Genomic DNA, 113,311 nt, shown 5'->3' on the forward strand with positions numbered 1-113,311 from the left:
GCACCTGAGCGGGCCAGACCCTCCGTTTCGTGCGCCTCCATTTGGGTGCAATGAATGAAAGTGAAGCGCTTACCCAGAGTCAGGTTGTCGAGAACCCATTCGACCGGACGTTGTCCCACGAAGGCACGAACCTCATCCACTTCGGCGATCTGCTCGGCAAGGTGCATGTGAACAGGGCCAGCTGGATGCAGTTCGACAAGATCCACCAAAGTCATAGGATTGACGGCGCGCAGGCTGTGCGGGGCAATGCCCACCACACTGTCTGATGGCAAAGCCCTCAAAGCCGTTGCTGACTGTTCATGTAACTTTGCGAACCGGTTGATGTCGTTTCCGAAGCGCACTTGCCCAGGATCGAGAGCGCGTCGATCGCAGCCGCCAAACTGATAGAGGACCGGCAAAAGTGTAAGGCCAATGCCTGTGCGTGAGGCAGCCGCTGCGATGCGCTCAACCATCTCGGCAAGGTTGGTGTAAGGATGCCCTCCCGGCCCGTGGTGCAGATAGTGGAACTCAACGTTGGTTGCGTAGCCTGCTTCCAGCATTTCCATCTGCACGAATGCCGCGATGGCCTCCACATGATCAGGTGTTAGGCGGTCGAGAAACCTGAACATAAGCTCCCGCCAGGTCCAAAACGTGTCGCGTGCATTGGGGCCTCGCCGTTCGGTAAGTCCGGCCATTGCGCGCTGAAAGGCATGGCTATGCGCGTTTGCCGGCGCGGGAAGCAGAACATCGCTGATTGTGTCGGCAGTCATCGGTGCTCCGGCCGTCACAGATGTGATCTGCCCAGACGCATCCACAACAACACGCACATCCTTTGCCCACCCAGAATCCGTTAGCGCCTGTGCGGCCCAAAGCGTCGCCATGAAAATCCTCGCTTGACTTGTCAATATGTATAGACATAATAGCTAAAAACGCACTTTAAAAGAAAATTATGCTCCTGAAAAATACGACCCTTGCCTGCACCGATCTGGATCAGCCCTGTGGTCTGATCAGGGGTGGCGCGCTGGTTGTCGAGGGCACGCACATTGTCTGGGTGGGTTCAGAACAAAGCTTGCCGGAGACGTTTAGGAGCCATGAGGCGCTTGACCTTGAAGGCCGTCTTGTTACGCCCGGCCTGATCGATTGTCATACGCATATCGTCCATGGCGGAAACAGGGCGCGCGAATTCGAGATGCGCCTTGAAGGAGCATCTTACGAAGAGATCGCTCGCGTGGGTGGCGGTATTCTCTCAACCGTGAAAGCAACACGAGCCGCTGGCGAAGAGGAGCTCCTGGAGCAGGCGCTGGTGCGTGTCGATGCTCTTCTTACGCAGGGGGTCACGACCCTTGAAATCAAGTCCGGCTATGGCCTGGACATAGAGACCGAGCTTGTGATGCTCCGCGTGGCGCGCCGGATCCAGGAGCAGCGTCCGGTTCAGGTGCGCACGAGTTTTCTAGGTGCCCATGCCGTGCCACCGGAGTTCGAGCACCGCGCCGATGCCTATATCGAGACGGTTTGTTTGCCTGCGCTGGCTGCAGCCCACGCTGAAGGTCTTGTCGATGCCGTCGATGGGTTTTGTGAGGGCATTGCGTTCACGCCGATGCAAATCGCTGAGGTTTTCGACGGCGCTCAATCACTTGGTCTTCCCGTTAAGCTTCACGCCGAGCAATTGTCCAATCTTGGCGGAGCGCAACTGGCGGCCAGATACAAGGCCCTTTCGGCCGACCACCTTGAGCATGCCAGCGATGCTGATGCAGCAGCGATGGCGCGCGCGGGCACGGTGGCGGTGATCTTGCCGGGTGCTTTCTACACATTGCGCGAGACCAAGCATCCAGCGATCGATTCTTTCCGGGCACATGGTGTCGCGATGGCTGTTGCCACGGACTGCAACCCAGGCTCATCCCCCCTGACATCGATCCTGTTGGCGATGAATATGGCGGCCACGCTGTTTCGTATGACTCCGGAGGAATGCCTCGCTGGTGTCACACGCCATGCAGGCAAGGCTCTTGGTCTCGATGATGTTGGCGTTTTGCGCACGGGCGCGCGTGCGGACCTTGCCATTTGGGATGTCGAAAGTCCTGCTGAGCTGTCCTACCGGATTGGATTCAATCCGCTGTGGAAGCGTATGTTTGGGGGGCGCTTTTGATGATTGTCCTGGAGCCGGAAGCGACGACACTCAAAACGCTGGAAAGTTTCTGGCGCGACGGTGCCGAGGTCGCGCTTGACTCCAACGCTCGTCCCCGCATCGATGCGGCGGCTGACATGGTTGCGCGCGCCGCGTCGGGTAGTGAGGCCATCTATGGTGTCAATACCGGCTTCGGCAAGCTTGCTTCGGTGCGTGTCGAACCAGAGGATACCGCACAACTTCAGCGCAATTTGGTGCTTTCGCATTGCTGCGGCGTGGGCGAACCGCTCGATGATGCCACGACACAGCTCATGATGGCATTGAAGCTCTTGTCGTTGGGCCGTGGCGCATCGGGCATTCGCTGGGAAACGGCAAAGCTCATCGAAGACTGTCTGGCGAAAGGTGTTGTTCCACTTGTGCCTTCTCAGGGGTCGGTCGGTGCCTCAGGGGATCTTGCGCCACTTGCGCATATGGCAGCTACGCTGATCGGCGAAGGCGAAGCCTCTTATGGCGGTGAACGGCTTGCCAGCCGAGATGCACTTGCGCGTGCAGGATTGGCACCGGTCACCCTTGGGCCGAAAGAGGGACTCGGCCTGATTAACGGCACCCAGTTTTCGACCGCCTGTGCGCTTGCCGGGTACTTCGATGCCATGCGCAACATCGAAGCTGCCATCGCAATATCGTGCCTGTCGACCGATGCGATCATGGGTTCCACCGCGCCGCTTGAACCTGCGCTTCACGCTTTGCGCGGCCACCCAGGTCAAATCGACGTTGCTCGCGTTATGCGCGCCATCATGAAGGGGTCGCAGATTCGTGAAAGTCACCGCGACGGCGACAGCCGCGTTCAAGACCCGTACTGCATTCGCTGCCAGCCCCAGGTGACGGGGACGGCGCTGGATATTCTTCGTTTTGCCGGTCGTACGCTTGAGATCGAAGCCAATGCTGCTTCAGACAACCCCTTGGTGCTGGTCGAGGATGGCAAAATCGTTTCAGGCGGCAATTTCCATGCCGAGCCTGTGGGTTTTGCCGCCGATCAGATTGCTCTTGCCATTGCCGAAATCGGTGCTATCGCGCAGCGTCGTGTGGCGATGATGGTTGATCCAACCCTCAGTTTCGACCTCCCCCCCTTTCTCACGCCAAGTCCCGGCCTCAACTCAGGCCTGATGATCGCCGAGGTCACCACGGCCGCTCTGATGAGCGAGAACAAGCATCTTGCCACGCCGTGTTCGACCGACTCTACGCCTACGTCGGCCAACCAGGAAGATCATGTTTCCATGGCCGCCCACGGCGCACGTCGTCTTGCTCGTATGAACGCCAATCTGAGCATGATCCTGGGTGTGGAGTTGCTTTGTGCTGCACAAGGCGTGGAATTTCGAGCGCCGCTGAAAACCGGCCCCAGACTTCAGAAGCTGCTTGCAGCGCTTCGATCGTCTGTGCCTGCGCTCGATGATGACCGCTATATGGCTGATGATTTGGCACGGGCGGCCGACCTTGTTCGCAGCGGACTGGTAGCTGAGGCATGTGCGGTGGGCGATCTGGTAAGCGGGGGCGCATCATGACACCCGTGGAGATTGTTCAAGGAGAAGGTCCAATCATTCTGGGCATGCCGCATACCGGCACCTGGATACCCGATGCGATCGTCGACAAGCTTACGCCGCAAGGCCAGCTTCTGGCGGACGCCGATTGGCACATAGATCGGCTCTATGACGGCTTGCTCAATGGTGCCACCACCGTCAGGGCTACCTACCACCGCTATGTGATCGACCCCAACCGTCCCCCCACCGACGAGAGTCTGTATCCAGGGCAAAACACAACAGGGCTGATCCCGCTGACAGACTTTGACGGTCAACCGCTTTGGCTGGAGCCGCCCAGCGTGGGTGAGATTGAGGCGCGCAAAGTCGATTATCATCGACCCTATCATGCGGCTCTTGCTGCACAGCTTGATCGCGTTAAGGCGCTTCATGGCTTTGCGATCCTTTATGATTGCCATTCGATCCGTCCGCATATCCCTTTCCTGTTCGAGGGCCAGCTTCCCGATTTCAACATCGGTACCGCCAGCGGACAAAGCTGCGCAGCGGAAATGGAAGAAGCCGTGACAGGAATTTGCCAGCGCGCGACAGGCTATTCCACGGTTCTCAACGGTCGGTTCAAAGGTGGTTGGACAACTCGCCATTATGGACGCCCAGCCGACCGTATCCATGCAATTCAGATGGAGCTTTCGCAAAGCACCTATCTTAAATCCGCGACTCCCCCCTCCTTCGCCTATGACACGCAAAAAGCCGAACAGCTGCGTACGCATCTGCACACCATTCTCGACACGCTTCAGTCTGTTGCGTTGAAGCTCCAAGGATGACCATGACCAATTCCCGCCATAACCTTCGAGATATCTATCCGCCAACTGGAGCCGATATCACCGCTAAGAGCTGGTTGACCGAAGCGCCCATGCGGATGTTGATGAACAATCTGCATCCCGATGTGGCTGAAAACCCGCACGAACTGGTCGTGTATGGCGGGATCGGTCGCGCCGCACGCACTTGGGATGATTTTAACCGCATCGTTGCAACGCTTCGTGACCTTGAAGTCGATGAGACGTTGGTTGTGCAGTCTGGCAAGCCGATAGCGGTGATCAAGACGCACACCGATGCACCGCGCGTTCTGATCGCCAACTCGAACATCGTTCCCCATTGGGCCAACTGGGAACACTTCAACGCCTTGGATCGCAAAGGCTTGATGATGTACGGCCAGATGACGGCGGGGTCTTGGATTTATATCGGGACGCAGGGTATCGTCCAAGGCACGTACGAGACGTTCGCAGAAGCTGGCCGTCAACACTATGGTGGCGACCTAAAGGGCCGGTGGATCCTGACCGGCGGTCTAGGTGGCATGGGCGGCGCGCAACCGCTTGCGGCGGTTTTTGCCGGTGCGTGTTGCCTAGCGGTCGAATGCGATGAGACCCGGATCGATTTTCGACTCCGCACCCAGTATTTGGACGAGAAAGCCCACTCGCTGGATGATGCGCTGGACCTTATTGAACGCTGGACCAAAGCCGGTGAAGCGAAGTCCGTTGGTCTGGTTGGCAATGCTGCGGAGGTTTTCCCCGAGCTGGTCAGGCGCATGCGTGCTGGAGGTCCGCATCCCGACATTGTCACCGATCAGACCTCTGCACATGATCCGTTGCACGGTTATTTGCCGCTTGGCTGGTCGATCGCTGACTGGCGCGCCGCTCAGGAAACCGATCCTGGATCGGTCGAGTCGGCAGCACGCGCGTCCATGAAAATCCATGTCGAGGCAATGGTGGATTTTTGGAATGCCGGCGTTCCGACCCTGGACTATGGCAACAACATTCGTCAGGTGGCGCAAGATGAGGGTCTGGAAAACGCCTTCGCGTTTCCTGGTTTCGTGCCCGCTTACATCCGACCGCTATTTTGCAAGGGTGTTGGCCCTTTCCGCTGGTGTGCGCTCTCCGGTGACCCTGAGGATATCTACAAGACCGATGCGGCTATGAAACGGCTGTTTCCGGACAATGAACATCTCCATCGCTGGCTCGATATGGCGCGTGAGCGGATTGCCTTTCAAGGCTTGCCGGCGCGCATTTGCTGGATTGGTCTAGGTGACCGCCATCGCGCCGGCATGATGTTCAATGAGATGGTGGCAAGCGGAGACCTGAAAGCACCCATCGCTATTGGACGTGATCATCTCGACAGTGGATCGGTCGCCAGTCCAAATCGTGAAACTGAAGCCATGAAAGACGGATCGGATGCGGTCTCAGACTGGCCGCTGCTGAACGCTTTGGTCAACACCGCGAGCGGCGCCACTTGGGTTTCGCTGCACCATGGCGGTGGCGTGGGAATGGGATTCAGTCAGCATGCAGGTGTGGTGATTGTCGCCGATGGGACGCCGGAAGCATCCAAGCGGCTGGAGCGGGTTCTTTGGAATGATCCTGCGTCGGGCGTGTGGCGTCATGCCGATGCCGGCTACGAGGACGCCCTTGCATGCGCGCGCGAACACCAACTACGCCTACCGGGCATATTGAACAACTAACGAAGGGTGAAACCAACCATACAACAACCGAGAGCTTTAGCTGAATCGGCCGGGAATTCGGCTCTTCAGGGAGGATGTCGGCATAAAGTCTATACAATTATTCAAATGCCGATAAGCTGCTATCGTCACAACACGGAGTTGCACCATGTCACATATTAATCGGCGTCAGATTCTGGCGTCATCCGTTGCTTTGTCTGTCTTTGCTGCCTTGCCGCGTGTTGCGCTGGCCGGTGGGCATAGCGACACGTTGCGTGTCGCAATCGCTGGTGAGACAGGGGATCTTGACCTCTTACAGAACGTCTCAACCCTGTCATCTTACACCGTCGTTTTTGATGGTTTGATCCATTACGGTCCGGGTGGTTCTCTTGAACCCGGCTTGGCAACCGCATGGCGTGTTGCCGATGATGGACTTTCCATCACTTTTGACCTGCGTGAAGGGGTGATGTTCTCTGACGGCGAGCCGTTCAATGCTGAGGCTGCCAAATGGAACCTTGAACGTTGGATGGGCGCGGAGGATTTCTCTTGGATTGGGATTTCCGACGCCTATGACAGCATCGTCATCAACAGCGCAACTCAGATCACTGTGAATCTGTCTCGGCCGGTTCCCGCCGCTCTTCTTGAGCTTACGATCGTTCGTCCGGTGCGGTTCCTGTCGCCAAAGGCAGTGAGCGCTGACGGGGCGCAAGTCGCGCCAATTGGGACTGGTCCTTGGGTTGTCGAAAGCCACTCTTCGAGCGAAACGAACTTGGTGCGCAACGATGACTATTGGGGCGACAAGCCTTCCTTCTCGCGCATTGAACTCAAAGTGGTGCCCGACGAGCTGGCGCGGGCCAATGCTTTGCGGGCCGGAGAGCTTGATGTGATCGGCGGGGACTGGATCGCACCGCTTTCACCGCGTCGCGCCAAAGCTCTTGAGCGCGAGGGCATGACCATCGTGGCTGAGCCTGGAACGGCGACCACCATCCTCGGCTTCTCTCCTCAATCTGCAATCATGCAGGATAAGGGTGTCCGTGAGGCTATTTTCCTGGGTATCGACCGCGCTGCTGTCTCAACGGTGCTTTTTGAGGGCTATGCCGACCCGACCGTTGATATCTTCCCGATGACCGTCCCGACAGCTGGTGTGCGTCGCGATGTTCCCGTACGCGACATCGCTGCCGCTCAGGGCGCGCTTGAAGCTGCTGGATGGACGAACAGCGGATCGGGCTGGACGAAAGATGGCGCAGCACTGGAGATTGATTTCCTTGTCTCTGAGGAAACATTCCCTGGTTCTCGCCGTATTGCCGAGATGATCCAAGCCATGCTGACGGAGGTCGGTTTTGAGGTGAAGATTTCATCGGTTGACAATGCGACGATGCATGATCGCCGTCCGGCCTTTGACTACGATCTGACGTTCTTTGGCACATATGGTGCGCCATATGATCCACATGGCTCGCTGAGCAACTCGTTCTCCTCGGTCATCGATACCGGACCGGATGGAAAGATTTACGTGTCTGATGAGTTGGACGAGGTCGTTCTTGGCGCTCTGGAGGCTTCCGGCGAAGCTCAGGAAACCGCCATGCAAGGGGTCTACGACTGGGTTTATGACAATGTGGCGGCTTGCCCACTCGTGGTCAATCAGCGGCTCTGGGCCGTGCATCCGAGGGTGCAGGGCTTCAGTCTTCCGGCAACTGACTACGACATTCCCTACAAGGGCTTGTCGCTGACCTAAGAGTGAAAGGGCAAGGACCGATGCTACGCATGTTCCTGCGACGGGCGAGCCTTGCCCTCCTTCTTATGGCGGCTGCCACCGCGCTAACCTTTGCGCTTGTGACAGCCGCTCCTGGCAATGTTGCGGCCTTGATTGCTGAAAGAGCCGCTGGCGCTGGTGCGGATGCACAAATGATCGAGCGCATTGCCGACGAGCTTGGTTTGAACGATCCGCTCTACATCCGCTATGCTCGGTGGCTGGGTGGTGCCTTGAACGGCGATTTCGGCACATCGCTGCGCACCGGTAACTCGATTGCTGAGGAGTTCCGGGAGCGCATTCCGGTCACGGCATTGCTTCTGGCTGGCGGCGGTGTTCTGGCGCTGATTTATTCTGTGTCCCTGGGTCTTTGGGGTGCTTCATCCAACGGGGGTATCGCTGACCGTGTGCTGCATGGCGTTGCGCTTGTAGGTGCCTCAACGCCCAACTTCTTTGTTGCGGCGCTTCTGGTGATCGTTTTTGCGGTTGGCCTCGGTTGGGTTCCCAGCTTCGGGGTCTACGGTTGGACATCCTGGATACTGCCCTGCGTTACCATCGCTTTGTTTCCCGGCTCCGTTCTGGCGCGCGTGGTGCGGGTCAATCTTCAAGAGACCATGGCACGTCCCTTCGCTACCACAGGGTTCGCCAAGGGCATGAACCGGGGTGAAGTGTTGGTTCGCGAAGCGTTGCCCAATATCGCCATTCCCTATGTGACGACGCTGGGTGCGCAGTTCACATTGATGATTATTGGCGCGATTGTGGTCGAGCGGGTCTTTGGCCTGAGCGGTATCGGGTCCTTCTTTATCGAGGCCATTCGTTTTCGCGACTTTATTGGCATGCAGGCTGTGCTGGCTCTCTTCGTGGTCTTTTTTGTCAGCGTCAATCTGTTCGTGGACCTCATTGTTATGCTGATCGATCCGCGTCTGCGTCGCGCGAGGAGGGCTTGATATGCAGCTCCCAAAGCTTCCTTGGCTGGTTCTCACGCCTGCGCTTGTGTTTGTCCTTGTGGGTATCTTTGCCCCGCTTTTGATGACACATGACCCTGCAGGTCAGGACTATACGGCAATCCTGCAAGGCCCTTCCTTCGCCCATTGGCTTGGTACCGACTATCTTGGTCGCGATTTGTGGACGCGCATGATCGGCGGCGCGCGAACCTCGCTCGTGGCCATGGCGTTTGTTCTTGTCGCCGCACTGAGCATAGGCGTGGTGATTGGTTCCCTGGCCGGATATGTCGGTGGTCTTGCAGAGACGGTGTTGATCTCGCTGATCGACATCGCGCTTGCCTTGCCGTCGCTGGTCATAGCGCTGGCGCTGATGGGCGTGTTTTCCGGCGAAAACTTCGACTGGCTCAGTGACTATTGGAAAATGATCCTGGCCCTAACGCTGGCGTGGTGGGCCAACTATGCGAGGATGAGTCGCGCGGTTGTGGTCGCCGAGTTGCAGCAGCCTTACATCGAAGCAGCCCGCGTCATGGGTGCCTCGCACCTGTGGATTTTCATCCGCCATATCTTACCCAATGTCCTGGGTCTGGTGGTGGTTTACGCCTCTGCCGATGCCGGAGCATTGGTCCTTGCCATTGCCACACTGTCTTTCCTCGGCTTGGGCGTGGCACCGCCGATCCCGGAGTGGGGGCAGATGCTGGTCGACGGAATGGGCTACATTGAGGATCATCCAAGCCTCGTTATCATTCCTGGCCTTGCGCTCACGGCGGTTGTGGTCAGCTTCAACCTGCTGGGCGAAGCCTTCGCGCTGCAAAAGGTGCCACGCACCCTGAAGGGGTATGCTTTGAGCCGCAAGCGTAGGGCGCGCAAAAGTGAGGAACTTGCACGCCTGGCCGAGGAGAGCAGATCATGAGTGAGCCAAAGACAGTCTACGCGGTCGAAGACCTTGTTATCGACCTATATACGCCCTCGGCCTCAGTACGTGCCGTCGATGGAGTCAGCATAGCTGTCCATGCCGGCGAAACACTTGCCATTGTCGGCGAAAGCGGTTCGGGTAAGACGGTTATGACCCTGGCCCCGCTTGGTCTGATGCCTGAAGGTGTGACAATTGATATTGCGGGGTCGGCGCGTGCGGCAGACCGTGATCTGGTGACTCTGTCGCCCAAAGAGCTGTCGAGACTGCGAGGCGGTCAGTTTGGTGTGATCTTCCAGGACCCGATGAGTGCGCTCAATCCAACCCTGAAGATAGGTCCGCAATTGGCCGAGCAAGCGCGGCGTTTTGCCGGGCTCTCACCGCAGGCATCTCGCCAGGAAGCGATCTCGCTTTTGGCGCGAACGGGTATCCCCGACCCTGAAGACCGCTATGATCGTTATCCCCATGAGCTTTCCGGCGGAATGTTGCAGAGGGCCATGATCGCGTTAGCGCTGGCGGCCAAACCTCGTGTTTTGATCGCCGATGAACCCACAACGGCGCTGGATGCTACTGTTCAGGCGCAAATCCTCGCTCTTCTGCGGCAGATTCAGGAAGAGGATGGCATCTCCGTTGTTCTCATTACACATGACATCGGGGCTGTCTCCGTGCTCGCTGACCGTGTGGTTGTCTTATACGCTGGTCGTGTTGCTGAGGAAGGTAGCGCCATCGATGTGCTGACCTCACCCGTGCACCCTTACACAAAAGGTCTGCTTGCCTCGGTCCCCGATTTTCGATCCGAGACAGCAACCGGAACGCGGGAAATTCCAGGGCTTCCGCCCGATCAGACTCGTCTTGAACCTGGATGTCGTTTTGCAGATCGCTGCAATTTGGTTGAACCGTCGTGCCGCGCGAAGCGTCCGGAATTGACACATGTTGGCGGAGCACACGTGCCCCATCGGGCCGCTTGCCCAGTTGTGATAGGGGCCGAGGGAGTTCGCACACATGCTTGATGCATCCAACACGCAACCAACCGGTGGGGCTGAGAGCGCGCAGCTTGGCCACGCTATTGAGGTGGAAGACCTTAAGGTTCACTTCAAAACGTCGACGGGCTTGGTGCGCGCTGTAGACGGTGTCGATCTATCGATCGAACGTGGGGCGTTTCACGGCATTGTTGGCGAGTCCGGTTGCGGAAAGACAACGCTGGCACGAGCGATCACCGGTCTTCAGTCTGCGACCTCAGGTAATGTGCGAATACTGGGGCGAGATCGGGCTGAGTGGCAATCTCAAGATCGAAAGGGATTTGCCCGTACCGTCCAGTTTGTTTTCCAAGATCCGCTTGGCTCGATGAGCCGTCGGCAGTCCGTTCTTCAGACGCTGGAAGAACCGCTGCTCATACACGGCGTTGGCCCGGCTTCGGAGAGGCGGCGCAGAATTGATGAGCTTTTGGATCTGGTTGCATTGCCTACATCCGTTCTTGACCGTCTGCCGCGTTCTCTTTCGGGTGGTCAGCGTCAGCGCATCTCGGTTGCGCGAGCCCTGGCCCTGGACCCCAAGCTCCTGATTTGCGACGAGCCGCTATCGGCACTGGATGTGTCGGTTCGGGCGCAGATTGTGAATCTGTTCGCCCGCCTTCAAGAGCAGCTTGGCCTGACCATCGTCATTGTCGCCCACGACCTTGCCATCGTACGTGAGGTCTGCTCGGCCGTCACCGTCATGTATCTCGGTCAGGTTGCCGAAGAGGGTGCAGCACGGCCTCTGTTTGCTGATCCGGCACACCCATATTCTCAAGCGTTGCTGTCGGCCGTGCCATCGCCTGACCCCCGGATCGAAGCGGAACGCGCCCGCGTTCTTTTGGAAGGAGATCCGCCTTCTCCGCTTAACCCGCCCCCGGGCTGCCGGTTTGCAAGCCGTTGTCCGGTGGCCGTGGCTGACTGTGGACAAAGCGTTCCACATCTTCGAGCAGTACGCCACGCAGGCCGTGCAGCCTGTCATTTGGCCGATATGTCTGGGCATCCAATCCTCTGATGGGCGGCGAGCATCCAGTGGGTAAGTCGCTCAGCCTACATGCTCGTATCCGTGCCGATATTGAAGCTCGGATTCTATCGGGAGAGTGGCCTCCAGGCCATCGTGTTCCCCCGGAAATCGAGTTGATGGAGCGCTGGAATTGTTCGCGCATGACCGTCAATAAGGCGATGGTGGCGTTGGCCGCCCAAGGGCTCGTTCGGCGAAACCGCCGTGCGGGAACCATTGTTGCGCACCCCAGGATACAGGCAGCTGTTCTGTCGATTCCTGACGTTCGTGCCGAAGCTGAAGCGAATGCACGATCGTATGCGTTTGGTATTCTGTGTGACGAACTTCGCGCACCGTGTTGTGTCCATCTGGGCGCTGAGGGCCACCATATGGGCAGAAGCCGGTTTGTTCGATCACTCCACAGCGTTGACGAACGACCTGTCATGCTGGAGGAGCGTCATATCTTCCTGGACACCGTTCCTATGGCCGAAGCGGCTGATTTTTCTTCTGACTCGCCCAGCAGTTGGCTGATTGCGCATGTTCCTTGGACGGAAGCCGAGCACCGGATAAGCGCGTGTGATGCTGATGCCGAGACAGCGGCCTGGCTGGAGGCTCCAACTGGAGCAGCGTGCCTGGTCCTTGAGCGGCGTACGCGTCGAGGGCAAGAAACGGTGACCATTGTACGGCAGGTCTTCAGGAGTGATGCCGTCGACCTCACCGCACGGTTTCAACCCAGTGGGCATGATACGCTGCCGCATCAGACCTGAATTCCGCCGATCTGCTCCATCGGGAGGTTGGGGTTGTCAAATGGGTCGTGCCGCTACCCTTCATCCGGCCATACAGTCTGATTGTCACGATTTGTTCGGCCGGTATCGCGTCATGATTTCGAAGAAACCTGTACATGTTGGCTGCGAGGCAGTGTTGCAGTTGCGCGCAGCCCGCCTTTGGTTAGGTTCGACAGGCACACACCACCGCGATGAGCACGGAAGATGGCGCGCGTGATCGGCAGGCCCAGCCCAACCCCTCCAGTGTCGCGCGACCGCGCGGTTTCCAATCGCGTGAACGGATCGAAGACGTCGGCGCCGATTTCGAGTCCAACGATGCGGTCGGTGTCCTCGCCCAGGGCGCTGAGCATCAGGATGGGCGGTCCGTCGGAAGCTGCCAGCCGCCGTGCCGCCGCCAGCCCGTCCTCGCCCGGCATCATCACGTCGAGCACCACCAGATCGAAGTGGCCAGTCTTCAGATGGACGTCCATCTCGACGGCATCTTTGGCGGCGTGCGCCCGCAAGCCGTTTTTTTAGGTAGCGTGTCACGGCATCGCGGATCTCGCGATGGTCGTCGACGACGAGGATATGCGGCGTGCCGGTTTGACCTGCCATGTCCGCCTGATAGCGCACCGGGCGCGTCCGCGCGCAGCTTTTTTGTTTCGCCGTGTGTCGCAAGACGGCCGTTTGCGACAGAGCGATACACTTTGCAGGTTTCGAAAGCAGTCTTCTGCGACAGAAGACCGCCATCTTCGTTCCATCGTAACGTCAAACGATGAGGTAACGAAATGAAACGCAAGACAATCCTGACCCTGAGCGCCCTGGTCGTCGCCGGTGTTGTTGGTGCTGCTACCCTGCCTGCCATTGCCGGCGGCTGGGGCCCTCGGGATGGCTGGGGTCCTTGGCAGATGATGCAGCAAATGCGCGGGCCACAGGCGTGTTTCGCGCAGGACCATCGTCGCGGTCCTCTTGGCCACGGCGCGGCGACCCTCGGGGCTGGGAACGACAATCCGCTCTACCGCTCCTTCGATACGGACGAGAACGGCACGGTGAGCGCCGCCGAACTCGAAGCAGGAATCGCCGAACTTCATATCAAACATGACGCAAACGGCGACGGCACGCTGTCCCGTGACGAGTTCGTAACCCTCTACGCCGAGGCCACGCGTAGTTTCGCCGAGTGTCCCTTCGCTATGCTGGACGCCAACGATGACGGCCAACTCAGCGTTGAGGAAATGGCGTTTCCCGCGCAGATGATGGCGCGCATGCAGAGATGGCACGCGGTCGCCGACGCCGAGCGGCATTGAGACGGGGTTGGGTTGGTGCCTCAGGGGTGCCGGCCCGCCGATCGGGACAGGAAGCTGATCCATGACCACCTGGAAAATCACTCCTCAAGGATACTCCGCCACCCAGATCACATTGCACTAGAGCGTTTCACGTTTTGACGGAAGCATATCCAGCGTTTTGGAAGTAGTTGGCGCATTCCTGTGCCTGGATGGTTGCGAGGAGCTGGCCGAGGTGGCGCCAGGTGTCATCGGTGCTTCGGCGTTGGGCAAGGCGCATCCAGTGTTTGATTTTGGCGAAGGCCTGCTCGATGGGGTTGAGGTCGGGCGAGTAGGGTGGCAGGAACCAGAGCCGTGCGCCGGCGGCCTTTATGGCGGCTCGGACGGCCTTGGATTTGTGGCTGCCGAGGTTGTCCATCACGACGATGTCGCCGGGCCTCAAGGTGGGCAGGAGTAGCTGGTCGACGTAGGCGCGAAATGCCTGGCCGTTGATCGGGCCGTCGAAGACGCAAGGAGCGGTCAGGCCATCGCACCTGAGGGCCGCCAGGAAGGTCATGGTGCGCCAACGGCCTTGCGGGGCAAAGCCGCGCAGGCGCTTGCCCTTTGGTCCCCAACCGCGCAGCGGCGCCATATTGGTCTTGATCCAGGTCTCATCGATGAAGACGAGGCGCTGGGGATCGAGCCGGCTCTGCCAGGACTTCCAGCGCCATCGCCGCCGGGCGATGTCGACGCGCGTCTGCTCAAGAGCGAACAGCGTTTTTTTTGAAGCGCAGTCCCTCGCGGCGCAGGAACAGCCAGACCGCATTGTGGGAGACCTTGACCCCGCGCGCGGCCAACTCGTCCTTCAAGCCGTGCAGGGTCAGGTGCGGGGTCTGCTCGATCCGTTCCACGATGAACGCCCGATGCGGCTCCAGAAGCCGACGACGGTGACCGCCAACCTTGCCTGGCGCAACGCTACCCGTCGCCCGATAGCGCTGATGCCACTTCACCACCGAATACACTGCCACACCGAACCTCTTGGCAACCACACGACAGCTCTCGCCTGCTTGCAGGGCCGCTATCGCGCGCTCACGAAGGTCATTCGAATAGGGTCGCGTCATGCATGCTGGCCTCCTACTCCAGTAGAAAGCTTGAATCACAAATCCGCGCCCCTGGGAACCCACATTCCGATTCAATCAATGCGTGAAACGCTCTAGGGTCGAGACTCAATTGAGCCACCAAGTGATAGATGCGGCCAGACAGATGGCGGCGAGGAAGATATCGGCGCGCTTGTCGTAGCGGGTTGCTATCCTTCTGAAATCCTTGAGCCGACAGAACATCCGCTCCACGCGGTTGCGGTCTCGGTAGGCGACTTTGTCGTACGATTGAGGATGCTTGCGGGTTGGGTTTGGAGGGATGACCGGCTGGCAGCCTCGTTCGATCAACCAGTCCCGCAGCTTTGCGGCGTCATAGGCGCGATCGGCCAGGAGCCGTTTAGGGGTTGGTATGCGCTCGAGAAGCATGGCCGCGCCGACCAGATCATGGGTCTGTCCGGGCGTGATCGAGAGGGCAATAGGGCGCCCCAGTGCATCGGTTATGGCATGAATTTTAGTCGTCCGTCCGCCGCGCGATCGACCGATTGCGTGCTCGAAGTCCCCCCTTTTGCCCCCGCCGCCGAGCGGTGCGCCTTGATGTGGGTGGAATCGACCGCTGTGGTCGATACGACAACACTTTTACCCGTCAGGGCGTAGAAAATATCCTCCCAAACCCCTTGCTTGCTCCAGCGATTGAAGCGGTTGTAGATCGTCGTGTAGGGGCCGTATTCCGACGGACAGTCGCGCCAGCGCGCTCCGACCTTGAGCATATGGACGATACCGGAAATCACCCGACGGTCATCCACCCGATGAGCCCCGCGCCGACCGCGCGGCAGATAAGGCTCGATCCGAGCCCATTCCTCGTCCGAAAGCCAGTAAAGCCGTGCCATCCAATCCTCCCTGCCTTGGGAAACCTGGATCAAAGAATCACAACTGCAGACGTAGGGGAATCCCTAATTGAGTACCGACCCTAGTGCGCCTCGACGGTCTCGCCGTGGCGCTGGCAGTCGGGGCTGGCAAGCTCGACGAAAAGGTCGCCGAGGACCTCCGGCGGGCGCAGGCTGTTCGGATCTTCGCCGGGAAAGGCGATGGCGCGCATGGCCGTGCGGATGGGTCCGGGCGAAAGCAGGTTGGCTTTGATGTTGGTCTTGGTGATCTCCGCCGCATAGCTGCGCACCAGGGCCTCCAGCGCCGCCTTGGTGACGGCATAGGGGCCCCAGTAGGCCGTCTTGCCGCTGGCTGCGCCCGAGGTGACGAAGATGGCGCGGCCCGCGTCGGAGAGCCGCAGCAACGGATCGAGGCTGCGGATCAGGCGATAGTTGGCGGTCACATTCACGTCCATGACTTCCTGCCAGCTGTCCGGCGGGATATGGCCGACCGGGGTCAGCGGACCCAGGATACCGGCGTTGCCGACCAGAATGTCCAGCTTGCCGTAACGCTCATTAAGGGAAGCGCCGAGGCGGTCGAGGCCGTCGAAATCGCGCAGATCGTGTGGCACCAGAACCGGCTGCAAACCGCCCGCCGCGCGGATCTCGTCGTCCAGTTCCTCCAGACCGCCGACGGTGCGGGCGATGAGGATCAGTTGGGCGCCTTCGGCGGCGAAGCGTTTGGCGACGGCCGCGCCGATACCCCGCGAGGCCCCGGTAACAACGGCGATGCGGCCCGCCAGACGGCCGGACTGTTCTGACATCAGGCTTCCACTTTCCGATTTCTGCGGCGCCGGAGAACCCGGCGCGATCCACTGCACAAAAGCAGCCCGGCAACTGCGCCGACAGCGCCGTAGACCAAGCCTTCCGAGGTCAGGGGCACGGCGGGGGCGAAGTCGCCCAGCGTCGCGCCGACGAGACCGCTGTCGAAGTGTTCCACGAAGGCGAGGGGGCGCTGCAGCGTGCCCGCGGTGCTGAGAGCCTGGTAGGCGGCTTCCATATCCGCGAGCCGGAAGTAACTCTCCTGCATACGGCTGCCTTCCAGACTGTGCGCGTTGCTGGCGATAAAACTCTCTATGTAGTCGGGCACGGTCATACCTTTTTCCGCCGCATCCTGTTCGATCTCTTCGACTCGAACTTTGGCCTGATCGATGCGCCCGCCGAGGCGTTGCAGATAGTGGGCGAGGTATTCCGGGAACTGTGAAAAGCCAGCCCCGCCGGCGGCGGCGAAAAGGCTGTAGAAAAGGCGGGCGAACATAACCGGAGGGGCGCTGAGGAATGGGCGTCAGGCGCGCTCGGCAAGCAGGGAAAGCTGAGCCGGCTGGCCGCTCTGTTCAAAGTCGGTCAGGCGAATCGGATAGTCGCCGGTGAAGCAGGCGTCGCAATACTTCGGCGCCGCGGTATCCCGACCGCTCTCTCCCATGGCGCGGTAGAGCCCGTCGAGAGAGATAAAGGCGAGGCTGTCGACACCGATGTGCTTCGCCATGCCTGAGACATCCAGCGAGGAGGCCAGAAGCTCTTCGCGCTGCGGTGTGTCGATGCCGTAGAAACAGGAGTGGGTGGTCGGCGGCGCCGCGATGCGCATGTGGATTTCGGCAGCCCCGGCGGCTCTGACCATCTCGACGATCTTCACCGAGGTCGTGCCGCGGACAATGGAGTCGTCCACGAGGATGACCCGCTTGCCTTCGATCGAGTTGCGGTTGGCGTTGTGTTTCAGCCGCACACCGAGGTTGCGGATCTGCTGGGCCGGTTCGATGAAGGTGCGCCCGACGTAATGATTGCGGATGATCCCAAGCTCAAAGGGAAGACCCGAACGCTCGGAGTAGCCGATGGCGGCCGGGACGCCCGAATCCGGCACCGGGATCACCACGTCGGCGGGGACGGCACTCTCGTCGGAAAGCTCCATGCCGATGCGCTTGCGCGCCTGGTAAATGCTGGTGCCTTCCATCAGGGAATCGGGCCGGGCGAAATAGATGTACTCGAAGATACAGGGGCGTCGCGGAGCGGGCGGGAAGGGGCGCAGGGAATGCACGCCCGACTCGTCGAGAACCAGCATCTCGCCGGCTTCGACGTCGCGAACGAACTCCGCGCCGATGATGTCCAGCGCACAGGTCTCCGAGGCGACGACATTGGTGTCACCCAGACGCCCCAGGACCAGCGGGCGCACCCCCATGGGGTCGCGCACGGCGATCAGGCAGCTGTCGGTCATGGCGACCAGCGAATAGGCCCCCTCGATCTGCCGCAGGGCCGCGGTCATCCGGTCGATCAGGCTGCTCGCCTCGGAGGTGGCGATCAGGTGGATGATGACTTCGGTGTCGGTCGTCGACTGGAAAATCGCGCCCTTCTGCACCAAGCCGTGGCGCAGATCGCGGGCGTTGGTGAGGTTGCCGTTGTGGGCCAGGGTAAAGCCGCCGTTGGAGAGGTCGGCGAAAAGCGGCTGCACATTGCGCAGGGCCGTCTCGCCGGTCGTTGCATAGCGGTTGTGCCCGATGGCGGCATGGCCGGGAAGCTTGGCGATGACCTCGCTGGAGGAGAAGATATCGCCGACCTGGCCGAGGTCGCGGTGGGCGTTGAAGTGTTTGCCGTCGAAGGCGACGATACCGGCCGCTTCCTGGCCGCGGTGCTGCAGGGCATGCAGTCCGAGGGCGGTATGGGCTGCGGCGTCCGGGTGGCCGTAGATGCCGAAGACGCCGCATTCTTCGTGGAACTTATCGTCATCCAAGGTCCCGTCGGGGCCCTCGGCAGGAACCAGAGGATTGGTGGTAATCACTGCTTGTTCCCTCCTGAAGCGGGCTCTTCGCCAATCAGGCCTTCGATGGCCTTTTCGATCTCGCCGCGCATGTCCTCGTTATACTCCGGCTGGGTCTCCGGCGCATCGGCTTTTCGAAGCGGAGAGACCAGTTGCTGGTAGGTCTGTTCCTGGCGGCGCAGTTCCTCGGCGCGGCGCCTGGCGTCTTCCGCCGCCTCGCCGCCGCGCTCCAGCATGTTCTCCGGCACCAGGGTCAGCAGCAGCTCGGCGCCGCGCTCCACCAAGGGGCGGCTGCGGGCTTCCTGCACCCAGTCGAACATGTCTTCTTCCGGCATCAGGAAGTTGAGGCTGAGCCACGCCAGAACCACGATCACCGCACCGCGTACGAAGCCGTAGAGCAGGCCGAGAGAGCGGTCGAGCGGCCCCAGGCTGCTTTGCTGCACCCGGTTCGAAAGCAGACGCGTGGCCATGGAAAACGCGATCAGCGACACCAGGAAAATCACAACGCCGGTCACCAGACTGGCGAAGAACTCGGTCGGGATGTACTGCTCCACCAGCGGCTGCGCGTGGGGGAAGGCATAAAGGGTGACGAAGGTCGCGGCGATCCAGGAGCCGATGGCGAAGACCTCGTGCACGAATCCGCGGACAAAGGCGAAGATGCCCGAGACGATGAGGACGATGATCACGATCAGGTCCGCCAGATTGATCGGCAAGCTATCCATTGCGCTCTTGTGTGTCCCTGCGCTGTGCGTCTAGTGGGCCGAGGGCTGGGCTCTCAGAGAGGGTGACTGCGGCTTGGCGAGGCGTCCGACAAGATCCTGCAGATGCGAAATCTCCTCGACCGCCAGACCGTTGCCCTCCAGCTGTGCCTTTCCGGCGCCCTTTTTGGCCCTCGGGGCAACCCAGGCCCTGGAGAACCCAAGCTTTTCCGCCTCTTTCAGCCGCAATTCCACCTGGCTGACCGGGCGAATCTCGCCCGAGAGGCCGATTTCTCCGAAAATCACCGTTTCTTCCGGCACTTCCTGTCCCGTTGCCGCCGATACCAGGGCCGCCGCGACGGCCAGATCCGCTGCCGGTTCGCCTATCCTGAGGCCGCCAGCTACGTTCAAATATACCTCTTGCCCGGCTAAAGCCAGCCCGCATCGCGCCTCCAGCACCGCCAGGACCATGGCCAGGCGGCCGGAATCCCAGCCAACCACGGCGCGGCGCGGAGTCGCCTGGGGGGAGGCGGAAACCAGGGCCTGAATTTCAACCAGCAGCGGCCGGGTCCCCTCCAGCCCGGCGAAGACCGCCGCCCCGGCCACATTGCCGCGGCGCTCGGCGAGGAACAGGGCGGAGGGATTGGCCACTTCCTCCAGACCGCGGTCGGTCATCTCGAAGACGCCGATCTCGTCGGTCGGCCCGAAGCGGTTCTTCGAGGCCCGCAGAATGCGGAAGTGATGGCCCCGGTCGCCCTCGAAGGTCAGCACCGTATCGACCATATGTTCCAAGACCTTGGGCCCGGCGATCTGTCCCTCCTTGGTGACGTGGCCGACTAGGATCAGGCTGAAGCCGCGCTTTTTGGCGAGGCGGATCAGTTCCTGCGCCGCGGCGCGCACCTGGGAGACGGTGCCCGGCGCCGACTCCAGGCTGTCGATGTAAAGCGTCTGCACCGAATCGACGATCACTACCGAGGGCCCCTGGGGCTGATCCAGGCTGGCGACCATGTCGCGGACCGAGGTCGCCGTGGCGAGCTGCACCGGGGCTTGGGCGAGACCCATCCGCCGGGCGCGCAGGCGGACCTGGTCTATCGATTCCTCGCCGGAAATGTATGCGCAGGCGGCTGAGGTCTGGCTGCTGCCGCCGGCCAGGCGTGCGGCGACCTGGAGCAGCAGGGTCGATTTGCCGATGCCGGGATCGCCGGCCACCAGTACGGCGGAACCGGGCACCAGCCCGCCGCCGGTGACCCGATCGAACTCGGCCAGCCCGCAGACCATACGGGACTGGGGTTCGCTCTGGCTGTGAAGGTCGACGAAGGTGAGCTTCTGCGAGCCCTTGCCGCGGGCCGAAAGACCGCCGGGCGTCTTTTCCAGAACTTCCTCGGTCATCGAATTCCAGGCGCCGCAGCTCTCGCAGCGGCCCGACCACTTGGCAGCGACGGCGCCGCAGCCCTGGCAGACATAGCGGGACTGAACCTTCGCCATGACTAACGCCCTTCTTGTGACGCGCGCCGCTTCCGCCGGCCGGAGTCTGGATGCCGGGCGGCTATAGTGCGCGTACTTGCATTTCAATGGGCCCTTCTGCACGCCCATTGATGAACTGGTCGACGTAGGGGTTTCCGGACTCGTCGATCGTCGCCGTCGACCCGACCCAGATGATCTGCCCGTGATACAGCATTGCGGTGCGGTCGGAGATGCGCCGGGCCGAGGCCATGTCATGGGTGATCGAAAGAGCCGTGGCGCCCAACTGCTTCACGCATTTCACGATCAGACGGTCGATCACGTCGCCCATGATGGGGTCCAGGCCGGTGGTCGGCTCGTCGAAGAAAATGATCTCCGGCTCGGTGGCGATGGCGCGGGCGAGGCCGACGCGCTTGCGCATGCCGCCCGACAGCTCAGCCGGCATCAGATTGCCGACATCTTCGCCCAGGCCCACGGCGGCAAGCTTCTCCAGCGCGATCGCATGGGCCTCGTCGCGCGGTTTACGCTGCCCCTGGATCAGGCCGAAGGCGACGTTTTCCCAAACCGGCAGTGAGTCGAAGAGGGCGGCGTTCTGGAACAGCATGCCGAACTTGCGCCGTACCCGGTCCAGATCCTCACCCATCAGGCCGACAACTTCCTCGCCGTCGACTTCGATGGAGCCCGCGTCGGGATGCAGCAGGCCGAGGATGCACTTCAAGAGTACCGATTTGCCGCTGCCGGAGCCGCCGATCACCAGGACCGACTCGCCGGGAAAGATGTCCAGATCGACGCCGTCGAGCACGACCTTGTTGCCGAAGGCCTTGCTGAGGCCGCGGATCTTGATTTTCGGCATCCGGTTGTTGTCGCTCGCCTGGCCTTGTTCCGGTGTCTGGCTGTTGGTCGTCTGGTTCATCGGGCGAAGAACAGTTCGGTGATGAAGTAGTTGAAGCAGAGGATCAGGATCGAGGCCGAGACCACCGCATTGGTGGTGGCTGCCCCCACGCCCTGCGCGCCACCGCGCGAATTATAGCCGTGATAGCACCCCATCAGTGTCACCAGAAAGCCGAAGACCGCAGCCTTCACAAGGCCCGAGACGACGTCCTGAACCTCCATGAAGTCCAGGGTGTTGGTCAGGTACGTCGTGGGGTTGAAGCCGAGTTTCTGGGTGGCGACCACATAGCCGCCGAAGACGCCGATGATGTCGGCAATCAGGACCAGGATCGGCAGCATGGTCAGCCCGGCAATCAAACGCGGGGCGATCAGATACTTGAAGGGATTGGTGGCCAGGGTATCCAGGGCGTCGATCTGTTCGGTGACGCGCATGGTGCCGATTTCAGCCGCCATTGAGGCGCCGACGCGCCCGGCCACCATCAGCCCGGCGAGGACCGGGCCCAGCTCGCGGGTGATGGAGACCACCACCACGTTCGGTATCGCGCTTTCGGCTGAAAAGCGCTCAAACCCGGTGTAGCTCTGCAGCGCCAGCACCATGCCGGTAAAGATGGCGGTCAGTCCGACCACCGGCAGCGAATAGTAGCCGATCTCGATCATCTGCCGCAGGATCAGGCGCGGATAGAAGGGCGGCCGCAGGCAGTGCGACAGGGAGAGCAGGGTGAAAAGAGACAGTCGGCCGGTCGCTTCCAGAAAAAACAGAAAGGTCCGGCCGATCGGCTGAAGAATCGGCATCAATGACTAGCCCAAATAGGTCCGGTGATAGCGTCTTCCCAGGGCGGTGAGGATTTCGTAGCCGATGGTGCCCGCTTCCTGCGCCAACTGATCGACGCCGTGTTGTGGTCCGAGCAGGTCGACCATGCAGCCGGGGGCGGCTGCCTCCGGCGCGATTTTGGTGACATCCAGCGCTAGCAAGTCCATGGAGATCCGCCCCACCACAGGAATTTCATGACCGTCAACCCAGGCGCGCCCGCGACCGGAGATCGAACGCAGGTACCCATCGGCATAGCCCGCTGCGACTGTCGCAATCCGGGCCGGCCCGGTGGCGCGGTGGGTCGCACCATAGCCAACGCTCTGGGGGGCGTCAATCGCACGAACCTGCAGGATGCGGGCCTGGAGGCGGACCACCGGGAGCACCGGGCTGGGCGCCGCCGGGGTCGGGTTTACGCCATAAACCGCCGCCCCCGGCCGCCCCAGATCGAAGTGGTAGTCGCGCCCGAGAAAAATGCCTGAGGAGTTGCAGAGAGAGGCCGGCGCCTTGGGCAGGCTCTCCCGGGCGACACGGAAGGCGGCAAGCTGTTCGGCGTTCTGGGGGTGCGCCGGCTCGTCGGCGCAGGCCAGGTGGCTCATCACGCAGGTCGGCACGATACCCTGCAGGCGTTCCGGCGCCTCCTTCAGCACCGCCACCTCTTCGGCGGGAAGGCCGAGGCGGTTCATCCCGCTGTCGACCTGGATGGCGGCGGGCAGGGCTCTGCCGTGCCGGCTTGCCGCCGCGCGCCAGGCATCGATCTCGCCGAGGGAGTTCAGGACCGGCAACACATTGTGGGCGACAAGCTCGTCTTCGGTACCCGGCATCAGCCCGTTCAGAACGTAAAGGGAAATGGCCGGATGGCAGCGGTCGAGCAGCGGGCGCAGGGCGATGGCCTCGTCCGGCTGCGCGACGAAGACGCTGCGCGCGCCCTCCTTCACCAGGACCGGCGCGACCTGCTCAACGCCAAGGCCATAGGCGTCGGCCTTGACCACCGCGGCCAGCGGCTTTTCCAGAAAGGCCGCGCGCAGGCGCCGATAATTCTCGGCGATCGCCCCGAGGTCGATGGTCAGAGCGCCGGCCGCCCCGGCCGGCACTGCGGGCGTTGGGACTGTGGCGTCTTCAGTAATGGTCGGGGAGGTGGTCATCGGCGACCAAGTCGCTGAAGCGTGTGGTGTCTCCGTCGAAGGAGAACTCGCGGGAGCCGATCGGGCCGTGGCGCTGCTTGGCGATGATGATCTCGGCCTTGCCATAGGCCCGCTCGCAGCGTGCCTTCCAGCTTTCCAGGCGCTCGTGGAACTTGTTGTCGTCCTCGCCGTCGCGCTGGGTCGGTTCGGCCCGCTCCACATAGTATTGCTCGCGGTAGATGAACATCACCACGTCGGCGTCCTGTTCGATTGACCCCGATTCGCGCAGGTCGGCGAGCTGCGGGTGCTTGTCTTCACGTTGTTCGACGGCACGGGAAAGCTGTGACAGGGCGATCACCGGAACGTCGAGATCCTTGGCCAGTGCCTTCAGCCCCCGGGTGATTTCAGAGACTTCCTGCACTCTGTTATCGGAGCGTTTATTGCCCGGCGGCTGCATGAGCTGCAGATAGTCGATGACGATCAAAGACAGTCCATGCTGGCGTTTCAGGCGGCGTGCCCGGGTGCGCACCTGACTGACGGAAAGTGCCGGGGTGTCGTCGACGAAGAGGGGCAGTTCATAAAGCTCCCGGCTGGCCTCGAAAACCGAGTCGAAGTCTTCATCGCGAATGTCGCCGCGGCGCATGGCGTCGGAGCGCACGCCCGTTCGCTCCGAGAGAATACGGGTGGCCAACTGCTCGGCCGACATTTCCAGCGAGAAGAAGGCGACAGGCTGGCGCTGTTCGATCGGGTTGCCCTCGGCATCCTTTTCGATGCGCGGAGCCGCCGCGACGTTGTAGGCGATGTTGGTGGCCAGCGAGGTCTTACCCATGGAGGGCCTGGCCGCCAGGATCACCAGGTCCGAAGGATGAAACCCGCCGAGTAGAGCGTCGAGGTCCAAAAGGCCCGATGAAACCCCGGAGAGACCGTCGCGCTTCATCGCCGCTTCGGTCATGTGCAGCGATTCAAGGACGGCGGATTTGAAGCCGATCAGCCCGCCTTCGGTCTGGCCGATTTCGGCCAGCTTGTAGAGACGGTCTTCCGCGCCCTCGATCTGGTCGCTGGCCTCGGTGTCCAGATCGTGCTCGAAGGCGTCGTTCACCAGGTCTTCGCCCAGGTTGATGAGTTCCCGGCGCAGATAAAGGTCGTGGATCGTCTTGCCGTAGTCGGCGGCGTTGATAATGGTGACGTAGCTCGACTGCAGTTGCGCGAGATACTGTGCGCCGCCGACCTCGGCCAGGGCGCTTTCCTGTTCGAAGAGATTCTTCAACTGGATCGCGTTGGCGACCTGGCCGCGTTCGATCAGTTTGCCGCAGGCCTCGAAAATGCGCGCATGGACACCGTCCGCGAAGTGCTCGGCGCGCAGGAAGTCGGAGACCTTCTCGTAAGCCGCGTTGTTGGCGAGAATAGCTCCCAAAAGCGCCTGTTCCGCTTCGTCGTTGGACGGCGGCAGACGCTGAAGATCGCCGTTTGCGGGCAGATCGTGGAGCGGTGTCAGTTGGGGTCGGGTCGATTCCATAGACGGCTACAATAGCAAACGCGCGCCGCAGTCCAACCCGCCACCGCCAACTAGCCCTCCGGGATTGGGAGGAATGCGGGGATAAAGGCCCAAAGAATCCTGGAGTGGGTGCGACAAACCGCTTGACGACTCCGGCCATGCGGAAATCGGCCATAAGGGAACCGGTGAAAACAAAAGCGGCGGCCCGAAGGGATCGGACCGCCGCTTTTCTGCATTGCGGGGAAAAGAACTCCGGCGCGCTTACGCCTCCTTCGTTTCCTCGCTGTCTGAATCAGCAGCCGAGTCGGCCTCGCTGCTTTCCGCAGCCGCTTCTTCCTGCTCGACGGCCTCGACGACCGCTTCGACTTCGGCCTCCGCTGCCTCTTCGGCCTGACGCATATCTTCGGCGGTCACCACCCGGCCGCTCTCGAGCTGGGCTTGCGCCTCTTCCTCGGAACGGGCGACGTTGGCGGTGATTTCCTCGGATACTTCCGGGTGCAACTGAATGCGCACCGGATGCAGACCCAGGGTCTTGATCACAGCGGTAAGGGCAACCTGCTTGCGGTCTATGGTGATGCCGGCGGCGGTCACCGCCTCGGCGATGTCGCGGCTGTTCACCGAACCGTAGAGCTGGCCGCTTTCACCGGCCTGGCGGACCAAGGTAACGGTGATGCCTTTCAGGTTCTCGACGACCTTCAGAGCCTCTTCACGGCGCTTCAGGTTTTCCGCTTCCAGCTGCACACGCTGCTGTTCGAACTGGGCCTTGTTGGCCTCGGTCGCCCGCAGCGCTTTTTTCTGCGGCAGCAGGTAGTTGCGCGCGAACCCCGGCTTGACCGACACGATGTCGCCCATCTGGCCGAGCTTCTCAATGCGCTCCATCAGGATTACGTTCATTTCACTGACTCCCGGCTGGCCGCTACTTCAGGACGTAGGGAAGAAGCGCGAGATAGCGTGCGCGTTTGATCGCACGCGCCAGTTCGCGCTGCTTCTTGGTCGAGACAGCCGTGATGCGGCTGGGCACGATCTTGCCGCGCTCCGAGACGAAGCGCTGAAGCAGACGGGTATCTTTGTAGTCGATCTTCTGCGCCTTTGCGCCCGAGAAGGGGCAGCTTTTGCGGCGGCGGAAAAACGGACGGCGCGAGCCGCCGCTGCCACTGACGATACGGACGGTCATTCTGCAGCTCCTTCGCTAGCGCTGGCGGTTGCGGCTTCCTTGCCGCCGGCATCGTTACCTGCTTCGCCGCGCGGGCGGTCGGACCCGTAACGGCCACCGCCGCCCCGGCGGTCACCCCGGTCGCCGCGGCCGCCGCGATCGTCGCGGCTGTGGCGCTGCTGCATGACGATGGAGGGGCCCTCGACGAGCTCGTCCACCTTCACCGTCAGATAACGGATGATGTCGTCGCTGAGGCGCATGTTCCGCTCGAACTCGTGCAGCGCCGGTGCCGGCGCTTCGACGTTGAGCAGGACATAGTGGCCCTTGCGGTTTTTCTTGATCTTGTAGGCGAGCGTGCGGAGGCCCCAGTACTCGGACCCGGCAACGCGGCCGCCATTGTCTTCAAGGATCTTGGTGTAGTCCGCCACCAGGCTTTCGACCTGGGTAGACGAGACGTCCTGGCGCGCAATCAGCACGCACTCATAGAAAGCCATAATGTAACTCCCTTTGGCTCTTTAACGGACCGGCGCTGGTCTGACCCAGCCGCCCGGTCCTAGCCGACCCCTCCAATAGGTGCCGGCAAGGAGTGCTCCACAGCCGAAAACGGCGCAGAGCGGCGGGACTATACACTTTCCCGGGAGCGGTGCAAGCGGGAAGCCGGGGCATTTCAGGCCCGGATCTCCCGGCCCCTACGGCAAAGGCAGAGGCGGGCCCCGGCCCGAGGATCACCCCGGCGGCAAAACCCGCACATAACCCACACATTCTGGCCCAATCCGGCTTGACACGCGGCTTGGCGACGCTATGTCTGGGCGGCATTTCTTTCGATTCACCTTAATTTATCTGCGGAGTTCGCCCCATGAGCCTGGCATTCGTCTTTCCCGGGCAAGGGTCGCAGGCGGTTGGCATGGGCCAGGCGCTGGCCGAGGCCTTCCCGATCGCGCGCCACACCCTGCAGGAAGTGGACGACGCCCTGGATCAGCACCTCAGCCGCCTGATGTTCGAAGGCCCGGATGAGGACCTGCGCCTGACCGCGAATGCCCAGCCGGCCCTGATGGCGGTCAGTCTGGCAGCCTTGCGGGTGCTGGAGCAGGAGGGCGGCAAGCCGCTCGCCGAGCGGGCCGCCTTTGTCGCCGGGCACTCTTTAGGAGAATACTCCGCTCTGGCGGCGGCCGGCGCGCTGGAACTGGCCGATACGGCCGTCCTGCTGCGCCGCCGCGGCGAAGCGATGCAGGAGGCGGTTCCCGTCGGTCAGGGCGCCATGGCGGCGCTCCTGGGGCTCGACCTAGACGCGGCGGAGGAACTGGCCGCCGCTGCCGCGGAAGGCCAGATCTGCGCTGCGGCGAATGACAACGCGCCGGGTCAGGTGGTGCTCAGCGGCCACAGCGAGGCGATCGAACGTGCCATCGCCCTGGCGCCGGAACGGAGCGCCAAGCGGGCGATCCCCCTGCCGGTCAGCGCCCCCTTTCATTGCTCTCTGATGGCCCCGGCGGCGGATGTGATGGCCGACGCCCTGGCGGCGGTGACCATCAAGATGCCGTCAGTGCCGTTGGTAGCCAACGTGACAGCGGGGCGTCTCAGCGATCCGGACGATATTCGCCTCAAGCTTGTGGAACAGGTCACCGGCATGGTCCGTTGGCGCGAGTCCGTCGCCTTTATGGCCGCTGAAGGTGTGGACACCACCGTCGAGCTGGGTGCCGGGAAGGTTCTCGCCGGTCTCAGCAAACGGATCGATCGCAGCCTGAGTGCCCATTCTGCCGGCGCGCCCGAGGATATCGAGAAGCTGTTGCAGCAACTGTAGTCAGAGTGTTGGGCCCATTGGCGGGTGCGCTGGCTTGCGTCAGAGGATCCGTTGCAACCCGGGTCCGTAGTGTTTGAAGTTCAATGGCCGCGGAGAAGCCGAAATGTTTGATCTAACGGGAAAAACCGCCTTGGTGACTGGTGCGTCGGGCGGTATAGGCGGCGCCATCGCGCGGCGTCTGCACGGTCAGGGTGCAACGGTGGCGCTGAGCGGGACCCGCACCGAAGCCCTGGAGGCGCTGGCCGGCGAACTGGGCGAGCGCACACATGTTATGACCTGCAATCTCTCGGCAGAGGGAGAGGCCAGCGCCCTTGTAGGCCGGGTCGAAGACGAACTGGGCAGCCTCGACATCCTCGTGAACAATGCCGGTCTGACCCGGGACGGGCTTGCGATGCGCATGAAGGACGAGGACTGGCAGCAGGTTATCGAAGTGAACCTGACCGCCGCCTTTCGCCTGTCCAAGGCCAGCCTGAAGGGCATGATGAAGCGGCGTTGGGGCCGCATCATCGGCATCAGTTCCATCGTCGGCGTGACCGGGAATCCGGGTCAGGCGAACTACGTTGCTTCCAAGGCGGGATTGATCGGTATGTCCAAGGCTTTGGCGCAGGAGGTTGCAACTCGCGGCATCACTGTGAACTGCGTGGCGCCAGGGATGATCGAAACCCCGATGACCGATGTGCTGAATGAGCAGCAGCGCTCACGCATGCTCGCGGCGATCCCCATGCAACGCCTTGGAACACCTGACGAAATCTCCTCGGCAGTGGTTTTTCTGGCAAGCGATGAAGCCGCTTATGTGACGGGCCAGACCTTGCATGTAAACGGTGGAATGGCCATGATATGAAGACGCCCGGGGGGCACACCTAAAACAGGCATCTGTAGGGCGTTGGCAAATCTTTGAGAACTGTGATAAGAGGCGGCGCCTTGCGCGATAGCGAGGGTGCAAACCACCGTGACGGACCCGCTTCCCGACAGGAAGCGTCAAAAAAAGAACCTAAGGACTAAGTCAAATGAGCAACGACATCGCCGATCGCGTGAAGAAGATCGTCGTCGAGCATCTGGGCGTCGACGATGCAAAGGTCACCGAAACTGCCAGTTTCATCGACGATCTGGGTGCTGACAGCCTGGATACCGTCGAACTGGTGATGGCTTTCGAAGAAGAGTTCGGCTGTGAAATTCCCGATGACGCCGCTGAGAAGATTGTGACCGTCAAGGATGCGATCAGCTTCATCCAGGAACATTCCTGATACCAGCCAGGCCTATGTCGGCGGTATCCCAGTTGCGGGTTACTGCCTGTTTGGTTGTGGTGCGGGGATCTAGAGACCGATGAGACGGGTTGTCATTACAGGACTGGGACTGGTTACGCCGCTCGGTAGTGGCGTTGATCACGTCTGGGACCGGCTGCTCAATGGCAAGTCGGGCCTGCGAGGCATTCAAAGCTTCGATGTTTCCGACCTGCCGTCGAAGATCGCCGGTCAGGTTCCGCTGGGGGAAACCTCTGAGGGGCTGTTCAACGCGGATGACTATGTCGCGCCGCGTGACCAGCGCAAGCTGGACCGTTTCATCGTCTTTGGAATGGCTGCCGCGCAGCAGGCAATCGAAGATTCCGGCTGGATGCCGGAAGATGACGAGGACCAGTGGCGTACCGGTGTCATGATCGGCTCCGGGATCGGGGGGCTCGAGACCATTTATGAAGGCTCGATCACCATCCATGAGAGAGGACCGCGGCGCCTGTCGCCTTTCTTCATTCCCGCGGCGCTGATCAATCTCGTCTCCGGTCAGGTTTCGATCCGCTACGGCTTCAAGGGCCCCAACCACGCTGTGGTGACGGCTTGCTCGACCGGCGCCCATGCGATCGGTGATGCGGCGCGGCTGATCATGCTGGACGATGCCGACGTTATGATCGCCGGCGGTGCCGAGGCTGCGGTCTGTCGCCTCGGCATGGCCGGTTTCTCGGCCTCCCGGGCGCTTTCGACCAACTTCAACGATACGCCCGAGAAGGGATCGCGTCCCTGGGACGAAGACCGCGACGGTTTCGTGATGGGCGAGGGTTCGGGTGTGCTGGTTCTTGAGGAACTGGAACACGCCAAGGCGCGCGGTGCGAAAATCTACGCCGAGGTCGTCGGCTATGGTTTGTCGGGCGATGCCCATCACATCACGGCGCCGCCGGAAGACGGCAACGGTGGCTACCGCGCCATGCAGGCCGCATTGAAGCGTGCGGGCCTTGATCCTAGTGACATCGATTACATCAACGCCCACGGCACCTCTACGCCGCTGGGTGACGAGATCGAAGTGGGCGCTGTACGACGCCTGTTCGGGGAGGCGGCAAAAGACCTCTCGATGTCGTCGACCAAATCGGCCATCGGGCACCTGCTTGGTGCTGCAGGTGCGGTTGAGTCGGTGTTTTCGATCCTGGCGCTGCGTGACAACGTGGCGCCGCCGACGCTCAACCTCGACAACCCGTCGCCGGCCTGCGATGGCATTGATCTCACGCCCCATGAGGCCCGAGAGCGGCCGATCCGTCACGCGCTCTCCAACTCCTTTGGGTTTGGTGGAACGAACGCCAGTCTGATACTGGCCGAATATCAATAGTAGCGGCGGAATGCGACGACTGGGCGGCCTGGCCGCTGTTCTCGTCGTTGTCCTGGCGGCCGGTATCGGCGGCCTTTACGTCTATCTTCAGGCTCAGTTCCGCGCGCCAGGTCCCCTGACCGAAGAAACAGGCTTTCTGGTGCCGCGGGGCGCTGGGCTCGATGCCATCGCCGCCGATCTGGCGGCGCAAGGCATCGTTGCCGATGCCGATGTTTTTGCGCTTGCTGTCCGCCTCTTCGGCGAGGCCCGGTCTTTGCAGGCTGGAGAATTCGCAGTGCCGCCGGCGGCTTCCATGGAGGAAGTGGCGGCGCTCATTGCAAGCGGCAGGACCGTGGTGCACCGCGTGACGGTTCCCGAAGGTCTGACTTCCGTTGAAATCGTGACTCTGCTAAACGATGCCAAGGTTCTGGAGGGAAGCTTGGCCGACACGCCGCCTGAGGGCAGCTTGCTGCCGGAAACCTATCACTTCACCCGGGGGGACAGTCGGGAGGCATTGCTGCAGCGAATGCAGGACTCCATGCAATCGGCGATCGACGATGTCTGGAGCCGTAGGGTCGACGGCCTGCCGATCAAGACGCCCGAAGAGGCGGTGATCCTGGCATCGATTGTCGAGCGGGAGACCGGGGTCGATGCGGAGCGGCCCCTTGTCGCCGGGGTTTTCATCAACCGCTTGCGCAAAGGCATGCCGCTGCAGTCCGATCCCACGGTGATCTACGGCATCACGCTTGGGAAGGCGCCTTTCGGCCGGTCTCTCACGCGCAAGGACCTCGCGACGCCGACCCCCTACAACACCTATCAGATTCCGGGGCTGCCACCGGCACCGATCGCCAATCCCGGGCGCGCCTCTTTGGAGGCCGTGGTCAATCCGGCGACCACCGACTACATCTACTTCGTTGCAGACGGCACTGGCGGCCATGCCTTTGCGAAGACGTTGGCCGAGCACAACCGCAACGTCGCCAAGTGGCGCAAGCACCTTAGAAGCCTCAAAAAGCAAAGCAACTGACGGCTGACGGGCGGGGGTTCCGGCTCTCCATTAGCGCGGTGCGGCCGGCTTCTCCGGCAGCCGCCGAAGCAAGGAGTCGGTCCAGCCCGGCGGCAACAGCGCCAGCAGCCATACGGCGGCGAAGAGACGCCTAGGGAAGACGATTCGCGCCTTGTTGGCGGCAAGGCCCCGCTGGATGATCTCCGCCGCCCGCTCAGCCTCCATGAGGAAGGGCATCGGGAAGTCGTTCACCGCCGTCATCCGGCTCTTTACATAGCCCGGGCAGATGACTGAGACGCTCAGGCCGTCGCCCGCCACCATCCCGCGCAGAGCTTCGCCCCAAACCCGCACGGCGGCCTTGGAGGCGCAATAGGCCGGTGCCCCGGGAAACCCGCGAAAGGCCGCCAGAGACGACATGATGGCGACCTGGCCATGCCGGCGCGGCCGCATCAAGGTCAGGGCGGCCTGGACGGTTGAAACCACGCCATCAACGTTGACGGCGAAGATCTGCCGGGCCTGGGCGGCGTCTTCGCCGAAGGCCCCGGTGCCGGCGGAAATGCCGGCATTGGCGATGACGAGGTCGAGGGGGCGGCGCCGGTCGATCTCGGCCAACCAGCCCTCCAGGCCTTCACGGTCGCAGACATCAAGCACCGCGGTTTCGACCTCCGCCCCTGCGGCCCGGCAAAGCCTCGCAACGGCGTCCAATCTTTCGCCGTCTCTTCCGCTAAGCGCCAGGAGGCATCCCGGCCGGGCATAGCGCTGGGCCAGGGCCGCACCGATCCCGCTGGAGCTGCCGGTGATTACGATCGATTTCGGATTTCGCATTAATCTGTCGCCGAGTCATCGCTGCCTGAAGGCGAGCCGTGTTTTGGGATTTGGAGCGGCACCATTCTGGGTGCTTGTTGTGATCTGAGGCCACCAGTATATATGGGGCCGGCGTTTTTGGGCGCTCGGAAACGGCCGGTCGGACTTATCCCGCCGGCACGGGGATTGGGGATCGCGTGGCAAAGACGCAGGCTTCGGTGCACAGCATGACGGGTTTCGCCCGTGCGGAGGGGGGCGACGAGCTTGTCACCTGGGCGTGGGAGATCAGGACGGTCAACGGCCGCAGTCTTGATGTGCGGTCGCGCCTGCCGGGCGGCTACGAGGCCTTGGATCCGGTTATCCGCAAGGCCGTTGCGGGGGTTTGCCAGCGTGGCAACACCCAGGTCAATCTCCAGGTCAAGCGTGGCGAGGCGCCGCAAGCCTGGCGGCTGAACGAAGAACTGCTGCAGCAGGTTCTGGATGTGATGAGCCGTCTCGAAACCCGCCTCGAGACCGCAGCGCCGCGGTTGGATGGACTGCTGGGCTTGCGCGGCATCCTGGAGCCGGTTGAGGACGACGAAAGCCCGGAACAGCTTGCCGGCCGTTTGAAGTCTATCGAGACGGACCTTGGGGTCGCTTTGGAAGCTTTGGCGGCGATGCGGGCGGAAGAGGGCGCACGGCTGTTGCAGCTTGTGCGGGGTCACCTCGACGCTATCGAGCGGCTTTGCGGTGAGGCCGCAGGCTGTGCCGCGACACAGCCGGAGACCCTGAAGGCGCGCCTGCGCGAACAGCTGGACGTTTTGCTGGCGGAAACCAACGCTGTGTCCGAAGACCGTCTCGCGCAGGAGCTTGCGCTCCTGGTCGGTAAGGCCGACGTTAGGGAGGAGTTGGACCGTCTGGAAGCGCATGTTGCGGCTGCCCGAGATCTGCTTGCTCAGGGTGGCGCAGTGGGACGCAAACTGGACTTCCTCTGTCAGGAGTTCAATCGCGAAGCCAACACACTTTGCTCAAAGTCGGCGGATGTCGATCTGACTCGGATCGGTCTCGATCTGAAGTCGGCGATCGAACAACTGCGTGAGCAAGTCCAGAACATCGAGTAGCCCGTATGGAAGACAGCACGATGAAACGGCGCGGCTTGATGCTCGTTCTGTCTTCGCCTTCCGGAGCGGGCAAAACATCCATTTCGCGCCGCCTTCTGGAGCTGGATGACAATCTCTCCCTGTCGATCTCGGCGACGACGCGGCCGCGCCGTCCCGCGGAGACCGAGGGTGTGCACTACTTCTTCGTGTCGGAAATGCGTTTTGACGAGATGGTCAAACAAGACGAGTTGTTCGAGCATGCCGTGGTTTTCGGTCAGCAGTACGGGACCCCGCGGCAGCCTGTCGAAGAGGCACTGGACGCTGGCCGCGACGTACTGTTCGACATCGACTGGCAGGGTACTCAGCAGGTTGCGGAAAAAGCGCGCGAAGACCTGGTGAGTGTCTTTATCCTGCCGCCCTCCACAGCGGAGTTGGAGCGTCGCCTGCACAGCCGGGCCCAGGATAGTGACGAGGTGGTGCGGGGCCGCATGGCCAAGGCCGCGGATGAGATGAGCCACTGGGCCGAGTACGACTACATCATCATCAATCACGATCTTGAGCAGAGCGTCGCCCAGGTCGAGGCAATCTTGACGGCGGAGCGCTTGAGGCGCGAGCGGCGTGCCGGGCTTCGAGACTTCGTCGAAGGACTCAGGCTGGGCCGCTAGCGGTTGTTCAAGCCGTCCGGTTTTGATCGAGCCGCTGCGCCAGCTTGCAAAAATCTACGACACTCAGTTGTTCTGCCCGCGCCGTCGGTGTCAGGCCGAGTTCTTCTATCGTTTCGACGGCATCTTCAAAGAGTGATTTCAGGCTCTGGCGCAGCATCTTCCGCCGTTGCCCGAAGGCCGCCGCGGTCACGCGCTCAAGGCTCTTGAGGGTGACAGCAGCCAGAGGCTCTTCACGCGGTTCAAGTGAGACGACTGAAGAGGTAACCTTCGGCGGCGGCGTGAACGCGCGCGGCGGAACATCGAACAGGGTTCGTACGTCACAGAGCCACTGCGTGATGACAGTCAGGCGTCCGTAGTGACGGCTGCCCGGCGCCGCCGTCAACCGCTCGGCCACTTCCTTCTGAAACATCAAGGTCAGTGTGGCAAAGGCGGCAGGGTTCTCCGCGAGCGCCTTCAACCAGCCGATCAACAAGGCGGTCGAGATGTTGTAGGGCAGATTGCTGACGATCTGGCGCGGCGTCTCTCCGAGCTGTTCCAGCGCGAGGGTCAGGGCGTCGCCCTCAACGACCTCCAGACGGTCCGGATAAGCGGCCGCCAACTCTGCAAGCGCATCAAGACAACGCCGGTCTTTTTCGACGGCGATGACCCGTTCCGCGCCTTCGTTCAGCAGGGCTCTTGTAAGGCCACCTGGCCCCGGGCCCACTTCGATCACCGTGCCCTTGGTCAAGGAAGGTGCGCTGCGGGCGATCCGGCCGGTCAGGTTGAGGTCGAGCAGGAAGTGTTGCCCCAGTGCCTTGCGGGCGCCCAGTCCGTATCTGGCAATGACCTCGCGTAGGGGCGGTAGTGGTGGATGGGGGTTATCCATGGGCGGCGGTACCCGCTGCCTGCGTCATCTCAGCGGCCATTTGAAGGGCGGCGATAAGACTGGCTGGAGAGGCTTTCCCTTGCCCCGCTATGTCCAAGGCCGTGCCGTGATCCGGTGATGTTCGGACGATGGGCAGCCCGAGCGTGACATTGACGCCGCGTTCAAAGTCGATCGTCTTGATGGGGATCAGGGCCTGATCGTGGTACATGCACAGAGCTGCGTCGTAGCCTCGGCGTGCCTCGGGATGAAACAGGCTGTCCGCGGGCAAGGGACCGGAAAGCGCAATTCCTTCGGCGCGCAGTGCATCCACCGCCGGCTGGATGATGCGTGTCTCTTCGTGGCCGAGCTGGCCGCCTTCACCGGCATGTGGGTTCAGGCCGGCGACCGCCAGTCTTGGATTCTTGATGCCGAAATGAGACTTGAGAGCCTCGGCCGTCGTGCGGCCGGTCTGCTCTATGAGTTCGGCGGTGAGCGTTTTCGGGACATGGCTCAAAGGCTGGTGGACGGTCACCGGTACCACCCGCAGGGCGGCGCAGGCCAGCATCATTACCGGTGGCTTTTGCGACCCACAGAGTTCTGCCAGAAACTCGGTATGCCCCGGATGGGCGAAGCCCGCGTCCATGAGCACCTGTTTGTGGATCGGATTGGTGACGACGGCTGAGGCGGCGCCGTCCAGCGTCAATGCGACCGCTTCGCGGATGGAGTCCAGAGCCGCTCCGGCATTGGCCCCTGACGGATGTCCCGGTTCGGCCTGCACCTCTGTGCGCAGTGGCAATACCGGCAGAGCATGATTGAACGCGGCAACGCACTGTGACGGATCGTCGAGCGTCTCCACAGCCACGTTCAGGCCGAGAGACCTTGCCAGGGCCTTCAGGCGTCCCGGATCGTCAACAAGGAAAAACGGCGCAAGAGCCAAGTCGCGCCGTTGAAGCCAGGCTTTCAGGGCGATCTCGCCGCCGACCCCGGAGGGCTCGCCCATGGTCAAAGCCAGAGGCCGCGGCGGAGCGTGGGAGGGCTGTGCCGGGCTGCTTATACTGTGCGGCACTGTTGGGGTCTCACGAAGAGCCCGAAGAAGTCATATCCGCACGTCCACGTTGGCCGTGCGGCGCAGTTCCTGCAGAGAACGCTGGGCCAGCTGGTTGAGGCGTTCGTTGACCAGGTTGCTTTGGATCCGCGAACGGTCGATCTCCTGCCCCTCGTTTTTACGCATGTCGCGCACGAGAAGGATGGTGAAGCCGGCCGGCGTGCGCACAGGGATGGAGACCTGGCCGGGTCCCATCTGTGCCAGGGCCAGGTTGAGTTCTTCGGCCAATTCGCCGTCCTGCACCCAACCCCGGTCACCACCCAGACTGGCGGTTGCGGATTGTGAGAACTGCCGGGCGAGTCCGGCGAAATTGGCGCCGGCGCGAACCTGTTCCAGCAGGCGGTTCGCATTCGCCAGGGCTTCCTGTTCCTGAGCTGCCGATTCTACCGCCACGAATATCTCTGCAACCCGGCGCTCGATCGACCCTTGGCGGGCGGTCAAGCGGTCGACCACCACCTGGACTTCTTCGTTCGAGATTTCGATCGTCGGCCGCAGACGCCTTTGGACAACGTTTTCCCAGGCGATCTGCGCTCTTATCTGATCGATCAGCGTGGTCGGGATGATACCTCGGTTGCGCAGCATCGTCAGGAATTGGCCCTCTGACATATTGTTTTGCTGAGATATCTGCTCCAGAGCCCGGGCCACCTGATCGTCGGAGACAGAGATGTCGAGGCGCTGGGCTTCCTGCATCTGAAGTCGCTCGTCAATCAGGCCGCGCAGTACCTGCGGCGTGAGCCGGCGCCGAACATCTTGAGAGTCCTGTACCCCGGCTCCGACAATGGCCAAGCGCATCCGCATCGCCAGATCGAGTACGGAGATAACCTCGTCGTTCACCACGGCCGCAGGACGAAATGCATCCTGAGCGCGAACCGGGAAGGCTGATAGTACCGCCACTGCTAGGGCGCAAAAAAATACCAGAACAAATCCGGGCCGCTTCTCTTGCCCGGTGTCGCTGAACTCTCGTAAAGACATGCTGAGATCCCTAGAAATCGCGCCGCCACTATATCCTGTCCCGCGGCAGCGATTCAAACGGAAGCTGGCCTGGCAGAGATGGTGGCGTTGTCTGTTCGACCGCCCGTTAAGGCAGGCGCTGGCTAGCCGCCGCTGACGCTGCCAAGATGTTTGAAGACGACGCGAACGAAGACGCTGTCTTCCGGCTCGATATCACGGTCGCTGAAGGATGTCCTCTCCGCGATCCCCTCAATGAGGAAGCAGTCGTCCTGATAGGCCAGGCTGATGGCGGTTTCCAGAGACGAATCTTCGATAAGGTCCCGCCGGTGACTAAAGCCGACAGACCAATACTCACTTAGGCGTGAGTTGATTCCAAAGCGCAGCTCTTCGCGGTCGCCGAATTCATCCGTCTCCGGATCCTGGGTCTGACTGATGAAGAAGTACGAGAGGTCGAGGTTGAGGGCCGGCGGACCGATATTCAGGTCGAATTCGTTTCTGTCGGCGTTGTAGTCATCCTTGTCCAACCGGAAGCGATACAGCAGATCGACATACTTGATCGGAGTCAGCTGAACGCGGCCGACGATGTCCGATTCTTGATCCTCAAGCCCGGAGCCTTCGGCGAAGGCATCCCGGTTTTCCGAGAAGCGGTAACTCTGGCCGATAAGGGCGCCTGCAGACCCTTCGTCGCCGAAGGTCGCTGTCCACTTCAGGCCATAGTCGATGCGGCTGCCCGAGTCGACGCGATCGTTTCCGGCAAAGCGATTGAGGTTGAAAAGATTGGTGTCGTCGAACTCGAAGTCCTGGCTGTCTTCGTTCGGGATGGTCCCGGGGTTCGATCCGTTGGGTGCGAGAACGCCCTGCACGATCGGCTCAATTACCTGCCTGAAGGATCCATCCTGGCGGGCCCAGGGATAGCGCCACTTGACGGCCAGTTGCGGGAAGACCCGCCCGGTCGTATCGCTGCCGGGTGCGTTCGCGGGGTTCACATCGTTTGAATTGCGGTCGACCCCGTTGACCCAATAGCCGTCAGTCTGCAGCTGCGCGGTCAGCTCGTAGAGGTCGCCCAGGGGGCTGGTGTAGGGAACGTGATAGCCAGTGATCAGGGAAAGGCGCCGGCTGTCGCGGCCTTCTTCGCGGGTCAGTACCTGCAAGTTGGCGTCTGCCGTGTAGCGCGCGCCTGGCAGGCCAACGCCAGGCTCGCTCACGAAGTTATAATCGGCCAGCGGCACCACGATCGGTATCTCGCCGTCTACATCGGTACTGCGCAGCCCCTGATAGGCGAAACCGCGCACAGCGGCATGGTTCCGTCCTTTCAAGCCCTCCAGATAGGCCGTGCTCTCCAGCGTGCGCTCGGTGTTGAAGTCGAAGGCGCGGAGATAGGTGTCGTCGGTGGTTCTGTTGACGTCGAAACCCCAGCGCCAAGTGCTGTCGATATCGAACTTGCCTTCAGCGTCGATATGGCCGCGGAAACGGTCATCCTCGACGTTGCCGTCGTTTTCGTCGCGGTCGGCAATGGTGGCGCTGCCGGCGATCTCGATCTCACCGTTCTCGAAGAGCTGCCGGTACTCGCCAGTCAGGTTGATGCCCTGTTCGGTCGAGAGGATCGGTGCGATGGTGAGGTCTTTGGTATCGTCGATTACCCAGTAGTACGGGATCGTTGTGGAGAAGCCGAGGAAGTCGCTGGAGCCGACTGTCGGCGCCAGGAAACCGCTGCGGCGGTCCACGGTCGGATCCGGATGGGAGAAATAAGGCGTATAGATGACCGGGATGCCGAAAAACTCGAGCCAGGCATCGCGGTAGATAATGTCCTGCGACTCCTGATCATGAGTCACCTCGGCGGCTTTGATCTGCCAGAGAGGGGCGCGGCTCGGGTCCTCCCGACACAGCTCGCATGGGCTGAAGACGCCCCTGCGGAATTGAGTGCGGTTGCCGCCGCTGCGCGTTCCGCTTGCAGCGGCGATGCGTGAGTCGTCGGCCATCAGGACCCGGATATCGCGGACAAATCCCTCTTTGAGATCGCCTGTCAGTTCGACGAAATCGGCGAAGACCGTGTCGCCGGTGGCTTCGATCAAAGTCACGTTGCCTTCCGCCGTCACCACGTCGGCATTCAGGTCGTAAGTGACCTTGTCGGCAAGCAGGACCCGGTCCTCTTGCGATATCTCGACACTTCCGGAAGCGATGACCAAGCCGTTGTTTTCGTCATAGGTCAACTGGTCAGCCGTAATGAGTGCCGGAATCTCCCCCAGCGCATCCAACTCGAGTGTCTGCGCGACAGCGTCACCGACACCGATTATCGGCAAATCGGTGACCGACAAAAAAGAAATGGCGGCGGCTATGGCCACCGCTCGCCCCAATCCCCCCTGCATCGTATCTAGCCTATCCGTCCTCCAAGTGAAGCAACATCGCCGCGCCCAACATCAACGACACGCCTGCTGGAGTCCAGGCGGCCAACACAACGGGTATGGTACCTGAAAGTCCAATGGCGAAAACAAAATTGGACATGAAGTACAAAAGAAATCCCGTCAAGAGTCCGGCCATGATGACGAGGCCGACCCGGCCGCGCCGTTGCGTGCGCATCGAAAAGGTTGCCGCGAGCAGAACCATAGCAGCAAAAAGCATGGGCAAGGCCAACAGCCGGTGCAACTGTAGACGGTGCGGCAAGGCCGAGAATCCCGCGGCGTCCATGACTTCGATGAACTCCGGCAGGTTCCAGAAAGCTATCGTTTCCGGTGGGGCGAAGCTCTCCTGGATCTTGTCCACGGTCAGATCGGTCGGAATGTCAAACTCTTCATGATAGACGGAAGCTTCGCCGGGTTTTGAGAACCAGGCCTCGGAGAGGCGCCAGCGGCGCTCCTGAAGCTGCGCCCGGTCGGCATCGATACGGCTCTGGAAACGGTCGCCTTCGGCATAACGAAAGACAATTACGTCATGGAGCAGGACCGAACCGGGGCTCACCCTGGTTGCATGGATGACCGATTGGCCATCGCGGTCGGCCTGCCGCAACCAAAGCCCGGTCTTGGAGACGGCAAGAAAACTCGTCTCATTGTGAATGTAGTTGGCTTCCAGCCGCTCAAAACGGCTGAGGAGCACCGATGCGAGGGGGTTGAGCGCCGTGACGGTCAGGCAACCAACCAGCAGGGCGCTGCCGAGGACCGGCAATAGGAACTGCCAAACAGAAACACCTGCTGCCCGTGCCACGACCAACTCGTGCGACCGGGTGAGACGCCAGAAAGTCGTCATTGCGGCAAACAGGACGGTAAAGGCCATCGCCTCCTGACTGAGATGAGGCAGCTTGAGCAGCGCCATTTCCAAGGTCAGAGAAAGGGATGCATCTTTGGTGGCCAGCCGATCGATCAGATCCACCACCGTCGCCAGAAAGATAATGGCGACGATGGCGAAGGTGAAAGTGGCGAAACTCAGGAAAAACTGGCGCGCGATGTACTTGGTCAGGGTTGGCGAAAGTCGCAGGCGCCGCATCGCGGGTAGTGTGGAGGCCATACTCATGATGCGCCGGCCTCGCTCAGCGGCTCCTGGCTGCGCCTTGCCGGTTTCCGCAGAAGGACAAAGAAACTCAACCCGATGGAGACCACAACCGTTATGTACATGACCGGTATGGCAGCCGGATCGCGGCCCGCCAAGTCGTGCAACGACAGGGAAACGCCCTCCAGAGCCGCAACACAGGCGATGGCGGCGAGAATCCTTCTTGCCTGGCCCCGTCGATTGAACTCCCCAGCCAGCAAGGCGGCCATCCCGATGACCACAAAGACAAGGCTGTAAAGCGGGCTTACGATCCGATGGTGCCCCTCAGCCAGAAGCTCCAGACGGTAATGCTGATCGAGGCTGTCATCGCTTGGGATCAGCAACTCGTGAAGAAACCGCTCTTTAGGTTCGCGCCAGCGTGATTGCCGGGCGCTGCCGAATTCGGCTAGTTCAACGGTATAGCGGTCAAAGTACAAGAGTGAGAAACGGCCGGTGCCGGGCTCGACCTCCTGCCGGTTACCGTTCTCCATCACGACCCGCGGGCCGGACTCGCTGGGCACCAGAGCACCGCGTTCGGCCATCATGGTCACTGGCTTACCTGGTTCCCGGTTGTCGTGAACCAAGATGCCTCGCAATTCGCCCTCGGATGAGCGTTCGCGCACATAGACGGTTATTTCATCGGTGACCGCCGTAAAGACGCCTTCCTGCAGCAGAATCGCAGAAAAATCGCTTCTGAATTCGTGCTGAAGGTCTTTGAAGTGCCGAAATGACGCAGGCAGGAAATAGAGGGAGATCGCATAGACGCCCAGGGTCACGACGATACCCAGGATGATGGCCGGGCGGGCAAGCTGCATCTGCGACAGCCCGGCGGCCCGCATTACCACCATTTCGCTGTCCATCGCCAGTTTATGATAGACGAAAAGCGCCGCGACGAAGCAGGCAACCGGAAGGACCACACCCAAAAAGGACGGCAGAAGCAGCCCGACAAAGGTCAGGAAGGTCGAGGCGGGCAGGCCACGGTTCACGATATAGTCGATCAGACGCAGTGACTGCGTCAGCCATATCGCAAAGGTGAGGGCCAGGGTGACGAAAATAGTAGCCGTCACCAGCTGCCCGAGTACATAACGCGTTATTGAAGGCATGGAGCCAATCGCTGGGCCTTGGAAATTCAGGAATAGCCTGCCGGGCTCCCCACAGTCCAGCGAATTTCCGCGTGGTAAGCCCCTGGAAACCGGCCGGTTGTCTGCCTGCCCGGCCCATCGTAGTTCCGGGATTTCTGCCACTTGAACTTGCGCCCCGGCGCTGACAGTTTAGGTTTTCCTGTCTCAAACCCGTTTCGCCCCTTGAAGAGGGGCTATGCCGGGTATCCCAGGTCAGTCGATTCTTCCGTGAGGCTATTGATGAACATTTCTTTTGCCGCGCCCAGCGTTCCCGCATCCGGCGCCCTCGTCGTCGGCGTTCTGGAGGGGGGGAAGCTCACCTCTTCGGCCAACAACTTGAACAAACTGACCGGTGGTGCCGTTGAGCGGGCCATCGCGGCCAGCACCTTTTCCGGCAAGCGCGCGGAACTGCTTGAAATCGTGGCGCCGGCCGGCCTGGAGAACAGCCGAATTCTGCTGGTCGGCATGGCCGCGCCGGCCAAGCTCTCCGAAAAGGACCTGCAGGACATCGGCGGTGGTATCGCCGGTCATCTGCTGCGGGTCGGCGAGGAGAAGGCGGCGATCCTGATCGACAACCTGCGGGGCGGCAAGAATGCCGCCGAACGGGCGGCGAACTCGGCCTACGGCGCCTTGCTGCGCAGCTATCGTTTCGGCAAATACAAGACCAAGGACAAGGCAGAGAAGAAGCCGAAGCTGAAGGAAATCAAATTCCTCCTTGAGGAGGCTGCAGCGGCCCGGCGGGCCTATCAGCGCCTTGAGAAAGTCGCCGAGGGCGTCTTCCTGACCCGGGATCTGGTTAGCGAACCGGCCAATATCCTCTATCCGAAGTCGCTGGTTGCCGAGGCCAAGAAGCTCACCAAGCTTGGGATCAAGGTTCAGGCTTTGGGCGAGAAAGAGATGGCCAAGCTGGGCATGGGCTCGCTCCTGGGGGTCGGCCAGGGGTCGGCCCGGGAATCGCAATTGCTCGTGATGGTCTGGCAGGGCGCGCCGTCGGCCAAGGATAAGGCGCCGCTGGCCTTTGTCGGCAAGGGTGTGACCTTCGACACCGGCGGCATCTCGCTTAAGCCGGCCGCCGGCATGGAAGACATGAAATGGGATATGGGCGGCGCCGGTACCGTCGTCGGGCTCATGAAAGCCCTGGCCGGCCGCAAGGCGAAGGTGAATGCCGTCGGTGTTTGCGGGTTGGTTGAAAACATGCCCTCCAGCAACGCTCAGCGGCCCGGCGACGTCGTTACCTCGATGTCCGGCCAGACTATCGAAGTCTTGAACACCGACGCCGAGGGGCGCTTGGTTCTTGCTGATGCACTCTGGTACACCCAGGAGAAATTCAAGCCGAAGTTGATTGTCGACTTGGCGACCCTTACCGGTGCGATCATCATCTCCCTGGGCCACGAGAACGCGGGCCTGTTCAGCAACGACGACAAGCTGTCCGATCAGTTGACCGCCGCGGGCAAGGAGGTTGGCGAGCATGTTTGGCGCCTTCCGCTCAGCGCCGAGTACGACAAGCTGATCGACTGCGAGATCGCTGATATGAAAAACATCAGCGGCGGGCGGGCCGGCGGATCCATTACCGCCGCCCAGTTCCTTCAGCGCTTCATCAAGAACGGGACGCCCTGGGCACATCTCGACATTGCCGGCACGGCTTGGTCCTCCAAGGAAAAGCCGACGATCCCCAAGGGCGGAACCGGCTACGGCGTGCGGCTGCTGGACAGCTTTGTCGCCAAGAACCACGAGAAATAGCCGGGCAGGGGGCAGGGACCACAGCGTCTTTGCCCCCGATGCCGGGCCGGGGGGCGGGCAACGCAATCAGCGATCATGGCCGAGGTTCGATTCTATCACCTGACGCGGACATCCCTGGACAGGGCTCTGCCCCAAATGCTGGAAAAAACCCTGGAGCGTGGCCAGCGTGCGGTTGTCCGTGCAAGCTCGGAAGAAAGGGTGGAAGCGCTGGCGACCGGGCTTTGGACCTACAATGACCGAAGCTTTCTGCCGCACGGCAGCCTGAAAGACGGCCGGGGGGAGCGCCAGCCGATCTGGCTGACTACCCAGCCGGATGCCCCGAACGGGGCCGAAGTCCTGTTTCTGACCGACGGCAGCAGTACTGAGAACCTGGAAGGCTTCGCACTCTGCGCCATTCTTTTCGATGGCCATGACGAAGAGGCCGTCACCGCCGCCCGCGGCCAGTGGAGCGGACTGAAGGAGGCCGGTCACGAGGTCACCTATTGGCAGCAGGACGATGCCGGCCGCTGGAGCCAGAAAGCTTAGGCGCTCGAAGCTGGCTCCTGGAGGCGGGGCGCCTAAGGAAGCTGTTTCTGCACGCTCTCTGCTGCCTCGCGAAGCCATGTTCGAAAGGCCTGGAAAGCCGGATCGCTGTTTTCCTCTTCCGGATAAACCAGGAAATAGGCGCCGACTTCTGTCGGCGGCATGTCGAAAGGGGTCACCAGGCGCCCGGCCTTGAGGTCCTCCTCGATGAACAACAGGTCGCCCATGGCCACCCCGTAACCCTGTATTGCCGCCTGAAGGGCGGCATCGAGGAAATCGAAGTCTTCGCCACTCTGGGGATCGATGTCTGTGATGCCGTTGCCGGAGAGCCAGGCCTTCCAATCCAAGTGTTTCGAATCGGAATGGAGCAAGCGATGGTGGACCAAATCCGCCGGCGCGGCCAGCGGAGGTGTGCCTTCGAGCAGGGAGGGCGCGCAGACCGGTGTCATGCGCTCCACCAGCAGCAGGTCGGCATTGGCGCGGGGCGCCCGGGTCTCGGCGAAGATCACCCCGGCGTCAAAGTCCTCTCGCGCCAAGTCGACAGACCACCAGGACGTCGTGAGCTTTATCTGGATGTCCGGCCGGGCATTCTGAAAACGCAGTATCTGCGGCACCAGCCAGCGCACCGCAATGGTTGGCACCGACTTGATCCTGACCTCTCCCGGCCGCTCTTTGACCCGTTCCGCCGCCAGCATGATTTGGTCGAAGGCTTCGCTGAGCGGCGGCAGCAGGCGGCTGCCCGCCTTGGTCAGCGTGACGCTTCGATGGCCCCGGTTGAAGAGGGCGGTCGCGAAATGGTCTTCAAGTGCGTGAACCTGGCGGCTGACCGCCCCCTGGGTGACCGCCAGCTCGTCGGCCGCCTTGGTGAAGCTGCCGAGACGGGCGGCGGCCTCAAAGGCGCGCAGGGCGTTGAGGGGCGGCAGACGGCGTCTCATATGAATGAGTTTTCCTCATGTTATAGATGAGAATTCATCCATTGAGCAGAACGTTTGTCAAGCTTATCTCTATTTAAAACATAGAGATAGTCTCTAGGTCGGAGTTTTCGAGATGGCAGTCCGATATATCAATGATGACGTTTCAGTAATTCCATTTCCAGGGCTGAAGGAACGCGCCCCACAAGTCGTGGGAGGTCCCGATGTGCCGGACGGCGGCGCAAGCGGCGCTGGTCTCTTGCAGCGCTGGATGGCGAGAACGGCGTTGCGCCGCGATCTGCGGCGCTTGCTGAAGGCAAGCCCGCACCTGGTTCGCGATATCGGCCTGGATGAAACCCTGGTGCGTTGGGAGGTGACGCTGCCGTTCTGGCAGGATGGCCCACTACCTCCGGGGACGATCCGCCTGCCGGCCGTTTAACGCTTGGTCTGAAGGCGCCGGGCTCGACCGCGGGGCAGCTTCAGGTTCGCTTCGCGGAACAGGATAAAGAGGCCCGAGAGCATCACAATGGCGGCCCCGATCCAGATGTTGAGGCCCGGGATGTCGCCCCAGAAGATGAAGCCCAGCAGCGTCGCCCAGAGAATGGCGGTGTATTCGAAGGGGGCGACCACGGCGACATCGCCGTACTTGAAAGCGTAGGTCATGAGGATCTGCCCGGTCCCGCCAAGCAGGCCGATGGCGATCAGACCGGCGAAGTCCAGCAGGCTCGGGGTGGTCCAAACAAAGGGCAGGGCCATACCCGATGCCAGCGTACAGACCAAGGTGAAGGAAAAGACGACGGAGGCACCGGTTTCGGTACGCCCGAGTTTGCGCAGTACGATCATGGCCAGGGCAAAGAAGATCGTGCCGATCAGGGCGATGACGGCCACCGGGTTCAGCATACCGGCACCCGGATCGACCATCACGATGACACCACCGAAGCCGATCAAGACCGCGATCCAGCGCCGTGGCCCGACCTTTTCGCCCAGCAGCGGCACCGAAAGGGCGACAACGAAGATCGGGGCGGCAAAGCTGATCGCCACCACGTCCGCCAGAGGCATATGGGCGAAAGCGTAGAAGAAGCAGAACATGGCCGCCACGCCCACCAGAGTACGCAGGGCATGCCCGCTGTAGCTGTTGATCTTCACGGCGTTGACCCAGCCGGTCCGGTAGAGCAGATAGGCCAAAGGCACGAAAGCGAAGAAACTGCGGAAGAAGACGATCTGCAGGGTCGAATAGCGCGACCCGAAATCCTTCACCAGCGCATCCATCAGAGCAAAGAACGCCAGGCTCGCGATCATCAGCAGGATTGCGCGGCCGGTCGAACCGGAGGCTTGTCCGAGCGCCGGCTTGCTGGCGGCAACAAGGGCAGACGGCTTGGTGGTGGCGATGGCCATCGGTGTGCTTCTTCGCTGGGGTTAAGGTCGTCGGAGGATAGGCGTCAAGCGCAGGGGAGAGCAGCGTTGATGCCGCAGGGCAGCACCGCGAAATCTCCCTGTCGCAAATCAAGGGAGTTTTAACTTCCCGTCCATCCGGGTTCCTGCCGATGACCGAGTGTTTTCAATCTTGGGGGGAATACTGGCGGGACAATTTTGCGTTTGATATCAAGATATTAGAGATACTATCCTTGAGCAATGAGCCTGCGGCAAGATCACGGGCCGATGGAGGTGCGGGGGCTTCACACTGGGTTCCTTTACTCCAGCGCCTATCTTGAAGACTTGGCTGGCACGCCACCGCCGGCTCTCCATCCGCGCTTTGAAGAGATGCACCGCTATCTGGAGCACATGAAACCCGCCGGCCTCCTGCCAGGCCGCCAGCACATCGACCCGGTGGATTTCCCGCAGTTTCTGTCACTGATAAACCTCGTCGATGTGGAGTACGTTCACGGACACCGGCGGTTTCGGTTCCGCCTGGTCGGCACCGTGCAGACCGCCATGGCGGGGCGTGACGTGACCGGTATGCCGGTGGATCGGGCGGTCCTGCCGAGCCAGGTCCTGCGCATCACGGGGAATATGGAGTTGGCGGCGCAGAGCGGCCGGCCGGTCTATGATCGCTTCCCGATGCCTCACCCGGACCGTCAATTCATCGAGTCGGAACGGGTTTACTATCCGCTGGCCGCCGACGGCAGGAATGTCGATCTTCTGCTGATCCTGAACGGCTATTTCTAGCGGTCGGCCGAGCGCGCTGGTGTGGTTGAAACTCAGGCTTCTTCCAAGGCCGCCTGCAACTCCAGCCAGCGATCCTCCGCCTCGGCGATGCGCTGCTTCACTTGGCCGAACTTGATCTGCAGGTCTTGCAGCGCCGCCGTCGGGCCGTTGTAGACCTCCGGGTCGGCCAGCTTGGCCTCCAGGGTGAGCTTCTGCTTGCCCAGGCGCTCGACCTCCGCTTCGGCCTGTTTGGCCGCTTTGCGCAGGTCTGCGACGGCAGCGCGGGCTTCGGCCGAGGCGCGGCGGCGATCTTTCTTGGAGACGACCTCTTCGCGCCGGGGTTTCTCCCCGCGCTGTCGGGAACGCTCCTGCCGGCGCTGGTCCATCAGCAGCTTGCGGTAGTCGTCCATGTCGCCCTCGAAGGGCGCGACGGCGCCATCGGCAACCAGCCAGAGCCGGTCGGCGGTGAGCTCGATCAGGTGAGGGTCGTGACTGACAAGGATCACGGCACCTTCGAAGGCGCCGAGTGCCTGGATCAAGGCCTGGCGGGAGTCGACGTCCAGATGGTTGGTCGGCTCGTCGAGGATCAGAACATGCGGTGCATCGCGGCTCATCAGGGCGAAGAGCAGGCGCGCCTTCTCACCGCCGGACAGTTTGCCGACCGCGACCTCCGCCCGGCCGACCCCGAAGCCGAAACGGCCGAGCTGGGCGCGCAGCTTTGTCTCGGTTTCCAGGGGCATGAGCCGCTCCATGTGCTGGAGCGGCGTGGCAGCCAGGTCCAGCTCGTCGGCCTGGTCCTGCGCGAAATAGCCGATCTTCAGCTTGCCGGAGCGGGTCATGCGGCCCTGCATGGCTTTCAGCCTGCCCGCCAGCAGCTTGGAGAGGGTCGACTTGCCGTTGCCGTTGGCGCCGAGCAGGGCGACCCGGTCGTCCATGTCGAGCCGCAGGTTCAGTTGGGAGAGAATGGGTTTCCCGGTCTCGTAGCCGACGGCGGCATCTTCGAGGGTGAGGATCGGCGGCGAGAGCCGGCTGGGCTCCGGAAAAGCGAAGGAGACGGTCCGGTCTTCCATGACCGAGGCGATGGGCTCCATCTTTGCCAGGGCTTTCAGCCGCGACTGGGCCTGGCGGGCCTTACTGGCCTTATAGCGGAAGCGGTCGACGAAGGCCTGGATGTGGCGCCGCTCGGCCTGCTGTTTGGCGTGCAGGGCGGCCTGGTGCTCCATGTGTTCGCGACGCAGCCGCTCGAAGCGGTCGTAGTTACCGGTGTAGGCGGTCAGGCGCTGTTGTTCCAGGTGGATGATCCGATTGACCGCGCGATTCAGCAGCCCGCGGTCGTGGGAGACCAGCAACAGCGTGCCGGGATAGCTCTTCAAAAAGGTTTCCAGCCACAAGGAGGCTTCCAGGTCCAGGTGGTTGGTCGGCTCGTCCAGCAGCAGCAGGTCGGGTGCGGCGAAGAGCAATGCCGCCAGGGCCACGCGCATCCGCCAGCCGCCGGAGAACTCCGCGCAGGGACGCTGCTGGGCCTCCTCGTCAAAACCGAGCCCGGCCAAAATCCTTGCCGCCCGGGCCGGTGCACTCTCCGCCTGGATGGCGGCGAGACGTTCGTGCAATTCGGCGATCCGGGCCGGATCGCGGGCCTCCTCGGCCTCCGCCAGCAGGGCCGTACGCTCGCTGTCTGCGGCCAGCACGGTATCGATCAGGCTGGTCTGACCGGAGGGCGCCTCCTGTGCGACCTTGCCGATCTTGAGTTTGCGCGGGAAGGAGATGCCGCCGGCGTCGGGGTGCAGTTCGCCTGAGATCAGTTTCAGCAGGGTGGTTTTGCCGCTGCCGTTACGCCCCACGAGTCCGACCCGCTCGCCCTTGTTGACGGCGACCGTCGCCCGCTCGAACAGCGGGTCGCCCTGAACGCGGTAGACGAGATCGTTAACGTGCAGCATGAAAATTACCGGCCATGGGCCTGCGCCCGGTTTGTCCCGTTCCTCAATTACGGCAGAGCCGGGTGATAGCACGAGACCGGGATTGCCGAAAGGCCTCGGGACGAGCCAGTTCCAGGGGCTGGGCCGGCTGCTGGGCCGTTGCTCCGCCCCGCCAAAGCGTCTATAAGCCCGGCGCGGAACCAAAAGCAAAAGCGACCGGATCGCGGCGCCAGCCCATCCTTCGCGCGCATTGCATCAATTGAAGGAGAGCCAGAGTCCATGGCCAAGGAACGTACTTTTTCGATCATCAAGCCGGATGCGACCAAGCGCAATATCACGGGCAAGGTCGTCGACCGCCTGGAGGAGGCCGGCCTCAGGGTCGTCGCCAGCAAGCGCATCCATATGACCCGTGCGCAGGCCGAAGGCTTCTACGCCGTTCACCGGGAGCGCCCCTTCTTCGGTGACCTCTGTAACTTCATGACCTCGGGGCCCGTCGTGGTCCAGGTTCTGGAAGGTGACAATGCCATTGCCAAGAACCGTGAGGTGATGGGTGCGACGAACCCCGCCGATGCGGCGCCGGGAACGATCCGGGCGGACTTTGCCGAATCCATCGAGGCCAACTCGGTGCATGGCTCCGACGGCCCGGATACGGCGGCCGAAGAGATCAAGTTCTTCTTCAGCGACGACGAGATCGTCGGCTGAACAGGCCGGTCCGAACCTTAGCGGATCGGGCCTCTGCGGATTGGATTGTCCGGCAATCGTGAAAAAGGGCGGATCCTTTCGGATCCGCCCTTTTTTGTCGATCGGGAAAGGCCCGATTGGATCAGGCTACAAAAGGAAGATTGCCATCAAGACCAGGACGATGACCACGAAGGCCGTCGACCAGGTTATGAAGCGCACAAAGCCCTTCCAGTTTGACTGGTGCTCGCGGAGCAGTTGATTGTCCGACATGAAATAGCCCTGTTCGTTGTTGTCTCGCGGGGATTGGTCGCAGACCCTGCCGATAAGGCCACCCAGCCCGAATCCCCGAGTAATTCCAAAGTATTTTTAGCCTGAGAGCAGCCGACGGGCAAGTCCCAGCGCGCCCTCGGCCAGTGGTAGCGGCGCGGGAACCCCAGCGGTTTGGCCTCTCAGGGTGTTAGCTTTCGGGCGCAGGGTTCAGCAGCGGCCGTTCATCCGCCGTGGCTTGATCCACGACGGCCTTTCCCTGATCGAGCCGTACCCGGCCTTCGGCGATCAGGCGCAGGCAGTGCGGGTAGAGCCGGTGCTCTGCCTGCAGGACGCGGGCGGCCAGTTGCTCCGGGGTGTCGCCGGCCAGCACCGGGACCGCTGCCTGACCGAGGATCGCGCCCTCATCGACACCTTCATTCACAAAGTGAACGCTGCAGCCGTGCAGTTTCACACCGGCGGCCAGGGCCCGGGCATGGGTGTCGAGGCCAGGGAAAAGCGGCAGCAGGGAGGGGTGGATGTTGATGATCCGGTCGCGCCAGCGGCTGACGAAGCTTTCGGAAAGGACCCGCATGAAGCCGGCCAGGCAGACAAGCTCGGCACCCGCGGCTTCCAGGGCCTCGGTCAGGGCGGCCTCGAAGGCGGCCCGGCCTGCAAAGGTGGTGTGGTCGATCGTCTGAGCGGCAACGCCGAAGACCGTGGCATGGTCCAGCCCGCCGGCGCCGGGCCGGTTGGCGATCACGGTGACGACCTCAGCGGGAAACCCGGGTTCGTTTGCCGCCTCAAGCAGGGAGCGGAGATTGCTGCCGCGCCCGGAGATCAGAACCGCAACCTTCATGAATCAGGCCCGTGCTTCGATCATGACGGCCACGACTGTTCCAGACCGTCGATGACGACCTGCGGTTCACCGTTTTCCGCAGCCTTGACGCGGCCGATGTCGAAGACGGTTTCGCCTGCCTGTTCCAGGCAGGCGACGAGGCTGTCCCGGCGTTCGGGCGCCACGATGAGAACCATGCCGATCCCGCAGTTGAAGGTGCGCACCATCTCCCGCGGGGCGATGCCCCCTGCCTTGGCCAGCCAGGAGAAAACCGGTGGGACCGGCCAGGTGATGCCGCCGAGGGCGATGCTCAAGTGGCCGGGCAGAACCCGCGGCAGGTTCTCCAGAAATCCGCCGCCGGTGATATGTGCCAGGGCCTTCACGCCGCCCTCGGCCAGAGCCTGAAGGCAGGATTTCACATAGATCCTGGTGGGGGTCAGAAGCGCCTCCCCAAGTCTGTGGCCGGGCGCAAAAGGTGCTGGGTCCTGGTAGCCGAGGCCGAGGTTATCCACCACCTTGCGGACCAGCGAGAAGCCGTTGGAGTGCAGCCCGGAGGCGGCGAGACCGAGCACCAGGTCGCCGGCCGTCACCGCCTGGCCGGTCAGCACCGCGTCCCGTTCGACGGCGCCGACCGCAAAGCCGGCGAGATCGTAGTCGCCATCGCTGTAGAGGCCGGGCATCTCGGCGGTTTCTCCGCCGATCAGGGCGCAGCCCGCCTGGCGGCAACCGTCGGCGATGCCGGCGAGAATCGCCCGGCCGGCTTGCACATCCAGGCTGCCGGTTGCGTAGTAGTCGAGGAAGAACAACGGCTCTGCGCCTTGGACGATCAGGTCGTTCACGCACATTGCGACCAGATCGATGCCGACCGTGTCGTGCTTGTCTGCGGCTATGGCGACTTTCAGCTTGGTTCCGACGCCGTCGTTGGCGGCCACCAGCAGCGGGTCCTTGAAGCCGGCGGCTTTCAGGTCAAAAATGCCGCCGAAGCCGCCCAGGCCTGCGTCGGCGCCGCGGCGCGCCGTCGATCGGGCCAGGGGCTTGATGGCGTCCACCAGGGCGTTTCCGGCATCGATGTCGACGCCGGCGTCCTTGTAGCTCAGCTTGTTATCGTGAGGGTCCCGGCTTGTTATGGCTTCCTCCCATAACATGGAGTATTTAGGTGGGGAGCGAGAGGGCCCGCTTCGACGGGCGAACATAGAGAATCCGGGACGGTTTGCAATGCGGTTTCGCCGGTTATTCGGCGCCCTGGCGACGCCTTTGTTACCTGGGCTGGTGAGCGCCCTGCTGCTGGCCGGCGAGCCGGCCGCGGCTCAGAGCGACATTTTTACGGTGCGGGCGGTGCCGGTCGACAAGACCGCGGAGACGGCGGCGGCGGCCCGCCAGGCCGCGATTACGGCCGGCCATCAGCGGGCTTTCGAGCTGCTGGTCGATCGTCTGGTGCCTGCTGCGCAGCAGGGCAAGGTGCCGGTTCTGGGGCCGGGCCTGGTGGAATTCTACGTCCGCGATTTCTCGGTGAACAACGAGCGCACCTCCGCCGTGCGCTATCTCGCCGATCTCACCTTCCGCTTTAATGCCGAGGAAGTGCGCGCGCTGCTCCGCAACAGTTCGGTCGGTTTCGCGGAAACGCGCAGCAAGCCGCTGCTGGTCCTTCCGGTCTACGACCACGGGGATGGCAGCGCACCGCGGCTCTGGCTGGAGCCCAACCCCTGGCGGACGGGCTGGTCTCAAGGGCCGAGCAGCGACGGCCTGGTGCCTTTGCGGATTCCCCTCGGCGACCTTTCCGATGTTGCCGCCATCGACGCCCAACGTGCCCTTGACGGCGACCCGGCCGGTCTCTCGGCCATTGCCAATGCCTATGGGGCGGGCGCCGTCCTGGTCAGCAAGGCGACTCTAACCGGTGACCCGGAGGTCGGCTCGGCGCAACTGGCGATCACCAGCCGGCGCTATGAGGTGGGCCGGCAGGGCGCGATCACGCGTGAGAACTTCACCCAATTGCCCAATGCATCGCCTTCGGCTTTTTTCGCGCGGGTCGCGGGTCTCGTGAATGCGACGCTGCAGGAAAACTGGAAGCAGCAGAACGTGCTGCAGTTCGGTAACAGCCGCTCGATCGTCGTGTTCGTTCCCCTCGGCGGTCTGTCGGACTGGCTGGAAGTGCGTAAGCGGATCGACGGCATTGCCGCCATCCAGAACGTCGGCGTCACTACGCTTTCACGCGGCCAAGCGGAAATGCAGATCTCCTTCCTTGGCGATGAACAGAGATTGACCCGGGCCCTTGCCCAGCGCGACCTTTTTTTGTCGCTGCGCGATGACAGCAACTGGGAACTGACGCTGGAGGGGGCGGCGCGGGGGACCGGCGGCACAGCGATACCGCAGGCACCGGGCTCCCAAGTTCCGCCCCCCCAGGCTCCGCCCCCCGAAGCTCCGGCGGCGCAATGAGCGGAACGCCGCCAGAAAGAGGCCCTGCCGGTTCGGCTCCGGTGATCAACGGTCCCATTACCCGCAGCATCCGTTTCTGGCTGGTGCTTCTGGTGGTGGTACTGATCTGCACCTACCTGCTGCGCAGCGTCTTGCTGCCTTTCGTCGCCGGCATGGCCGTCGCCTATCTGCTGGACCCCGTCTGCGACCGCCTGGAGCGCTGGAAACTGTCGCGCACCTGGGCAACGACCATCGTCACCGTGGCGTTCGTTCTCATCTGTATCATCATCCTGCTGATCCTGGTCCCTGCCGTGGTCAGCCAGATCGTAGCCTTGATCGAGCGCGCGCCTGCCTACGTGAGTGCAATTCAACGCGAGATCGGCGAATTGATCGCCATGCTGAAGGACCGCCTTGAACCGCAGACGCTGGAGCGTCTGCAGGAAGCGATGCGCGGTTCCGCGGACCGCGTGATCGCCTGGGCGACCAATGTGCTGGGTGGAGTGATTTCCGGTGGTGTCGCTTTCATCAACTTCGTGGCGCTGCTAGTGATCACACCGGTCGTAGCGTTCTATCTGCTGCGCGATTGGGACCGTCTGGTCGAACAGGCCGACGATGCGCTGCCCCGCAAGCATCTGGAAACCATCCGGAGTCTGGCAAAGCAAGTCGATGAAACACTGGCGGGCTTCCTGCGCGGCCAGGGCTTGGTCTGTGTCATCCTCGCTGTTTTCTATGCGATCGGCCTGACGCTGGCGGGCCTCGATTTCGGTCTGGTGGTCGGACTGATCGCCGGCTTCCTTTCCTTCATTCCCTATGTAGGCTCTTTGGTCGGGCTGTTCCTTTCGGTCGGTCTCGCTTTGGCGCAGTTCGACAGCTTTGTCGATGTGGCCATCGTCGCGGCGGTGTTCTTCGTCGGCCAAGCCATCGAGGGCAATGTTCTGACGCCGAAGCTGGTGGGCGAGAAAGTCGGGCTGCACCCGGTCTGGGTAATGTTCGCCCTTTTGGCGGGCGGTGCTCTCTTCGGCTTCGTCGGCGTATTGCTGGCCGTGCCGGTCGCCGCCATCGTCGGGGTCGGTGTCCGCTTTGCGATCAGCCAGTACCGGCTGAGTCACTACTATACCGGCGTCCACGAAGCAACGGGCGGTGATGACGGAGCGGAGCCGGGCGGACCAGCGTGAAGGCATCCCGACAACTGGCGCTCGATCTGGGCCATCGCCCGGCTTTGGAGCGTGAAGATTTCTTTGTCGCACCCAGCAATGAACTGGCAGTGGCCTGGATCGACCGCTGGCCTGACTGGCCGGCCCGGGCGCTGGCGATTTACGGCCCGCCGGGCAGCGGCAAGACCCATCTGTGTCAAGTCTGGCGGCGCAGCAGTGGTGCGGTCCCCGTGGACGCCGAAGCCCTCGCAGAGCGCGAACCGCCGGCCATCCTCGGCGAGATCAATGCCTGTGTCGTTGAAGGCGTTGCCCCGGTGTTGGCCGAGGCGCCGGCACTCATGGAGCGGCTGCTGCATCTCTACAACATGGTGCTGGAGCGCGGAGGTTATCTGCTGTTCTCCGATCGCGAGCCACCGGCGCGCTGGGCCTGCCCGCTGCCCGACCTCCATTCGCGCCTTGCCGGAATGCAGGCCGTCGCGCTTGGCGAGCCCGACGAAGTCCTGGTTCAGGCGGTGCTGGTCAAACTCTTCGCTGACCGGCAACTGACGGTCAGCCCCGACATCATTCAATACATGACGCCCAGGATCGAGCGCTCGCTCGACGCGGCAAGGCGGGTCGTCGCTTCAATCGATGGCCGGGCGCTGGCAGCCCGGCGAAGTATCACCGTGCCATTGGTGCGGGAAGTCTTGTCGGAGCTGATCACTGCCGACGCGGAAGAAATCAATAAGGGAGAGGTATGATGGATTTGGGAATCAAAGGCCGGAAAGCATTGGTCTGCGCCGCCAGCAAAGGATTGGGCCGGGCCTGCGCGTTTTCCCTCGCGCGCGAAGGTGTGGATGTCACGATCGTGGCACGCACCGAAGGCCCGCTGGAAGCGACGGCGGAGGAGATCCGCCAGGCGACCGGCGTTACCGTGACCGCGGTCGCTACGGACATCACGTCGGTGGAAGGGCGCGCGAAGGCGCTGGCGGCCTGTCCCTCACCGGACATTCTGGTGAACAACGCGGGCGGTCCGCCGCCGGGCGACTTCCGCGATTGGGAGCGGGAAGACTGGATCAAGGCGCTGGACGCAAACATGCTGACGCCCATCGAGCTGATCAAGGCCACCGTCGATCCGATGATGGAGCGGGGCTTCGGGCGCATCGTCAACATCACCTCCGGCGCGGTGAAAGCGCCGATCGATATTCTCGGCCTTTCCAACGGCGCGCGTGCCGGCTTGACCGGTTTCGTCGCCGGCATCGCCCGCAAGACCGTGCGCAAGAACGTAACGATCAACGGGCTGCTGCCCGGGCCTTTCGATACCGACCGGCTGCGTGCCAACATGAAGGCGGTTGCGGACAAGGCCGGCCGTCCTGTCGAAGATGTAGTCGAGGAACGGGCCAAGGGTAATCCGGCAGGCCGTTTCGGCGACCCGGCCGAGTTCGGCGAGGCCTGCGCTTTTCTCTGCGGCGCGCATGCCGGTTTCATAACCGGCCAGAACATCCTGCTCGACGGCGGAGCCTTTCCGGGCACTCTCTAGGCTTCAACCACTGTTTTGCCGGTAGTCCGGCAACTCTCCGCCGTCCGTTCAAGTCTCCGTGACATAAATGGGCGGCGGGGGATGCCGCGGCTGCAGCACACGTAGAACCGATCACACCATGGCTTGGAGGCAGCTTTGGAAGGATCGGGAATGATAAAGAAAATCGCTGTGGCCGCCTGTGCGGTCTTTGTCCTTACAACCGGTTCCGCGTTTGCGGATGATGATGACGACGATGATCGCCGTCATGGCCGTTGGTACTACGAGCACCACGACCATCAGCATTACAAACACAAGCATCACAAGAAGCATCACAAGCATTGGAAGAAGGTGGAAAAGCATGTCTATCACTACGATGGGCATCGCCACGGCAAGGATCGCCGCCGCTGGGCCAAGCATGGCCACTCCCATCACGGCCATGGTCATCACCGCCATGCGCACAAGGGGCATTGGGGCCACGATCATGGCTACAAGCACCGACACAGGCATGGGCACAAACACAAGAAGGTGAAAAAGAAAGTCTATGTCGAGGAGCACGTCTATCATCACCGGCCCAAGAAGTACCGCCACGCAAAGCGGCATCGCCACTATCACCATGGCGATCATGGCGGCTATGGTTATCGAAGACGCCATGACGATCGGGACTGGGCCATCTTCGCCATCCTGGCGTTGCAGATTGCCGACGTGTTGAACCAGAGCCAGCGCCATAGCTACGCAGCAGCGCAGCATCAGGCGACGACGGCACCGCTGGGAGAGTCGATCCGTTGGAACGACGGGTCGGCTTCTGGCCAGGTCATACCGGTGCGCGACGGCAGCGATCGCCTGGGGCGTTACTGCCGCGAGTTCCAGCAGGAGGTCGTGATCGGGAACCAGCGTCAAGCGGGCTACGGTGTTGCCTGCCGGCAACCGGACGGCGCCTGGGAGATCGTCTCCTGAACCGGAGCCTCGTGCCGCCATCGTGGGTTTGTTGGTGGATGTAAAAGGGACCTTCCCGCGATCCGAGGATCATTGCGGGAAGGTCCCGGCGCATGGGGCTGGGTAGGGATCACCCATGAGCCAGTTACATTTTTAGTTGCTGGCCCAAAGTAGCGCATTGACGTAAATCAATGATGATATGGTATTATTAGTGACTACTGCTTAACTGGGCAGCATCTGTTCTTTGCGGAAGGTCTGTCATCATTCGGTGACAAATGTCATGCTATAGAACGCAGGTTTCCCGGCTTGCAGGGTGATTTTCGATGGAGTTGGCGCGTGGAAGACAGCACTGTGGCATTGGAAGTCGAGCCACTGGAACAGGAGTCCGATCTTCCGGAGGGCTCGAAGCTCGCGGCTATCCACCTCGATTCGCCGGAACGCTTCATCAACAGGGAAATCTCGTGGCTCGCTTTCAACGAGCGGGTGCTTGAGGAAGCCTACAACGCCAATCATCCGTTGTTTGAGCGCCTGCGGTTCCTGTCGATTTCAGCCAGCAATCTGGATGAGTTTTTCATGGTGCGCGTCGCCGGCCTTCTGGGTCAGATCCGCGCCGGGGTCAAGGCGCGCTCACCTGAGGGTCTGACGGCGGCGCAACAGCTGGCGGCGATCAACGAGCGTGTTGCCAAGCTGATGCGCTGGCAGCAGGAGAAGTGGCACGACCTGACCGGCGAACTGAAGGACGCAGGGATTGCGGTGGTCAGTGCCGGCGAGTTGAAGCGGGCGGAACGGCGATGGCTGGATACATATTTTACAGAACAGCTCTATCCGGTCTTGACCCCGATCGCCATCGATCCGGCCCATCCTTTCCCCTTTATCCCGAACCGCGGCCTCTGCCTCGTCATGGAACTGCTGCGGGGGGAAGACAAGAACCAGATCAACGGGCTCATTCCGCTGCCTTCGAAGATCGAGCGCTTTGTCCGCTTGCCCGGCAAGGACGCACGTTTCATCCGTCTGGAAGAGTTGCTCCAGCTTTACTTCGACGAACTCTTCCCCGGCTTTGAGGTGAAGGCGGCCGGCTGTTTCCGCGTGTTGCGCGACAGCGATCTGGAAGTCGAAGAGGAAGCCGAAGATCTTGTGCGGGTTTTCGAGAGCGCGCTGAAGCGCCGACGGCGCGGATCGGTGATCCGTCTGACCGTCGATACCGAGATGCCGACGGAGCTTCTGGACTTCGTTATTCGCGAACTGCAGGTCGGTAACGAGAACGTCTTTCCGCTGGATGGCATGCTGGGTCTTGTCGACACCAAGGAGATCATTCTCGACGAGCGTCAGGATCTGCTGTTCCAGCCCTACAACCCGCGCTTTCCAGAACGCATTCGCGATTTTGGCGGCGACTGTTTCGCGGCCATTCGGGAAAAGGACTTTGCCGTCCATCACCCCTATGAAAGCTTCGATGTGGTGGTGCAGTTCCTGCGCCAGGCAGCCAACGACCCGGCGGTGGTGGCAATCAAGCAGACGCTCTATCGCACCTCAGAAGATTCCCCCATTGTGAAGGCCCTGACCGAAGCGGCGGAGGCCGGGAAGTCGGTGACCGCGCTCGTCGAGTTGAAGGCGCGCTTTGACGAGGAGCGGAACATCCGTTGGGCGCGCAACCTGGAGCGCGCCGGAGTCCAGGTGATTTATGGATTCATCGAACTCAAGACCCACGCCAAGATTTCGCTGGTCGCGCGCCGGGAGGGCCGGGCCCTGCGCACCTACGTGCATTACGGCACCGGCAACTATCACCCGATCACGGCCCGCATCTACACCGATATCTCCTACTTTTCCTGCGACCCTCTCCTGGTCCGCGACGCAACCCGGCTGTTCAATTACATGACCGGCTATGCCCGGCCCAAGGCGATGGACAAGATCGCCTTCGCCCCGCTCACGCTGCGTTCGACGCTGCTGCGGCATATCAACGATGAAATCGGGCATGCCAAGGCCGACCGGCCGGCTGCGATCTGGGCGAAGCTCAACTCGCTGGTCGACCCGGAGATCATCGATGCGCTCTACAGAGCCTCACAGGCCGGTGTCTCGGTCGAACTGATCCTGCGCGGCATCTGTTGCCTGCGTCCAGGCGTGCCCGGGCTTTCCGAGAACATCCGTGTGAAGTCCATCGTCGGGCGCTTTCTGGAGCACAGCCGAATCGTTTGCTTCGGGGCCGGCAAGTCGCTACCGTCACGCGACGCCAAGGTGTTCATATCCTCCGCCGACTGGATGCCCCGCAATCTTGACCGGCGGATCGAGACCTTGGTGCCGATCGATAATGCGACGGTACACCAACAGATTCTCGACCAGATCATGATTGCCAATCTGAACGACGAAGCGCAGTCCTGGATCCTGGAGCCTGAGGGAACCTATCGCCGCGTGCGCTCCACCGCCAAATCCTTCAGCGTCCACACCTACTTCATGACCAATCCCAGTCTCTCGGGACGCGGATCGGCCCTGAAGAAGTCGAGAAAGACGCCGAGATTGGTCCTCAGAAAGACCTAAAGGCTCTATGGTAGCAGGTTCGCTGGCACCAGCCTCGGCGCTCTCCAAATCCAGCCCGAAGGACGGGCGGATTGCCGTCATCGATATCGGTTCGAACTCGATCCGCCTGGTGGTCTTCGACGGCCTGAAGCGCGCGCCTGCGACCGTCTTCAATGAAAAGGTCCTCTGCGGTTTGGGCCGAGGGCTGCAGAAAAGCGGCTACCTTCATCCGGACGGCGTTGCTCTGGCGATACCCAACCTTGTGCGCTTTACCGCGCTGGCGAAGGCCATGGGGATCGAGCGTGTCGATCTCATCGCTACCGCGGCGGTGCGCGATGCGGAAGACGGTCTTCAATTCGCCGACGCGGTGGAGCGGGCCTGCGGCGAGCCGATCCGAATCCTGAGCGGGGCCGAGGAAGCGCAGCTTTCAGCCCTGGGTGTGATCGCGGGAAACCCCGAGGCGGACGGCATCATGGGCGACCTCGGGGGCGGCAGCCTGGAGCTGGTCGAGATCAATCAGGGAAAGATCGGCCGCGCCACGACACTGGCGCTCGGGCCTCTCCGCCTGATGGAAAGCTGTGGCGGGGATCGGCAGGTGGCACGGAGCCAGGTCGATGCGGCGCTGTCGGAGGTGGATTGGCTTGCGACAGGCAAAGGCCGGTCCTTCTATCCCGTCGGTGGCGCCTGGCGCAATCTGGCACGGCTGCATATAGAGCAAAAACGCCACCCGCTGCACGCCATTCACGGGCACACCATCCAGTACCGCGAAGCCGTAAAGCTGGCCCGTCTTGTGTCCCGGCAGGGCAAGACCTCGTTGTCCGGTATCGACTTCATCTCGCGGCGGCGCCGGGAGACTCTGCCACTGGGAGCCCTGGTGCTGGGGCGGCTGTTGCGCATCACCAACTCCTCGGCGATCAGTTTTTCGACCTACGGCCTGCGGGAGGGATATCTCTTCGATCAACTGCCCAAAGACCAGCAGGCCGAAGATCCTTTGATCGCTGCGGCGCGCGACTTTGCCGAGCGGGAAGGCCGCTTTGGCGATCTCGGCGATGGCCTGATGCGGTGGTGCGATGCGATCTTTCCCGATGAAGACGAGGAAGAGCATCGCCTGCGTCTCACGGCCTGCCATATCTCCGACTTTGCCTGGCGGGAGCACCCGGATTTTCGCGCCAGCCAGGCCCTGCGCCGGGTTCTGCACCATCCCTTTGTCGGCATCGATCACACGGGCCGCAGCTTTCTCGCCTACACCGTCTTCCTGCGTTACGGCGGTGCGCCCGATTCAAGCAAGGTGGCGAGAGCCACGACCCTGTTGAGCGAGCGTTCGCGGGCCCGGGCCAGGTTATTGGGGGCGGCGCTGCGGCTGGCTTTCCGGGTGTCGGGGGCGACGCGTGCCATTCTCGACCGCAGTTCCCTGCGGGCCGATGGCGATACCCTGGAACTGGTGCTGCCCGATGATGGTTCGGTGCCGGATGGGGAGGCGGTTCAGCGACGTTTGCGTGCCTTGGCGGCGGTCGGGGACTTCAGGGAAACCCGGATTATCCTCTGATCCGGAGCGGTTCAACGCACCTCAATTTCTCGAACGATATCAATGATCTGAAAGCGCTGGCCGTCAGCTTCCCGCTCGACACGGTAGATGCCGCGGTAGGTGCCCTTGGGCCAGGCGTCCTGGCGCAGCCGCTTGCCGACAAAACGAGAGAGGGTGGCGCGGTTCCGCTCAAGTACCCGTTCGGCCCCGACGAACTTACGTCCGTCCGGATCCAGAATGACCATGGTTTCATGGTCGCCCTGGCGAATGCCCCAGGCGCCGACCCAGAAAATGAACACCGGGGACGTCGCCGAAATGGTCTCCGGTGGTTCGATCCCTGCCATGACCTCCCGGTGCTCGGCCTGGCGGTCCAGAAAGCCCGACGAGAGCAGTCCGCCGGCGCGATAGGGAATCTGTGCCTGGGCTGCTTCCGACCAGAGACTCTGTGCTGTCTCGCCGCAGTTCGCCGAAGGTTCCAGCCCGGTAAAGGGGTCGAGCAGTTTGTTTCGGTGGGTGACGGCGAAGTGGACATGCGGGAAGTCGCTGTTGCCGGATAGGCCGATCAGGCCGAGCTTATCGCCGCGCTTGACGGTGTCGCCCTTCTTTACCGCGACGCTGCCTTTCAGCAGATGCGCGTAGGTGGTGACCCAACCGTCTCCGTGCCCGATGGCAACCCAGTTGCCGTTACGCTCCTCACGGGTTTTGCCCGGGCCGCTGTCCTGCATCAGGATGTCGGGTTGGCCGTCAAACGCCATGAGAACCCTGCCGCCGGCGGCCGCGACAACCGCCACGCCCTCGCGCATCTCGATCTCGGTCGGCACCCGGAAATCGACCCCGCGATGTCCATTGTAGCCAAGGCTCCCGCAGGTGTGATCGAGCCAACCCTCGCCGCCATCGTAGTCGACGTAATTCTGGATGTTGCAGACGGCGCCCATGACGCAGTCGACCGGCAGATCGAAGCCGCCGCCGGGCGCGCGCCTTTCCTGGGCCTCCGCAGCAGCGGCCGTGATTAAAGCCGCAAGACCGATCATCACGCCGAGCAGGGAACGGGTCATGTTCAATCGGCTTCCTGGGGTGCCTTGATGGGAACGATCTTGATCTTACTGCCAGCAGCCGAAAGCGCCACATCGCCGCTCTTCAACGCCAGCGCATCGCGCCCGAAGATGTCGTAGCGCCAGCCCTTGAGGGCCGGGACATCGGCCTTGCTGTCGGCAGCGATCTGTTCCAGATCGGCCGTGTTGGCGATGAGCTTTTGCGCCACGTCATGTTCGTCGCAGCGCAATTTCAACAAGACCTTCAGCAGGTCGATCAGGGGTCCGGATCCGTTGGGTGCTGACTGTTTCACAACCGGCCGGGGAAGCTGCTTGTCGGGCAGGGCGAGCCCTTGAGCCACAGCTTCGAGAATCGCCTTGCCGAGACGGCCCCGCGCCATGTCCTTGTTCAGGCCCCTGGAGCGGGCCAACTCTTCTTCGCTGGTCGGCCGGTGGGCCGCGATGTCGAAAAGCTGCTCATCCCTCAGCACCCGGCCCCGCGGCACGTTGCGCTGCTGCGCCTCCTGCTCGCGCCAGGCGGCCAGGGCGTGGAGCACGGCAAGGTAGCGCCGATCGTTGGAGCGCGTCTTCAGACGCCGCCAGGCCTGATCCGGTTCCAAGCGATAGGTGTCCGGCGAGGTCAGGATCGCCATTTCCTCTTCCAACCAGCCGGCCCGGCCGGTCTTGGTCAATTGGCGCTCCAGCTTCCGATAGATCTTCCGCAAGTGGGTGACGTCGGCCAGGGCATAGTTCAATTGGCGTTCCGCCAGGGGACGCCGCGACCAGTCGGTGAAGCGGGACGACTTGTCCACATGGGCGCCGGTCATCTTGCGTACCAGGGTGTCGTAGCCCACCGATTCCCCGAAGCCGCAGACCATGGCGGCGACCTGGGTATCGAAGATCGGCGCCGGCAGGCGCCCGGTCAAATGAAAGAAAATCTCCATGTCCTGACGGGCGGAGTGCAGAACCTTGACCAGGCGCGGGTCGTCGAACAGCGCCAGAAGCGGTGCCAGATCCAGGTCCGGCGCCAGGGTGTCGACGGTGGCAACGTCGTCCGGTCCTGCGACCTGGAGCAGGCAAAGCTTCGGCCAGTAGGTCGAATCGCGCAGGAACTCTGTATCTACGGTGATGAAGTCGGCTTTGGCCAGTCGTTCGCAGAGGGCTTCAAGCTCTGCGGTTTCGGCAATCAATGTCATGCCAGCGGTATACACGCTATCGCTAGACGGTAAAAGTGCCGAGGCTCCTGCCACCCATTTCCGGCCGGGCACCCGCGTATGCGGGCCGGCCTCTCGCTGGCTGCCTTGCAGACTTGACAAAACCCCCGATTCCCTGCCTTTTGCGCCCTCGTTCAGACCCCTTCCGACCAGACCCCGGGACTAGCCTCAATGCACCCCTATCGTAGCCATAGCTGTGGAGAACTGCGGCCGAGCCATGCTGGCGAGCAGGTCCGCCTGTCCGGCTGGATCCATCGCAAACGCGACCACGGCCAGCTTCTTTTCGTCGACCTGCGCGACACCTTCGGTATCACCCAATGCGTGATCGACGTGAGCAGCCCGCTGTTCCCGATGCTGGAGGAAACGAGGGTCGAGAGCGTGATTACGGTCACGGGGCCGGTGGTCCAGCGGACGCCTGAGACGGTTAACGCGGCGGTTCCCACCGGCGAAGTGGAGGTGCAGATTCAGGAGCTGACGGTCCAATCGCGGGCCGAGGTCCTGCCGCTGCAGGTCAATTCCGACGAGGATGCTGGCGAGGAAACCCGCCTGCGCTATCGCTACCTGGATCTGCGGCGCGAGAAGATGCAGGCCAAGATCCGGCTGCGGGGTGCGGTGATCAACTCAATCCGACGTCGTATGGTGGAACAGGGCTTCCAGGAATTCCAGACGCCGATCCTGACCGCGAGCAGCCCCGAGGGCGCCCGTGATTATCTGGTGCCGAGCCGCCTGCATCCCGGCAAGTTCTACGCCCTGCCGCAGGCGCCGCAGATGTTCAAACAGCTCCTGATGATGGCGGGTTTCGACCGTTACTTTCAGATCGCACCCTGTTTTCGCGATGAGGACAGCCGCGCCGACCGTTCGCCGGGTGAGTTCTATCAGCTCGATCTGGAAATGAGCTTCGTCACCCAGGACGATGTCTTCGCGGCCCTGGAGCCGGTGCTGGGCGGTGTTTTCGAGGAATTCGCCGAGGGCAGGCAGGTGACGCCGGCGCCTTTTCCGCGCATTCCTTTTCGCGAAGCCATGCTGAAGTACGGTTCGGACAAGCCGGACCTGCGCAACCCGATCGAGATCGTCGACGTGACCGAGTCCTTCCGCGGCTCGGGCTTCGGTATTTTCGCCAAGGCCGTCGAAGGCGGTTCGGTGGTGCGGGCCATTCCGGCCCCCGGCGCCGGGGAGCGCCCGCGCAGCTTCTTTGACAAGCTGAACGACTGGGCACGCAGCGAGGGGGCCGCGGGTCTCGGCTACATCATCTTCGCCCCCGACGGCACAGCCAAGGGGCCGATCGCCAAGAACCTGGATGCCGAGCGGACGGCGCAGATCAAGGAAGCCGCCGGCCTTCGCGACGGCGATGCGGTATTCTTTTCCTGCGACAAGGCGGGGGCCGCGGCCAAGCTGGCCGGCCAGGTCCGCAACCGCCTGGGCGACGAGTTGGATATCCTGGAAAAGGACGCCTTTCGCTTCTGCTGGATCGTCGACTATCCGATGTTCGAACTGGACGAGGACAGCGGCAAGATCGAGTTCAGCCACAATCCCTTTTCCATGCCGCAAGGCGGTATGGAGGCCCTTGATGGCAAGGACCCCTTGGACGTTCTGGCCTATCAGTACGACATTGTCTGCAATGGGGTCGAGCTTTCCTCCGGCGCGATCCGGAATCATCTGCCGGAGATCATGTACAAGGCCTTTGCCATCGCCGGCTACAACCAGGAACAGGTGGATGCGGAATTCGCCGGCATGATCTCCGCGCTGAAGTTCGGCGCGCCGCCGCATGGCGGATCGGCGCCGGGCATCGACCGCATCGTCATGCTTCTGGCGGATGAGCCGAACATCCGCGAGGTGGTGGCCTTCCCGATGAACCAGCGGGCAGAGGATCTGATGATGCAGGCGCCGGCGGCCGTCAGCGAACGGCAACTCGCGGAGTTGCACATCAAGCTGGATCTGCCGCCGGAATAGGCTGCGGTAGGGGCGCGGGGCGATGATCGGTCAATTTCCCCCTGAGCTTCCCAGGGAGCACGGCTTTTTCATGCCTGCGGAGTGGGCTCCCCATGAGCGTTGCTGGATGGCCTGGCCCTGCCGGGACGCGCTCTGGGGTGATGGGCTGGAGCCGGCACGGCGGGCCTATGCCGCCGTTGCCCGGGCCATCGCAGGCTTCGAAGCGGTGACCATGCTGGCCAACGCAGAGGACCTCTCCGCTGCGGCCACGCTCTGCGGCACAGAGGTCGATTGCCGGGCGATGCCATTGGACGATTCCTGGATGCGCGACTTCGGCCCGAGCTTCGTGATCGACGGGCAGGGGGGCATCGCCGGTGTCGATTGGCGGTTCAATGCCTGGGGCGAGAAGTTTCATCCCTACGACCGCGATGCCGCTCTGGCTGAAAGGCTGCTCGTCGATATCGGAATTCAGCGCTTTTCAGCGCCTTTGGTTCTGGAGGGCGGTTCTATCCATGTGGATGGCGAAGGGACACTGCTCACCAGCGAGGAGTGCCTGCTGGCGCCGAACCGCAATCCCGACCTCGGCCGTGCGGATATCGAAGACCTGCTGCGGCGCTATCTGGGGGTTAAAGCTTTCGTGTGGCTGGGGCACGGGTTGGAGGACGACGACACGGACGGCCATGTTGACAACATTGCCTGCTTCGTGCGCCCCGGCGTGGTGATGACCGTCGTCTGCGACGATCCCGCGGATGCCAATCATCACATTCTGAAGGATAACCTGGCGCGTCTGAACAAGGCCAAGGATGCGCGCGGAAGAACGCTGGAGGTTATCGAACTGCCGCTGCCGCGCGAACGGCGCTATCTGGGGTCCCAGCGGTTGGCTTTGTCTTATGTGAACTACTACATCGCCAACGGCGGCGTCGTGATGCCGTCCTTCGGCGATAGCCAGGACGAAGCCGCGCGGGTGATCCTGGAACGGGCCTTTCCGGGCCGCAGGGTGGTTCAGGTTCCCGTCAGCGATGTCCTCGTCGGTGGTGGCGGCATTCACTGCATTACCCAGCAACAACCGCGCCCGTGACATACTGAAGCGGGCGTCTTGGTTCCGGAACCGCATCAAAGAGGCCATTCCGGTTATCAATCGTATTTCCGCGAATGAGCGGGCAGGCGCTAGGTTCTTGGTCCTGCTCTCTTGGTGATGGCCAGACCTTCCGCTGCCTTCCTGTCCGATTCATTGGGCAGCAACCAAACAATCTGACTACTCAAAGTAGAATAGAAGAATAGCCGAATAATAGAATTAACGGTTACTTCATTCCCTCCTTCTATAGCCCAGGCAAGCCTGCGCCAATCCCTCAGAATCATCTGAGAGCCTTGGAAAGCGGGCATAAATATTCTGATTAGAAGGGATCTTGGGGATCATGGGAAATCGTCTTTTTCAGCGCGCGCTGCTGCCGACTGTAGCTCTGGCGCTCGCCTTTAACGCAACTTACGCGGCAAACGCCGAGGTCGGCGTCACCGACACCACCATCACCTTCGGCCAGTCGGCCGCTCTGGACGGCCCGGCGGCCGCCCTTGGCGTCGGCATGCGCGAAGGTATCCTGGCCGCTTTTGCCGAGGCCAACCGCAACGGCGGTGTGGCGGGGCGCCAGCTGGAGCTGAAAAGCTACGACGATGGCTACGAGCCGGAGCGGGCCATCAGCAACGTTCAGAATCTGATCAATCAGGATCAGGTTTTTGGCCTGATCGGCGCGGTCGGCACACCGACCTCCAAAGCGACGCAACCGATCGCGACGGAGAATGCGGTGCCTTTCGTCGGTCCGTTCACGGGTGCCGGCTTCCTGCGTGACGCTGCGCTGACCAATGTGATCAACGTGCGCGGCACCTATGGCCAGGAAACCGAAGCCTGGATCAAGCATCTGACCGAAGATCTGGGCTACGATCGCATCGCGATCCTCTACCAAGATGACTCCTTCGGGCGTGTCGGCCTTGCCGGCGTCAACAAGGCGCTTGAGAAGCGCGGCCTCTCCCTGGTCGCCGAAGGCACTTACAAGCGTAACACGACGGCGGTGAAGTCGGCGCTGCTTGCCATCCGCAAGGCCGATCCGCAGGCTGTGGTGATGGTCGGCGCCTACAAGCCGATCGCAGAGTTCATCAAGCTCGCCCGCAAGACCAAGGTGAACGCAACCTTCGTCAACATCTCCTTCGTCGGATCCAAGGCTTTGGCCAAGGAGCTGGGCAAGGACGGTGAAGGCGTGGTGATCACTCAGGTCGTGCCGTTCCCCTGGGACAACTCGATCCCGTTGGTTCAGCAGTACCAGGCGGCAATGAAGGCGCATGACGCGTCTGCCGAGCCGGGTTTCGTTTCGCTCGAAGGCTACATGGTCGGCCGCATTGCGATCATGGCATTGGAAAATGCCCAGGGTGAACTGACCCGTGAGTCCTTCCTGAAGGCGGTTTCCGATACCGGCAGCTTCGACCTTGGCGGTGTCACATTGAACTACGGCCCGGGTGACAACCAGGGCATGGACAAGGTGTTCCTTTCCATCATTCAGGCTGATGGATCCTTCAAGGCGGTTCAGCGCCTCGGCGGTTCCAGCTAAGCAGTGTTGCGGGGGATGTCTCTCTTGGGCATCCCCCGTATCCGAAGAACCCCTCGGGGATCAGTTTTGTCGGATTGGGATAAGTTCGATGGATGAAGTACAGGGCTCGGTTGTGGGCGTGCCCGAAGCGGAGCAGAGCGAAGCGCCGGTTACAGACGATCATGCAGCAAAGGGTCGCAGGAAAGCCGGAATTACCCAGTTCTTTCATCGTTTCGCCGGAATAAGGGCACGGCTTTTCAGCGCTTTTGGGGCCGTAGTCGCCCTGACCTTTGCCGCCAGCGCCATCGCGTTTCTGTTGTTTTCCAATGTCGGCAATGTATTCCAACAGATGACGGATCGCAGTGTGCCGGCGATGACTGAGGCGCTGAGACTTTCCACCATCAGTGCCGTCCTGTCGGCCGAGGCACCCGCCCTGGTAACGGCCAAGGATGATGCCGAGCGTGCGGAGCGCAACGCGGTGCTTCAGGAAAAGAAGACTGAATTGAACACGACGCTTGAATCGCTGCGATCCCGGTTGGGTTCTTCGGATCAATTGACGGCGATCGAGGGTCTGACGGGGGAGGCGATTGCCAACCTTGAACTGTTGGATACAGCCGTGGGCGAGATGCTCAAAGCCCGCGCTGCCCGCGAAGCCAAGGTTCAGGAGATTGCCAGTGTTCACGAGGAAGTCCTGGCCATCACCGTTCCCTTGGTTGATGACCTGAACTTCGACCTGGTGATTCAGGCCGACGATGCTTCTCTTATCGGTGGCGATGCCGTCACCGAGCTCTTCGACAGTGGCGTCACATCGCTGCGTGCGGTCCTGCAGATTGAATCCCAGTCGAATCTTCTGGATGGCATCCTGCGCGACGCGGCAAACACCAACGATGCAAGCCGCCTGCAGCCCTTGACGGAGCGTTTCAACGCTGCTGCTGCGACGCTCGGTGAAAGCCTTCAACAGGTTCCGGAGAGCGATCAGTCGGAAGCCCTCGGGTTTCTGATCGGCAGTCTGGTTGCTCTGGGTGCGGGTGAAGTAAACGTCTTTACCCTTCGGGCTGCTGAACTGGGCGCGGCGGGTCATGCGGACAAGGTTCTGAAGACCAGCCGAGACCTGACGGCGCAACTTGCCGGGCAGGTCAACTCCTTAGTGGCCCTTGCGGAGAGCGAACTCAATCAGGGCACGGGCTCATCGGAGTCGGCGATTGCCAACGGCAAGCTCTGGCTTGCGGTGATAGCGGCGATCAGCCTCGTCTTCTCCCTGGCAATCGCCTGGCTTTATGTCGGCCGCAACCTGGTAACCCGCCTGAGCGCCGTCGTCGCGGCCATGCGCGAGATTGCAGGCGGCGACCTGAAGGCCGATGTGGCCGTGACCGGTAGCGACGAGATTGCCGAGATGGCCAAGACGTTGGTGGTCTTCCGCAACGGTCTGGCCGAGGTTGAGGTCGCCAATACCAAGGTCGAAAAGGAACGCGAGACTGCGGCCAAGGAACGGCGCTCCGCCATGCTGGCGCTGGCTGACAGCTTCGAAGCGTCTGTGCTTGGCGTTGTCGAATCTGTTTCCACGGCCTCGGGCGAAATGCGCAGCTCTTCCAAGGGTGTCGCCAGTACGGCTGACGATGCCAAAACGCAGGCGGATGCCGCGGCTGCGGCTGCGCAGCAGGCCTCGACCAATGTGCAGACCGTGGCTTCCGCAGCAGAAGAGCTTGCTTCCTCGATTCAGGAAATTGGCCGTCAGGTGAACCAGTCGTCCAAGGTTGCCGCCAAGGCGGTGGCCAAGGGACAGGAAACCAATACCCAGGTCGAGGGCCTTGATCAGGCGGCCCAGAAGATTGGTGAGGTCGTGCGGCTGATAACCGACATTGCCGAGCAAACCAATCTGCTGGCCTTGAATGCAACCATCGAGGCGGCCCGGGCTGGAGAGGCCGGCAAGGGATTTGCTGTGGTGGCGAGCGAGGTCAAGCAGCTCGCGACCCAGACCGCCAAGGCGACGGAAGACATAGCCGAGCAGATCACGAACATCCAAGGTGCGACGCGGGATGCCGTCGGCGCGATCCGGGAGATTACGACAACGGTCTCCGAGATCGATCAGATCGGCGCTGCCATCGCCTCTGCAGTGGAGGAACAGTCCGCAGCGACCAAGGAGATATCGCGCAACGTGCAAGAAGCCGCTTCCGGCGCGCAGACGGCGGGCAGCAACATATCAAGCGTTCATGAAGCGATCGGTCACACGGGGGACTCGGCGCAAAAGATGCTCGGCGCTTCGAGCACGCTTGTGGAGCAGGCAGGGGAGCTGAAGACGCAGGTCGGTCAGTTCCTCGAGAAGGTCCGCAGCGCCTGACCAGAGCCGCGACACGGCTCATTCGTCAGTGAAGCTCCAGATCTTGGCGTGGTCTTTTGCGCGCTCTGGCTTGATGACCCGCACGCGCTCCTTGATGCCCTCGTCAGTCATCTCCCGTGCGATGGCCAGCAGTGTTCCAAGCTTGTGATCGCCGAGGCTTGCTGCGTCATCCAGTTCAGCCCGGGCAGCAGGTAGGGCTGCCGCGAGATTGGGTGCGCCATAGCGGGTTACCAAGTGCTGGGCGAGCTGTTCGACGGCCCTGAAAAAGCCGGCTTCATCGATCTCGGCAATCTCGACCAGTGTCGTGAAGCCGAAGCTCTCAATACCCAGCCAGGCTGACCCGAAGGCAAGGCGCTGTTTTCGGTCAACCGTCTCGGGATCTATGTCGGCGAAAGCAAAGGTTCCGGGCACGGCCCATTCGCCCTCCTGACAAGGGCTTTCGAAGATATCGAGATCAGAGCGGTCGAGGCGGATGGCACGAGGAAGACGCATAAAGCCATTCTACCGCAGCCACCGCCGTATTCCGAGAGACTTCGGCAGCCTTTCCGCGGACCGTGTGATGCTGGCGTTTTCAGGCCTCGGCAGGGATAAGGCGTGGCCTCTTGTTGCGATAGAGGTTTTGATCGGCGAGGAAGATCAGGGTTTCGGGCCGACTGTCGCGATCATACTCAGCCATGCCGAAGCTGGCGGAAACAGGCAGGGTCGTCTGTTGCCAGGGCACCTGAAGGGCGTTGATCAGCGTCGAGAGTTTGTCGGCCAGAAACGCACTCTCCTGGTTGGGCGTGTGGGTCATGATCACGGCAAATTCGTCTCCGCCGACCCGGGCGACATAGTCGCTCTCTCGCGTATTGTTTTTCAAGGCCTGCGCGACGGCGCGCAGTATGGCGTCGCCGGCCTGGTGCCCGTAGCTGTCGTTGACCGCCTTGAAATGATTGAGGTCACAGAGCAGCAACAGGCCGGTTTCCGGCAGGCGGCGGGCTCTCGCCAGGGCGCGGGAGAGCTCGGCCTCGAATCCGCGGCGGTTGAGCAGGGTGGTCAGTTCATCGGTTACGGAAAGGGACTCCAGATAGCGGATCCGGGCGCGCTGAAGTGCCATGGATTGCTCGGCTTCAGCGGCGGAAGCGAGCAAATCATCGAGAAGATCAAGGGCTGCCGGCCCCAAGGTGTCCGGCAGTTCGTGCGCCATGCGCCGCAGGCGGTCGGCCGCAGAACAAAGCTGCGGCAGACTGTCCTGAGCGATCAGCTTGTCGATCTTGAGGCCGTCCAAGAGGCCCGGAACCATTGTCATCTCTACTCCGGCGGCGAAACTCCCCATAACCTTCCTTGCAAGCGTCGGGCCAAGGCAATAGGTTGATTTTTCAGGGCGTTATGCCGCTGCCTTGGGGTTGGCAGCGGCAAAAACTGCCGACTATCAGGAGAAACCTGCCGGTCAGCCCAGTTTCCCCCAGTGGGTGAAACAGCAGGCGCATTTTGCCGAACGCCTTGATATTTAAGAGAATTGCAAACACTTAGCTCTACTGAGGAATTCGATTGCAGGGGCAGCAGTGATAGCTGGAAAACTAATCATGAAGGTTCTAAACGGGATTGCCGGGGTGGCTCTTGCCGCTTCTTTCAGTCTTCCCGCAGCCGCAGCGGGGCCCGGCCCGGCGGCCGACCTGCTGCCGCACCGGGCGGCCTATCACCTCACCCTCGGCGACATCGACAGCTCCAGCCCTGTCATCCAGGCGCAGGGCCGTCTCGACTTTGAATGGTCCGATGCCTGCGATGGCTGGGTCGTCCAGCAACGGTTCCGGGTTCGGATGGCCTATGAGGATGGACTCTTGGCGGATTTCGGTTGGACCTTGTCGTCCTGGGAGTCAAAAGACGGTAAGAGGTACCGCTTCTTCATCAGGCGCTTCAGTGGCGGCAACGAGATCGAAAGAGTGCGCGGAGAAGCGACCCTGGGCGCCGATGGCACCGGCCGCGCCACCTTCTCAGAACCAGAAGTCCGCGAGATCGCTTTGCCGGCCGGCACGCTGTTCCCGACGCAGCACACCATCGATGTGCTGGCCGGCGCAGGGGCGGCGGAGAGTCCGCTCTGGCGCCTGGTCTTTGACGGCTCGGGCGACGAAGGCCTGTTCGGTGTTTCCGCGGCCCTTTCCCGCAGTCTTCCCGCCGGAGCGCGTACCCAGATTGCGAGCCCTCTGATCGCCCAGGTACCTTCCTGGCGGTTCAATCTTGCCTTCTTCGGTATCGATGAGTCCAACGCCGAACCAGAACAGGAGCAGGGGTTGAGGCTCTTCGCCAATGGTGTCGTCGACGAGATGCGCCTGAACTACGGTGACTTCATTCTGAATGCCGATCTGAACCGCGTGGAGGCCCTGCCGGTTCCCGATTGCTGAGCCGATCAGCTCTTGGCGCCCTTCGAGTCCGATGCTGCTTTGCCGGCCACCTGGTCCTTTGGCGAAGAGTTTTTCGCCGCCGGGCGATCCTTCGACGCAACTTTTAGCGTCCGGCCTTTGACAATCGAATCCTCGCCCAGCTTGTCGCGCACCTGATCCATCGCCATTTCGATTTTCACGCGCTTGTTTCGGGCGGGGTCCAGAAGGTCCGGCAGATCCGCCTCGTCGCTTGCCGTGAGATCCGCCGCGCCGACGCCGATTAGCCGAAAGGCCTTGCCATCCGCTTCCTGGCGCAGAAGCGGTTCGGCAACGCGGTAGATTTCTTCGGCCATTTGCGTCGCGCTGGACAGCTTTCGCGACCGGGAAATCAGTTTGAACTCGGCGGTTTTGAGTTTCAACTGCACGGCTCCACCGGCCAGGGAAGCGCGTTTCAGGCGCCGCGCGACCTTTTCGCAGAGCGGCCAGAGTGTCTCGAGGAGACGGTCGGCCTTCGAGATATCGGTGTTGAAGGTGGTCTCGGAAGAGATGCTTTTGGTCTGCCCCTGGGAGACCACGGTTCTGTCATCCTGCGCGCGTGCAAAGTGATACAGCCGCTTTCCGATCCGGCCGTAGCGGGCGACCAGGGCCGCCTCTTCGAAGGGCAGAAGGTGGCGGACAAGGGTGATGCCGTCGCGGGCGAGGGAAGCGCGCAAGGACTTGCCGACCCCCCAGATAATGCTGACGGGTTGGGCCGCCAGGAAGTCACGAGCCTCTGCTTGGCCGATAACGGCAAAGCCCCGCGGCTTATCCAGGTCCGATGCGATCTTTGCAAGGAACTTGTTGAAGGAAAGTCCAATTGAGGCGGTAAGGCCCAGGTCGTCTTCAATGCTCTTCACCAAGGCTGCAAGGCTGCGCGCCGGCCAACCTTTGTGCAGCTTCTCGGTGCCGGTCAGATCCAGGAAGGCTTCGTCGATGGAGATCGGTTCGACCAGCGGTGTCAGCGCCCGCATGCGTTCGCGGATTTCCTTGCCGATTGTGCTGTACTTGGCCATGTCCGGGCGGATCACCACCGCATCCGGGCAGGCCTTCAGGGCTTTGAACATGGGCATGGCAGAATGCACGCCGTACATGCGCGCGACATAGCAGGCGGCGGCAACCACTCCGCGCCGTCCGCCGCCGACGATAACGGGTTTGTCTCTCAGGTCGGGCCGGTCGCGTTTTTCGACACTGGCGTAGAAGGCGTCGCAATCAATATGGGCGATGGCGAGGCTGTCCAGCTCGGGATGATGAATCAGACGCGGGCCGTGACAGCGGGGGCATCTGTCGGATCCGCCGGTGCCTATCGCGTCTGCGCCCCGGCCGGCGTCCGGTGTTTCAGTGGATGAGGCTTGTCGACGCCGGTCCTCGAAGACCTCCAGGCAATCCCGGCAAACGGCAGGCACGCATCACCTCCAGTCTGCCAGCGCCTGGGGCAGTTCCTCCGGGCGCCATAGCTGTGCTGCACCGAAGACACCGCTGGAATCACCGTGAGTCGCTTTGACGATCGGGGTGGTAACCTGATCTGAGAAGACGAACCGGGGCAGAAGCTCAGGGACATTGCGGTAAAGGCGTTCGATATTGGAAACCCCGCCGGCCAGGACGATAACATCCGGGTCCAACACGTTGATGACAGCCGCAAGGCCGCGGGCGAGGCGGTTTTCATAGCGCTCCAGCGCCAGACAGGCCTTTGATTCGCTGGCCTCGGCCCGCTCGGCGACCTCCGCAGCCGTCGTTTTGATGCCGCTCAGGGCTGCATAGTCTCTTGCCAGCCCGGGTCCGGAAAGAAAGGTCTCCACGCAGTCCCGCTTACCGCAGTAACAGGGATTTCCCGCCTGTTCATCCGGCTCCGGCCAGGGCAGGGAACTGTGTCCCCACTCACCGGCAATGGCATTGCGGCCGATATGCGGACGACCGTTGATCGCGATTCCACCCCCGACGCCGGTACCGATGATGACGCCAAATACCACCGAGGCGCCGGCGGCGGCGCCATTGCTGGCCTCCGAAACGGTCATGCAGTTGGCATCGTTGGTGATCCGCAGCGGCCGTTCCAGGAGCCCGGCGAGATCGCGGTCGAGCGGCCTGTCGAGAAGCCAGGTAGAATTTGAGTTCTTCACTAAACCGGTGGCTGCAGAGAAGGCGCCCGGAATGCCGATCCCGACGCTGCCGCGAATTCCCAGCTCCGATTCAATGTCTTTGATGAGATCGGAAATAGCGGTGATGGTCGCGCCGTAGTCCTGGCGAGGCGTTGCGACACGGCGGCGAATTAATGTGTCGCCATCACTGGCCAAGGCGATCGCTTCAATTTTGGTGCCGCCAAGATCAACCCCGATCTGCATGAGATCTTTACCTATTTTGCCACTTGGTCGCCGGAGCTACAGAAAGTAGTTTATCCAAAGCTTACCAAAAATTAACTTTATCGCTCTATCTATACGGCGAGGTCGGTGGTCAGGTGTCTCTCTGAGGTACTCCGCCGTTTTCGAAGGACTTGTCGGTACCGTCTTCCTTACGGACAGTGCCTCCTTATCATAAGTGCCATCGGGCAGGGCAAATAACATGATGAATGGAACGAATACCGCAGCCAGCGAAGGTGTGGCCAAGACCGTACTGATCGTGGAGGACAACGAGCTCAACATGAAGCTCTTTCACGACCTGCTGGAGGCGCATGGATACAACATTCTCCAGACCAAAGATGGCATGGAAGCACTGCGCCTGGCGCGCGAGCACCGCCCCGATCTGATTTTGATGGATATCCAGCTGCCGGAAGTTTCGGGGCTGGAGGTGACCAAGTGGATCAAGGAAGACGACAATCTGAAGGCCATCCCCGTAGTCGCCGTGACCGCCTTCGCCATGAAGGGTGACGAAGAGAAGATTCGCGAGGGCGGCTGTGAGGCCTACATCGCCAAGCCGATATCCGTCGCCAATTTCCTGGAGACGGTTGAGCGGTTCCTGAGCTAGCCGCCGTAACGTACAGCCGACCATGACCGCGCGTATACTGGTCGTCGACGATATCCCAGCAAATGTGAAGCTGCTCGAGGTCAAGCTTTCGGCCGAGTACTTCGACGTTCTGACGGCATCGGACGGCCCCTCCGCATTAGAACTTGCCCGCAGCGAAGCGCCCGACCTCATCCTCAGTGACGTGATGATGCCGGGGATGGACGGCTTTGAGCTCTGCGAGCGCCTGAAGGCCGACCCGCAAACAAGCCATATACCGCTGGTGATGATTACCGCGCTGAGCGACGTTTCCGATCGCGTTCGCGGGTTGGAGGCCGGGGCTGACGATTTCCTGACCAAGCCGGTCAACGACATTGCCCTTTTTGCCCGTGTTCGCTCCCTGGCCCGCCTCAAGCTGATGATGGATGAGCTGAGAGTCCGTCAGGCGGCGAGCGGCGGCGACGAGGTTTTGGCGGAAAGCGGCGTGGATACCGCGGAGGCGATTGTCGATGCCAAGATCCTTTTGGCCGACGCCAGCCCGACGCTCGCCAGTAAGGTCGCCGACTATCTGGCCGAGGACGGCCATAGCACCGAGCACGTTAAAACCGTCGACGAGGCCCTGACTGCATCACAGGCCAGCGACTATGATCTCCTGATCGTCAGCCTGCATCTGGGCGAAGAGGACGGTCTGCGGCTCTGTTCGCAGATCCGGTCCCAGGACGAGACCCGCCATGTGCCGATCCTGCTGCTGCTGGACGAAGAGGATCTGCCGCGCCTGCCCAAGGGCCTGGAGATCGGCGTTACCGACTACGTGATCAAGCCGATCGACCGCAACGAACTGCGGGCCCGCACGCGCACCCAGATCCGGCGCCGGCGCTATCATGACAAGCTGCGCGACATGCTGCGCAGCTCGGTCGCCATGGCTTACACCGATACCCTGACCGGGGTCTACAATCGGCGCTACATGAACGCCCATCTTGATCGCAAGATCATGGAGATTGCCGAAACGGTGAAGCCGGTGTCGGTCTTGATGTTCGACCTTGATCATTTCAAGAGCGTAAACGACACCCATGGCCACGGGGCAGGCGACGAAGTCCTCAAAGAACTGGCCAAGCGCGTGAGTCGCAGCGTGCGCGATCTCGATCTGGTCTGCCGCTACGGTGGCGAGGAATTCGTCATTGTGATGCCCGATGCCGAGTTGGACATGGCGGTCAATGTAGCCGAACGCGTTCGCAGCGTGGTGTCCGAGAAGCCTTTCATGATCGGCGAAGACAACATGGCGCTGGAAGTGACCATCTCGGTGGGGGTGGCGACGACACGGGATCCGACCGAAACACCGGAGACGCTGATTGCCAGTGCCGATGAGGCGCTCTATGGCGCCAAGGCGGCCGGGCGAAACCAGGTCGTTTCTTCCGAAATTCGCCGCCGCAATTCGCGCTCGGCCTCTGTCGGCAGTGACTGAATAGCAAAACGGCCGCCTCAAGGGCGGCCGTTTTCAGTATCCAAGACAGGCTCGGATCACTTCATTTTGCTTTCCTTGAAGATCACGTGCTTGCGGGCTACGGGATCGTACTTCCGGAACTCGAGCTTCTCGGTAAGGGTACGCGGGTTCTTCTTGGCCACATAGAAATAGCCGGTGTCCGCGGTACTCACCATCTTGATCAACTGCGTCGCTGGCTTGGCCATATCCGCTGTCCTTTGACTGAACTGACTGAGGTTGCGGCGAAAATACTTTGCTTTGGCGGTCTGTCAAGCCTCGCCGGGTAGCGTCTCGCGCTTTCCTCGGATTAAGGAATAAAAGCCTATTTCAATTAGCCGCCCGAGGCTGCCCGCAGGTCGATGGATACCTCCGCCGTGTCGGGAGGGCCCTGAAGGGCGCGGGCAAAGAGGCCCGGATCATGAAGCAGGCGGGTGGCGACTTGTAGGTCGATTTCGGCCTCCTCATCGCGCATCGGACAGTTGGCCCTGAGTGATTCGATGGCCTGATCGTCATTGGTATCGATATCGCGGCGTCTCAGGTCACCAGCCAGGGGCAGGGCGCCGGTCCGGATCAGCGAGAGGACATCTTCGACGGAGTTAACCTCGCCGGTGGTGCAGATGTCCGGCAACACGCCACGCCGATGAAGAGCATAGCCCGAAGGGGCGTGAAAGCGCGCCCAGGTGAGCGTCAGTTCACCCTGATTGGGAAGCCGCAGGACCGTCTGCACGGTTCCCTTGCCATAAGAACTGCTGCCGACGACAACGGCACGGCCTGAATCCTGAAGCGCTGCCGCAACGATTTCCGCGGCGGAAGCCGAGGCGCCGTCCACCAGGACGACCATGGGCGATCCCTTGGACACGTCGTCATTTGAGGCGCTGAAGTACTGATGGCTGTCAGGGTGGCGGCCGTGAGTGGAGACGATGCGGCCCTGAGTGATGAACAGTTTTGAAACCTCAACGGCCTGATCGAGCAGCCCGCCGGGGTTGCCGCGAAGATCGAGAATGAAGCCCTCCAGCTCGTCGCCGATCTCGTTCTGGGCCAACTTGACCTTCTGCTTCAAGGTATCCGTGGTGCGCTGGTTGAAGCCGGAAAGGCGGATGTAGGCGAGATTGCCTTCGCGGCGGTAGCTCACCGTCTGCGGTACGATGTGCGATCGTGTGACAGCGATGGCGAGCGGTGAATCGTTTGCTTCGCGATCGACGGTGAGATTTACCTTGGTGCGCACCGGGCCGCGAAGGCGCCGAACCACCTCACGTTGGGAGAGGCCGTCCACACTCGAGCCATCGATCAGGGTGATCACGTCGTCGCTGGTCAGGCCGGCTTTCTCCGCAGGGGTGTTTTCCATCACCGAGAGAACCAGCACCCCTTCTTCGATAAGGCGGATGCGAATGCCGATCCCGCCGAAGCCGTCACGGCTGGCGCGGTTTTCCCGCGCCGCCTCACGCCCCGCATAGCGCGAAAAGCTGTCCAACTCTCCGAGCACGCCGTCGAAGACCACCTCGTAGAGCTGCTCAGGCTCGGCGGTGTCCAGGTCGTCGGAATGGTAGCGGCTGGCGCTGATCGTCGCCGCGGTCAGGGCACCCCATCCCTTGGCGTCGTTGGGATCGGGCATCGGATAGCTGGCCATGGCGGCGCCGTCGACACTGACCCGCAAAAGGTCACCGTCCTGTTCCACACCAATGGCCGGATCGATGCTGGCAAGGCTGCCCATACCGGCGATTGCCAGTTGGGATACCGAAACCTCTTCGATAAAGATGTCGGATACGTCCTGATAGCCGGTGCTGAACAACCGCTCTGCACGCGCCTCGTCGTAGCCGAGGGGCGGGGCGCTGTCCTGCGAGGCGCAGGCAACCATGAGAAATGCAAGGCAGAGAGGACCGGCCCGGCGAAGCAGGCCGCGAACATCCAGAACCTTCATTTCTACCGTCTCGTAGGACGCAAACCTCATTGCCACCCTTAGGAACCCCCGTTACACCCCTTGGACCAAACAATAAACGAAGTCGTTAACTTCGTGCAAAGCACAAATTCGGTAGTCGTCAGAGAAATCGGACCCGAAATTCCCTTTATTAGGCACCCGACAGCGTCAAAGATTCGTTAACGTACGAGTAATAATCCTCTACCGATCCTTTCGACCCCTGGGTGTCCTTGTGCCGGATGAGCCGCCGCGCCGCCCGCTTCCGGGCCTCTTCCCGGAGCCGGATTTGACGCGTTTCTTGCTCTTTCCGGTCGACTTCCCCTTTTTGCGGGAGCTTTGTGGCATTTTTCGGGTCGCGTTTCCGGGCCCGGACGAGGTTTCGTTGCGGTATCTACCTGTGCGTGTGTTCCGGGTTTCTGTATTTTCCTCCGGTTCGTCTTTACTTGGCTCGATCAGGGACAGGATCAGGCCGCCGGTCATGGGTTCCGCTTCCAGCAGGCGGACTCTGAGCCGGTCGCCGAGACGGTAGACCCGGCCCCAGCGCTGACCCTCCAGGCTGTGGCGCGCCTCGACGTGATGGTAGAAGTCGTCCGGTAACGTGCTGATGGGAATGAGGCCGTCGGCGCCGCTCTCGTCCAAGGTCACAAAAAGCCCGAAGCGGGTGACCCCGTTGATCCGCCCGGAGAAGGTCACGCCGACCTGGTCCTTCAGGTAGGCCGCGGTAAAGCGGTCGACCGCATCGCGTTCCGCGGCTGCGGCGCTGCGCTCCGTGGTGCTGATGTGGGAGGCGGTCTCGTCGAAGGTCGTCTCACTGCCGGCCGGCAGCCCGTCCTTACCGAGCTTCAGGCCGCTGATCAAAGCCCTGTGTACCATCAGATCCGCATAGCGCCGGATCGGCGAGGTGAAATGGGCGTAGTGGGTAAGGGCTAGGCCAAAGTGTCCGATGTTCTCCGGACTGTAGATCGCCTGGCTCTGGGACCGCAGAATAAGGTCATTGACTAGGCTGGCTTCGGGCTTGTCGGCGGCCTTGGTCAGGATTTGGGTCAGCATGCGCGGTTGGACGACCTGGGACATGTTGAGGCGAAGGCCCAGACCTTCAAGCACCTCGGCCAGCGCTTTCAAGCGAACCGGGTCCGGTCTGTCGTGTACACGGTACATGCAGGGTTGTCCGAGGCGCTCCAGCTCTCTGGCCGCGGCTACGTTGGCCGTGATCATGAACTCCTCGATCAGGCGATGACTGTCCAGCCGTTCGCGTGCATCGATACCGATCACCTCGCCATTGTCGGCGAGGCGGATCTTGCGTTCCGGCAGGTCGAGTTCGAGGGTGCCCCGCTTGGCCCTGCCGCGCAGCAGCGAATCGAAAGCCCCGTAGAGCGGCGGCAGTACCGCTTCCAGAACGGCCTCGTTGCCCCGTTCAGTATCGCCGGGGCGGCCGTCACGGGCGGCCTGAACCTCTTCGTAGGTCAGCCGCGCGGCAGAGCGCATCAGTCCGCGGACAAAGCGTTGGCGCAGCAGTCGGCCGTCCTTATCGATCCAGAGATGGACCGCCATGCAGGGCCGCTCTTCTTTGGGATTGAGCGAGCACCAGCCGTTGGAAAGCGCCTCCGGCAGCATCGGCAGCACGCGGTCAGGAAAGTAGACGGAGTTCCCACGGGCATAGGCCGAGCGATCCAGAGCGCTGTCCGGTTTGACGTAGTGGGCAACGTCGGCGATCGCGACCAGGAGATGCCAGCCGCCGGCGTTCTTCGGGTCTCCGTCGGCCTCGGCAAAGACGGCATCGTCGAAGTCGCGCGCGTCTGCCCCGTCGATTGTGACCAGCGGTATGCCGCGCAGGTCTTCGCGTTTGCCTGGTTTTGCCGGGCCTGCTGCCTCGGCTTCGGTGACGGCCGCTGCGGGGAACTCGCTGATCAGGCCGTGTTCGTGCAGGGTGATCAGGCTCAGCGCCTTCGGATCGTCACCACGGCCAAGGCGTTGTAGCACCCGCACCGAACGCAGGCCCAGGCGTGATCTGCCGCGCCGTTCGGGCAGAACTTCAGCCAGCACCAGCTCGCCTGGAGTCGCACCGTCGGCATTGTCTTTGTTGAGGATGAACTCGCTTTTGGCTCGTTTATCGGTGGGGCGCAGTCTTCCGCCTTCGCTGCCCAGCTCATAGACTCCGAGAACGCGGCGCTGCGGACGGTCGAGCTTGCGAATGACCTGGGCCTCGTAGCTGCCGTCGTCCGTTTTTTTCAGGCGCGCCAGCACCCGCTCGCCAACCGCAAGGGCCGAGCGGCTGCTGCGCTCGGGCGCCATGTAGATCGCCGGTGGCGCCTTTTCTTCATCCCAGACCGTCGGCCGGGCGAGGAGTTCGCCGTCCTCATCAATGCCCGAGATTTCGACGACCAGGACATTCGGCAGGTGACCTGGCGGCGCCAGACGGCGCTGTGGTTTGCGGTTGAGGAGGCCTTCACGCTCCAGATCCTTCAGCAGCGCTTTCAGACGGATGCGGTCGTTGCCTTTGATCCGAAAGGCCCGCGCGATCTCGCGCTTGCCAACAGGTTCGGCGCTTTCGTTGATGAAAGCGAGGACCTGTTCTTTGGTGGGGAAGACGGCGGAGCGGGGCTTCCCGGAGGGGCCCTTGCTGCGCGGCAAGGTCAGTCGGCAGCCGTCGGGGCGACGGCTTTCTTCTTCTTCGCCGCTGGCTTTTTGGCCGCCTTCTTCGCAGGCTTCTTCGCGGCTTTCTTCTTTGCAGCAGGCTTTTTCTTGGCCGCCTTCTTTTTCGCCGTTTTCTTCTTCGCTGCCGGTTTCTTGCCGGCCTTCTGCGCCTTCTTTTCGGCCTGCGCCGCGAGCAGGGGCAGCGCCTGCTCCAGGGTGATGGTCTCCGGATCGATGTCCGAGGGCACCGAGGCGTAGAGCTTCAGATGCTTCACGTAAGGACCAAAGCGTCCTTTGCCCTGCGTAACCGGTTTGCCGTCGTCAGGATGATCGCCTAGCGGTCGTCCCGCTGCGCCGCGTTTCGGCGCTTCGGCGATCAAGGTGACGGCGCGGTTGAGGCCGATGGTCAGAACGTCGTCGCCTTCGGTCAGGGAGCGATAGGTCGAGCCGTGCTTTACATAAGGGCCGTAGCGTCCGATTCCCGCCGTGATAACCTTGCCGTCCTCGGGATGGGGGCCGACGTCACGGGGCAGGGCGAGCAAGGCCAGAGCCTTCGGCAGATCAACTTCCGCCGGCGAAAGACCCTTGGGCAGCGAGGCGCGCTTGGGCTTGGTGTCACCGTCCGGCTCGCCGACCTGAAGGTAGATGCCGAAGGGTCCCTTGCGCATGGTGATCGGCAGATTGCTCTGCGGATCTTCGCCCAGGAGTTTCGGGTTGGACAGATCGACACCGTCGGTTTCGTCTTCATCGCCGGGAACCGCCAGCGGCCGGGTGAAGCGGCAGTCCGGGTAGTTCGAGCAGCCGATGAAGCCGCCGTTGCGGCCGAGGCGGAGGCCAAGCCGCCCTTCTTTGCAGGACGGGCAGGCACGCGGGTTCTTCGACGGATCCTCGGGATCACTTGGAAAAAAGTGCGGCCCAAGATCTTCATCCAGGGCGTCGATCACCTGGGTGATCGAAAGACCGGAGGCGCCTTCGATCGCCGTGCTGAAGGCCGACCAGAAATCCCGAAGCACGAGGCGCCAGTCGATCCTGCCGCCAGAGATGTCGTCGAGTTTCTCCTCCATCTCGGCGGTGAAGTTGTACTGAACGTAGCGCTCAAAGAAACTGGACAGGAAGGCGACGACAAGGCGGCCACGGTCTTCGGGTGTGAAGCGGCGCTTTTCGAGGCGGACATAGTTGCGGTCCTGAAGCACCTGCAGGATGGAGGCATAGGTGGAGGGCCGGCCGATACCGAGCTCTTCCATCTTCTTGACCAGACTGGCCTCGGTGTAGCGCGGCGGCGGCTGGGTGAAATGCTGTTCGGGCAGAACGTCCTTGCGGTCGACGGCATCGCCTTCGTTCAGCTTCGGCAGACGGCGGTCCCCCGGCTTGTCGGCCTCACCGTCGCCGTCACTGCCCTTGTCGTCCCGGCTTTCCTGGTAAAGGGTCAGGAAACCGTCGAAGGTGACGATGGAGCCGGTGGCGCGGAGCTGAGCAACGCCGCTGTCGACGTCGATGTCCACCGCCACCTGGTCCAGCTCTGCGCTCGCCATCTGGCTTGCCACCGTGCGGTTCCAGATCAGCTCATAGAGCCGGCGGCCGTCATCGTCGAGATAGGCGCCCATATCCTTGGGTCTGCGGAAGAGATCGGTCGGCCGGATCGCCTCATGCGCTTCCTGCGCATTCTTCTGCTTCGACTTATACTGGCGCGGTGCGGAAGGCAGATAGGGATCGCCGTAGTCGGCGGAAATCAGCGAGCGGGTGCCGTCGAGGGCTTCCTGCGCCATGGTGACGCCGTCGGTACGCATATAGGTGATGAGGCCGACCGTCTCGCCGCCCAGGTCGATACCCTCGTAGAGTTTTTGGGCAACCCGCATCGTACGGGTCGCCCCGAATCCCAACTTGCGGGAAGCTTCCTGCTGCAGAGTCGAGGTGGTGAAGGGCGGATAGGGGTTGCGCTTGGTCTGCTTGCGTTCGACTGAGGCGACCGAACAACGCGCCGCCGCCTCCAGTTTCCGGGCCGCGGCCTTTGCCGTTGCCTCGTCGGGCAAGCCGAACTTGTCGAGCTTCTCGCCGGCAAGATGCGTGAGCCGCGCCGTGAAGGGGGAGCCTTCGGCATTCGTCAGATTGACATCGATGGACCAGTACTCGCGCGGCTTGAAGACCTCGATCTCCGCCTCGCGCTCAGAGATAAGGCGCAAGGCAACCGACTGGACCCTGCCCGCCGAGCGGCTGCCGGGCAGCTTGCGCCACAGTACCGGCGAAAGCGTAAAGCCGACGAGGTAGTCGAGCGCGCGGCGCGCCATGTAGGCGTCGATCAGTTCCTGATTGAGGCTGCGTGGATGCTTGAAGGCCTCGACGATTGCCTTCTTGGTAATCTCGTTGAAGACCACGCGTTCGACGCCGACGCCTTCCAGAACGTTGCGCCGGCGCAGTTCATCGACGATGTGCCAGGAAATCGCTTCGCCTTCACGGTCCGGGTCAGTGGCGAGGTACAGGTGTTTGCTGTTCTTAACCGCATCGGCGATTTCGCTGAGACGCTTTTCGCCTCGCTCGTCGACCTGCCAGCTCATCGAAAAGTCTTCGTCCGGTCGCACCGAACCGTCTTTGGCGGGCAGATCGCGGACATGTCCGTAGCTTGCCAGGACGTGATAGTCCTGGCCCAGGTACTTGTTGATGGTTTTCGCCTTGGCAGGCGATTCGACGACAACGACGTTCATAGTGCGGATGATTCGAACAGTTCCTTACGATCTTCCTAATTAGTGACGGCGAAACGGATATGCCACCAAGGTGTCACGCGGCGCCGGTCGGTCAAGGAAGCCCGTCGTCATAATGGGTTCGCGGGTGCTTTGTAAAGCCGCGCAACGCGGTTTCCCGGATGGCGTTCGATCCGTCCGGCCAGTTCCAGGTCCAGCAGAATGCTGTGGATCGTCGCCACCGGCAGGCCCGAACGCCGGATCAGGTCGTCCACCATCAAGGGTTCGGCGCCGAGAAGACCTTCGACGTCACGGTACATGTTTTCGTCGGGGTTCGAATGTTCCGAGGGCTGGGCCGGGACCGCCTCCGGGCTTGGAGGTTCCTCGGGCAGGTTGAGCGGTCTGTGGGCAAACCTGCCCAGATCCTCGAGGACCTGGGCTGCCGACTCAATAAGGGTGGCGCCCTCCCGAATCAGGTGGTTGCAGCCGGCGGCCCTTGGATCGAGAGGGAAGCCCGGGACCGCAAAGACGTCCCGGCCCTGTTCCGCCGCAAAGCGCGCAGTGATGAGCGAGCCGGAGCGCCGTGCGGCCTCGACGACAACGATGCCGAGGCAGAGGCCGGAGATCAGGCGGTTGCGCCGCGGAAAGTGACGTGCCTGAGGCGTTGTGCCGAGCGGCATCTCCGAAATGATCGCCCCGGCCTGCTGAAGGTTGTTATGGAGGTCTGCGTTTTCCGGCGGATAGATGATGTCAGCGCCACCGGCGAGGACAGCGACGCTGGCATGGGCAAGGCTTCCCTTGTGGGCTGCTGTGTCGATTCCGCGGGCCATGCCGGACACGACGGCGAATCCGGTCTCTGAGAGTTCCCGGGCCAGGGTCTCGGCGAAGCGGCGGCCGTTGGCCGAGGCATTGCGGGCGCCGACGATACCGACAGCCGGCAGCGAAAGGACGGCTGGATCGCCGAGCACGGCCACCACCGGCGGCGCATCGTCGATGCTACGGAGCAGCGCTGGATAGTCGGGTTCGCAGAGAGCAAGAAGTCTCACGCCCGCCTTTCGGGCGGCGGTCATCTCGGCTTCGGCTTGCTCGTTTGTGCACAAGCGTATGCGCCGCCGGGCGCCGCCTCGGCCCGCCAGAGCAGGCAATTCCGCCAAAGCCGCGCCCGGCGTGCCGAAACGTTGCAAGAGTTGCCTGAAGACAACCGGGCCGACGTTTTCCGACCGGATCAGGCGAAGCCAGTCAAGCCGTTCTCTGTCGCTCAGAGGTTTAGCAGTCTCGTTCTGCATCGCGCTAAGATCGTCACGAGCAGAGAGGGAGGTCAAGGCTTTCCCGAACTCTTACCGCTCTTGTGTCTGTCAGGACGATGCTTTGCCGCCGCCGATTTTCGGCTCTTCGCCCTTCAGCAGCCGGCGGATGTTGGGATGGTGGCGCCACCAGACAAGGACCGCAATTGCGGCTGTCAGTTCCACCATCTGCAGGTCGGCCAACACAAACCAGGAGAGCAGGGGGGCTGCAGCAACCGAGGCCAGCGAGGAGAGGGAGGACATCCGAAAGATCAGAGCGACCAGCAGCCAGATGCCGCAGCAGGTGGCGCCTATGGGAAAGGAAAGAGCCAGGAAAACGCCCAGTGCCGTTGCGACGCCCTTGCCGCCCTTGAAGCCCAGCCAGACGGGAAAGAGGTGTCCGACCACCGCGCCGAGAGCGGCAACCAAGGCCATGTCCGGTCCCCAGAACTGTGCAATCAAAACCGCGGCGACGCCCTTGCCGGCATCCAGCAGCAGGGTAGCGGCGGCCAGACCTTTGCGCCCGGTGCGCAGAACATTGGTGGCGCCGATGTTGCCGGAGCCGATACTGCGGACGTCGCCGAGCCCGGCGAGACGGGTGAGAACCAAACCGAAGGGCAGGGAGCCCAGCAGGTAACCGCCGGCGAGGGCGGCTGCCAAATAGGGCCAGGCGAATTCCCAGGATATCGGATCGGGCATAGCCTGTTGTCCGCTCAGGCCGCTTCGAAGAGGCTGCGCCCGTCGACCACGGTGCGACGCACGCGGCCTTGTACGGGCAGACCTTCAAATGGAGTATTTTTCGATTTACTTTCAAATAGATCTGGGTCGATCTTCCCGGCTTTGTTGAGGTCGAAAATCAGAAGGTCAGCCGGGCTGCCCTTGGTCAGATGTCCGGCCTTGAGGCCGAGAATATCGGCTGGCTTCGCGGTGATGCGGCCGAGCAGATCGAGCAGGTCGATCTTTTCCGAGTGGAAGAGCTGCAGCGACAGCGGCAGCAGGGTTTCCAGGCCGACGATCCCGGGCTCCGCGATGGCGAAAGGCAGACGTTTTGATTCCTGATCGTGAGGAGCATGGTCGCTGGCGATGGCGTCGATGGTGCCGTCGATCAGGCCCTCCATCACGGCGCGGCGGTCGTCCTCGCCGCGGAGCGGGGGAGAGACCTTGGCGAAGGTCCGATAGTCGCCGACGGCTATCTCGTTCAGCGTCAGATAGTGCGGGGCCGTGTCGCAGGTCACGTTGAGGCCGCGGGCCTTGGCACGGCGGATCACGTCAACGGTTGCCGCGGTCGAGACGTGCGCGACGTGATAGCGGCCGCCGGTCAGCTCGACCAGGCGCAGATCGCGCTCGACCATCATGACCTCCGCTACCGAGGGGATGCCGGGCAGGCCGAGCCGGGTGGCCATCTCGCCGCCGTTCATCGCCCCGCCGGCGAGGCTCGGTTCTTCAGGGTGCTGTACGATCAGGTGGCCGAAGGTTTTGGCGTAGGAGAGGGCGCGGCGCATGACCTGGGCGGAGGCGACAGCCTTGGTGCCATCGGTAAAGGCGACGGCGCCGTACTCGCCGAGCATCCCCAGTTCGGTCAGCTCACGTCCTTCGGTGCCCTTCGTCACGGCGGCATAGGTGTAGACCTTGACCCGTTTTTCCTCTCGGGCGCGCCGAGCGATGTATTCCACACCGGCGACATCGTCGATCACGGGATCGGTATTGGGTAGGGCGACCACCGAGGTGACACCGCCCGCGGCCGCGGCGCGGCCGGCGCTGCCCATGGTCTCCTTTTGCTCCTCGCCGGGCTCGCGGATGTGAACCCGCATGTCGACCAGGCCGGGCGCCAGGCAGGCCTTGGCGCAGTCCACGGTCTGAATTCCCTCCGGAACACCATCAGCAAAAAGCTGGGGCCCTATGTCGCTGATACGGCCGTCTTCGGCCAAGAGCGCACCCGGCGCGTCGAGGCCCGAGGCGGGGTCCAGCAGCCGGGCGTTGATGTAGGCGGTGCGGTGTTTGGCAGGCAGTCGCGTCATTGGGCCATCTGCTCCTGCGCGGCGTTTGCCGCTATCAGATTGCGGTTCAGGGTTTCGAGGCAGGCCATGCGCACGGCCACGCCCATCTCCACCTGTTCGCGAATGACCGAACGGTTGATGTCGTCTGCCAGGTCGCTGTCGATCTCGACGCCGCGGTTCATCGGCCCTGGATGCATGATCAAGGCATTGGGCTTGGCCGCCTGGAGCTTCTCCTGATTAAGGCCGAAGAAGTGATAGTACTCCCGGGTAGAAGGGACGTAGCTGCCCTGCATGCGCTCGGTCTGAAGCCGCAGCATCATGACGATGTCGCAGCCCTCAAGCCCTTTGCGCATGTCGTGGAAGGTCTCGACCCCCAGACGTTCGACCTGCCCGGGCATCAGGGTGGGCGGGGCGATGAGACGGACCCGGGCGCCGAGGGTATTCAAAAGGTGAATGTTGGAGCGCGCGACCCGGCTGTGGGTGATGTCCCCGCAGATCGCCACCAGCAAGCCCTCCAGGGTTCCCAGGCGGCGGCGGATGGTGAGGGCGTCGAGCAGGGCCTGGGTCGGGTGCTCATGGCTGCCGTCGCCGCCGTTGATCACCGCGCAATTGACCTTTTCCGACAGCAGCTGGACGGCGCCTGAGTCCGGATGCCGGACCACCAGGACATCGGGGTGCATGGCATTCAGGGTCATCGCGGTGTCGATCAGGGTCTCGCCTTTTTTAATCGACGACCATGCCACCGACATGTTGATCACATCAGCGCCCAAACGCTTCGCGGCCAGCTCGAAAGACGTCCGTGTACGCGTTGAATTCTCGAAGAAAAGATTGATTACGGTGCGACCGACCAAGAGGTCTTTTTTCTTGTCGCTGCCGCGGTTCAGGTCGACGTAGCCGTCTGAAAGGTCAAGGAGGGATAAAATCTCGGGCGCCGTCAGCCCCTCGATGCCGAGAAGGTGCCGGTGCCGATAGCCGCCGAGGGCCGTCGTGCTGTGTGCTGAGGTCATTAAAGCGGTGTTATGACACCGGCCTTGTGCTTGGGCAAGCGGCTCTGCGCCAAGCATTTTCCTTGGCTTGGGAATCTTGGATTAAATGACGCCTTTTCCGCGCAGTCTGGCCCGCTCTTCAGGGCTGATATCAAGCAGTTCTTCGAGAATGGAGTCGCTGTCCTGCCCTGCCCGCGGCGGCGCGAATCGATAGTCCACCGGCGTCTCGGAGAATTTGATCGGGTTGCCGATCAGGTCCACCTCGGTCCGTTGGCTGCCGGGATAAGGCATGGTGATTTTCATGTCCCGGGCAAGCACCTGGGGATCGGCGAAGACCTGGTCGAGCGTGTTGACCGGTCCGGAGGGCACCCCGATTTCCGCCAGCCCCTCGACCCAGGCCTTCTGAGTCTTCTGCCGGGTGATGTCGGGCAGCATGGCATAGAGCGCTTCGCGGTTGCGAACCCGGGACGCGTTGGTCTGAAAGCGCTCATCCTCGGCAAGCTCCGGGCAGCCGGCGAAACAGCAGAAGCGGGCGAACTGAGCATCGTTGCCGACGGCGATGATGACGTGCCCATCGGCGCAGGGCATCACCTTATAAGGCACGATGTTGGGATGCTCGTTGCCCTGGCGCTTGGGGATTTCGCCGGAGGTCAGATAGTTCGACCCTTCGTAGGAGAGCCAGGCAACCTGGGTGTCGAGGAGGCCCAGATCGATGTGCTGGCCCTGGCCGGTCATGCCGCGGTGGTGCAGGGCTGCGAGGATGGCGGAGCTGGCATACATGCCGCACATGATATCGGCGATGCCGATGCCCACCTTTACGGGCTCGCCCGCCGGTTCGCCGGTCAGGCTCATCATGCCCCCCATACCCTGAGCCAGATAGTCATAGCCGGCCCGTGGGGCGTAGGGGCCAGTTTGCCCAAAACCCGTTATTGAACAATAAATTAGGCCGGGGTTTGAATCTTTCAGATCATCGTAACCGAGGCCGTAACGGGCGAGATTGCCGACTTTGAAGTTCTCCACGAGGATGTCGCAGAAGCCGATCAGACGCTTCGCGAGGACTTGGCCCTCCGGCTTCGAGATGTCGATGGAGAGCGACCGCTTGTTGCGGTTGGCGGAGAGAAAGTAGGCGCTTTCGGTGGTATCGCCGCCATCAGGTCCCGGCACGAAGGGCGGCCCCCATTTTCGGGTGTCATCGCCTTGGCCCGGGCGTTCGACCTTGATGACGTCGGCGCCCAAGTCGCCCAGCAACTGAGTGCAGGTGGGGCCGGCCAGGATGCGGGTCAGGTCGAAGACCCGCAGTCCGGAAAGGGGTGCGGTCATGCGGCGAAGTTCCTCGGCGGGAGTGTACTGACCCTGGCTTTGTGCCGCCCCCCGCCTTCAGGGTCAAGGCGCGCTCCCGCTTCCGGTAGGGTCGCCGGCCGTCCGGGCCCGGGCAGCAATGGCGTCCAACGCACCCTGCAGGATGTAGGCGGCGGCCATTTTGTCGACCACCGCCGCACGCCTTTTGCGTGTCATGTCGGCCTCGTCGATGAGGAAGCGCTGCACGGCGGCCGTTGAAAGCCGCTCGTCCCAAAAGGCGATCGCCTGTTCGAAGCCGGCCTTGTCCGCCAGGTTGGCGGCAAATTGGCGTACGGACTGGCAGCGCGGCCCTTCGCTGCCGTCCATGTTTACGGGCAGGCCTATCACCAGGCCGCCGACCCGTTGCTCGCGGCAGATCTCGGCCAGGCTGGCGGCATCCTGGGTGAACTTGGTCCGTTGAATCGTCTCCAGCGGCGAGGCGATCTTCAGGGCTGAATCCGAAATGGCCAGACCGAGGGTCTTGCTGCCCGGATCAATTCCCAGCAAGCGTTGCCCGCGGCTCAGTCTTTCCGGCAGATCCAGGACCGATGTTTCCGTCATCAGCCCGTTATAGGCAGGCCCCGCCGGGGCGGCAAGTTGGCGAAGATTCCGGCCAGCGCGCTGCCGGGCGATCCTTGCGGGCGGCAAGGGCGGGTGCTAGGTTCCGGCGGTTTTTCAACGCCCTGACCCCCTGGGTTCCCGTTCTTTTGAGGCCGGGAGTGTCGGCGGGGCCGGGACTTCCAAAATGAGGGTCGCTGGCCGATGTCGGTCGATAAGGATACCGTCGCGAAAATCGCGAGCTTGGCGCGCATTCGCGTCGACGAGAACCAGAGCGAGGCTCTGGCTGGGGAGCTTTCCAATATCCTGGGTTGGATCGAGCAGCTGTCGGAGCTGGATACGGATGGCGTGGAGCCGATGACCTCCGTGGTCTCCATGACCCTGCCGCTGCGCGAGGATACGGTGACCGACGGCGGTTATCCGGACAAGGTCACCGCCAATGCGCCGGAAGCTGCGCATGGCTTCTACGCGGTGCCGAAGGTGGTCGAGTAATGAGTGAATTCACCAAGCTCACCCTGGCCTCGGCACGTGATCTGCTGGCGAAGGGCGAAACCTCGGCCAAGGAACTGACCGAGGCTCATGTCGCGGCGGTCGAGGCGGCGCGTCCGCTGAACGCCTTCATCACCGAGACGCCGGAAAAGGCGCTGGCCATGGCGGAGACGTCGGACCAGCGCCGCAATGCCGGCGAGGCCGGTCTGCTGGAAGGTCTGCCGATCGGGATGAAGGATTTGTTCTGTACCGAAGGCGTTCTGACCACGGCGGGTTCCCACATCCTGGACGGTTTTCACCCGACCTATGAGTCGACCGTCAGCGGCAACCTCTGGAATGCCGGTGCGGTGATGCTCGGCAAGACCAATCTGGACGAGTTCGCCATGGGCTCCTCCAACATGACCAGCTTCTATGGCGGCGTGGAGAACCCCTGGCGCAGCGCCAGCGACAACCGGCCCCTGGTGCCGGGCGGGTCCTCCGGCGGATCGGCCTCCGCTGTCGCGGCGCGCTGTGCGCTGGCGGCCACCGGCACTGACACCGGCGGGTCGATCCGCCAGCCTGCGGCCTTCTGCGGTATTGTCGGCATGAAGCCGACCTACGGCCGCTGTTCGCGCTGGGGTGTGGTGGCCTTTGCGTCGTCATTGGATCAGGCCGGGCCGATGGCGCGGAGCGTGCAGGACACGGCGATCATGCTGCGCGCCATGGCGAGCTATGACCCGAAGGATTCGACGTCGGTTGACGTCCCGGTGCCCAATTACGAGGCGGCGATGACCGGTGATATCAAGGGAATGAAGATCGGCATTCCCAAGGAATATCGCCTCGATGGCATGCCGGATGAGATCGAAGCGCTCTGGCAGCAGGGCATCAAGTGGCTCGAAGAAGCCGGGGCGGAGACGGTCGAGATTTCCCTGCCGCACACGCACTATGCGCTGCCGACCTATTACATCATTGCGCCCGCGGAAGCGTCGTCGAACCTGGCGCGCTACGACGGCGTGCGCTACGGCCTGCGCGAGCCGGGTGCGAGCCTGGACGAAATGTATGAAGAAACCCGCGGCAAGGGCTTCGGCGCCGAGGTGAAGCGCCGGGTGTTGATCGGCACCTATGTGCTCTCCGCCGGCTACTACGATGCCTATTACAACAAGGCGCGGCGGGTGCGCAGCCTGATCGCGCGGGACTTTGCCAAGGCTTATGAAACCGTCGATGCCATCCTGACGCCGACCGCACCCTCACCGGCTTTCGGCCTGGGGGACAAGATGGACGATCCCATTGCCATGTACCTGAACGACGTCTTCACGGTGCCGGCCTCGCTGGCCGGCCTGCCCGGTATATCGGTGCCCGCTGGTCTGTCGAAGGATGGTCTGCCGCTGGGCCTGCAGATCCTTGGCAAGGCCTTTGACGAGGAAACAGTCTTCAAGGTTGGGGGCGTTCTGGAAGAAGCTGCGGGCTTCGAGGCTCTGCCGGGCTTCCTGGCGGTCTGAAACGTATGGCTGACGGTATGAACGCGGAGAACCTTTTGGTCCGGCAGGCAACGGAGACCGATTTCGACCGCCTGCTGCCGCTCTTCGAGCGCTTCTATCGTGAGGAAGGGTTTGAAAAGGCGGTATCCGGCGTGGCCGGGAATCTGCGGCAAATCCTGCGGCGCGACGACACCGCGGCGTTCATCGCGCTGGCCGGTGACTTGGCGGTGGGGGCTACTGCGACAAGTTCATCTTTCGGTCTGGAAGTCGGTCTCTATGCGGAACTGGAAGATCTCTTCGTCGATCCCGATTGGCGCGGAAGGGGCGTGGCCTCGATGCTGGTCGAGGCAGCGGCGGACTGGGCCAAGGCAAAGGGCTGTTCGGATATGGAAATCGTTCTGACGCCCCATGGTCAGGCCGATGACAAGCTTGCGCCTTGGTACGAGGCGCGGGGTTTCGTCAATGCCAGGCGGGTGATTTACGAGCGAGCCCTTTGATGTTGCGGTCGCAGGCACCCAGGTCTTGGTTTCGATTAGTTTCGCTTGGGGGACTGACGGCGTGGGCGGCTCTGTTGCCGTCCACTAGCCATGCGAGATCGATTTGTCCTGATGGTGACGCTCGGTGCGTGGAGTTACAAGTCGGTCTTCTTATCTTCATTCTTGGTATCATTCCGATCGGCGGCTTGTGGGCATATCGTAAGGACAAGCTCGGCGATATCCGACGATTCTGGGAACGTCAGTTCAAATACCCGCGGGCGACTTTGGCGCTCACAGCTATTGCTACTATGGCGCTGGGTACAAAGGTGATGTACTTCGGGTTTTGCAGTTTCTTTGGCTACGAATTCTGCTGATTGCAGATTGGTATATGAGAGAAGTGAAATGGCAGTGATCAAAGGCAAGACGGGCGAGTGGGAGATGGTCATTGGGCTGGAGGTTCATGCCCAGGTGATCAGCAACTCGAAACTGTTTTCCGGCGCTTCGACGGCGTTTGGGGCCGAACCCAACAGCCAGGTCTCGCTGGTCGATGCGGCGATGCCCGGCATGCTGCCGGTGTTGAACAAGGTCGCGGTGGAGCAGGCGGTGCGCACCGGTCTGGGGCTGAATGCCCAGATCAACCTGACCTCGGTTTTCGAGCGCAAGAATTACTTCTACGCCGACCTGCCGCAGGGCTATCAGATTTCCCAGTACCTGCACCCCATCGTCGGGGAAGGAACCATCATCCTGGATCTGGAAGACGGCGCGACACGGGAGGTGGGCATCGAGCGCCTGCACCTGGAACAGGACGCCGGCAAGTCGATCCACGATCAGCATCCGAGCCAGTCCTACATCGATCTCAACCGTTCCGGCGTCACCTTGATGGAAATCGTCTCCAAGCCGGACATGCGTTCGGCGGAGGAGGCGGGCGCTTATCTGCGCAAGCTGCGCACCATCCTGCGTTATCTCGGCACCTGCGACGGCAACATGGACGAGGGCTCCATGCGGGCCGATGTGAACCTTTCCATGCGCCGGCCGGGTGAGCCTTTCGGCACGCGCACGGAAACCAAGAACGTGAACTCCATCCGCTTCGTGCAGCAGGCCATCGAGATGGAAGCGCGGCGTCAGGTCGAAGTGCTGGAAGAGGGCGGCGAGATCAGGCAGGAAACCCGCCTCTTCGATGGGATGACCGGCAAGTCGCGTTCCATGCGCTCCAAAGAAGAAGCCCATGACTATCGCTACTTCCCGGACCCGGACCTGCTGCCGCTGGAACTGGAGCCCGCCTGGGTGGAGGACATCAAAGCCGGTCTGCCGGAACTGCCGGATGCCAAGAAGGCCCGCTTCGTCGAAACGCTCGGGCTGTCAGCCTATGATGCCGGAGTCTTGGTTGCCGACCGCGATACCGCAGCCTTCTTTGAAGCCGTCGCCGAGGGGCGGGATGCGAAGCTGGCGGCCAACTGGGTGATCGGCGACTACTTCGGCGCCATGAATAAGAGCAGTGCCAGCCTCGATAGCGCGCCTGTGGATGCAGCTAAGCTGGGCGGCCTGCTGGACCTGATCGCAGACGGCACCATTTCCGGGCGGATTGCCAAGGAGGTCTTCGAGGAGATGTGGGAGAGCGGTCAGGCGGCCGGAGCCATCGTCGAGGCCAAAGGCCTGAAGCAGATCTCCGACAGCTCGGAGATTGAAACCCTGGTGGACGACATCATCGCCAATAATCCCAAGCAGGTCGAGCAGTTCAAGGGTGGTAACGAGAAGATCCTGGGTTGGTTTGTCGGCCAGGTGATGAAAGCGACTCAGGGTAAAGCCAACCCGGGGATGGTCAATCAGGTGCTGCGCAGCAAGCTTGGCTAGGTAGCGGACTCATAAGCTTCGCACCAGATTCTGACAGCGGCGATTTTGATGAAGGCGAGGAAGGCATGTGATGTCTTGTCGTATCGGGTTGCGATGCGCCGGAAGGATTTCTTGATACGGCCGATGAAGCGCTCGACCTTGTTGCGTTGACGATAGAGTTCCCGGTCGAATGGGATCGGTATCTTGCGGTCGGATTTGGAGGGGATCACCGCTTCCGCTCCCTTCTCCCAGATCAGGTTTCGAATGTGGTTGGCGTCGTATGCCTTGTCGGCCAGAACAGCCTGTCCGGGTTGCAAGTCCCCCAGCAGAAGCGGCGCCACCGGCCCGTCATGGGCCTGTCCCGGCGTCAGGTGGACCTTCAACGGTAGCCCCCATTCATTGACCAGAACGTGGATTTTTGTGGTCAGACCGCCACGTGAACGACCCATGCATCGTCGGGGATCGTTTTTTTGAGCGTGGCCCCGGCGTGATGCACGCGCACCGACGTGCCGTCGATCATCACCACATCGCCGTTGTGAGCATCCACCACCGCGTCCATGACCCGGTCCCAGACGCCGGCCCGGGTCCAGCGGCGGAAGCGGTTGTACACAGTGGTATAGGGGCCGTAGCGCCCGGGCAGGTCGCGCCACGGACAGCCGGTGCGCAACACGTAGAAGATGCCATTCAGAACCTGCCGGTCATCGCGCCGCTGCACACCCCTCACCTTGTTCGGCAGAATCGGTTGGATGAACCGCCATTCCAGCTCCGTAAGATCATAGCGTGACATGCTCTCCTCCGAACGCCAAACCAGACCATCACAGAATCACAAACCGCTGATCTTGAAAATGGATTTATGAGTGCACTACCTAGAGCAGCTTGTGCTTGAATGATGGAACTGCTGTCGGCAGCGCTGGGTTTTGGGTGAGGTCGGCGATCCGCCCCTAGGTTTCCGGTGCCATACGCTCAAACTGGCAGAGAACTCGCTCAAGGTTTTCCGGGCTGAGGGAGTCATAGGCATTGACCCAGCGGCGGATAATCCGCTTTTCGTGCGCGTCCTGCCACTCGGTCCCCTTTGTGACCCGCACATCGAAAACGACATCGAGAGCGATTTTGAAAGCCGTCGTCAAATGCGCGGGCATTTGAGACTTTTCAAAGAGCTTCCGAAACGCGGTCGTATCCGGGTTTGCGAGCACGTCGGCGGTCGTTTGGACCGGAACTCTCGCCAGGGTCGCGATAAACACCTCGAAGAGGTCCAGCCGTCCGAGACAAAGACTGCGCAAGAGCAGGGTGGGCGTTAGCGCGCCTTTCAGAAAGAGTCTCATGGCGGCCGACTCTATCTCGTGAACGGACTTGGCCGCCATCAGTGCCTGAACAAGCGCCCGCTCGCGCCCATGCAGGACCATCTGGTCGACCAAAACCTCGGGGACCGCATGTTTGTCGATCAGGTGGTTCCTCAGGTTTCCGGAGACCAGGTTGACAAGGCGCTCTTTCACGGCAATCGGTAGTGTCCATCGCTCGACCATCAGCGCTTGAATATCGGTCTCCTCGCCATGGGCATCCACAACAGCATGGAGTGACGGTTCAGGGATAGCCGCCCCCGCATTTGCCAGAAGTGTTCCGACAACCTCTTTGTCTCCGGTATCGATAAGGGCGCCGGACACCGTTTCGCTGACGGTCTGCCGTCCTGCAATCGCAAGCTGCTTCAAGTGACTGCCTTCGCCGATGATGGAGACAAGGTCCTCGTCAGTCAGAACGATCGAGTTCTTGAGAATGGGAACGGCAATGGCCTCTAAGTCGTCCGCAAGGCTGCGCGCAATCCTGTGCGGCAGGAATGGGCAATCCTTAATGTGTTCTGCGAGTGCCAAGCGCACTTCGACTTCCGCATCGAGAGCCAAGCGCTCGAAGGTCTCAATCGCCGCAAGTCGTTCGGCCTCATTGAGTTGGCCGCCGGCAAATGCCATGCCCAGGCGGGCGGCGGCCTCTTCGCTGTTTCCACCGGGCGATGCCGGGGCCAGATCATCGGCAACTGCCGGGACCGGGTATGCCTCGTTGCTTGCGTAGAAAGACTGCATCGCCAAGCGCCTCTATGGTCAAAGAAGTATTTAAGTAGCCAATCTAAACAAATTGTATAGTTTAGTCAATTATTATTGTTTTCTATTTTAATAAATACTGCAAAAAATACATCTATAATTTAGTTTGTATTTTATCTATTAAGTGTTTCGTAAATGCATTCCGGTGCTGAGGTCATCCACAGAATCGGGCGCGGCCAACGCTGCGCGCGCCGGCGAAGACCCCATGACCGCCGCTCAGCAGCGAAGGAGCTTTCGCAGGGAGGCGATCATGACGGTAAACGCAGAAGTGAGCTGGCTGTAGTGGCCAGCCTGTGCAGCGCGTCAGGCCAGATTAGGAACGGTCATGACCCTGGCCGGGGGCGGCGGGAATCCACACTCGGCTTCCAAACAGCCCAGTTGGCTGAGAGTGCTCTCCAGGCTGTCCGGATTCAAACGATCATAGACCTGGACCAGGCGTCCGACGAGGCGCTCTTCGTGCTCGAACTGCCATGCAGTGGCCTCGCCGCGCTCCAGATCGAGTACCTCGTCGAGGGCAATTTGGAAGGCTTTTTGCAAGTGAAGCGGTATACGTGCCGTCTCGAACAACTCGCGGTGTTCCCGAGAATCCGGTTTGGCCAGCGCAGAGCGTGCTTCCGCCTCTGACACCCGGCCCAGTGTTGCGATACAGATGACGAAGACATCCAGCCTGCCAATGCAGAGTGTGCGCAGCAGCAGCATCGGTGTCAGCTTACCTGTCAGGTAAAGCCGCATGGCCGCCGCCTCGACCTCGTCGGCTGAGCCCGCAGTCGACAGAGCAGTGACCAAAGCTCGTTCCCGGCCCTGGGAAATCAGTTTCTCGACCAGAGCTTCGGGAAAATCGTGCTTGTGGATCAAGCGCTTCCGCAGGTCACCCGAAACGAGGGTGACCAAGCGTTCCTTGGCGGAAGTCGGCAGGTTGGGGCGGTCTATAAGAAGCTCTTGTATTCCCGGTTCCTCGGCAAAAGCGTCGATGACCGTTTGAAAAGAGCCAACGGAGATTTCGGCCCCACTGTTGGACAGTACACGATCGACCACCGCCCGCTTTCCAGTGTCGATCAAAGCGCCGGATACAGGTTCAGTGAGGGTGCTGCGCTGCGCGATGGCCTCTTGTTTAGCCGTGTTCCCGCTGCCGATGATCTGAACAAGGTCCTCGTCGGTCAAAACGATCGAAAACTTCAGTACCGGAACCGCGACATTCTCTATGTCCTCTGCCAGTTCCCTTGCAATTGCCTGGGGAAGGAAGGGGCAATCTTTAACGTGCTCGGCAAGGGCCAGGCGAACTTCGGCCTCGGCCTCGCGAAGCGTGAGTTTGAACACTTCAAGTGCGGCGCGCTGTTCGGCCTCCGAGAGGCGCCCTTGGGAAAAAACATCACCAAGAAGCGCAGCGGTTTCGGCATTTAGCTCGCCAAAGTTGGCCAAAGCCAGTTCTTCCGCGGTTTTATCAGCCGCTGCGGCGCCTGTTTGCGTCGTCTTTGTGCCTGGCGATCTTTTCATTGACCAGCCAATAATAGTTAATGACTATCAATGAATATAAATAAAACAGAAAAAGTCGGCAAGTTTTATTGTTTTTGTTTTGTGAATATTAAATATAAAATTTAGATATAAATGATTCCATTGATGTTAAGGCATTGGAATTCGTGATCTTCGGTACATGCAGCCTGCTTCCTTCCAGATTCCGGTGTAGTCCCGGTCTGTGGGAGGAGGTTAGGCAGCGAGGTGGTTGCGCTTGATGTAGAGCGTTGTGTCGGCTCGGGCGACGAAGGACTGGGTCAGGCCCTTGGGGCGGCGCAGCCAGGCGCCGGCGTCAAGTCGGGTCTCTCCATACAGCAGGCTGCCAGAAACGACAAACATCTCCAGCCCCCGCGGGGCAGCATCCGGGCCGACCAGGGCAAGCGGTAGTTGAACGCCCGCCGACAAGCGCAGTAAGGCGATGCTCTCCGGATAGTCTGTACTCTCGTAAAGGGTGATACGTTCAACGCCGGGAGCTGCGGCTTGCCAGTCGGCAGCGTTGGTATCGATCGCCACGTGATCGCGTCCCTTGCCCGGGAACTGGCAGAGTTTCACGAAAATGATGCAGCCCGCATCAGAGAAGGGTGCGTGACGAAAGCCTTGAGGGTTGAGGAGGAAGGTGACTGCAGGGTAGTCACCGTGCTCATCTGAGAATGTGCCCTTCAGAACCAAAATCTCTTCGCCCTGAGGATGGTCATGGGCGTGAAAGGCTGAAGCAGGGTCGTAACGTACCACCGAAGTGACACGGCTGTACTCACCGTCCAGCAGATCCAGTCGCTTGCGCCAGACCGTCGGGCTTGGGCTGGCTTGCCAGTCCATCCCCGCCGTGTCCATGTCGGCTGGTTGGTTGAGGTCAGCATTCAAGCTTTCAGACATGGATTGCTCTCGACTTTTGGCTCTTCACTGTCTCTCTACCTCTAGGTAGGCATGCGTCTTCATCCTTGCAATCCCCGCCGTCTAACCGCATGTCTTGGGTCTTGGGATGATGGCGGCAGGGGTGCCGCCGGCGGCACTCGTGGCGGGTGCGGCTTCCCGATGGGGCAAGGGAGAAAACTATGACCATCGAGCTGTATTCCTGGGCGACGCCAAACGGGCACAAAGTACATATCATGTTGGAGGAACTCGGGCTTGCGTACAATGTGCACGCCGTCAACATTGGTGCCGGAGATCAATTCGATCCTGAGTTCCTGCAGATCAGCCCCAACAACAAGATGCCGGCGATCGTCGACCCTGAGGGACCGGACGGAAAACCGATTTCGATTTTCGAGAGCGGGGCAATTCTGATCTATCTTGCCAACAAGCACAGCAGGTTTTTCCCGCAAGACCCTCGCAGCCGTTATTTGACGCTTCAATGGCTGATGTGGCAGATGGGTGGCCTCGGCCCCATGCTGGGTCAAGCTCATCACTTTCGCGGTTATGCACCGGAGCATATCGAATACGCATACAACCGCTATAGCAATGAGGCTAACCGTCTTTACGGCGTTCTCGACAAGCGACTGTCCGAAGCGCGGTTTCTGGCCGGTGACGAATACTCGATTGCCGACATGGCGGCTTGGCCCTGGACGCGGTTCCCGGACCGCCAGGGCGTTGAGCGCAGTGACTTCCCAAACTTCCAGAGATGGTTCGAAGAAATCGCCGAGCGTCCGGCCGTGAAACGCGGTGTTGAAGTGCTGGCAAAGGAACGCAGCGAAGGCTTCGATGACAAAGCCAAAGAGATCCTCTTCGGCGCTACCCAATACGCGAAACGGTAAGGCGCCCGATAGGTCTCGGCTTTTCAGCGTGACTGATAAGGCCGAACGGATTGACTTGGAACAAGGAGGATTATTAGCAGACCCTTAAGGTGGATCTACTTGGTCACCCAGAGGGAATCTCCAGGCATATGATTCAAGATCCGCCGGAACCCACCGGCATTGATGCCTACAAGCCGATTGAGATCGCTGAGCGAATAGAGCAGGCCGGAGTCAGCAAGACCCGGCTGACCGTCACGCAGCTGCTCACCCTTAGCGTTCTGGCCGGTACTTTCATCGCCTTGGGCGCTGCTTTCTACACAGTCACCATGACGGGTGTGGACAGTACCAGCGGTCCTGCCCGATTGCTGGGCGGCGCAGCCTTTTCTCTCGGGCTTGTATTGGTGGTTGTTGCCGGCGCCGAACTTTTTACCGGCAACGTTCTGATGGTTATGGCCTGGGTCGACCGGCGTATTCCGATAGTCGCGATGTTGCGTGCTTGGGGGATCGTCTACCTCGGCAACTTCGCCGGTGCACTGGGGCTCGCCCTTTTGGTTTGGGCCTCGGGTACCCTGACTGGCGAGCACGGTTTGCTGGCAGCGAAGATCGCGACCGCGAAAACGATTCTGCCTCTGGATCAGGCCTTCGTCCGCGGTGTTCTTTGCAATGCGCTGGTTTGTCTGGCGGTCTGGTTGACATTCGCAGCGCGCAGTGTCGCAGGTAAAATCCTGGCAATCCTCTGGCCCATCACCGCCTTCGTCGCACTTGGGTTCGAGCACTCGGTTGCCAACATGTACCTGATTCCAGTCGGTATGCTCGCCGGGGCCGAAATTGGCGTCGCAGATTTTCTGGAAAGCCTGATAGCGGTCACCCTGGGCAATCTTTTGGGCGGGGCCGGAGGCGTCGCCTTGACCTATTGGTTGGCATACGGCCGTCGAAACTAGCCTGAGGATTTCCTCCGCCGGCGCTTTCAGTCAGTTTGCGCTGGAACTTTGCGGACCGGGGCCGGATATTGACCCCGGGGCCAGAACAGGGGGGCGGTGTGTGCCGGTTCTTCCAAATGGCAGGTCAAGCAAAGGGAGAACTGGGACGTGACCATCGACCTCTATACCTGGGGTACGCCGAACGGCAGGAAAATTTCGATCGCTCTGGAAGAGCTGGAATTGGACTATGCGGTTCATCCGATAAATATTCAAAAGGACGAACAATTCGATCCTGAGTTCCTCAAGATCAGTCCCAACAACAAGATCCCCGCTGTCGTTGATCCTCAGGGGCCCGATGGCGAGCCTATCTCACTCTTCGAGACTGGGGCGATCCTTGTCTATCTGGCCGAAAGGACCGGAAAACTGATGCCGGAGGATGTGCGGGGCCGGCATATGGCCATGCAGTGGCTGATGTGGCAGATGGGTGGGTTCGGGCCCATGCTGGGCCAGGCCCATCACTTTCGCCGTTTTGCGCCCGAGCAGATTCCCTATGCGGTCGACCGCTATACAAATGAGTCAAAAAGGCTCTACGGCGTTCTAGACAAACGTCTGGCTGAGGAGGCGTACTTGGCAGGCGACTACTCGATCGCAGATATTGCGGCTTACCCCTGGGCGGCACGGCATGAGTGGCAGGGGATTGCCCTGGAAGAGTTCAGTAATGTGAAGCGTTGGTACGATGCAATAACTGCCAGGCCGGCGGTTGTTCGAGGCATGGCGGTTCCCGCCTAGACCCGATTTTCAACCTCGGTTTTGACTGGGTTCAGGCAGAAGGACGACGGCCCCGGCGGCGGCCACGCTGGCGGATGACGACGAGTTCTGCCGGGGCTGTTTCTGCGCGTCCGATCAGCCGCGCCAGTTCGTCCTTGCAGCGCTGCAGGTTCAGCAACTCACGGGAGTCGTCGCGGTCGTAGACCTCGACACAACTCAGTTTGATCTCAACGAGATCGATCAACGTTTCGACGGAAGCCTTAGACAATGCCATGACGTTATTCCTGAATGAATTGATTAGCTCCAAAGGCATTTTTTAGTCAAATCAGTTAAGGGGACGTAAAGCCGGCGCAAAAGTCTGATCTGAATCCATCAGAAATCGCAAACTGATCTGGAACCAAGGCTCGCAAGGCCGCTTGGCGAGGCCGCTATGGACGAGCGCGAAGTCCGGCAAACGCGGATAAAGCGCGCCCGTCAATGACCGAAAGGCCGATGAAAATCAATAGCATGCCGGCAATTGCGTTCAAGGTGACCGTCTCGTCGAGTGCAAGAGCGCCAAGCAGGACTGCCACAACCGGGATAACAAAGGTGACCAGGAGTAGATTGGTTGCGCCTGCGGTGGCCAGAATTCGGAAATAGATGATGTAGGCGGCCGCCGTACTGACCAAAGCCAGCGTTGCGAGAGCAACCCAAGTCATACCATCTGGACTGGCGTTCCACGGACGCTCCAGGAAGAGAGCGGGTGGCAGTAGGATGATGCTCGCCGCTGCGGTCATGCCCGCTGCCGCAATCGTTGGGCTGAAGCGGCGCAGTCGCCGTCCGAAGATCCCGGCAAGAGCATAGGACAAAGCAGCACTGAGAACGGCGATCTGTCCCCAGGACTCGGCGCCCAAGCCGCCGAGCGCTGAAGGGCCGATCAGGACGACGGCGCCAAGAAAACCAATGCCCACACCTGCCGCTCCGCGGAACGTCATGCGCTCATCGCTTGTGAGCAGGTGTGCCAGGACAAAAGCGAAAAGCGGTGTTGTGGCGTTCAGAATTGAGGCCAACCCGCTATTGATGCGCGTTTGTCCCCACATGATCAGTGAAAAGGGCAGGGCATTGTTGATCAGACCCATAGCGGCCAGCGGTCCCCAGTCCGCCAGCCCTGATGGGAACTGCTCGCCTTTCAGTACCGCAATACCAAGCAAGGCGAAGGATGCCAGCCCGACCCGCGCGCAAGCGAGGGTTACCGGGCCCAGATCGCGCAGGCAGATTTCCGTCAGGAAAAAGGAAATGCCCCAGACCGCCGCCAGAAGCAGAATTCGCAGCCATTCGCCGGTCGTCATCTGGGGCGTCTGCATTCCGTATCTCCAACGCGTGTTTATCAGCCTCAGAATAGCCGACTGACCGGCCTTCTATATCCGCTTCTTGTGGAAGGACAAGAGAGGTAGATCGCGTATCGGATGCCTATCCAAAGCGACGTGCGGCGACGGCCAGGCCGGCGAAAGTGGCGTCCGGACGGGTGATAAGCCAGGTCGGAATACCACTCAGATAACTGCGCAGGCGCCCCTTGGCCTCGAAACGCTCGCGAAATTCCGAGGCCGCAAGAAACTCGGGAAACCGTGGCAGAATGCCGCCACCGAGATAAACGCCGCCGCGGGCGCCGTAGCACAAAGCCATGTTTCCGGAGAAGCTTCCAAGGAAGGCGCAGAATCGCTCCAGAGCCCTGCGGCAAAGATCATCTGAGCCTTCCAGACCGCGGCGGGTCACCTCCGCAGGGCGGTAAGCTTCTGCAGCCGTGCCGTCGAGTTGGGCCAAGGCCTGATAGATGTTGACTAGGCCTGGACCCGACAACAGCCGTTCCGCCGAGACATGACCAAGACGCTTGCGCAGCACGGCGATCAGTGCCGCTTCAAGATCACTGGCGGCGGGGACGGTCGTATGGCCGCCTTCTCCAACCAATGCCAAGTGGTTCGTCACGTTCGGGAGCAAGGCTGCCACACCAAGCCCGGAGCCGGGGCCGATCACGGCCAAGTTCCCTGTTGCGTTTTCGGATTTTGGGCCGATTTGGTGCCGGTCATCATCGGTAAACTGGCTAAGCCCGAGCGCCAGTGCGGCGTAGTCATTCATCAGCTCAACATGACTAAAGCCGAATCGCTGCCTCAATTCATCGGTTCGGGTCTCCCAGCCCGTGTTGGTCATGAAGGCGTGACTGGCATCGACAGGCCCCGCAAAAGCCAACACGGCTGTTGGAGGCGGCTGTGGCGCCCCAAATTGATCCAGGGCTGTGTTCAAGGCATCGTAGGCTGATTCGTGGTCGGCGACGTTCAGGTGCAGCACTTCACTGGTGTTGCCCTCTTCGACCAATGCAAACCGCGCGTTGGTGCCGCCTATATCGGCCAAGACTGCCGTGACTTGTTCAGGTGCCCCGCTCAATGACCCTGTATCCCCCGATTGAGCTGTTCCAGAAAGTCTTCGCGCCAAGCAGTCACGTCATTCCTGGCGATGGCACTGTACATCGATTGCCAGCGTTCCCGCCTGGCTTTTAGCGGCATCGAGAGCGCTTCCTGCAGCCGTTCGGCAACGCCTTCAATGTCATAGGGATTAACGGTAAGGGCGCCATCCAGCTCGCGTGCGGCGCCGGCAAAGCGTGATAAGACCAAGACACCTGGATTTTTCGGCGACTGGGCCGCAACGAATTCCTTGGCGACAAGGTTCATACCGTCTCTCAAAGGGGTCACGAAGCCGACCTTGCTGCTGCGGAAGAATCCTGAAAGCACCCGGCGGCTGAAGCTCTTGTTGAGATAGCGGATCGGCACCCAATCGTATTCGGCAAAAGTACCGTTGACCCGGCCCGCTGTCGCTTCGAGTTCGTGTCTGATGTCGACATAGTCGGTGACATCCGATCGCGAGGGTGGGTTGATTTGAAGGAAGACAACCTTTCCCCGATTGTCCGGATAGCTGGTCAGAAGGTGCTCGAAAGCCTCAACGCGGTTGATCAGTCCTTTTGAATAGTCGAGGCGATCAACCCCGATGATCAAGTCGCGACCGAGGAGACTCTTGCGAAGACGAATAACCTGCTTTGAGTCTTCGCTTTCCGCCGCCATTCCCGCAAACACCTCGGTGTCTATCCCGATGGGAAACACTGCGGTGCGCAAGGTCCGTCCAAAAGCCTTGATGACACCGTCTTTGTCGACCTGACCATCCGCCTCCCGTCGGATGTAATCCTGAAAGCTGAGGAGATCTTCGTCAGTCTGAAACCCCAAAAGGTCATAGGCGCAGAGCGCCTTTACGATCTCCCGGTGCATCGGCAGCGCCGTGAAGACGGGGACGGCCGGCCAGGGGATGTGAAGAAAAAAACCGATCTTTTGCTTGCAGCCGGCATTTCGCAGTTGATCGGCGAAGAGCATGAAATGATAGTCGTGGACCCAGATGATATCTGAGTCTTTAAGCAGCGGTTGTAGACGATGGGCGAAGAGGGCGTTGACCCTTTGGTATCCGGCCCAGGTGTGTTGCGTGAATTCAGCCAGGTCCAAGCGATAATGAAAAAGCGGCCAGAGGGTCGAGTTGGCGAAGCCCTTGTAGTATTCATCGTAGTCGCGTTGGGTGAGGTCGACGGTCGCATAGGTTATCTTGCCGACCTCCGTTACACTGGGTTGGCTATAGTCGCGCTCCAAAGTCTTGCCGCTCCAACCAAACCAAATCCCGCCCCGCTGACGTAGAGCGGCGCGAACGGCCACCGCCAAACCGCCTTCGGCTCCCGGCCGAGATTGCTTGACCATGGCAACACGGTTCGAAACGACGACCAAGCGGCTCAATAGGCTTCCTCCCAGGACTTTGACAGTCGCATGGCTGAGTTGATCAACCCCACCATGGAATAGGTTTGCGGAAAGTTGCCCCAAAGCTCGTTGTTCTCTGGTGAGAGATCCTCGGAGAGCAGACCCATAGCATTGCGCGCGGCAAGCATTGTTTCAAAGAGCTCGCGCGCTTCTTCGGTACGTCCCACCGCCGCCAAAGCATCAATGTACCAGAAAGTGCAAACGTTGAAGGCTACTTCCGGCGATCCGAAGTCATCAGGGGCTGCATAGCGTTGGATGAAGCGTCCCTGCTTCAGTTGTTTTTCTATCTGATCCAGGGTTCCTAGAAATCGGGGGTCGTTCGCCGGCAAGAAACCAATCTCGTGGAGACAGAGCAGGCTGGCGTCCAGATCGCTTCCTTCAAAGGTAGAGACAAGGCTCTGAAGGTCGTTGTTCCAGGCACGATCCAGGATGCCGCTGCGTATGTCTTCGGCAGCCGCTGTCCAATGCGATTGCCGTTCAGCCAGGTTCAATCGCCCGGCGATCTTTGCAAGCCGATCGCAGGCTGCCCAGCACATGACACTTGAGTAGGTGTGGACCTGTTGGCGCGTGCGAAGCTCCCAGAGACCGGCGTCGGGTTGATCCCAAAGCTTCAGGGCCTGTGCGCCCAATGCTTCCAACCTCTCGAAGAGGCCCATGTCGCCGGGGTGATCAAGGCGGCGATCGAAGAAGCTCTGGGTGGAAGCGAGAATGACACTGCCATAACCGTCATTCTGGATTTGCGTATAGGCGGAATTGCCGATGCGTACCGGCCCCATGTCACGATATCCAGACAGCGAATCGCAGACTTCCTCGTCGAGGCGAACCTCTCTGGAGATACCGAAGACCGGTTGCAGGTGCCCATCAGCCGCATTGGCGCCGACATTGGAAGCAACGATATTGGAAATGTAACTCAGATAGCCTTCCATGGTTCTGGTGGCGCCAAGGCGGTTAAGGGCATGGACCACGAAGTATGAATCGCGCAGCCAACAGAAGCGATAATCCCAGTTGCGCCCCGAGTTGGGAGCTTCCGGAATAGAAGTGGTCATAGCCGCGATGATCGCGCCGGTTTCTTCGTAGCTGCAAAGCTTCAAGGTTATCGAAGCGCGAATGACAGCTTCCTGCCATTCGAAGGGAAGGGCCAGGTAGCGGCACCATTCGCGCCAATACTCATCAGTCTTCTTGAAAAACTCTCGGCTGGTTTCATCGACCGGCGTGGTCAGGCTTTCGTCCGGTCCGAGAATGAGCGTGACCGGACGCTCCAATATGAAAGGCACTTCGTCGGCGACATAGGTGACCGGTGCATCAGTTGTCAGGCGGAGCGTGAGTTCCGGCATCACGTAACGCAGGTGATTGCTACCCCGCGTCACTTCAGGTGTGCTCTTTCCATAGTCCGAAGTTGGCCGGATACGAAGCCGGATGCGAGGGCTGCCGGACAGGGGCCGAACATGGCGAAAGATCGACGGCGGTCTGTGCACACGGTCGAAGTGTTTGAAGCGAGGTACAAAGTCAGTGATCTCAATGACGCCGTCTGCAGCATCATAGAGTCGGGTAACAACAACGGCCGAGTTGTTTCTATAGTGCTGTTCCGAGCGTACAAAATCCAGAAGCTCGATATCGTAGAAGCCTTTGGAATCGCCTTCTGTTCCAGCAATGAGACTGCAGAAAACCGGATCGCTATCAAACCGGGGCATGCAAGCCCAGACAATCCTTGCCCGCTCGTCGAGAAGAGCGCCGAATGTGCAATTGCCGATGACGGAGAGATTTAAGGAGTTCATTCACGTTCCTGCGAATTGCTTGAATCGACGAGTTGCGCGAGCCAGCTATGGACCGCTGCTTCATTAGGCAATCTGTGCTTTGCCTGGGATGCACCTGTTTCCCCAACCTTCACCGAGATGCCATCAAGTCGGTTCACGGCGACGAATCCGTCCTCGTCAGTGATATCGTCGCCGAGAAAAATCGGCTTGCGGCCGCTAAAGGGCGGTTCTTCCATGAAGGCACCGATGGCGGTGCCCTTGTTGCAGCCGGATGGTTTTACTTCAAAGACCATCTTGCCCTGCGTTACTTCCAGGTCCGGCAGGCTGCCGCCAAGCAGTTCGTCTATCCGTCGTGCAACCTCGGCCTCGCGCTCTGGTGCCAAACGATAGTGCAGGGCCAGGGACAACCCCTTGTCCTCCAACAGCAATCCCGGCGTTCTTTCCGCGAATGCTCTCAGGGGAGTGCGGAGAGGCTCCAGCAGACTTTCGTTTGAACTTCGGCAACAGTGTCCGTCGCTGTGGCGCAGTTCCAACCCATGGACACCCGCGGCCGGCAAGGCCAGCGGCTCAAAAAGAGCATCCAGATCCGCGATAGCCCGCCCGCTGACCAAAGCCAGCGCACCCAGAAAGCCGTCGCGAAGGTGGTGCAGGGTCCCCAGAAGAGAGAAGGGAACCCGTACTTGGTCGGGTCGTTCGGCAATTGGCAACAGTGTCCCGTCAACATCCAGAAACAGTGCATAGCGAGTCAGTGGATGATCGAGCTGCAGGCTGCGGTCGATGACTTTATCAGGGCTCATTGTGGGGTCAGTGTTGCGCTGCTCTTGAAAGGGGCATCGACACAAAATGCGTCGAAGCAGTCAGCACATCAAAACGATGATCTTTCATACTGACCGCTGGACGCATCATGGCGACAGCATAGTAGCTGTGCTTGTTGTTGCCCATATTGAACTGCAGAGCCTCGGTAACAAGAAACCCCAATAAAATGTAAGTATACGGTCAAGCGTCTAGGGTCACCCTATCCGCGATACTACGCCAAGAGTATGGTTCAATATACTTGCGGCGTCTCGAGGCCATATCATCAAGGCGAAGGCTGTCGGCATCTTTAGACGGGGCTGTACTCGGACTTGTCCGCACCGTTGCTCATCATATGACCCGGTGTGCAAAGGGGCAGTCGACATCAATATAATTACATAAATCGCAATTATGAGCAACCACTAGCTGAAAGAAATGGCGGATGAGTTATCGAATTCAAGAGCAAGATCTGGCTCTTTGTGTTGGAGGTTGAACTCTGAGAACGAAATCCGCAATGGCTGCCTGCTGTTCAGTTTCGCGGTCTCAGCTTTACCCAGGTAACCGGAGCCACCCACTCAACGGGGACGTTGTGCTCAATGGGCGTCGATGAGTTGACTGAGACCAGCGTCACCTCACCAGCGCTGTTTCCAGGTTCAACGATTTTCACGAGCTGGCGCCCGTCTTTGGTCTGCACCACACACTCTCGACCAAACCAGTTGGAAGAATCGAGACCTTCGTCGCGGGAGTACCCGAGATGCTCGCCGTCCTTGAAACGGGGGGCCATCGAGTTGCCGCGGACCACCACGCAGACTCCGCCGCCTTCACCATGTTGCGCTTCAATCTTGTAAAGGCCTCCACCTTTGGCGTGGTCGTCAATGGATAGTACGGTTTCGCCGGCACCGACATAACCGACCACCAGGCTGGTTGCTTTTATGCCACTTGAGATCGCAGCACCGAGCCTGGACACCAAATCATCCAAAGGTGTCTCGAGGTAGTCGGCAATCTCGACCGCCTCTTCAACCTTGATGCTCCGGCTTTCGTTCAGGATCTCCGTAATGCGGGAGGGGTCCAGACCCATATGCCGTGCCAATCCGCGCTGGGTTTTCCCGAGCTGGCGCAAGCGCTGTTGAATCCATTTTTTCTGCATTCCAGATATTGCGAAATTTGTGATTTTTTGTCTATTGCAATATTCGCAACTCTTCATTACGTTTGATTGCGAAATACGGAAATCATGCTATGGGAGATTGAAATTGGATAATCCGGTGTTCAGGGCCCGCGCGTCGCTACCGCCTTCGAGATCTGGTGCAAGCGAAGAGTCGGTTTCCGGACGTCGCGTAAATGCTGGTTTATTGCGAAGCCTTATCGGCCGAATGCTGAAAAACCAACTGCCGCCTGATTGGACGCACCAGATGATTTCCAATAATAGCTTCCGCGATGCGGGCAGCGAGAACGAGCAGCCGGATGTCGTCATCATATCGCCGGCGGGACGGTGTCACTTCCTTTTCGCCAAGGCGCCCGCTGACCGTTGGTGGGACGGAGATCTCCGCCGGGTTGCCGCCGAGCCCCTGACCGAGAGGGAGCGCACCTTGATCGCCCGACTTAGAAAAGGTGGAAACGGTGCGCGTGCTGTCTGGAGCGCCAAGGAAGCGGCCAGAGTGCTGGCGCAATGGGGCTGCGCCTTGATGAAGGGGCGCAGTGAGCCGGATAAGGGCGTCTCCATCAAGCGCGGTGAGAGCCGACGGGCAAAGCTGAAACTGAAGCTGGGCGGAGAGTAGGGTATGAGAGCCAGTGAAGCGCTTGTCCGGAATCGGAGCAGTTCGTCGCAAAGGCCTCAACGCGTGAAGCTTGCCGTTGAACACGGGTTGTATCTGGCGGAGCTGGCGGGGCGGCAAAACCCGACCCTCAGAGATGGTGTTTGGGAACTCCTGATGGAAGCAGCGGATACCTTGAAGCGGCAACCGAACCGGGAAAGGGGGTGGCTGACAGCATCAAGCCGTGTTCACTGGCCGGAGATGGTTCGAGAGTTCGATGCAGGACATCAGAGGCAGGCTGCGGGCGGTCCGCGTCTTCTGCCTGCATCAGCAGCAGCGATCGATCGCATGGATGAGGTTCTGCTGTGGTTGGTGCACGCTGCCGGGGCGAAGCCGCAGCGCGATATCGGCGTTCTCTTTGGCCTGGCCTGTGGGGTCAAGGTGGCCTTCCTGCGCGAACGCTACGGCTGTGCCCGGCGAACCGTATATGACATCCGCGATCGTGGGCTTGCGCGGCTTTGCTCCTGGCTTGCCAAGGAGTTCGCTCCGCATATCAGTTTGTCTGAGATTCCCTCAAGACATAGTGACCGTTCTCCAGGCCGCTGAAGAGATCATTCACCTGAGGGTGTGAGACGGCGTCGCCGGTTTCGTCAACCACGAGGTTTTGCTCGGACACATAAGCGACGTAAGACGTCTCCTCGTTCTCGGCGAGGAGATGATAAAAGGGCTGATCCTTCACCGGACGGATTTCCTCCGGTATGGCTTCCCACCACTCCTCGGTATTCGAGAAGGTCGGATCAACGTCAAAGATGACGCCGCGGAATGGAAACATGCGGTGCCGCACGATCTGTCCGATCTGAAACTTCGCCATTCGCATAGCGTTGCTACCGATTCTTTCAGTTCATCAATACATCTATCTTAGTCATATGCGGATTGTATTCGAAGAGACAAGTGGCCGGGCCTTCCGCCGAAGAGTCGGTGGCAAACGGGGGTAAAGAATCGCTTCGAATCCGAGGCAATTTCGATACATCTTTTTGCTGATCTCCGAGGTGATGAAAGTCCACTATATATATGATATATAATAGAAATTTGTATTCCCGAAGAAAAAAGACCTCAAGACGATTTTCCTGATCTTGCGATGGGTGCTGCTGCCTTGAGCGTTAGGTTCATTGCCTTAAGCCTTTGTTAAGCGGAACCCGGTCGAATCGATCTTCGGGAGGATCAGGACTCGCATCCAGGCAAAAGGTGGCGAGCCTCCCGCGAGAGGATTGCGATGCTTACGGATAGATGGAACCAGCGGGGGAGCCGACCCGATCGGTCGTCCCTGCTCAGTAGATTCCGGGCGATCAACGCGCGGTGCATAAGGCCTGCCCGCCGGCCTTTGCGCGACGATGTTCTGCGTGACGATCGGGGCAGTGTCGTCACCGAGTTCGCGATGGTGGCCCCACCCTTCATTCTGTTGATGATGGGGATCATCGAACTGTCCGTGATGTTTTTTACAAGCAGTGTGATCGAAGGCGCGACCAAAGAGGCCGCGCGAACGATCCGAACCGGCCAAGTGCAGAGCGAGGCGGATCCAGTAACCGCATTTCAGAGTCAGCTCTGTGACGCGCTCTTTAACGTTATCGACTGCACCCAGGTCATCTACAACGTGCAGACTTTTGGAAGCTTCAATGCGGTGAATATGCCGATCGAGGTGGATGAAGATGGTGAGATCATCAACAACGGTTTTTCGCCAGGCGGCAGCGGAGCCGTAACCGTGGTTCGCGCGATCTATCGTTGGGAGTACACAACGCCTTTGATCGGTGATCTCATCACAGCCGGCCTCGCCGGCAACCTGATCGTATCAACAGTCGCTTTTCAAAACGAACCATACAACGTGGAATGATGGTAGGGTTTCTGCAAAAAATCGCCGGAGACAAGGGTGGCAATGCGACAATCGACTTCGCGTTTCTGCTGCCGATCATGCTTATGCTCTTTGTCGGCGTTGTGGAGGTCACCAATCTGTTGCGGCTTGATAGGAAGGTCGTGGCGGCAGCGCAGACTGCCGCGGATCTGATTTCGCAGCGCCGCGATGTTTCCAATGCGCAGCTCAACGACATTCTGCGTGCTTCTGAACTTGTTCTCGACCCCTATCCGGCCGCTGCCCACTCGGTTGCTATTGTCGGCATCCGCTTCGATGAGGATACCGGCGCCCCACAGGTCGACTGGCAGGAGAGCAAGAACGGAGGAACCATTCCCGATGCATTGGCTCTGGCACAGAACATGGGCGGACCCGGTGAAGGGATTGTTATTGTGCGGCTGACCTACAGCTACAGCCCGATCTTTTTTGATTTCATCTTCGGCGTCACGGATATCGAAGAGACGTCGATCATGCGCCCCAGACGCAGCACCTTTGTCGAAGGGCCGGGGCCTTAACAGACGCGCTTGAGGAAAACGCCGCCGCGCAGAATGGCGGTCATGGCAAGCGATGGAAGACAGAGCCGGCGCCGGCCGAACCCGACTTCAAAAAATTGCGAATAAAGCAATTTTTAGGCTGCACATTCCTGCTAAGGGCGTTGCAAATGTCCGGTAAACTATTGGGAAAATAACGGATTTCGCTTCGAGCAGGGGAGCGCTGTGTCAGCTTTGTGCCAGATGAGGCGGCTTAGCGCCAATCGATCCCGGCCTGCTGGGATCGACGAACCTCAAGGAGCCCCTTCGCATCTCGGGTCACGGTCGCGCCAAGAGAAGACCATCCGGCCTGCACCGCCTTTGCCTGCCCCGGAGGCAGCGTGCCCAGGCGGCAGCCGAGGGGCAGGGTGGTCATGACCTCTTCCAGATCAATCGGCACATCCGCGATATAGTATCGCTCCACCACCGCCGGGTTGCGCCACATGCCCGCGAGGGCAATCGCCTTGGCATCAAGGCCAAGATCCTGGCGCAGCGTGTTGGCGAAGTTGTGGCGCATCCAGTGCGGTGTCGCCTGCTTCATCACCAGGGCGCGTTCGTGATAGCCGAGCACCTTCATCTCCCGAACGCATCTGCGCTTGGCGTGCGCGAAAGCAGAGCGGATGTGGCCGCCGCGACCGTCGAGGATAGGGTAGGGGCGGCCATGGGCATTGAGGAACATCTCCGGATGACTGTCGCCGCGGCGCCGGCTGAGCCAGTCCCGCAGGATCTGCACCGCATAGGGATGCAAGGGCCTCAGATAGCAGTGGCCGTTCTTGGTCTTGGGAAAGAACACCCGCCCGTATTCGCCGCTGAAGGTGAAGTGGACGCGGTGTAGGTGTACAGCCTGGCCGACCCTTGCTCCGGTCGCATAGAGAAGGGCCAGGAGGGGTTTCAGGTGATCGGCCGCACAATCGATAAGCAGTTCCACTTCACCGGGATAGAAACGCTTCATGGCGGCGTTGGTGGTGCTGGATCGCACCCGCACCCGCGGCCAGTAAGGTACCGCGTAGATGTAGCCAGCCTTGGCGGCGTAGTTCAGCACCGCGGCGAGCAGCCCCTCCATGCGCTTGCGGGTGATCAACTGGACGTTCTTACAGCGCTTGATGAAGAAGGCCTCCAACTCGCTGCGGTCGAGCTCCGCTATCTTCACCCGGCCGAAGGCGGCGATGAACTCGCGAACGATCCTTGCCGTCGATTGGTTCGGATTCCGCGTGCGTAGAAACTCTTCGGCAACATCGGCAAAGAGCGCATCCGGCAGGCGTTTGTAGACGAAGCGCTGAAGGATTTCGGCCTCGCGCTTGATGCGGAGTGTCTCGGCGGCCTCCCAGGCGCTCGGCTGATTGGCGTCCAGACCGGTGCTTTCGCGGATCCGGATCGACTTGCTGCCGATGCGGACGGTGCCGATGAGGTAGAGCTTGGCTGAGCCTCCGCGCACAACGACTCTAAGGCCAGATTGAGGATTGGATACGATTGTTTTGTTTCTTGGCATCTATCTCTCCACAGTTTCGATGGCTACGCCTGGATCTCGCCAGAAAACGTGTGGCCTCAGTGGGAGAAGTTATGCCACCAC

Annotated in this window: 104 protein-coding genes and 2 pseudogenes (1 of these 106 cut by a window edge); 48 read left to right on the forward strand and 58 right to left on the reverse strand. The window is 61.3% G+C overall.

What is annotated here, in order from left to right:
- Positions 1-860 carry the 5' portion of a formimidoylglutamate deiminase gene (locus ACP146_RS08210; protein ID WP_422366269.1) on the reverse strand. Its footprint begins 508 nt before the window's first position, so 860 of the gene's 1,368 nt are visible here — the first part of the coding sequence; its start codon is at positions 858-860; the stop codon falls past the left edge of the window.
- A 68-nt stretch (positions 861-928) separates the two neighbouring features.
- Here ACP146_RS08210 and hutI point away from each other — a divergent pair, with 68 nt between their 5' ends.
- The 10 genes from hutI to ACP146_RS08260 all read left to right on the forward strand — a co-directional run bounded on the left by hutI (position 929) and on the right by ACP146_RS08260 (position 12,496).
- Positions 929-2,122, forward strand: a complete 1,194-nt coding sequence (gene hutI / locus ACP146_RS08215; protein ID WP_422366270.1) for an imidazolonepropionase — start codon at positions 929-931, stop codon at positions 2,120-2,122.
- Positions 2,122-3,660 carry a histidine ammonia-lyase gene (gene hutH / locus ACP146_RS08220; protein ID WP_422366271.1) on the forward strand — a complete coding sequence of 513 codons (1,539 nt, stop codon included), beginning with the start codon at positions 2,122-2,124 and terminating at the stop codon, positions 3,658-3,660. Before hutI ends, hutH begins: the two co-directional genes overlap by 1 nt.
- The gene (gene hutG / locus ACP146_RS08225; RefSeq protein ID WP_422366272.1) at positions 3,657-4,454 is read left to right on the forward strand and encodes an N-formylglutamate deformylase; all 798 of its coding nucleotides are present in this window, start codon (positions 3,657-3,659) and stop codon (positions 4,452-4,454) included. The genes hutH and hutG overlap by 4 nt, the downstream gene beginning before the upstream one ends.
- 2 nt (positions 4,455-4,456) lie before the next feature.
- Entirely contained in the window at positions 4,457-6,142 is a 1,686-nt protein-coding gene (gene hutU, locus ACP146_RS08230; RefSeq protein WP_422369630.1) for a urocanate hydratase, read from the forward strand.
- Between the two features lie 145 nt (positions 6,143-6,287).
- Complete coding sequence (locus tag ACP146_RS08235; RefSeq protein WP_422366273.1) at positions 6,288-7,850, forward strand: ABC transporter substrate-binding protein; 1,563 nt, start codon at positions 6,288-6,290, stop codon at positions 7,848-7,850.
- Positions 7,851-7,870: 20 nt separating this feature from the next.
- Complete coding sequence (locus ACP146_RS08240; protein WP_422366274.1) at positions 7,871-8,812, forward strand: ABC transporter permease; 942 nt, start codon at positions 7,871-7,873, stop codon at positions 8,810-8,812.
- Between the two features lies 1 nt (position 8,813).
- The gene (locus ACP146_RS08245; protein WP_422366275.1) at positions 8,814-9,719 is read left to right on the forward strand and encodes an ABC transporter permease; all 906 of its coding nucleotides are present in this window, start codon (positions 8,814-8,816) and stop codon (positions 9,717-9,719) included.
- Positions 9,716-10,729 (forward strand): ABC transporter ATP-binding protein, encoded by a 1,014-nt coding sequence (locus ACP146_RS08250; protein ID WP_422366276.1) that lies wholly within the window; start codon positions 9,716-9,718, stop codon positions 10,727-10,729. The genes ACP146_RS08245 and ACP146_RS08250 overlap by 4 nt, the downstream gene beginning before the upstream one ends.
- Positions 10,722-11,744, forward strand: a complete 1,023-nt coding sequence (locus ACP146_RS08255; protein WP_422366277.1) for an oligopeptide/dipeptide ABC transporter ATP-binding protein — start codon at positions 10,722-10,724, stop codon at positions 11,742-11,744. The genes ACP146_RS08250 and ACP146_RS08255 overlap by 8 nt, the downstream gene beginning before the upstream one ends.
- Positions 11,744-12,496 carry a UTRA domain-containing protein gene (locus tag ACP146_RS08260; RefSeq protein ID WP_422366278.1) on the forward strand — a complete coding sequence of 251 codons (753 nt, stop codon included), beginning with the start codon at positions 11,744-11,746 and terminating at the stop codon, positions 12,494-12,496. Before ACP146_RS08255 ends, ACP146_RS08260 begins: the two co-directional genes overlap by 1 nt.
- A 110-nt stretch (positions 12,497-12,606) precedes the next feature.
- Here the strand turns inward: ACP146_RS08260 and ACP146_RS08265 are convergent.
- Positions 12,607-13,108: pseudogene (locus ACP146_RS08265) on the reverse strand (response regulator).
- Between the two features lie 173 nt (positions 13,109-13,281).
- Between ACP146_RS08265 and ACP146_RS08270 the strand changes: the two are divergent.
- The gene (locus ACP146_RS08270) at positions 13,282-13,797 is read left to right on the forward strand and encodes a hypothetical protein (RefSeq protein ID WP_422366279.1); all 516 of its coding nucleotides are present in this window, start codon (positions 13,282-13,284) and stop codon (positions 13,795-13,797) included.
- 127 nt (positions 13,798-13,924) lie between these two features.
- Here ACP146_RS08270 and ACP146_RS08275 read toward each other — a convergent pair.
- The 14 genes and pseudogenes from ACP146_RS08275 to rpsF all read right to left on the reverse strand — a co-directional run bounded on the left by ACP146_RS08275 (position 13,925) and on the right by rpsF (position 26,645).
- Positions 13,925-14,873, reverse strand: a protein-coding gene (locus ACP146_RS08275) for an IS630 family transposase (RefSeq protein WP_422366280.1) whose coding sequence is annotated in 2 segments (ribosomal slippage) — positions 13,925-14,536 and positions 14,538-14,873 — 948 coding nt in all. Because the reading frame shifts where the segments join, the coding sequence is not laid out codon by codon here.
- Positions 14,874-14,978: 105 nt separating this feature from the next.
- A pseudogene (locus ACP146_RS08280) lies at positions 14,979-15,736 on the reverse strand (IS5 family transposase).
- An 80-nt stretch (positions 15,737-15,816) separates the two neighbouring features.
- Positions 15,817-16,536 (reverse strand): SDR family NAD(P)-dependent oxidoreductase, encoded by a 720-nt coding sequence (locus ACP146_RS08285; protein WP_422366281.1) that lies wholly within the window; start codon positions 16,534-16,536, stop codon positions 15,817-15,819.
- Positions 16,536-17,030 (reverse strand): DUF2937 family protein, encoded by a 495-nt coding sequence (locus ACP146_RS08290; RefSeq protein ID WP_422366282.1) that lies wholly within the window; start codon positions 17,028-17,030, stop codon positions 16,536-16,538. The genes ACP146_RS08285 and ACP146_RS08290 overlap by 1 nt, the downstream gene beginning before the upstream one ends.
- A gap of 27 nt (positions 17,031-17,057) precedes the next feature.
- Positions 17,058-18,542: an amidophosphoribosyltransferase gene (purF, locus tag ACP146_RS08295; RefSeq protein WP_422366283.1), complete on the reverse strand. Its 1,485-nt coding sequence runs from the start codon at positions 18,540-18,542 to the stop codon at positions 17,058-17,060.
- Positions 18,539-19,243, reverse strand: a complete 705-nt coding sequence (locus ACP146_RS08300) for a CvpA family protein (RefSeq protein ID WP_422366284.1) — start codon at positions 19,241-19,243, stop codon at positions 18,539-18,541. Before ACP146_RS08300 ends, purF begins: the two co-directional genes overlap by 4 nt.
- 30 nt (positions 19,244-19,273) lie before the next feature.
- Positions 19,274-20,704: a DNA repair protein RadA gene (gene radA, locus ACP146_RS08305; protein WP_422366285.1), complete on the reverse strand. Its 1,431-nt coding sequence runs from the start codon at positions 20,702-20,704 to the stop codon at positions 19,274-19,276.
- Positions 20,705-20,765: 61 nt separating this feature from the next.
- Positions 20,766-21,533: an ABC transporter ATP-binding protein gene (locus tag ACP146_RS08310; RefSeq protein WP_422369631.1), complete on the reverse strand. Its 768-nt coding sequence runs from the start codon at positions 21,531-21,533 to the stop codon at positions 20,766-20,768.
- Between the two features lie 56 nt (positions 21,534-21,589).
- Positions 21,590-22,363 carry an MlaE family ABC transporter permease gene (locus ACP146_RS08315; RefSeq protein WP_422366286.1) on the reverse strand — a complete coding sequence of 258 codons (774 nt, stop codon included), beginning with the start codon at positions 22,361-22,363 and terminating at the stop codon, positions 21,590-21,592.
- A gap of 6 nt (positions 22,364-22,369) precedes the next feature.
- Positions 22,370-23,524 (reverse strand): alanine racemase, encoded by a 1,155-nt coding sequence (alr, locus tag ACP146_RS08320; protein ID WP_422366287.1) that lies wholly within the window; start codon positions 23,522-23,524, stop codon positions 22,370-22,372.
- Positions 23,499-25,019, reverse strand: coding sequence for a replicative DNA helicase (locus ACP146_RS08325; RefSeq protein WP_422366288.1), 1,521 nt, complete (start codon positions 25,017-25,019; stop codon positions 23,499-23,501). The genes alr and ACP146_RS08325 overlap by 26 nt, the downstream gene beginning before the upstream one ends.
- 240 nt (positions 25,020-25,259) lie before the next feature.
- Entirely contained in the window at positions 25,260-25,892 is a 633-nt protein-coding gene (rplI, locus tag ACP146_RS08330) for a 50S ribosomal protein L9 (protein WP_422366289.1), read from the reverse strand.
- Positions 25,893-25,914: 22 nt separating this feature from the next.
- A complete protein-coding gene (gene rpsR / locus ACP146_RS08335; RefSeq protein WP_422366290.1) occupies positions 25,915-26,172 on the reverse strand; it encodes a 30S ribosomal protein S18 in 258 nt (85 codons plus the stop codon).
- Positions 26,169-26,645 carry a 30S ribosomal protein S6 gene (rpsF, locus tag ACP146_RS08340; RefSeq protein WP_422366291.1) on the reverse strand — a complete coding sequence of 159 codons (477 nt, stop codon included), beginning with the start codon at positions 26,643-26,645 and terminating at the stop codon, positions 26,169-26,171. Before rpsF ends, rpsR begins: the two co-directional genes overlap by 4 nt.
- Before the next feature lie 362 nt (positions 26,646-27,007).
- On the opposite strand from rpsF, the gene fabD reads away from it, so the two are divergent.
- From fabD to mltG, 5 genes are all read left to right on the forward strand, one after another.
- The gene (fabD, locus tag ACP146_RS08345) at positions 27,008-27,949 is read left to right on the forward strand and encodes an ACP S-malonyltransferase (protein WP_422366292.1); all 942 of its coding nucleotides are present in this window, start codon (positions 27,008-27,010) and stop codon (positions 27,947-27,949) included.
- 103 nt (positions 27,950-28,052) lie between these two features.
- Complete coding sequence (gene fabG / locus ACP146_RS08350; RefSeq protein ID WP_422366293.1) at positions 28,053-28,790, forward strand: 3-oxoacyl-[acyl-carrier-protein] reductase; 738 nt, start codon at positions 28,053-28,055, stop codon at positions 28,788-28,790.
- A 166-nt stretch (positions 28,791-28,956) separates the two neighbouring features.
- Positions 28,957-29,193, forward strand: coding sequence for an acyl carrier protein (locus ACP146_RS08355; protein ID WP_422366294.1), 237 nt, complete (start codon positions 28,957-28,959; stop codon positions 29,191-29,193).
- Positions 29,194-29,272: 79 nt separating this feature from the next.
- Positions 29,273-30,538, forward strand: coding sequence for a beta-ketoacyl-ACP synthase II (gene fabF / locus ACP146_RS08360; RefSeq protein WP_422366295.1), 1,266 nt, complete (start codon positions 29,273-29,275; stop codon positions 30,536-30,538).
- A gap of 10 nt (positions 30,539-30,548) precedes the next feature.
- Entirely contained in the window at positions 30,549-31,541 is a 993-nt protein-coding gene (mltG, locus tag ACP146_RS08365; protein WP_422366296.1) for an endolytic transglycosylase MltG, read from the forward strand.
- Between the two features lie 30 nt (positions 31,542-31,571).
- Here mltG and ACP146_RS08370 read toward each other — a convergent pair whose 3' ends face one another.
- Positions 31,572-32,345 (reverse strand): SDR family NAD(P)-dependent oxidoreductase, encoded by a 774-nt coding sequence (locus tag ACP146_RS08370; protein WP_422366297.1) that lies wholly within the window; start codon positions 32,343-32,345, stop codon positions 31,572-31,574.
- A 176-nt stretch (positions 32,346-32,521) separates the two neighbouring features.
- On the opposite strand from ACP146_RS08370, the gene ACP146_RS08375 reads away from it, so the two are divergent.
- The gene (locus ACP146_RS08375; RefSeq protein ID WP_422366298.1) at positions 32,522-33,424 is read left to right on the forward strand and encodes a YicC/YloC family endoribonuclease; all 903 of its coding nucleotides are present in this window, start codon (positions 32,522-32,524) and stop codon (positions 33,422-33,424) included.
- A 5-nt stretch (positions 33,425-33,429) separates the two neighbouring features.
- A complete protein-coding gene (gene gmk, locus ACP146_RS08380; protein ID WP_422366299.1) occupies positions 33,430-34,068 on the forward strand; it encodes a guanylate kinase in 639 nt (212 codons plus the stop codon).
- A 7-nt stretch (positions 34,069-34,075) separates the two neighbouring features.
- On the opposite strand, the gene rsmA is transcribed toward gmk, so the two are convergent.
- The 6 genes from rsmA to lptF all read right to left on the reverse strand — a co-directional run bounded on the left by rsmA (position 34,076) and on the right by lptF (position 41,590).
- Positions 34,076-34,933, reverse strand: coding sequence for a 16S rRNA (adenine(1518)-N(6)/adenine(1519)-N(6))-dimethyltransferase RsmA (gene rsmA, locus ACP146_RS08385; RefSeq protein ID WP_422366300.1), 858 nt, complete (start codon positions 34,931-34,933; stop codon positions 34,076-34,078).
- The gene (pdxA, locus tag ACP146_RS08390; protein ID WP_422366301.1) at positions 34,926-35,978 is read right to left on the reverse strand and encodes a 4-hydroxythreonine-4-phosphate dehydrogenase PdxA; all 1,053 of its coding nucleotides are present in this window, start codon (positions 35,976-35,978) and stop codon (positions 34,926-34,928) included. The genes rsmA and pdxA overlap by 8 nt, the downstream gene beginning before the upstream one ends.
- A 30-nt stretch (positions 35,979-36,008) precedes the next feature.
- Positions 36,009-36,989 carry a peptidylprolyl isomerase gene (locus tag ACP146_RS08395; RefSeq protein WP_425032983.1) on the reverse strand — a complete coding sequence of 327 codons (981 nt, stop codon included), beginning with the start codon at positions 36,987-36,989 and terminating at the stop codon, positions 36,009-36,011.
- Positions 36,990-37,111: 122 nt separating this feature from the next.
- Positions 37,112-39,310: an LPS-assembly protein LptD gene (locus ACP146_RS08400; RefSeq protein WP_425032435.1), complete on the reverse strand. Its 2,199-nt coding sequence runs from the start codon at positions 39,308-39,310 to the stop codon at positions 37,112-37,114.
- A gap of 34 nt (positions 39,311-39,344) precedes the next feature.
- A complete protein-coding gene (lptG, locus tag ACP146_RS08405) occupies positions 39,345-40,472 on the reverse strand; it encodes an LPS export ABC transporter permease LptG (RefSeq protein WP_422366304.1) in 1,128 nt (375 codons plus the stop codon).
- Positions 40,469-41,590: an LPS export ABC transporter permease LptF gene (lptF, locus tag ACP146_RS08410; RefSeq protein WP_422366305.1), complete on the reverse strand. Its 1,122-nt coding sequence runs from the start codon at positions 41,588-41,590 to the stop codon at positions 40,469-40,471. The genes lptG and lptF overlap by 4 nt, the downstream gene beginning before the upstream one ends.
- 258 nt (positions 41,591-41,848) lie before the next feature.
- On the opposite strand from lptF, the gene ACP146_RS08415 reads away from it, so the two are divergent.
- Entirely contained in the window at positions 41,849-43,348 is a 1,500-nt protein-coding gene (locus ACP146_RS08415; protein WP_422366306.1) for a leucyl aminopeptidase, read from the forward strand.
- Between the two features lie 75 nt (positions 43,349-43,423).
- Positions 43,424-43,873, forward strand: coding sequence for a DNA polymerase III subunit chi (locus ACP146_RS08420; RefSeq protein ID WP_422366307.1), 450 nt, complete (start codon positions 43,424-43,426; stop codon positions 43,871-43,873).
- 32 nt (positions 43,874-43,905) lie between these two features.
- On the opposite strand, the gene gcvA is transcribed toward ACP146_RS08420, so the two are convergent.
- Positions 43,906-44,805 carry a transcriptional regulator GcvA gene (gene gcvA / locus ACP146_RS08425; protein ID WP_422366308.1) on the reverse strand — a complete coding sequence of 300 codons (900 nt, stop codon included), beginning with the start codon at positions 44,803-44,805 and terminating at the stop codon, positions 43,906-43,908.
- A gap of 202 nt (positions 44,806-45,007) precedes the next feature.
- Between gcvA and ACP146_RS08430 the strand changes: the two genes are divergently transcribed.
- Positions 45,008-45,220 carry a hypothetical protein gene (locus ACP146_RS08430; protein WP_422366309.1) on the forward strand — a complete coding sequence of 71 codons (213 nt, stop codon included), beginning with the start codon at positions 45,008-45,010 and terminating at the stop codon, positions 45,218-45,220.
- Here ACP146_RS08430 and ACP146_RS08435 read toward each other — a convergent pair.
- A complete protein-coding gene (locus ACP146_RS08435; RefSeq protein WP_422366310.1) occupies positions 45,217-46,176 on the reverse strand; it encodes a DMT family transporter in 960 nt (319 codons plus the stop codon). The genes ACP146_RS08430 and ACP146_RS08435 overlap by 4 nt on opposite strands.
- A gap of 237 nt (positions 46,177-46,413) precedes the next feature.
- On the opposite strand from ACP146_RS08435, the gene ACP146_RS08440 reads away from it, so the two are divergent.
- On the forward strand, positions 46,414-46,947 hold the full coding sequence (locus tag ACP146_RS08440) for a PAS domain-containing protein (protein WP_422366311.1): 534 nt from the start codon (positions 46,414-46,416) through the stop codon (positions 46,945-46,947).
- A gap of 32 nt (positions 46,948-46,979) precedes the next feature.
- Here ACP146_RS08440 and ACP146_RS08445 read toward each other — a convergent pair whose 3' ends face one another.
- Positions 46,980-48,863 carry an ABC-F family ATP-binding cassette domain-containing protein gene (locus tag ACP146_RS08445; protein WP_422366312.1) on the reverse strand — a complete coding sequence of 628 codons (1,884 nt, stop codon included), beginning with the start codon at positions 48,861-48,863 and terminating at the stop codon, positions 46,980-46,982.
- A 258-nt stretch (positions 48,864-49,121) separates the two neighbouring features.
- On the opposite strand from ACP146_RS08445, the gene ndk reads away from it, so the two are divergent.
- A complete protein-coding gene (gene ndk / locus ACP146_RS08450) occupies positions 49,122-49,544 on the forward strand; it encodes a nucleoside-diphosphate kinase (RefSeq protein ID WP_422366313.1) in 423 nt (140 codons plus the stop codon).
- Between the two features lie 126 nt (positions 49,545-49,670).
- Here the strand turns inward: ndk and ACP146_RS08455 are convergent, their stop codons facing one another.
- From ACP146_RS08455 to purM, 3 genes are all read right to left on the reverse strand, one after another.
- The gene (locus ACP146_RS08455; RefSeq protein ID WP_422366314.1) at positions 49,671-49,793 is read right to left on the reverse strand and encodes an aa3-type cytochrome c oxidase subunit IV; all 123 of its coding nucleotides are present in this window, start codon (positions 49,791-49,793) and stop codon (positions 49,671-49,673) included.
- A gap of 187 nt (positions 49,794-49,980) precedes the next feature.
- Complete coding sequence (gene purN / locus ACP146_RS08460) at positions 49,981-50,628, reverse strand: phosphoribosylglycinamide formyltransferase (RefSeq protein ID WP_422366315.1); 648 nt, start codon at positions 50,626-50,628, stop codon at positions 49,981-49,983.
- Positions 50,629-50,648: 20 nt separating this feature from the next.
- On the reverse strand, positions 50,649-51,752 hold the full coding sequence (gene purM / locus ACP146_RS08465; protein WP_422366316.1) for a phosphoribosylformylglycinamidine cyclo-ligase: 1,104 nt from the start codon (positions 51,750-51,752) through the stop codon (positions 50,649-50,651).
- A 70-nt stretch (positions 51,753-51,822) separates the two neighbouring features.
- Here purM and ACP146_RS08470 point away from each other — a divergent pair, with 70 nt between their 5' ends.
- From ACP146_RS08470 to ACP146_RS08500, 7 genes are all read left to right on the forward strand, one after another.
- Positions 51,823-53,040 (forward strand): DUF2066 domain-containing protein, encoded by a 1,218-nt coding sequence (locus ACP146_RS08470; RefSeq protein ID WP_422366317.1) that lies wholly within the window; start codon positions 51,823-51,825, stop codon positions 53,038-53,040.
- A gap of 41 nt (positions 53,041-53,081) precedes the next feature.
- Positions 53,082-54,194 carry an AI-2E family transporter gene (locus ACP146_RS08475; protein ID WP_422366318.1) on the forward strand — a complete coding sequence of 371 codons (1,113 nt, stop codon included), beginning with the start codon at positions 53,082-53,084 and terminating at the stop codon, positions 54,192-54,194.
- Positions 54,191-54,913: an HdaA/DnaA family protein gene (locus ACP146_RS08480; RefSeq protein ID WP_422366319.1), complete on the forward strand. Its 723-nt coding sequence runs from the start codon at positions 54,191-54,193 to the stop codon at positions 54,911-54,913. The genes ACP146_RS08475 and ACP146_RS08480 overlap by 4 nt, the downstream gene beginning before the upstream one ends.
- On the forward strand, positions 54,913-55,692 hold the full coding sequence (locus ACP146_RS08485) for an SDR family oxidoreductase (RefSeq protein WP_422366320.1): 780 nt from the start codon (positions 54,913-54,915) through the stop codon (positions 55,690-55,692). Before ACP146_RS08480 ends, ACP146_RS08485 begins: the two co-directional genes overlap by 1 nt.
- A gap of 150 nt (positions 55,693-55,842) precedes the next feature.
- Positions 55,843-56,625, forward strand: coding sequence for a hypothetical protein (locus ACP146_RS08490; protein ID WP_422366321.1), 783 nt, complete (start codon positions 55,843-55,845; stop codon positions 56,623-56,625).
- Between the two features lie 336 nt (positions 56,626-56,961).
- Complete coding sequence (locus ACP146_RS08495) at positions 56,962-59,133, forward strand: RNA degradosome polyphosphate kinase (protein ID WP_422369632.1); 2,172 nt, start codon at positions 56,962-56,964, stop codon at positions 59,131-59,133.
- A gap of 7 nt (positions 59,134-59,140) precedes the next feature.
- Complete coding sequence (locus ACP146_RS08500) at positions 59,141-60,658, forward strand: Ppx/GppA family phosphatase (protein WP_422366322.1); 1,518 nt, start codon at positions 59,141-59,143, stop codon at positions 60,656-60,658.
- A gap of 11 nt (positions 60,659-60,669) precedes the next feature.
- Here the strand turns inward: ACP146_RS08500 and ACP146_RS08505 are convergent, their stop codons facing one another.
- Positions 60,670-61,692, reverse strand: a complete 1,023-nt coding sequence (locus tag ACP146_RS08505; RefSeq protein WP_422366323.1) for a M23 family metallopeptidase — start codon at positions 61,690-61,692, stop codon at positions 60,670-60,672.
- A gap of 2 nt (positions 61,693-61,694) precedes the next feature.
- Positions 61,695-62,864, reverse strand: a complete 1,170-nt coding sequence (gene rnd, locus ACP146_RS08510; protein WP_422366324.1) for a ribonuclease D — start codon at positions 62,862-62,864, stop codon at positions 61,695-61,697.
- Positions 62,865-63,053: 189 nt separating this feature from the next.
- Between rnd and aspS the strand changes: the two genes are divergently transcribed.
- The 4 genes from aspS to ACP146_RS08530 all read left to right on the forward strand — a co-directional run bounded on the left by aspS (position 63,054) and on the right by ACP146_RS08530 (position 69,725).
- Positions 63,054-64,832, forward strand: coding sequence for an aspartate--tRNA ligase (gene aspS / locus ACP146_RS08515; RefSeq protein ID WP_422366325.1), 1,779 nt, complete (start codon positions 63,054-63,056; stop codon positions 64,830-64,832).
- A 70-nt stretch (positions 64,833-64,902) separates the two neighbouring features.
- On the forward strand, positions 64,903-65,889 hold the full coding sequence (locus ACP146_RS08520) for an agmatine deiminase family protein (RefSeq protein ID WP_422366326.1): 987 nt from the start codon (positions 64,903-64,905) through the stop codon (positions 65,887-65,889).
- A 337-nt stretch (positions 65,890-66,226) separates the two neighbouring features.
- The gene (locus tag ACP146_RS08525) at positions 66,227-67,408 is read left to right on the forward strand and encodes an ABC transporter substrate-binding protein (protein WP_422366327.1); all 1,182 of its coding nucleotides are present in this window, start codon (positions 66,227-66,229) and stop codon (positions 67,406-67,408) included.
- An 88-nt stretch (positions 67,409-67,496) separates the two neighbouring features.
- Complete coding sequence (locus ACP146_RS08530) at positions 67,497-69,725, forward strand: methyl-accepting chemotaxis protein (RefSeq protein WP_422366328.1); 2,229 nt, start codon at positions 67,497-67,499, stop codon at positions 69,723-69,725.
- A gap of 18 nt (positions 69,726-69,743) precedes the next feature.
- Here the strand turns inward: ACP146_RS08530 and ACP146_RS08535 are convergent, their stop codons facing one another.
- Positions 69,744-70,217: a DUF6505 family protein gene (locus ACP146_RS08535; RefSeq protein ID WP_422366329.1), complete on the reverse strand. Its 474-nt coding sequence runs from the start codon at positions 70,215-70,217 to the stop codon at positions 69,744-69,746.
- A gap of 79 nt (positions 70,218-70,296) precedes the next feature.
- On the reverse strand, positions 70,297-71,013 hold the full coding sequence (locus ACP146_RS08540) for a GGDEF domain-containing protein (RefSeq protein ID WP_422366330.1): 717 nt from the start codon (positions 71,011-71,013) through the stop codon (positions 70,297-70,299).
- Positions 71,014-71,290: 277 nt separating this feature from the next.
- Between ACP146_RS08540 and ACP146_RS08545 the strand changes: the two genes are divergently transcribed.
- Entirely contained in the window at positions 71,291-72,106 is an 816-nt protein-coding gene (locus tag ACP146_RS08545; RefSeq protein ID WP_422366331.1) for an EipB family protein, read from the forward strand.
- Between the two features lie 5 nt (positions 72,107-72,111).
- Here ACP146_RS08545 and ACP146_RS08550 read toward each other — a convergent pair whose 3' ends face one another.
- On the reverse strand, positions 72,112-73,527 hold the full coding sequence (locus ACP146_RS08550; RefSeq protein WP_422366332.1) for a DNA polymerase IV: 1,416 nt from the start codon (positions 73,525-73,527) through the stop codon (positions 72,112-72,114).
- Positions 73,528-73,530: 3 nt separating this feature from the next.
- Positions 73,531-74,460, reverse strand: a complete 930-nt coding sequence (locus ACP146_RS08555; protein WP_422366333.1) for an ROK family protein — start codon at positions 74,458-74,460, stop codon at positions 73,531-73,533.
- A 217-nt stretch (positions 74,461-74,677) separates the two neighbouring features.
- On the opposite strand from ACP146_RS08555, the gene ACP146_RS08560 reads away from it, so the two are divergent.
- Both ACP146_RS08560 and ACP146_RS08565 read left to right on the forward strand, forming a co-directional pair.
- Positions 74,678-75,079: a response regulator gene (locus ACP146_RS08560; RefSeq protein WP_422366334.1), complete on the forward strand. Its 402-nt coding sequence runs from the start codon at positions 74,678-74,680 to the stop codon at positions 75,077-75,079.
- Between the two features lie 22 nt (positions 75,080-75,101).
- The gene (locus ACP146_RS08565; protein WP_422366335.1) at positions 75,102-76,517 is read left to right on the forward strand and encodes a PleD family two-component system response regulator; all 1,416 of its coding nucleotides are present in this window, start codon (positions 75,102-75,104) and stop codon (positions 76,515-76,517) included.
- A gap of 56 nt (positions 76,518-76,573) precedes the next feature.
- Here ACP146_RS08565 and rpmG read toward each other — a convergent pair whose 3' ends face one another.
- The 10 genes from rpmG to ruvX all read right to left on the reverse strand — a co-directional run bounded on the left by rpmG (position 76,574) and on the right by ruvX (position 89,924).
- Positions 76,574-76,741, reverse strand: coding sequence for a 50S ribosomal protein L33 (gene rpmG / locus ACP146_RS08570; protein ID WP_422366336.1), 168 nt, complete (start codon positions 76,739-76,741; stop codon positions 76,574-76,576).
- 125 nt (positions 76,742-76,866) lie between these two features.
- Positions 76,867-78,453, reverse strand: coding sequence for a S41 family peptidase (locus ACP146_RS08575; RefSeq protein ID WP_422366337.1), 1,587 nt, complete (start codon positions 78,451-78,453; stop codon positions 76,867-76,869).
- Positions 78,454-78,651: 198 nt separating this feature from the next.
- Positions 78,652-81,081 (reverse strand): ribonuclease R, encoded by a 2,430-nt coding sequence (gene rnr / locus ACP146_RS08580; RefSeq protein ID WP_422366338.1) that lies wholly within the window; start codon positions 81,079-81,081, stop codon positions 78,652-78,654.
- A 2-nt stretch (positions 81,082-81,083) separates the two neighbouring features.
- A complete protein-coding gene (topA, locus tag ACP146_RS08585) occupies positions 81,084-83,783 on the reverse strand; it encodes a type I DNA topoisomerase (RefSeq protein WP_422366339.1) in 2,700 nt (899 codons plus the stop codon).
- 107 nt (positions 83,784-83,890) lie between these two features.
- On the reverse strand, positions 83,891-85,045 hold the full coding sequence (gene dprA / locus ACP146_RS08590; protein WP_422366340.1) for a DNA-processing protein DprA: 1,155 nt from the start codon (positions 85,043-85,045) through the stop codon (positions 83,891-83,893).
- Positions 85,046-85,114: 69 nt separating this feature from the next.
- Positions 85,115-85,741, reverse strand: a complete 627-nt coding sequence (plsY, locus tag ACP146_RS08595; protein WP_422366341.1) for a glycerol-3-phosphate 1-O-acyltransferase PlsY — start codon at positions 85,739-85,741, stop codon at positions 85,115-85,117.
- Between the two features lie 14 nt (positions 85,742-85,755).
- Positions 85,756-87,060, reverse strand: a complete 1,305-nt coding sequence (gene pyrC, locus ACP146_RS08600) for a dihydroorotase (protein WP_422366342.1) — start codon at positions 87,058-87,060, stop codon at positions 85,756-85,758.
- A complete protein-coding gene (locus ACP146_RS08605) occupies positions 87,057-88,046 on the reverse strand; it encodes an aspartate carbamoyltransferase catalytic subunit (protein WP_422366343.1) in 990 nt (329 codons plus the stop codon). The genes pyrC and ACP146_RS08605 overlap by 4 nt, the downstream gene beginning before the upstream one ends.
- A gap of 81 nt (positions 88,047-88,127) precedes the next feature.
- The gene (locus ACP146_RS08610; RefSeq protein WP_422366344.1) at positions 88,128-89,345 is read right to left on the reverse strand and encodes a CaiB/BaiF CoA transferase family protein; all 1,218 of its coding nucleotides are present in this window, start codon (positions 89,343-89,345) and stop codon (positions 88,128-88,130) included.
- Positions 89,346-89,408: 63 nt separating this feature from the next.
- The gene (ruvX, locus tag ACP146_RS08615; protein WP_422366345.1) at positions 89,409-89,924 is read right to left on the reverse strand and encodes a Holliday junction resolvase RuvX; all 516 of its coding nucleotides are present in this window, start codon (positions 89,922-89,924) and stop codon (positions 89,409-89,411) included.
- A gap of 201 nt (positions 89,925-90,125) precedes the next feature.
- Between ruvX and gatC the strand changes: the two genes are divergently transcribed.
- The 4 genes from gatC (at position 90,126) to gatB (ending at position 94,194) form a co-directional block, all read left to right on the forward strand.
- Entirely contained in the window at positions 90,126-90,413 is a 288-nt protein-coding gene (gatC, locus tag ACP146_RS08620; RefSeq protein ID WP_422366346.1) for an Asp-tRNA(Asn)/Glu-tRNA(Gln) amidotransferase subunit GatC, read from the forward strand.
- On the forward strand, positions 90,413-91,888 hold the full coding sequence (gatA, locus tag ACP146_RS08625; RefSeq protein ID WP_422366347.1) for an Asp-tRNA(Asn)/Glu-tRNA(Gln) amidotransferase subunit GatA: 1,476 nt from the start codon (positions 90,413-90,415) through the stop codon (positions 91,886-91,888). The genes gatC and gatA overlap by 1 nt, the downstream gene beginning before the upstream one ends.
- Positions 91,889-91,893: 5 nt before the next feature.
- Positions 91,894-92,364: a GNAT family N-acetyltransferase gene (locus tag ACP146_RS08630; RefSeq protein WP_422366348.1), complete on the forward strand. Its 471-nt coding sequence runs from the start codon at positions 91,894-91,896 to the stop codon at positions 92,362-92,364.
- 381 nt (positions 92,365-92,745) lie between these two features.
- The gene (gene gatB, locus ACP146_RS08635; RefSeq protein ID WP_422366349.1) at positions 92,746-94,194 is read left to right on the forward strand and encodes an Asp-tRNA(Asn)/Glu-tRNA(Gln) amidotransferase subunit GatB; all 1,449 of its coding nucleotides are present in this window, start codon (positions 92,746-92,748) and stop codon (positions 94,192-94,194) included.
- Here gatB and ACP146_RS08640 read toward each other — a convergent pair.
- The 4 genes from ACP146_RS08640 to ACP146_RS08655 form a co-directional block, all read right to left on the reverse strand.
- A protein-coding gene (locus ACP146_RS08640; RefSeq protein WP_422365355.1) for an IS5 family transposase occupies positions 94,191-94,960 on the reverse strand; the annotation gives its coding sequence in 2 pieces (ribosomal slippage) (positions 94,191-94,639 and positions 94,639-94,960; 771 coding nt in all). The two genes, gatB and ACP146_RS08640, sit on opposite strands and share 4 nt — an antisense overlap.
- Positions 94,961-95,114: 154 nt before the next feature.
- Positions 95,115-96,134, reverse strand: a complete 1,020-nt coding sequence (locus ACP146_RS08645) for a DUF2336 domain-containing protein (RefSeq protein ID WP_422366350.1) — start codon at positions 96,132-96,134, stop codon at positions 95,115-95,117.
- Positions 96,135-96,566: 432 nt separating this feature from the next.
- A complete protein-coding gene (locus tag ACP146_RS08650; RefSeq protein ID WP_425032448.1) occupies positions 96,567-97,682 on the reverse strand; it encodes a DUF2336 domain-containing protein in 1,116 nt (371 codons plus the stop codon).
- Positions 97,683-97,967: 285 nt separating this feature from the next.
- Positions 97,968-98,648, reverse strand: a complete 681-nt coding sequence (locus ACP146_RS08655; RefSeq protein WP_422366352.1) for a cupin domain-containing protein — start codon at positions 98,646-98,648, stop codon at positions 97,968-97,970.
- Positions 98,649-98,827: 179 nt separating this feature from the next.
- Between ACP146_RS08655 and ACP146_RS08660 the strand changes: the two genes are divergently transcribed.
- From ACP146_RS08660 to ACP146_RS08670, 3 genes are all read left to right on the forward strand, one after another.
- Positions 98,828-99,523, forward strand: coding sequence for a glutathione binding-like protein (locus ACP146_RS08660; protein WP_422366353.1), 696 nt, complete (start codon positions 98,828-98,830; stop codon positions 99,521-99,523).
- 128 nt (positions 99,524-99,651) lie between these two features.
- A complete protein-coding gene (locus tag ACP146_RS08665; RefSeq protein ID WP_422366354.1) occupies positions 99,652-100,443 on the forward strand; it encodes a formate/nitrite transporter family protein in 792 nt (263 codons plus the stop codon).
- A 147-nt stretch (positions 100,444-100,590) separates the two neighbouring features.
- Entirely contained in the window at positions 100,591-101,211 is a 621-nt protein-coding gene (locus ACP146_RS08670) for a glutathione S-transferase N-terminal domain-containing protein (protein ID WP_422366355.1), read from the forward strand.
- A 31-nt stretch (positions 101,212-101,242) separates the two neighbouring features.
- On the opposite strand, the gene ACP146_RS08675 is transcribed toward ACP146_RS08670, so the two are convergent.
- From ACP146_RS08675 to ACP146_RS08705, 7 genes are all read right to left on the reverse strand, one after another.
- Entirely contained in the window at positions 101,243-101,464 is a 222-nt protein-coding gene (locus ACP146_RS08675) for a hypothetical protein (protein ID WP_422366356.1), read from the reverse strand.
- Positions 101,465-101,618: 154 nt separating this feature from the next.
- On the reverse strand, positions 101,619-102,518 hold the full coding sequence (locus ACP146_RS08680; protein WP_422366357.1) for a DMT family transporter: 900 nt from the start codon (positions 102,516-102,518) through the stop codon (positions 101,619-101,621).
- Between the two features lie 121 nt (positions 102,519-102,639).
- Positions 102,640-103,656 (reverse strand): glucokinase, encoded by a 1,017-nt coding sequence (glk, locus tag ACP146_RS08685; protein ID WP_422366358.1) that lies wholly within the window; start codon positions 103,654-103,656, stop codon positions 102,640-102,642.
- Positions 103,605-105,074, reverse strand: a complete 1,470-nt coding sequence (gene otsA / locus ACP146_RS08690; protein WP_422366359.1) for an alpha,alpha-trehalose-phosphate synthase (UDP-forming) — start codon at positions 105,072-105,074, stop codon at positions 103,605-103,607. The genes glk and otsA overlap by 52 nt, the downstream gene beginning before the upstream one ends.
- Complete coding sequence (locus ACP146_RS08695) at positions 104,987-106,786, reverse strand: glycoside hydrolase family 15 protein (RefSeq protein WP_422366360.1); 1,800 nt, start codon at positions 106,784-106,786, stop codon at positions 104,987-104,989. Before ACP146_RS08695 ends, otsA begins: the two co-directional genes overlap by 88 nt.
- Complete coding sequence (gene otsB / locus ACP146_RS08700) at positions 106,783-107,562, reverse strand: trehalose-phosphatase (RefSeq protein ID WP_422366361.1); 780 nt, start codon at positions 107,560-107,562, stop codon at positions 106,783-106,785. Before otsB ends, ACP146_RS08695 begins: the two co-directional genes overlap by 4 nt.
- Before the next feature lie 524 nt (positions 107,563-108,086).
- Positions 108,087-108,704 (reverse strand): helix-turn-helix domain-containing protein, encoded by a 618-nt coding sequence (locus tag ACP146_RS08705; RefSeq protein WP_422366362.1) that lies wholly within the window; start codon positions 108,702-108,704, stop codon positions 108,087-108,089.
- A gap of 262 nt (positions 108,705-108,966) precedes the next feature.
- Here ACP146_RS08705 and ACP146_RS08710 point away from each other — a divergent pair, with 262 nt between their 5' ends.
- Both ACP146_RS08710 and ACP146_RS08715 read left to right on the forward strand, forming a co-directional pair.
- Positions 108,967-109,332, forward strand: a complete 366-nt coding sequence (locus tag ACP146_RS08710) for a hypothetical protein (RefSeq protein ID WP_422366363.1) — start codon at positions 108,967-108,969, stop codon at positions 109,330-109,332.
- A 63-nt stretch (positions 109,333-109,395) separates the two neighbouring features.
- Positions 109,396-109,914: a DUF6362 family protein gene (locus ACP146_RS08715; RefSeq protein WP_422366364.1), complete on the forward strand. Its 519-nt coding sequence runs from the start codon at positions 109,396-109,398 to the stop codon at positions 109,912-109,914.
- Here the strand turns inward: ACP146_RS08715 and hspQ are convergent.
- The gene (gene hspQ / locus ACP146_RS08720; protein WP_422366365.1) at positions 109,862-110,179 is read right to left on the reverse strand and encodes a heat shock protein HspQ; all 318 of its coding nucleotides are present in this window, start codon (positions 110,177-110,179) and stop codon (positions 109,862-109,864) included. The two genes, ACP146_RS08715 and hspQ, sit on opposite strands and share 53 nt — an antisense overlap.
- Positions 110,180-110,689: 510 nt before the next feature.
- Between hspQ and ACP146_RS08725 the strand changes: the two genes are divergently transcribed.
- Together ACP146_RS08725 and ACP146_RS08730 are read left to right on the forward strand one after the other, a co-directional pair.
- Entirely contained in the window at positions 110,690-111,196 is a 507-nt protein-coding gene (locus ACP146_RS08725) for a TadE/TadG family type IV pilus assembly protein (protein ID WP_422366366.1), read from the forward strand.
- Complete coding sequence (locus ACP146_RS08730) at positions 111,193-111,726, forward strand: TadE/TadG family type IV pilus assembly protein (RefSeq protein ID WP_422366367.1); 534 nt, start codon at positions 111,193-111,195, stop codon at positions 111,724-111,726. The genes ACP146_RS08725 and ACP146_RS08730 overlap by 4 nt, the downstream gene beginning before the upstream one ends.
- 229 nt (positions 111,727-111,955) lie before the next feature.
- Here the strand turns inward: ACP146_RS08730 and ACP146_RS08735 are convergent, their stop codons facing one another.
- A complete protein-coding gene (locus ACP146_RS08735) occupies positions 111,956-113,176 on the reverse strand; it encodes a tyrosine-type recombinase/integrase (RefSeq protein WP_422366368.1) in 1,221 nt (406 codons plus the stop codon).
- Positions 113,177-113,311: the final 135 nt, after the last annotated feature.

Origin of the sequence: Pelagibius sp. (assembly GCF_965249265.1) — a bacterium.
Lineage (GTDB): Bacteria > Pseudomonadota > Alphaproteobacteria > Kiloniellales > Kiloniellaceae > Pelagibius.

What these genes read in the sequence shown, in the direction of transcription:
- hutI (WP_422366270.1), top strand. Translation starts at nt 929, where the DNA reads ATGCTCCTGAAAAATACGACCCTTGCCTGCACCGATCTGGATCAGCCC.
- hutH (WP_422366271.1), top strand. Translation starts at nt 2,122, where the DNA reads ATGATTGTCCTGGAGCCGGAAGCGACGACACTCAAAACGCTGGAAAGT.
- hutG (WP_422366272.1), top strand. Translation starts at nt 3,657, where the DNA reads ATGACACCCGTGGAGATTGTTCAAGGAGAAGGTCCAATCATTCTGGGC.
- hutU (WP_422369630.1), top strand. Translation starts at nt 4,457, where the DNA reads ATGACCAATTCCCGCCATAACCTTCGAGATATCTATCCGCCAACTGGA.
- ACP146_RS08235 (WP_422366273.1), top strand. Translation starts at nt 6,288, where the DNA reads ATGTCACATATTAATCGGCGTCAGATTCTGGCGTCATCCGTTGCTTTG.
- ACP146_RS08240 (WP_422366274.1), top strand. Translation starts at nt 7,871, where the DNA reads ATGCTACGCATGTTCCTGCGACGGGCGAGCCTTGCCCTCCTTCTTATG.
- ACP146_RS08245 (WP_422366275.1), top strand. Translation starts at nt 8,814, where the DNA reads ATGCAGCTCCCAAAGCTTCCTTGGCTGGTTCTCACGCCTGCGCTTGTG.
- ACP146_RS08250 (WP_422366276.1), top strand. Translation starts at nt 9,716, where the DNA reads ATGAGTGAGCCAAAGACAGTCTACGCGGTCGAAGACCTTGTTATCGAC.
- ACP146_RS08255 (WP_422366277.1), top strand. Translation starts at nt 10,722, where the DNA reads ATGCTTGATGCATCCAACACGCAACCAACCGGTGGGGCTGAGAGCGCG.
- ACP146_RS08260 (WP_422366278.1), top strand. Translation starts at nt 11,744, where the DNA reads ATGGGCGGCGAGCATCCAGTGGGTAAGTCGCTCAGCCTACATGCTCGT.
- ACP146_RS08270 (WP_422366279.1), top strand. Translation starts at nt 13,282, where the DNA reads ATGAAACGCAAGACAATCCTGACCCTGAGCGCCCTGGTCGTCGCCGGT.
- ACP146_RS08285 (WP_422366281.1), bottom strand. Translation starts at nt 16,536, where the DNA reads ATGTCAGAACAGTCCGGCCGTCTGGCGGGCCGCATCGCCGTTGTTACC.
- ACP146_RS08290 (WP_422366282.1), bottom strand. Translation starts at nt 17,030, where the DNA reads ATGTTCGCCCGCCTTTTCTACAGCCTTTTCGCCGCCGCCGGCGGGGCT.
- ACP146_RS08300 (WP_422366284.1), bottom strand. Translation starts at nt 19,243, where the DNA reads ATGGATAGCTTGCCGATCAATCTGGCGGACCTGATCGTGATCATCGTC.
- radA (WP_422366285.1), bottom strand. Translation starts at nt 20,704, where the DNA reads ATGGCGAAGGTTCAGTCCCGCTATGTCTGCCAGGGCTGCGGCGCCGTC.
- ACP146_RS08310 (WP_422369631.1), bottom strand. Translation starts at nt 21,533, where the DNA reads ATGCCGAAAATCAAGATCCGCGGCCTCAGCAAGGCCTTCGGCAACAAG.
- ACP146_RS08315 (WP_422366286.1), bottom strand. Translation starts at nt 22,363, where the DNA reads ATGCCGATTCTTCAGCCGATCGGCCGGACCTTTCTGTTTTTTCTGGAA.
- alr (WP_422366287.1), bottom strand. Translation starts at nt 23,524, where the DNA reads ATGACCACCTCCCCGACCATTACTGAAGACGCCACAGTCCCAACGCCC.
- ACP146_RS08325 (WP_422366288.1), bottom strand. Translation starts at nt 25,019, where the DNA reads ATGGAATCGACCCGACCCCAACTGACACCGCTCCACGATCTGCCCGCA.
- rplI (WP_422366289.1), bottom strand. Translation starts at nt 25,892, where the DNA reads ATGAACGTAATCCTGATGGAGCGCATTGAGAAGCTCGGCCAGATGGGC.
- rpsR (WP_422366290.1), bottom strand. Translation starts at nt 26,172, where the DNA reads ATGACCGTCCGTATCGTCAGTGGCAGCGGCGGCTCGCGCCGTCCGTTT.
- rpsF (WP_422366291.1), bottom strand. Translation starts at nt 26,645, where the DNA reads ATGGCTTTCTATGAGTGCGTGCTGATTGCGCGCCAGGACGTCTCGTCT.
- fabD (WP_422366292.1), top strand. Translation starts at nt 27,008, where the DNA reads ATGAGCCTGGCATTCGTCTTTCCCGGGCAAGGGTCGCAGGCGGTTGGC.
- fabG (WP_422366293.1), top strand. Translation starts at nt 28,053, where the DNA reads ATGTTTGATCTAACGGGAAAAACCGCCTTGGTGACTGGTGCGTCGGGC.
- ACP146_RS08355 (WP_422366294.1), top strand. Translation starts at nt 28,957, where the DNA reads ATGAGCAACGACATCGCCGATCGCGTGAAGAAGATCGTCGTCGAGCAT.
- fabF (WP_422366295.1), top strand. Translation starts at nt 29,273, where the DNA reads ATGAGACGGGTTGTCATTACAGGACTGGGACTGGTTACGCCGCTCGGT.
- mltG (WP_422366296.1), top strand. Translation starts at nt 30,549, where the DNA reads ATGCGACGACTGGGCGGCCTGGCCGCTGTTCTCGTCGTTGTCCTGGCG.
- ACP146_RS08370 (WP_422366297.1), bottom strand. Translation starts at nt 32,345, where the DNA reads ATGCGAAATCCGAAATCGATCGTAATCACCGGCAGCTCCAGCGGGATC.
- gmk (WP_422366299.1), top strand. Translation starts at nt 33,430, where the DNA reads ATGGAAGACAGCACGATGAAACGGCGCGGCTTGATGCTCGTTCTGTCT.
- rsmA (WP_422366300.1), bottom strand. Translation starts at nt 34,933, where the DNA reads ATGGATAACCCCCATCCACCACTACCGCCCCTACGCGAGGTCATTGCC.
- ACP146_RS08395 (WP_425032983.1), bottom strand. Translation starts at nt 36,989, where the DNA reads ATGTCTTTACGAGAGTTCAGCGACACCGGGCAAGAGAAGCGGCCCGGA.
- lptG (WP_422366304.1), bottom strand. Translation starts at nt 40,472, where the DNA reads ATGAGTATGGCCTCCACACTACCCGCGATGCGGCGCCTGCGACTTTCG.
- lptF (WP_422366305.1), bottom strand. Translation starts at nt 41,590, where the DNA reads ATGCCTTCAATAACGCGTTATGTACTCGGGCAGCTGGTGACGGCTACT.
- ACP146_RS08415 (WP_422366306.1), top strand. Translation starts at nt 41,849, where the DNA reads ATGAACATTTCTTTTGCCGCGCCCAGCGTTCCCGCATCCGGCGCCCTC.
- ACP146_RS08420 (WP_422366307.1), top strand. Translation starts at nt 43,424, where the DNA reads ATGGCCGAGGTTCGATTCTATCACCTGACGCGGACATCCCTGGACAGG.
- gcvA (WP_422366308.1), bottom strand. Translation starts at nt 44,805, where the DNA reads ATGAGACGCCGTCTGCCGCCCCTCAACGCCCTGCGCGCCTTTGAGGCC.
- ACP146_RS08435 (WP_422366310.1), bottom strand. Translation starts at nt 46,176, where the DNA reads ATGGCCATCGCCACCACCAAGCCGTCTGCCCTTGTTGCCGCCAGCAAG.
- ACP146_RS08440 (WP_422366311.1), top strand. Translation starts at nt 46,414, where the DNA reads ATGAGCCTGCGGCAAGATCACGGGCCGATGGAGGTGCGGGGGCTTCAC.
- ACP146_RS08445 (WP_422366312.1), bottom strand. Translation starts at nt 48,863, where the DNA reads ATGCTGCACGTTAACGATCTCGTCTACCGCGTTCAGGGCGACCCGCTG.
- ndk (WP_422366313.1), top strand. Translation starts at nt 49,122, where the DNA reads ATGGCCAAGGAACGTACTTTTTCGATCATCAAGCCGGATGCGACCAAG.
- ACP146_RS08455 (WP_422366314.1), bottom strand. Translation starts at nt 49,793, where the DNA reads ATGTCGGACAATCAACTGCTCCGCGAGCACCAGTCAAACTGGAAGGGC.
- purN (WP_422366315.1), bottom strand. Translation starts at nt 50,628, where the DNA reads ATGAAGGTTGCGGTTCTGATCTCCGGGCGCGGCAGCAATCTCCGCTCC.
- purM (WP_422366316.1), bottom strand. Translation starts at nt 51,752, where the DNA reads ATGTTATGGGAGGAAGCCATAACAAGCCGGGACCCTCACGATAACAAG.
- ACP146_RS08470 (WP_422366317.1), top strand. Translation starts at nt 51,823, where the DNA reads ATGCGGTTTCGCCGGTTATTCGGCGCCCTGGCGACGCCTTTGTTACCT.
- ACP146_RS08485 (WP_422366320.1), top strand. Translation starts at nt 54,913, where the DNA reads ATGGATTTGGGAATCAAAGGCCGGAAAGCATTGGTCTGCGCCGCCAGC.
- ACP146_RS08490 (WP_422366321.1), top strand. Translation starts at nt 55,843, where the DNA reads ATGATAAAGAAAATCGCTGTGGCCGCCTGTGCGGTCTTTGTCCTTACA.
- ACP146_RS08500 (WP_422366322.1), top strand. Translation starts at nt 59,141, where the DNA reads ATGGTAGCAGGTTCGCTGGCACCAGCCTCGGCGCTCTCCAAATCCAGC.
- ACP146_RS08505 (WP_422366323.1), bottom strand. Translation starts at nt 61,692, where the DNA reads ATGACCCGTTCCCTGCTCGGCGTGATGATCGGTCTTGCGGCTTTAATC.
- rnd (WP_422366324.1), bottom strand. Translation starts at nt 62,864, where the DNA reads ATGACATTGATTGCCGAAACCGCAGAGCTTGAAGCCCTCTGCGAACGA.
- aspS (WP_422366325.1), top strand. Translation starts at nt 63,054, where the DNA reads ATGCACCCCTATCGTAGCCATAGCTGTGGAGAACTGCGGCCGAGCCAT.
- ACP146_RS08520 (WP_422366326.1), top strand. Translation starts at nt 64,903, where the DNA reads ATGCCTGCGGAGTGGGCTCCCCATGAGCGTTGCTGGATGGCCTGGCCC.
- ACP146_RS08525 (WP_422366327.1), top strand. Translation starts at nt 66,227, where the DNA reads ATGGGAAATCGTCTTTTTCAGCGCGCGCTGCTGCCGACTGTAGCTCTG.
- ACP146_RS08530 (WP_422366328.1), top strand. Translation starts at nt 67,497, where the DNA reads ATGGATGAAGTACAGGGCTCGGTTGTGGGCGTGCCCGAAGCGGAGCAG.
- ACP146_RS08535 (WP_422366329.1), bottom strand. Translation starts at nt 70,217, where the DNA reads ATGCGTCTTCCTCGTGCCATCCGCCTCGACCGCTCTGATCTCGATATC.
- ACP146_RS08540 (WP_422366330.1), bottom strand. Translation starts at nt 71,013, where the DNA reads ATGACAATGGTTCCGGGCCTCTTGGACGGCCTCAAGATCGACAAGCTG.
- ACP146_RS08545 (WP_422366331.1), top strand. Translation starts at nt 71,291, where the DNA reads ATGAAGGTTCTAAACGGGATTGCCGGGGTGGCTCTTGCCGCTTCTTTC.
- ACP146_RS08555 (WP_422366333.1), bottom strand. Translation starts at nt 74,460, where the DNA reads ATGCAGATCGGGGTTGATCTTGGCGGCACCAAAATTGAAGCGATCGCC.
- ACP146_RS08560 (WP_422366334.1), top strand. Translation starts at nt 74,678, where the DNA reads ATGATGAATGGAACGAATACCGCAGCCAGCGAAGGTGTGGCCAAGACC.
- ACP146_RS08565 (WP_422366335.1), top strand. Translation starts at nt 75,102, where the DNA reads ATGACCGCGCGTATACTGGTCGTCGACGATATCCCAGCAAATGTGAAG.
- rpmG (WP_422366336.1), bottom strand. Translation starts at nt 76,741, where the DNA reads ATGGCCAAGCCAGCGACGCAGTTGATCAAGATGGTGAGTACCGCGGAC.
- ACP146_RS08575 (WP_422366337.1), bottom strand. Translation starts at nt 78,453, where the DNA reads ATGAAGGTTCTGGATGTTCGCGGCCTGCTTCGCCGGGCCGGTCCTCTC.
- topA (WP_422366339.1), bottom strand. Translation starts at nt 83,783, where the DNA reads ATGAACGTCGTTGTCGTCGAATCGCCTGCCAAGGCGAAAACCATCAAC.
- dprA (WP_422366340.1), bottom strand. Translation starts at nt 85,045, where the DNA reads ATGCAGAACGAGACTGCTAAACCTCTGAGCGACAGAGAACGGCTTGAC.
- plsY (WP_422366341.1), bottom strand. Translation starts at nt 85,741, where the DNA reads ATGCCCGATCCGATATCCTGGGAATTCGCCTGGCCCTATTTGGCAGCC.
- pyrC (WP_422366342.1), bottom strand. Translation starts at nt 87,060, where the DNA reads ATGACGCGACTGCCTGCCAAACACCGCACCGCCTACATCAACGCCCGG.
- ACP146_RS08605 (WP_422366343.1), bottom strand. Translation starts at nt 88,046, where the DNA reads ATGACCTCAGCACACAGCACGACGGCCCTCGGCGGCTATCGGCACCGG.
- ACP146_RS08610 (WP_422366344.1), bottom strand. Translation starts at nt 89,345, where the DNA reads ATGACCGCACCCCTTTCCGGACTGCGGGTCTTCGACCTGACCCGCATC.
- ruvX (WP_422366345.1), bottom strand. Translation starts at nt 89,924, where the DNA reads ATGACGGAAACATCGGTCCTGGATCTGCCGGAAAGACTGAGCCGCGGG.
- gatC (WP_422366346.1), top strand. Translation starts at nt 90,126, where the DNA reads ATGTCGGTCGATAAGGATACCGTCGCGAAAATCGCGAGCTTGGCGCGC.
- gatA (WP_422366347.1), top strand. Translation starts at nt 90,413, where the DNA reads ATGAGTGAATTCACCAAGCTCACCCTGGCCTCGGCACGTGATCTGCTG.
- ACP146_RS08630 (WP_422366348.1), top strand. Translation starts at nt 91,894, where the DNA reads ATGGCTGACGGTATGAACGCGGAGAACCTTTTGGTCCGGCAGGCAACG.
- gatB (WP_422366349.1), top strand. Translation starts at nt 92,746, where the DNA reads ATGGCAGTGATCAAAGGCAAGACGGGCGAGTGGGAGATGGTCATTGGG.
- ACP146_RS08645 (WP_422366350.1), bottom strand. Translation starts at nt 96,134, where the DNA reads ATGGCATTTGCCGGCGGCCAACTCAATGAGGCCGAACGACTTGCGGCG.
- ACP146_RS08655 (WP_422366352.1), bottom strand. Translation starts at nt 98,648, where the DNA reads ATGTCTGAAAGCTTGAATGCTGACCTCAACCAACCAGCCGACATGGAC.
- ACP146_RS08660 (WP_422366353.1), top strand. Translation starts at nt 98,828, where the DNA reads ATGACCATCGAGCTGTATTCCTGGGCGACGCCAAACGGGCACAAAGTA.
- ACP146_RS08665 (WP_422366354.1), top strand. Translation starts at nt 99,652, where the DNA reads ATGATTCAAGATCCGCCGGAACCCACCGGCATTGATGCCTACAAGCCG.
- ACP146_RS08675 (WP_422366356.1), bottom strand. Translation starts at nt 101,464, where the DNA reads ATGGCATTGTCTAAGGCTTCCGTCGAAACGTTGATCGATCTCGTTGAG.
- ACP146_RS08680 (WP_422366357.1), bottom strand. Translation starts at nt 102,518, where the DNA reads ATGACGACCGGCGAATGGCTGCGAATTCTGCTTCTGGCGGCGGTCTGG.
- ACP146_RS08695 (WP_422366360.1), bottom strand. Translation starts at nt 106,786, where the DNA reads ATGAACTCCTTAAATCTCTCCGTCATCGGCAATTGCACATTCGGCGCT.
- otsB (WP_422366361.1), bottom strand. Translation starts at nt 107,562, where the DNA reads ATGAGCCCTGATAAAGTCATCGACCGCAGCCTGCAGCTCGATCATCCA.
- ACP146_RS08705 (WP_422366362.1), bottom strand. Translation starts at nt 108,704, where the DNA reads ATGCAGAAAAAATGGATTCAACAGCGCTTGCGCCAGCTCGGGAAAACC.
- ACP146_RS08710 (WP_422366363.1), top strand. Translation starts at nt 108,967, where the DNA reads ATGATTTCCAATAATAGCTTCCGCGATGCGGGCAGCGAGAACGAGCAG.
- hspQ (WP_422366365.1), bottom strand. Translation starts at nt 110,179, where the DNA reads ATGGCGAAGTTTCAGATCGGACAGATCGTGCGGCACCGCATGTTTCCA.
- ACP146_RS08730 (WP_422366367.1), top strand. Translation starts at nt 111,193, where the DNA reads ATGATGGTAGGGTTTCTGCAAAAAATCGCCGGAGACAAGGGTGGCAAT.